113 protein-coding genes (2 of these 113 running past the window's edge) are annotated in these 112,267 nt (G+C 63.7%); 61 read left to right on the top strand and 52 right to left on the bottom strand.

The window, feature by feature from the left end; translation table 11 throughout:
- A protein-coding gene (locus tag CK228_RS04645) for an EAL domain-containing protein (protein ID WP_095787048.1) crosses the window boundary here: on the top strand, positions 1-1,018 show its end. The gene continues 1,481 nt to the left of window position 1, outside the view; 1,018 of the gene's 2,499 nt are visible here — the last part of the coding sequence; its start codon lies beyond the left edge, outside the window; it ends in the stop codon at positions 1,016-1,018.
- A 23-nt stretch (positions 1,019-1,041) separates the two neighbouring features.
- On the opposite strand, the gene CK228_RS04650 is transcribed toward CK228_RS04645, so the two are convergent.
- Together CK228_RS04650 and CK228_RS04655 are read right to left on the bottom strand one after the other, a co-directional pair.
- Positions 1,042-1,581, bottom strand: coding sequence for a GNAT family N-acetyltransferase (locus CK228_RS04650; RefSeq protein ID WP_095787049.1), 540 nt, complete (start codon positions 1,579-1,581; stop codon positions 1,042-1,044).
- Between the two features lie 104 nt (positions 1,582-1,685).
- Positions 1,686-1,916, bottom strand: coding sequence for a YdeI/OmpD-associated family protein (locus tag CK228_RS04655; protein ID WP_095787050.1), 231 nt, complete (start codon positions 1,914-1,916; stop codon positions 1,686-1,688).
- A 169-nt stretch (positions 1,917-2,085) separates the two neighbouring features.
- Here CK228_RS04655 and CK228_RS04660 point away from each other — a divergent pair, with 169 nt between their 5' ends.
- The 4 genes from CK228_RS04660 to CK228_RS04675 all read left to right on the top strand — a co-directional run bounded on the left by CK228_RS04660 (position 2,086) and on the right by CK228_RS04675 (position 5,859).
- Positions 2,086-2,544 (top strand): DUF2214 family protein, encoded by a 459-nt coding sequence (locus CK228_RS04660; protein ID WP_095787051.1) that lies wholly within the window; start codon positions 2,086-2,088, stop codon positions 2,542-2,544.
- Positions 2,545-2,797: 253 nt separating this feature from the next.
- Positions 2,798-3,775: a tripartite tricarboxylate transporter substrate-binding protein gene (locus CK228_RS04665; RefSeq protein WP_095772504.1), complete on the top strand. Its 978-nt coding sequence runs from the start codon at positions 2,798-2,800 to the stop codon at positions 3,773-3,775.
- Between the two features lie 92 nt (positions 3,776-3,867).
- Entirely contained in the window at positions 3,868-4,341 is a 474-nt protein-coding gene (locus tag CK228_RS04670; RefSeq protein WP_095787052.1) for a tripartite tricarboxylate transporter TctB family protein, read from the top strand.
- Positions 4,342-4,350: 9 nt separating this feature from the next.
- Positions 4,351-5,859, top strand: a complete 1,509-nt coding sequence (locus CK228_RS04675) for a tripartite tricarboxylate transporter permease (protein WP_095772502.1) — start codon at positions 4,351-4,353, stop codon at positions 5,857-5,859.
- Positions 5,860-5,866: 7 nt separating this feature from the next.
- Here the strand turns inward: CK228_RS04675 and nth are convergent, their stop codons facing one another.
- The gene (gene nth, locus CK228_RS04680) at positions 5,867-6,679 is read right to left on the bottom strand and encodes an endonuclease III (protein WP_095787053.1); all 813 of its coding nucleotides are present in this window, start codon (positions 6,677-6,679) and stop codon (positions 5,867-5,869) included.
- A gap of 22 nt (positions 6,680-6,701) precedes the next feature.
- Here nth and CK228_RS04685 point away from each other — a divergent pair, with 22 nt between their 5' ends.
- Positions 6,702-7,196, top strand: a complete 495-nt coding sequence (locus CK228_RS04685) for a DUF2244 domain-containing protein (protein ID WP_095787054.1) — start codon at positions 6,702-6,704, stop codon at positions 7,194-7,196.
- 62 nt (positions 7,197-7,258) lie between these two features.
- Here the strand turns inward: CK228_RS04685 and CK228_RS04690 are convergent, their stop codons facing one another.
- A complete protein-coding gene (locus tag CK228_RS04690) occupies positions 7,259-8,074 on the bottom strand; it encodes a class I SAM-dependent methyltransferase (RefSeq protein ID WP_095787055.1) in 816 nt (271 codons plus the stop codon).
- 115 nt (positions 8,075-8,189) lie between these two features.
- Between CK228_RS04690 and CK228_RS04695 the strand changes: the two genes are divergently transcribed.
- The 9 genes from CK228_RS04695 (at position 8,190) to CK228_RS04735 (ending at position 14,806) form a co-directional block, all read left to right on the top strand.
- Positions 8,190-9,068, top strand: a complete 879-nt coding sequence (locus CK228_RS04695) for a bifunctional helix-turn-helix domain-containing protein/methylated-DNA--[protein]-cysteine S-methyltransferase (protein WP_095787056.1) — start codon at positions 8,190-8,192, stop codon at positions 9,066-9,068.
- Positions 9,069-9,287: 219 nt separating this feature from the next.
- A complete protein-coding gene (locus tag CK228_RS04700; protein WP_095772497.1) occupies positions 9,288-9,758 on the top strand; it encodes a hypothetical protein in 471 nt (156 codons plus the stop codon).
- A 21-nt stretch (positions 9,759-9,779) separates the two neighbouring features.
- A complete protein-coding gene (locus CK228_RS04705; RefSeq protein WP_095787057.1) occupies positions 9,780-10,172 on the top strand; it encodes a hypothetical protein in 393 nt (130 codons plus the stop codon).
- Entirely contained in the window at positions 10,139-10,660 is a 522-nt protein-coding gene (locus tag CK228_RS04710) for a hypothetical protein (RefSeq protein WP_095772495.1), read from the top strand. Before CK228_RS04705 ends, CK228_RS04710 begins: the two co-directional genes overlap by 34 nt.
- Positions 10,635-11,117 (top strand): hypothetical protein, encoded by a 483-nt coding sequence (locus CK228_RS04715; protein ID WP_095787058.1) that lies wholly within the window; start codon positions 10,635-10,637, stop codon positions 11,115-11,117. The genes CK228_RS04710 and CK228_RS04715 overlap by 26 nt, the downstream gene beginning before the upstream one ends.
- 187 nt (positions 11,118-11,304) lie before the next feature.
- Entirely contained in the window at positions 11,305-12,210 is a 906-nt protein-coding gene (locus CK228_RS04720) for a ribokinase (RefSeq protein WP_095787143.1), read from the top strand.
- 2 nt (positions 12,211-12,212) lie between these two features.
- A complete protein-coding gene (locus CK228_RS04725; RefSeq protein WP_095787059.1) occupies positions 12,213-13,658 on the top strand; it encodes an amidase in 1,446 nt (481 codons plus the stop codon).
- A 105-nt stretch (positions 13,659-13,763) separates the two neighbouring features.
- On the top strand, positions 13,764-14,378 hold the full coding sequence (locus tag CK228_RS04730; protein ID WP_095787060.1) for a LysE family translocator: 615 nt from the start codon (positions 13,764-13,766) through the stop codon (positions 14,376-14,378).
- Positions 14,379-14,530: 152 nt separating this feature from the next.
- The gene (locus CK228_RS04735) at positions 14,531-14,806 is read left to right on the top strand and encodes a hypothetical protein (protein ID WP_245437970.1); all 276 of its coding nucleotides are present in this window, start codon (positions 14,531-14,533) and stop codon (positions 14,804-14,806) included.
- Positions 14,807-14,864: 58 nt separating this feature from the next.
- Here CK228_RS04735 and CK228_RS04740 read toward each other — a convergent pair whose 3' ends face one another.
- Entirely contained in the window at positions 14,865-15,806 is a 942-nt protein-coding gene (locus CK228_RS04740) for a nucleoside hydrolase (protein ID WP_095772490.1), read from the bottom strand.
- Between the two features lie 256 nt (positions 15,807-16,062).
- Here CK228_RS04740 and CK228_RS04745 point away from each other — a divergent pair, with 256 nt between their 5' ends.
- Positions 16,063-16,488 (top strand): Hsp20 family protein, encoded by a 426-nt coding sequence (locus CK228_RS04745; protein ID WP_013893014.1) that lies wholly within the window; start codon positions 16,063-16,065, stop codon positions 16,486-16,488.
- Between the two features lie 64 nt (positions 16,489-16,552).
- Complete coding sequence (locus CK228_RS04750; protein ID WP_032920755.1) at positions 16,553-16,810, top strand: DUF1150 family protein; 258 nt, start codon at positions 16,553-16,555, stop codon at positions 16,808-16,810.
- A 71-nt stretch (positions 16,811-16,881) separates the two neighbouring features.
- Here CK228_RS04750 and ptsN read toward each other — a convergent pair whose 3' ends face one another.
- The 6 genes from ptsN to lptC all read right to left on the bottom strand — a co-directional run bounded on the left by ptsN (position 16,882) and on the right by lptC (position 22,148).
- Positions 16,882-17,346, bottom strand: coding sequence for a PTS IIA-like nitrogen regulatory protein PtsN (ptsN, locus tag CK228_RS04755; RefSeq protein WP_019861194.1), 465 nt, complete (start codon positions 17,344-17,346; stop codon positions 16,882-16,884).
- A gap of 59 nt (positions 17,347-17,405) precedes the next feature.
- On the bottom strand, positions 17,406-17,984 hold the full coding sequence (gene raiA, locus CK228_RS04760; RefSeq protein WP_095772489.1) for a ribosome-associated translation inhibitor RaiA: 579 nt from the start codon (positions 17,982-17,984) through the stop codon (positions 17,406-17,408).
- A 266-nt stretch (positions 17,985-18,250) separates the two neighbouring features.
- A complete protein-coding gene (gene rpoN, locus CK228_RS04765) occupies positions 18,251-19,777 on the bottom strand; it encodes an RNA polymerase factor sigma-54 (RefSeq protein WP_095772488.1) in 1,527 nt (508 codons plus the stop codon).
- A gap of 253 nt (positions 19,778-20,030) precedes the next feature.
- On the bottom strand, positions 20,031-20,849 hold the full coding sequence (gene lptB / locus CK228_RS04770) for an LPS export ABC transporter ATP-binding protein (protein WP_010911489.1): 819 nt from the start codon (positions 20,847-20,849) through the stop codon (positions 20,031-20,033).
- Entirely contained in the window at positions 20,849-21,448 is a 600-nt protein-coding gene (locus CK228_RS04775) for an LptA/OstA family protein (RefSeq protein ID WP_095787062.1), read from the bottom strand. The genes lptB and CK228_RS04775 overlap by 1 nt, the downstream gene beginning before the upstream one ends.
- The gene (gene lptC / locus CK228_RS04780; protein WP_095772486.1) at positions 21,435-22,148 is read right to left on the bottom strand and encodes an LPS export ABC transporter periplasmic protein LptC; all 714 of its coding nucleotides are present in this window, start codon (positions 22,146-22,148) and stop codon (positions 21,435-21,437) included. The genes CK228_RS04775 and lptC overlap by 14 nt, the downstream gene beginning before the upstream one ends.
- A gap of 357 nt (positions 22,149-22,505) precedes the next feature.
- Here lptC and sppA point away from each other — a divergent pair, with 357 nt between their 5' ends.
- The 4 genes from sppA (at position 22,506) to CK228_RS04800 (ending at position 25,229) form a co-directional block, all read left to right on the top strand.
- Positions 22,506-23,462 (top strand): signal peptide peptidase SppA, encoded by a 957-nt coding sequence (gene sppA / locus CK228_RS04785; RefSeq protein ID WP_095787144.1) that lies wholly within the window; start codon positions 22,506-22,508, stop codon positions 23,460-23,462.
- A gap of 80 nt (positions 23,463-23,542) precedes the next feature.
- The gene (locus CK228_RS04790; protein WP_006200394.1) at positions 23,543-23,827 is read left to right on the top strand and encodes an integration host factor subunit beta; all 285 of its coding nucleotides are present in this window, start codon (positions 23,543-23,545) and stop codon (positions 23,825-23,827) included.
- Between the two features lie 30 nt (positions 23,828-23,857).
- Positions 23,858-24,226, top strand: coding sequence for a DUF1049 domain-containing protein (locus tag CK228_RS04795; RefSeq protein ID WP_095787063.1), 369 nt, complete (start codon positions 23,858-23,860; stop codon positions 24,224-24,226).
- A 37-nt stretch (positions 24,227-24,263) separates the two neighbouring features.
- A complete protein-coding gene (locus tag CK228_RS04800) occupies positions 24,264-25,229 on the top strand; it encodes an ornithine cyclodeaminase family protein (RefSeq protein ID WP_095787064.1) in 966 nt (321 codons plus the stop codon).
- Here the strand turns inward: CK228_RS04800 and CK228_RS04805 are convergent.
- The 3 genes from CK228_RS04805 to CK228_RS04815 all read right to left on the bottom strand — a co-directional run bounded on the left by CK228_RS04805 (position 25,219) and on the right by CK228_RS04815 (position 26,821).
- Positions 25,219-25,662: an EVE domain-containing protein gene (locus tag CK228_RS04805; RefSeq protein WP_095787065.1), complete on the bottom strand. Its 444-nt coding sequence runs from the start codon at positions 25,660-25,662 to the stop codon at positions 25,219-25,221. The two genes, CK228_RS04800 and CK228_RS04805, sit on opposite strands and share 11 nt — an antisense overlap.
- Positions 25,659-26,054, bottom strand: coding sequence for a VOC family protein (locus CK228_RS04810; RefSeq protein WP_095787066.1), 396 nt, complete (start codon positions 26,052-26,054; stop codon positions 25,659-25,661). The genes CK228_RS04805 and CK228_RS04810 overlap by 4 nt, the downstream gene beginning before the upstream one ends.
- 77 nt (positions 26,055-26,131) lie before the next feature.
- Positions 26,132-26,821: a YafY family protein gene (locus CK228_RS04815; protein WP_095787145.1), complete on the bottom strand. Its 690-nt coding sequence runs from the start codon at positions 26,819-26,821 to the stop codon at positions 26,132-26,134.
- A 101-nt stretch (positions 26,822-26,922) separates the two neighbouring features.
- Here CK228_RS04815 and CK228_RS04820 point away from each other — a divergent pair, with 101 nt between their 5' ends.
- The 7 genes from CK228_RS04820 (at position 26,923) to CK228_RS04850 (ending at position 34,606) form a co-directional block, all read left to right on the top strand.
- On the top strand, positions 26,923-27,408 hold the full coding sequence (locus CK228_RS04820) for a hypothetical protein (RefSeq protein WP_095787067.1): 486 nt from the start codon (positions 26,923-26,925) through the stop codon (positions 27,406-27,408).
- Positions 27,409-27,510: 102 nt separating this feature from the next.
- Entirely contained in the window at positions 27,511-28,596 is a 1,086-nt protein-coding gene (locus tag CK228_RS04825; RefSeq protein WP_095787068.1) for a class I SAM-dependent rRNA methyltransferase, read from the top strand.
- A complete protein-coding gene (locus CK228_RS04830) occupies positions 28,597-29,454 on the top strand; it encodes an RNA methyltransferase (protein ID WP_095772477.1) in 858 nt (285 codons plus the stop codon).
- Positions 29,455-29,467: 13 nt separating this feature from the next.
- Positions 29,468-29,965 carry a signal peptidase II gene (gene lspA, locus CK228_RS04835; protein ID WP_095787069.1) on the top strand — a complete coding sequence of 166 codons (498 nt, stop codon included), beginning with the start codon at positions 29,468-29,470 and terminating at the stop codon, positions 29,963-29,965.
- 57 nt (positions 29,966-30,022) lie between these two features.
- Positions 30,023-31,012, top strand: a complete 990-nt coding sequence (locus CK228_RS04840; RefSeq protein WP_095772475.1) for an MDR family oxidoreductase — start codon at positions 30,023-30,025, stop codon at positions 31,010-31,012.
- Between the two features lie 142 nt (positions 31,013-31,154).
- Entirely contained in the window at positions 31,155-33,443 is a 2,289-nt protein-coding gene (locus tag CK228_RS04845) for a PAS domain-containing hybrid sensor histidine kinase/response regulator (RefSeq protein WP_095787070.1), read from the top strand.
- A gap of 287 nt (positions 33,444-33,730) precedes the next feature.
- The gene (locus CK228_RS04850) at positions 33,731-34,606 is read left to right on the top strand and encodes a GNAT family N-acetyltransferase (RefSeq protein WP_245437975.1); all 876 of its coding nucleotides are present in this window, start codon (positions 33,731-33,733) and stop codon (positions 34,604-34,606) included.
- 71 nt (positions 34,607-34,677) lie between these two features.
- On the opposite strand, the gene CK228_RS04855 is transcribed toward CK228_RS04850, so the two are convergent.
- Both CK228_RS04855 and grpE read right to left on the bottom strand, forming a co-directional pair.
- Entirely contained in the window at positions 34,678-35,310 is a 633-nt protein-coding gene (locus tag CK228_RS04855; protein WP_095772472.1) for a trimeric intracellular cation channel family protein, read from the bottom strand.
- Between the two features lie 101 nt (positions 35,311-35,411).
- Entirely contained in the window at positions 35,412-36,044 is a 633-nt protein-coding gene (gene grpE, locus CK228_RS04860; protein WP_095772471.1) for a nucleotide exchange factor GrpE, read from the bottom strand.
- Between the two features lie 239 nt (positions 36,045-36,283).
- Between grpE and CK228_RS04865 the strand changes: the two genes are divergently transcribed.
- A complete protein-coding gene (locus CK228_RS04865) occupies positions 36,284-36,484 on the top strand; it encodes a hypothetical protein (RefSeq protein WP_095787072.1) in 201 nt (66 codons plus the stop codon).
- A gap of 80 nt (positions 36,485-36,564) precedes the next feature.
- Positions 36,565-37,587 (top strand): fatty acid desaturase, encoded by a 1,023-nt coding sequence (locus tag CK228_RS04870; RefSeq protein ID WP_095787073.1) that lies wholly within the window; start codon positions 36,565-36,567, stop codon positions 37,585-37,587.
- A gap of 47 nt (positions 37,588-37,634) precedes the next feature.
- Here the strand turns inward: CK228_RS04870 and CK228_RS04875 are convergent, their stop codons facing one another.
- The 7 genes from CK228_RS04875 to cysG all read right to left on the bottom strand — a co-directional run bounded on the left by CK228_RS04875 (position 37,635) and on the right by cysG (position 44,982).
- Positions 37,635-38,255 carry a DJ-1/PfpI family protein gene (locus CK228_RS04875; protein ID WP_095772468.1) on the bottom strand — a complete coding sequence of 207 codons (621 nt, stop codon included), beginning with the start codon at positions 38,253-38,255 and terminating at the stop codon, positions 37,635-37,637.
- 184 nt (positions 38,256-38,439) lie between these two features.
- Positions 38,440-40,047 (bottom strand): GMC family oxidoreductase N-terminal domain-containing protein, encoded by a 1,608-nt coding sequence (locus CK228_RS04880; RefSeq protein WP_095787074.1) that lies wholly within the window; start codon positions 40,045-40,047, stop codon positions 38,440-38,442.
- Between the two features lie 96 nt (positions 40,048-40,143).
- Positions 40,144-40,674, bottom strand: a complete 531-nt coding sequence (locus tag CK228_RS04885; RefSeq protein ID WP_095787075.1) for a DUF934 domain-containing protein — start codon at positions 40,672-40,674, stop codon at positions 40,144-40,146.
- Positions 40,675-40,783: 109 nt separating this feature from the next.
- On the bottom strand, positions 40,784-41,548 hold the full coding sequence (locus CK228_RS04890) for a phosphoadenylyl-sulfate reductase (protein WP_095787076.1): 765 nt from the start codon (positions 41,546-41,548) through the stop codon (positions 40,784-40,786).
- The gene (locus CK228_RS04895) at positions 41,523-43,193 is read right to left on the bottom strand and encodes a nitrite/sulfite reductase (protein ID WP_095787077.1); all 1,671 of its coding nucleotides are present in this window, start codon (positions 43,191-43,193) and stop codon (positions 41,523-41,525) included. Before CK228_RS04895 ends, CK228_RS04890 begins: the two co-directional genes overlap by 26 nt.
- A 44-nt stretch (positions 43,194-43,237) precedes the next feature.
- Entirely contained in the window at positions 43,238-43,531 is a 294-nt protein-coding gene (locus CK228_RS04900) for a DUF2849 domain-containing protein (RefSeq protein WP_095772463.1), read from the bottom strand.
- Positions 43,528-44,982, bottom strand: a complete 1,455-nt coding sequence (cysG, locus tag CK228_RS04905; protein ID WP_095787078.1) for a siroheme synthase CysG — start codon at positions 44,980-44,982, stop codon at positions 43,528-43,530. The genes CK228_RS04900 and cysG overlap by 4 nt, the downstream gene beginning before the upstream one ends.
- Positions 44,983-45,364: 382 nt before the next feature.
- On the opposite strand from cysG, the gene CK228_RS04910 reads away from it, so the two are divergent.
- Together CK228_RS04910 and CK228_RS04915 are read left to right on the top strand one after the other, a co-directional pair.
- Positions 45,365-45,814: a host attachment protein gene (locus CK228_RS04910; protein WP_095772461.1), complete on the top strand. Its 450-nt coding sequence runs from the start codon at positions 45,365-45,367 to the stop codon at positions 45,812-45,814.
- 212 nt (positions 45,815-46,026) lie between these two features.
- Positions 46,027-47,811 carry a cation:proton antiporter gene (locus CK228_RS04915; RefSeq protein ID WP_095787079.1) on the top strand — a complete coding sequence of 595 codons (1,785 nt, stop codon included), beginning with the start codon at positions 46,027-46,029 and terminating at the stop codon, positions 47,809-47,811.
- Here CK228_RS04915 and CK228_RS04920 read toward each other — a convergent pair whose 3' ends face one another.
- Positions 47,812-48,618, bottom strand: a complete 807-nt coding sequence (locus tag CK228_RS04920; RefSeq protein WP_095787146.1) for a helix-turn-helix transcriptional regulator — start codon at positions 48,616-48,618, stop codon at positions 47,812-47,814.
- 102 nt (positions 48,619-48,720) lie between these two features.
- Here CK228_RS04920 and CK228_RS04925 point away from each other — a divergent pair, with 102 nt between their 5' ends.
- Complete coding sequence (locus tag CK228_RS04925) at positions 48,721-49,641, top strand: zinc-binding dehydrogenase (protein ID WP_095787080.1); 921 nt, start codon at positions 48,721-48,723, stop codon at positions 49,639-49,641.
- A gap of 25 nt (positions 49,642-49,666) precedes the next feature.
- Here the strand turns inward: CK228_RS04925 and CK228_RS04930 are convergent, their stop codons facing one another.
- The 8 genes from CK228_RS04930 to CK228_RS04965 all read right to left on the bottom strand — a co-directional run bounded on the left by CK228_RS04930 (position 49,667) and on the right by CK228_RS04965 (position 57,000).
- Positions 49,667-50,419 carry an SDR family oxidoreductase gene (locus tag CK228_RS04930; RefSeq protein ID WP_019861229.1) on the bottom strand — a complete coding sequence of 251 codons (753 nt, stop codon included), beginning with the start codon at positions 50,417-50,419 and terminating at the stop codon, positions 49,667-49,669.
- A gap of 90 nt (positions 50,420-50,509) precedes the next feature.
- On the bottom strand, positions 50,510-52,780 hold the full coding sequence (locus CK228_RS04935) for a transglycosylase domain-containing protein (RefSeq protein ID WP_095787081.1): 2,271 nt from the start codon (positions 52,778-52,780) through the stop codon (positions 50,510-50,512).
- A gap of 354 nt (positions 52,781-53,134) precedes the next feature.
- Entirely contained in the window at positions 53,135-53,515 is a 381-nt protein-coding gene (locus CK228_RS04940; protein ID WP_095772457.1) for a hypothetical protein, read from the bottom strand.
- Positions 53,516-54,015: 500 nt separating this feature from the next.
- On the bottom strand, positions 54,016-54,162 hold the full coding sequence (locus CK228_RS04945; protein ID WP_019861232.1) for a hypothetical protein: 147 nt from the start codon (positions 54,160-54,162) through the stop codon (positions 54,016-54,018).
- 25 nt (positions 54,163-54,187) lie between these two features.
- On the bottom strand, positions 54,188-54,442 hold the full coding sequence (locus tag CK228_RS04950) for a GlsB/YeaQ/YmgE family stress response membrane protein (RefSeq protein ID WP_019861233.1): 255 nt from the start codon (positions 54,440-54,442) through the stop codon (positions 54,188-54,190).
- A 192-nt stretch (positions 54,443-54,634) separates the two neighbouring features.
- Positions 54,635-54,832 (bottom strand): hypothetical protein, encoded by a 198-nt coding sequence (locus CK228_RS04955; RefSeq protein WP_095772455.1) that lies wholly within the window; start codon positions 54,830-54,832, stop codon positions 54,635-54,637.
- An 84-nt stretch (positions 54,833-54,916) separates the two neighbouring features.
- Positions 54,917-55,537: a ribonuclease D gene (locus CK228_RS04960; RefSeq protein ID WP_095787082.1), complete on the bottom strand. Its 621-nt coding sequence runs from the start codon at positions 55,535-55,537 to the stop codon at positions 54,917-54,919.
- A gap of 77 nt (positions 55,538-55,614) precedes the next feature.
- Positions 55,615-57,000: a M20/M25/M40 family metallo-hydrolase gene (locus tag CK228_RS04965; protein ID WP_095787083.1), complete on the bottom strand. Its 1,386-nt coding sequence runs from the start codon at positions 56,998-57,000 to the stop codon at positions 55,615-55,617.
- A 421-nt stretch (positions 57,001-57,421) separates the two neighbouring features.
- Between CK228_RS04965 and polA the strand changes: the two genes are divergently transcribed.
- On the top strand, positions 57,422-60,385 hold the full coding sequence (gene polA, locus CK228_RS04970) for a DNA polymerase I (RefSeq protein ID WP_179295810.1): 2,964 nt from the start codon (positions 57,422-57,424) through the stop codon (positions 60,383-60,385).
- Positions 60,386-60,416: 31 nt separating this feature from the next.
- Here the strand turns inward: polA and CK228_RS04975 are convergent, their stop codons facing one another.
- On the bottom strand, positions 60,417-60,821 hold the full coding sequence (locus tag CK228_RS04975; RefSeq protein WP_032931728.1) for a Fur family transcriptional regulator: 405 nt from the start codon (positions 60,819-60,821) through the stop codon (positions 60,417-60,419).
- Positions 60,822-61,066: 245 nt separating this feature from the next.
- On the opposite strand from CK228_RS04975, the gene CK228_RS04980 reads away from it, so the two are divergent.
- The 5 genes from CK228_RS04980 (at position 61,067) to amrB (ending at position 69,189) form a co-directional block, all read left to right on the top strand.
- Positions 61,067-63,268 carry a caspase family protein gene (locus CK228_RS04980; protein ID WP_245437971.1) on the top strand — a complete coding sequence of 734 codons (2,202 nt, stop codon included), beginning with the start codon at positions 61,067-61,069 and terminating at the stop codon, positions 63,266-63,268.
- 119 nt (positions 63,269-63,387) lie between these two features.
- Positions 63,388-63,768 (top strand): hypothetical protein, encoded by a 381-nt coding sequence (locus CK228_RS04985; RefSeq protein ID WP_095787086.1) that lies wholly within the window; start codon positions 63,388-63,390, stop codon positions 63,766-63,768.
- A complete protein-coding gene (locus tag CK228_RS04990) occupies positions 63,765-64,472 on the top strand; it encodes a hypothetical protein (RefSeq protein WP_095787087.1) in 708 nt (235 codons plus the stop codon). Before CK228_RS04985 ends, CK228_RS04990 begins: the two co-directional genes overlap by 4 nt.
- A 56-nt stretch (positions 64,473-64,528) precedes the next feature.
- Positions 64,529-67,507: a caspase family protein gene (locus CK228_RS04995; RefSeq protein WP_245437972.1), complete on the top strand. Its 2,979-nt coding sequence runs from the start codon at positions 64,529-64,531 to the stop codon at positions 67,505-67,507.
- A complete protein-coding gene (gene amrB, locus CK228_RS05000) occupies positions 67,504-69,189 on the top strand; it encodes an AmmeMemoRadiSam system protein B (RefSeq protein ID WP_095787089.1) in 1,686 nt (561 codons plus the stop codon). The genes CK228_RS04995 and amrB overlap by 4 nt, the downstream gene beginning before the upstream one ends.
- Before the next feature lie 85 nt (positions 69,190-69,274).
- On the opposite strand, the gene CK228_RS05005 is transcribed toward amrB, so the two are convergent.
- Positions 69,275-70,987, bottom strand: coding sequence for a hypothetical protein (locus CK228_RS05005; protein ID WP_245437973.1), 1,713 nt, complete (start codon positions 70,985-70,987; stop codon positions 69,275-69,277).
- Between the two features lie 261 nt (positions 70,988-71,248).
- Positions 71,249-72,343 (bottom strand): serine protease, encoded by a 1,095-nt coding sequence (locus tag CK228_RS05010; RefSeq protein ID WP_095787090.1) that lies wholly within the window; start codon positions 72,341-72,343, stop codon positions 71,249-71,251.
- Positions 72,344-72,745: 402 nt separating this feature from the next.
- On the opposite strand from CK228_RS05010, the gene CK228_RS05015 reads away from it, so the two are divergent.
- On the top strand, positions 72,746-73,843 hold the full coding sequence (locus tag CK228_RS05015; RefSeq protein WP_095787091.1) for a trypsin-like serine protease: 1,098 nt from the start codon (positions 72,746-72,748) through the stop codon (positions 73,841-73,843).
- 108 nt (positions 73,844-73,951) lie between these two features.
- Here the strand turns inward: CK228_RS05015 and mgrA are convergent, their stop codons facing one another.
- The 7 genes from mgrA to CK228_RS05050 all read right to left on the bottom strand — a co-directional run bounded on the left by mgrA (position 73,952) and on the right by CK228_RS05050 (position 81,336).
- Positions 73,952-74,998: an L-glyceraldehyde 3-phosphate reductase gene (gene mgrA / locus CK228_RS05020; RefSeq protein ID WP_095787092.1), complete on the bottom strand. Its 1,047-nt coding sequence runs from the start codon at positions 74,996-74,998 to the stop codon at positions 73,952-73,954.
- 133 nt (positions 74,999-75,131) lie between these two features.
- Positions 75,132-76,271: a Gfo/Idh/MocA family oxidoreductase gene (locus CK228_RS05025; protein ID WP_095787093.1), complete on the bottom strand. Its 1,140-nt coding sequence runs from the start codon at positions 76,269-76,271 to the stop codon at positions 75,132-75,134.
- Positions 76,272-76,282: 11 nt separating this feature from the next.
- A complete protein-coding gene (locus tag CK228_RS05030; protein WP_095787094.1) occupies positions 76,283-77,029 on the bottom strand; it encodes a sugar phosphate isomerase/epimerase in 747 nt (248 codons plus the stop codon).
- Between the two features lie 54 nt (positions 77,030-77,083).
- The gene (ugpC, locus tag CK228_RS05035; RefSeq protein ID WP_095772717.1) at positions 77,084-78,187 is read right to left on the bottom strand and encodes a sn-glycerol-3-phosphate ABC transporter ATP-binding protein UgpC; all 1,104 of its coding nucleotides are present in this window, start codon (positions 78,185-78,187) and stop codon (positions 77,084-77,086) included.
- A gap of 2 nt (positions 78,188-78,189) precedes the next feature.
- Positions 78,190-79,125 carry a carbohydrate ABC transporter permease gene (locus CK228_RS05040; protein WP_095772441.1) on the bottom strand — a complete coding sequence of 312 codons (936 nt, stop codon included), beginning with the start codon at positions 79,123-79,125 and terminating at the stop codon, positions 78,190-78,192.
- Positions 79,118-80,011: a sugar ABC transporter permease gene (locus CK228_RS05045; protein WP_027047408.1), complete on the bottom strand. Its 894-nt coding sequence runs from the start codon at positions 80,009-80,011 to the stop codon at positions 79,118-79,120. Before CK228_RS05045 ends, CK228_RS05040 begins: the two co-directional genes overlap by 8 nt.
- An 86-nt stretch (positions 80,012-80,097) precedes the next feature.
- Complete coding sequence (locus CK228_RS05050; protein ID WP_095787095.1) at positions 80,098-81,336, bottom strand: ABC transporter substrate-binding protein; 1,239 nt, start codon at positions 81,334-81,336, stop codon at positions 80,098-80,100.
- Between the two features lie 407 nt (positions 81,337-81,743).
- On the opposite strand from CK228_RS05050, the gene CK228_RS05055 reads away from it, so the two are divergent.
- Positions 81,744-82,796 (top strand): LacI family DNA-binding transcriptional regulator, encoded by a 1,053-nt coding sequence (locus CK228_RS05055; protein WP_095787096.1) that lies wholly within the window; start codon positions 81,744-81,746, stop codon positions 82,794-82,796.
- Here CK228_RS05055 and gndA read toward each other — a convergent pair.
- The 6 genes from gndA to CK228_RS05085 all read right to left on the bottom strand — a co-directional run bounded on the left by gndA (position 82,793) and on the right by CK228_RS05085 (position 88,640).
- Positions 82,793-84,220: an NADP-dependent phosphogluconate dehydrogenase gene (gene gndA, locus CK228_RS05060; RefSeq protein ID WP_095787097.1), complete on the bottom strand. Its 1,428-nt coding sequence runs from the start codon at positions 84,218-84,220 to the stop codon at positions 82,793-82,795. The two genes, CK228_RS05055 and gndA, sit on opposite strands and share 4 nt — an antisense overlap.
- Before the next feature lie 165 nt (positions 84,221-84,385).
- A complete protein-coding gene (locus CK228_RS05065; protein WP_095787098.1) occupies positions 84,386-86,020 on the bottom strand; it encodes a copper resistance CopC/CopD family protein in 1,635 nt (544 codons plus the stop codon).
- Positions 86,021-86,075: 55 nt separating this feature from the next.
- On the bottom strand, positions 86,076-86,594 hold the full coding sequence (locus tag CK228_RS05070; protein ID WP_095787099.1) for a YcnI family protein: 519 nt from the start codon (positions 86,592-86,594) through the stop codon (positions 86,076-86,078).
- A 39-nt stretch (positions 86,595-86,633) separates the two neighbouring features.
- Entirely contained in the window at positions 86,634-87,173 is a 540-nt protein-coding gene (locus tag CK228_RS05075) for a copper chaperone PCu(A)C (RefSeq protein WP_095772435.1), read from the bottom strand.
- A gap of 97 nt (positions 87,174-87,270) precedes the next feature.
- Positions 87,271-87,627 (bottom strand): DUF2946 family protein, encoded by a 357-nt coding sequence (locus CK228_RS05080; RefSeq protein ID WP_095787100.1) that lies wholly within the window; start codon positions 87,625-87,627, stop codon positions 87,271-87,273.
- 122 nt (positions 87,628-87,749) lie between these two features.
- Entirely contained in the window at positions 87,750-88,640 is an 891-nt protein-coding gene (locus tag CK228_RS05085) for a GntR family transcriptional regulator (protein WP_095787101.1), read from the bottom strand.
- Between the two features lie 253 nt (positions 88,641-88,893).
- Here CK228_RS05085 and CK228_RS05090 point away from each other — a divergent pair, with 253 nt between their 5' ends.
- From CK228_RS05090 to CK228_RS05115, 6 genes are all read left to right on the top strand, one after another.
- Positions 88,894-90,399: an altronate dehydratase family protein gene (locus CK228_RS05090; RefSeq protein ID WP_095772432.1), complete on the top strand. Its 1,506-nt coding sequence runs from the start codon at positions 88,894-88,896 to the stop codon at positions 90,397-90,399.
- A gap of 62 nt (positions 90,400-90,461) precedes the next feature.
- Entirely contained in the window at positions 90,462-91,460 is a 999-nt protein-coding gene (locus CK228_RS05095) for an aldo/keto reductase (protein ID WP_095787102.1), read from the top strand.
- Positions 91,461-91,790: 330 nt separating this feature from the next.
- A complete protein-coding gene (locus CK228_RS05100; RefSeq protein WP_095199574.1) occupies positions 91,791-92,786 on the top strand; it encodes an ABC transporter substrate-binding protein in 996 nt (331 codons plus the stop codon).
- A 153-nt stretch (positions 92,787-92,939) separates the two neighbouring features.
- On the top strand, positions 92,940-94,493 hold the full coding sequence (locus CK228_RS05105; protein ID WP_095772429.1) for a sugar ABC transporter ATP-binding protein: 1,554 nt from the start codon (positions 92,940-92,942) through the stop codon (positions 94,491-94,493).
- The gene (locus tag CK228_RS05110) at positions 94,490-95,458 is read left to right on the top strand and encodes an ABC transporter permease (RefSeq protein WP_095772428.1); all 969 of its coding nucleotides are present in this window, start codon (positions 94,490-94,492) and stop codon (positions 95,456-95,458) included. The genes CK228_RS05105 and CK228_RS05110 overlap by 4 nt, the downstream gene beginning before the upstream one ends.
- A 64-nt stretch (positions 95,459-95,522) precedes the next feature.
- Positions 95,523-96,539, top strand: coding sequence for a zinc-binding alcohol dehydrogenase family protein (locus tag CK228_RS05115; protein WP_095787103.1), 1,017 nt, complete (start codon positions 95,523-95,525; stop codon positions 96,537-96,539).
- Positions 96,540-96,554: 15 nt separating this feature from the next.
- Here the strand turns inward: CK228_RS05115 and phnF are convergent, their stop codons facing one another.
- A complete protein-coding gene (gene phnF / locus CK228_RS05120) occupies positions 96,555-97,304 on the bottom strand; it encodes a phosphonate metabolism transcriptional regulator PhnF (protein WP_095772426.1) in 750 nt (249 codons plus the stop codon).
- A 120-nt stretch (positions 97,305-97,424) separates the two neighbouring features.
- Here phnF and phnG point away from each other — a divergent pair, with 120 nt between their 5' ends.
- The 13 genes from phnG (at position 97,425) to phnE (CK228_RS05185) (ending at position 108,219) form a co-directional block, all read left to right on the top strand.
- Positions 97,425-97,886 carry a phosphonate C-P lyase system protein PhnG gene (gene phnG, locus CK228_RS05125; protein WP_095772716.1) on the top strand — a complete coding sequence of 154 codons (462 nt, stop codon included), beginning with the start codon at positions 97,425-97,427 and terminating at the stop codon, positions 97,884-97,886.
- On the top strand, positions 97,886-98,497 hold the full coding sequence (gene phnH, locus CK228_RS05130) for a phosphonate C-P lyase system protein PhnH (protein WP_095787104.1): 612 nt from the start codon (positions 97,886-97,888) through the stop codon (positions 98,495-98,497). Before phnG ends, phnH begins: the two co-directional genes overlap by 1 nt.
- A gap of 2 nt (positions 98,498-98,499) precedes the next feature.
- On the top strand, positions 98,500-99,612 hold the full coding sequence (locus tag CK228_RS05135; protein ID WP_095787105.1) for a carbon-phosphorus lyase complex subunit PhnI: 1,113 nt from the start codon (positions 98,500-98,502) through the stop codon (positions 99,610-99,612).
- Complete coding sequence (locus tag CK228_RS05140) at positions 99,609-99,821, top strand: hypothetical protein (RefSeq protein ID WP_179295811.1); 213 nt, start codon at positions 99,609-99,611, stop codon at positions 99,819-99,821. Before CK228_RS05135 ends, CK228_RS05140 begins: the two co-directional genes overlap by 4 nt.
- 71 nt (positions 99,822-99,892) lie before the next feature.
- A complete protein-coding gene (locus tag CK228_RS05145) occupies positions 99,893-100,792 on the top strand; it encodes an alpha-D-ribose 1-methylphosphonate 5-phosphate C-P-lyase PhnJ (RefSeq protein WP_095787147.1) in 900 nt (299 codons plus the stop codon).
- The gene (gene phnK / locus CK228_RS05150; RefSeq protein WP_013892928.1) at positions 100,789-101,565 is read left to right on the top strand and encodes a phosphonate C-P lyase system protein PhnK; all 777 of its coding nucleotides are present in this window, start codon (positions 100,789-100,791) and stop codon (positions 101,563-101,565) included. Before CK228_RS05145 ends, phnK begins: the two co-directional genes overlap by 4 nt.
- Before the next feature lie 2 nt (positions 101,566-101,567).
- Positions 101,568-102,275, top strand: a complete 708-nt coding sequence (gene phnL, locus CK228_RS05155; RefSeq protein ID WP_095787106.1) for a phosphonate C-P lyase system protein PhnL — start codon at positions 101,568-101,570, stop codon at positions 102,273-102,275.
- On the top strand, positions 102,272-102,889 hold the full coding sequence (locus CK228_RS05160; protein WP_095787107.1) for a DapH/DapD/GlmU-related protein: 618 nt from the start codon (positions 102,272-102,274) through the stop codon (positions 102,887-102,889). The genes phnL and CK228_RS05160 overlap by 4 nt, the downstream gene beginning before the upstream one ends.
- 84 nt (positions 102,890-102,973) lie before the next feature.
- Positions 102,974-103,684, top strand: a complete 711-nt coding sequence (locus CK228_RS05165) for a DUF1868 domain-containing protein (RefSeq protein ID WP_095772418.1) — start codon at positions 102,974-102,976, stop codon at positions 103,682-103,684.
- Between the two features lie 224 nt (positions 103,685-103,908).
- Positions 103,909-104,766, top strand: coding sequence for a phosphonate ABC transporter ATP-binding protein (phnC, locus tag CK228_RS05170; RefSeq protein WP_095787108.1), 858 nt, complete (start codon positions 103,909-103,911; stop codon positions 104,764-104,766).
- 148 nt (positions 104,767-104,914) lie between these two features.
- Positions 104,915-105,823: a phosphonate ABC transporter substrate-binding protein gene (phnD, locus tag CK228_RS05175; protein ID WP_095787109.1), complete on the top strand. Its 909-nt coding sequence runs from the start codon at positions 104,915-104,917 to the stop codon at positions 105,821-105,823.
- 53 nt (positions 105,824-105,876) lie between these two features.
- Positions 105,877-106,848 (top strand): phosphonate ABC transporter, permease protein PhnE, encoded by a 972-nt coding sequence (phnE, locus tag CK228_RS05180; protein ID WP_095787110.1) that lies wholly within the window; start codon positions 105,877-105,879, stop codon positions 106,846-106,848.
- A gap of 3 nt (positions 106,849-106,851) precedes the next feature.
- Positions 106,852-108,219 (top strand): phosphonate ABC transporter, permease protein PhnE, encoded by a 1,368-nt coding sequence (phnE, locus tag CK228_RS05185; RefSeq protein ID WP_095787111.1) that lies wholly within the window; start codon positions 106,852-106,854, stop codon positions 108,217-108,219.
- 47 nt (positions 108,220-108,266) lie between these two features.
- Here the strand turns inward: phnE (CK228_RS05185) and CK228_RS05190 are convergent, their stop codons facing one another.
- The 3 genes from CK228_RS05190 to CK228_RS05200 are packed head-to-tail and all read right to left on the bottom strand — an operon-like array spanning position 108,267 to position 111,455.
- A complete protein-coding gene (locus tag CK228_RS05190) occupies positions 108,267-109,118 on the bottom strand; it encodes a sugar phosphate isomerase/epimerase (protein WP_095787112.1) in 852 nt (283 codons plus the stop codon).
- A 42-nt stretch (positions 109,119-109,160) separates the two neighbouring features.
- On the bottom strand, positions 109,161-110,348 hold the full coding sequence (locus CK228_RS05195; RefSeq protein ID WP_095772412.1) for a Gfo/Idh/MocA family oxidoreductase: 1,188 nt from the start codon (positions 110,346-110,348) through the stop codon (positions 109,161-109,163).
- Between the two features lie 51 nt (positions 110,349-110,399).
- Entirely contained in the window at positions 110,400-111,455 is a 1,056-nt protein-coding gene (locus tag CK228_RS05200; RefSeq protein ID WP_095787148.1) for a sugar phosphate isomerase/epimerase, read from the bottom strand.
- A 401-nt stretch (positions 111,456-111,856) separates the two neighbouring features.
- Between CK228_RS05200 and CK228_RS05205 the strand changes: the two genes are divergently transcribed.
- A protein-coding gene (locus CK228_RS05205; RefSeq protein WP_010911615.1) for a sugar phosphate isomerase/epimerase crosses the window boundary here: on the top strand, positions 111,857-112,267 show its 5' end (the start). It continues 477 nt past the right edge of the window; 411 of the gene's 888 nt are visible here — the first part of the coding sequence; its start codon is at positions 111,857-111,859; the stop codon falls past the right edge of the window.

Below are 112,267 nucleotides of genomic sequence, written 5' to 3' on the forward strand. Positions count from 1 at the left end.
GTTCAACACCAGCGTCAGTATCGGCATGGTGGAGATCGCCAATGCGCAGGTGACGATCGCGGAAACGCTGCGGGCCGCCGACGTCGCCTGCTACATGGCCAAGGACAAGGGCCGCAACCGCGTCCAGGTCCACAGCGAGGGCGACGTGGACTTGCGCGAGCGTTTCGGCGAGATGGCCTGGGTGCAGCGTCTGCACGCCGCGCTGGTGCAAGACCGTTTCCGGCTTCATGCGCAGGAAATCTGGCCGCTCAACGACGACATCGTCGAGGTGGGAGCGCATATAGAGATCCTGTTGCGGCTGACCGACGAAGACGGCAGCTTCGTCCACCCGCAGAGTTTCATTCCCGCGGCCGAGCGCTATGGCCTGATGCCGTCGATCGACCGCTGGGTGGTGCGCAACACCTTCCGCATCCTGGCCGCCCGGCAGGCCGATCCGCGCACGCCGCCCATCGCAACATGCGCCATCAATCTTTCCGGCGCGACGTTCGGCGACGAAAGCTTTCTCGGCTTCCTGGGCGAGCAATTCCTCATCCATGGCATTTCGCCTGCCATGATCTGCCTGGAGATCACCGAAACCAGCGCTATCGCCAATCTCACCAACGCCATGCGTTTCATTGCCGATCTGCGCGGCTTGGGCTGCCGCTTCGCGCTCGACGATTTCGGCTCCGGCATGTCGTCCTTCGCGTATCTGAAGCACCTGCCGGTCGACTACCTCAAGATCGACGGCAGCTTCGTCAAGGACATGCTGGACGACCGCATCGACCGCGCCATGGTCGAGATGATCCACCACATCGGCAAGGTCATGGGCAAACGTACCATCGCCGAGTTCGTCGAGAGCGACGGTATCGTCGCCGCGCTGAAGACCATCGGCGTCGACTATGCCCAGGGCTATGGGATCGCCAGACCGACGCCGTTCGATGCCTCGACGGTGCTGCTAGGCCGAGGCGTCACGCCGGCCGCCGAAAGCGTCGATCCATGGGCCGATCTGGCGCGGAAGCTGCGCCGCAAGGCGGGCTAGTCTACCTGATCTGCAATCCAGGTTCAGGACAGCCGCTCCAGCAGCACGGTCGGCGCGTCATGATAGGTGGTCCGCAACACCTCGCGATAGCCGACCTTATCAGCGACATTCAACGAGGCGGTATTCTCGGGATCGATGATGCAGACCGTTTTCACCCGTCCGAAGGTTTCTTCGCCCCAGGCCAGCACACGGCCGACGACCTCTGTGGCAAGGCCCGCCCCGTGCACTTCCGGTGCCAGCGCCCATCCGGCCTCTGGAATGCCTTCGATCGACGGTTCCATGTCGCGCTTCAGGTCGTGAAACCCGGCCTCGCCGACGAAGCGGCCCGTCGCCTTCTCCTCGATCGCCCAGAAGCCGTAGCCGAGCAGCGACCACAGGCCGGCATGACGCAGGAAGCGCATCCAGCTTTCCTCGCGCGTGCGCGGCTTGCCGCCGATGAAGCGGGTGACGGCGGGGTCGCCCCACATCGTTGCATAGGCGTCGAAATCCTCCAGCCGGTGTGCCCGCAGAATGGTTCGCTGCGTTTCGATGACGGGAGTGACGGTCACTTTGCGGTTGTTCATTGGATTTGCCTTGCTGATCTTGTCCGCGCTTAGCAAATTGCCCCTGCGGTGCAAGGGCCAGCGGAAGACGCGCCATCATCCAGAACAGCGGCCTAAGCAGATCTTCAGCCGCGCCAGGCCATGTTCATGTAGACACCGCCACGTTGCAATTCGTCCAGCATCTGGTCGAGCCGCTTCTGCCTGGTGTCCGGGCGCTTGGCGCGGGCAATCCAGCCGAGATAGTCGTTCTTCTGGTAGTCCGGCCGGGCCTCATAGGCAGTCATCAGCCCGCGTTCCGTCAAGACGGCGTGGATCAGGTCAGGCATCGGATTCAGGGGGCGTTTCAGTCCGGTCATGCCTGCGAACCTAACGTGCCTGGACCGAGCGTCAACGCCGCCTATGACCAGGGAGCAGCTTTCTATGGGAATTCTGCCCGACGGTGTTAATTTCCCGGCAGGCTGATTCAGCACATTTGCGGCGCGACCTTTTCAGACGCGGGGCTGGTGCTCAACCCAGGGAAGAAACATGGACACGACCGACCTTGTGCTTGCCATTATCCATCATCTGCTGGTGTTTTCCCTGGCAGGCATCATCGGCGCCGAATTCGTGCTGATCCGCGGCGACCTGCCCGCCGTAACCCTCAAGCGACTCGCCGGCATCGACCGCCACTATGGCATCATCGCCTCACTCATCATCATCGTCGGCATCGGCCGTGTCCTCTGGGGCCTCAAGGGATGGGAGTTCTACATCTACAACTGGATGTTCTGGGCCAAGATGGCGGCATTCGGCATTGTCGGCCTGCTTTCGATCATCCCGACCGTGCGCTTCATTTCCTGGAACCGGCAGGCCAGCGCCAATCCCTCCTTCGCCGTGCCGGCGGGCGAACTGGCCTCGGTAAAGACCTATATCCGCGCCGAGGCCTTCGTCTTCCTGCTGATCCCGGTGTTCGCGGCGGCGATGGCGCGCGGTTACGGCTACCAATAGATCTGGAATAGAACGAGAGCGGACAGAGGTCCGCAATCGGCATTTGCCGAAGCCGCTCGACGATCGACCGTTTCGGATCCAGCCTTCTGGCTCGAACATCTATCCGTTGCATGCCGGCTGCCGCGGATATCCCGGTTTGCCATTTGAATCCGATTGCAATCTATTGGCCTGCGCTGGTTGTTGTTTCATTCGCGGCCGGCATTGAGAGGAGTTCCGCGCAGCGGTTTATTCATATCCCGGGAGGAGAATTACGATGCGAAAATTTGTTGCCGCTCTGGCCGCCGCTGCGGCCCTCACGCTTTATTCGTTCACCGCCGACGCACAATCCTATCCCGAACGCACCATCACCGTTGTCGTGCCGTTCGCGGCCGGCGGTCCGACCGACACCGTCACCCGGCTCGTCGCGGAAGCCGTGTCGAAGGATCTCGGCCGGCAGGTCATCGTCGAGAATGTCGGCGGCGCCGGCGGTACGCTCGGCGCGGGCCGCGTCGCCAATGCCGATCCCGACGGCTACACGCTGCTCCTCCATCATATCGGCATGGCGACGAGTGCCACGCTCTACAGAAAACTCGCCTACGACACGCTGAACGCCTTTGAATATGTCGGCCTGGTGACCGAAGTGCCGATGACCATCGTCGGCCGCAAGGAACTCCCGCCGACCGATCTGAAAGGGCTTGTCGACTACGCCAAGGTCAACAAGGACAGCATCACCGTCGCCAATGCCGGCATCGGTGCGGCCTCGCATCTGTGCGGCATGCTGTTCATGAGCGCCATCGGCACGCCGCTGGTCACCGTGCCCTACAAGGGCACCGGCCCGGCCATGACCGATCTTCTCGGCGGCCAGGTCGACATCATGTGCGACCAGACGACCAACACCACCAAGCAGATCCAGGGCGGCACGATCAAGGCCTATGCCGTCACCTCGCCGGAGCGCCTCGACGTGCTGAAGGATGTGCCGACGACGATCGAAGCAGGCCTCCCCGCGGTGCAGGTCGGCATCTGGCACGGCCTCTATGCGCCGAAGGGCACGCCGGCCGAGATCACCGACCGCCTGTCGAAATCGCTCCAGGTCGCCTTGAAGGACCCGAACGTCATCGCCCGCTTCGCCGAACTCGGCACCAGGCCGTCATCGGAGGCCGACGCGACGCCGGCGGCGCTGAAGGCAAAGCTGGAAAGCGAGATCGCGCGCTGGAAGCCGATCATCGAAGCCGCCGGCCAGTACGCCGACTGATGGCTTGAACCGGGCGCCAGCGGCGCCCCGTTCGCTTCGATCCGTTTTCACCTGCAACGGCAGGCCCGCTCCAAGGGTCAGGAAGGACCGCCATGAAACCTTTCGCAATCGACAGGACCAACGGCCTGTGCGCCGCGCTGTTCATCTTCTTCGGCGCGTTTTTCGCGCTGCAGTCGCTCAGCCTCGAAATCGGTACCGCGCTGCGCATGGGACCGGGCTATTTCCCGCTGGTCCTGGCGATCGTGCTGATCCTGCTGGGCGCCATCATCCTGGTCCAGGCGATAAGCGTCGAGGGCGAGCCGATCGGCCCCATGGCGTGGCGCGGCATGTTGTTCATCCTGCCGGCGCCGATCTTCTTCGGCCTGACGGTGCGCGGCCTCGGCTTCGTGCCGTCGATCTTCCTGACGGCGCTGATCGCCGCTTTCGCCAGCTGCCGCATGAAGGCGCTCACCGCGCTCGTGCTGTCGGCTGGCCTGACGCTGTTCTCGATCCTCGTCTTCAGCTACGCGCTCGGCCTGCCCTTCCAGCGCTTCGGCCCCTGGCTGCCCTCATGGCTGGCATTGTGAGGCGCTGACATGGACTTGCTCAACAACCTCGCGCTCGGCTTTTCGACCGCCTCGACGCCGGCCAATCTCGGTTTCTGCCTGATCGGCGTCCTGCTCGGCACGCTGATCGGCGTCCTGCCCGGCATCGGCGCCACCGCAACCATCGCCATGCTGCTGCCGATCACCTTCCAGATCGGCGACCCGGTTTCTTCCCTCATCATGCTCGCCGGCATTTACTACGGCGCCCAGTATGGCGGCTCGACCACCGCCATTCTCATCAACATGCCCGGCGAATCCTCGTCGGCCGTCACCGCCATCGACGGCTATCAGATGGCCCGCCAGGGCCGCGCCGGGGCGGCATTGGCGATCGCCGCGATCGGCTCGTTCTTCGCCGGCACGGTGTCGACCTTCCTCGTCGCCGTCTTTGCCCCGCCGTTGACGGCGATAGCCCTGCGGTTCGGCGCGGCGGAGTATTTTTCGTTGATGATCGTCGGCCTTGTCTCCTCCATCGCGCTTGCTCACGGCTCGATCGTCAAGGCGCTGGCGATGGTCGTGCTCGGCCTGCTGCTCGGCATCGTCGGCACCGACATCTACACCGGCGCGCCGCGCTTCACGCTCGGCATCCGCGAATATGCCGACGGGCTGAATTTCGTCGCGGTGGCGGTCGGCGTCTTCGGCATCGCCGAGATCCTGCGCAATCTTGAAAACGAGCATGAGCGCTCGGTGCTGATCAGCAAGGTCTCCGGCCTTATGCCGACCCGCGACGACTTCAAGCGTATGGCAGCACCCATCGTGCGCGGAACCATCATCGGTTCGGCGCTCGGCATCCTGCCCGGCGGCGGCGCGGTGCTTGCGGCCTTTGCCTCCTACACGGTCGAGAAACGCGTGTCGAAAACCCCGCAGGAATTCGGCAAGGGCGCCATCGCGGGCGTCGCCGGACCGGAATCGGCCAACAATGCCGGCGCCCAGACCTCCTTCATCCCAATGCTGACGCTGGGCATTCCGGCCAATCCGGTGATGGCGCTGATGATCGGCGCCATGATCATCCAGGGCATCGTGCCCGGCCCCAATGTCGCCACCGAGCAGCCGGCGCTGTTCTGGGGCGTCATCGCCTCGATGTGGATCGGCAATCTGATGCTGATCATCCTCAACCTGCCGCTGATCGGCCTTTGGGTGAAGCTCCTGACGATCCCCTATTACGTGCTTTTCCCGATCATCATGGCGTTCTGCTCGATCGGCGTTTACAGCGTCAACACCAATGCTTTCGATCTCTATGCCGTCGCCTTCTTCGGCCTGCTCGGCTATGTCCTTACCAAGCTGCGCTGCGAACCGGCTCCCCTGCTGCTCGGCTTCGTGCTCGGCCCGCTGCTCGAGGAAAACCTGCGCCGCGCCATGATCCTGTCGCGCGGCGACCCCAGCACCTTCGTGACGCGGCCGATCAGCGCCGGCCTGCTACTGGTGGCGCTGGCCGTGCTCGTCATCGTCTTCCTGCCCTCGGTCAAGAAGAAGCGCGAAGAAGTGTTCGTGGAGGAGAGTTGAAGCCCGGTCAGCTTTGGGCCTGAACCGCGTCCAGTGGATCGAGCGGAGCGATCGGCACCAACGGCGCCGGAATGCTGGTCGTCTTCTCCTCAGCCTTGCAGATATCAGCGATGACGCAGGCCGGGCAGTCCGGCTTGCGCGCCTTGCAGACATAGCGGCCATGCAGGATCAGCCAGTGATGCGCATGGCGCATATATTCGTCCGGGATGATCTTCAGCAGCCCTTGCTCGACCTGTTCGGGTGTCTTGCCGGGCGCCAGGCCGAGCCGGTTGCCGATCCGGAAAATATGCGTGTCGACCGCCATCGTATGCTGGCCGAAGGCCATGTTGAGCACGACATTGGCGGTCTTGCGCCCGACGCCCGGCAGCTTCACCAGTTCGTCGCGGTCGTCGGGCACTTCCCCGCCATGGTCACGGATCAGCGCTTCCGACAGCGCGATGACGTTCTTGGCCTTGTTGCGCCACAGACCGATGGTCCTGATGTAATCGCCGACCTTGGCCTCGCCCAGTGCCAGCATCTTCCGCGGCGTATCGGCGGCTTTGAACAAGGCCCTTGTCGCCTTGTTGACGCCGGCGTCCGTCGCCTGCGCCGAGAGCACGACCGCCACCAGGAGCGTAAAGGCGTTGACATGTTCGAGCTCACCCTTCGGCTCCGGCCGCTGGACGGAAAAGCGGCGGAAGATCTCGTGCACTTCGGCCGGACTGTAGCGTGACGTCCGCCGCACCGGCCGCGGGCGCGGCTTGGCGTTCGAGCCGTCACGTCGTCCGGCTGGCAGGTCTTTTTCGCGCATGGAAGAATCTTTGGACTTGGGGCTCGCCATTTCCTTCCTATAATATCCTGTCATGAGCGACACAAACGCCTCGTTCCAGGCTGACGAGCCCTTCTTTCACGCATTGCTGACCCCGCACCGGTCGCTGGGCAGGACGGGCTTCCTGGTCCTGATGGGCGCTTTGTCGTTCGGCTGGCTGGCGACCGGCGCGTTCTTCCTGTCGCGCGGCGCATGGCCGGTATTTGGCTTCTTCGGTCTCGACGTGGTCGCCGTCTACATCGCCTTCCGTGTCAACTACCGCGCCGCCCGCGCCCGCGAGGAGGTATCGGTCTCGCGTACCACGCTCGACATCCGCAAGACGGCCCCTTCGGGAAAATCGGAAGCCCACCGCTTCAACCCGTTCTGGGCACGGTTTTCAGTCGCCCGCCACGCCGAGATCGGCATCACCAAAATGACGGTCGAAGGCCAAGGCCGCAACGTGCCGATCGGGGGCTTTCTCGATCCCGAGTCCCGCGAGAGCTTTGCCACCGCCTTTTCGCGCGCGCTGGCGACCGCCAAGGCGCGCTGAACGGCTCTTTGTTTTGACGCAATTCCGGACGGAAAACCGTTCACACTTTTCCTGGAATTGCTCTAGAACCGATAGCGCAGAAGCCTGCCGACCTTGCGCAGCGCCGGAATGTGTTTCCACAGGCGAACGAAGAGTTTGGCGGACCAGCCCATGCGGGCGGCGTGTTCGGGCATGTAGGCGGAAATATCCTCGACGAACCGCAGTTTCGGAACCGCCAATTCCAGCTCGTGCGGATCCTCGATCGCCCAGTGAACCTCTGCGCCAGTCGCCTTGATGGTGGGATTGAGACGAAGCAGCGTCAGACCGAAACGGCTGTAGGCGTCGAACATCAGCTCGCCGCCGGCAAGGTGCGAGACAAGCCGCGAAACCAGGCGCAGCCCTTCGTCTGCGGGAAGATAGGGCGTCAGCCCTTCCGCCACCACCATGGCCGGGCGGTTGCGGGGCACTTCGGCCAGCCAGCCGGGCTCGGTCACCGACGAAGCGATGAGATGATAACGGTCGCGGGACGGGTAAAGTTTTCGCCTGAGTTCGATGACCTGGGGATAGTCGACGTCGAACCAGTCCACGCCTGGCGGCGGATCGACACGGAAGATGCGCGTATCGAGCCCGCAGCCCAGATGCAGCACGATGGCGTCGGGATTCCTCGCCAGAAAATCCTCGACACGAACGTCCAGCGTCTTGGCCCGGATCGCCAGGCCGATGCCGAGATTCTCGTCGACCTTGAGCCTGGAGAAATCATAGTCGATCTTGTGCACCGCCTCGTCGGCGAAATGATCCCCAAGCAGTGAATGGGGCAGCCGGCTCTCCAGCGCCTTGCCGTACAGCGTCATCAGCAAGGTTTCCTTTGCCCCGGTCAGATGCACTTTCTCGCCAGCCATGAGCGACTCCTGGCATGAAACCCCGAGTCTATCTGGGTATGCGCGGCAAGAAGGCAAGTTTCGGGTGGCGATCGCCGCCCCGAGGGGCGATATTCCTGGCCAAGGAGACAGTTCGATGAGCACACAGACAGCCGTCCTCAAAAAGGACATCACGCCGCAAGGCAGCGACTACGAGATCGTGCGCCGCGCCATCGAGAAGATCAGCCTCGACTATCGCGACCAGCCTTCGCTCGAGGAGCTTGCCGAGGAAGTCGGCGAGACGCCAACCGGCCTGCAAAAACTCTTCACCCGCTGGGCCGGCCTGTCGCCCAAAGCCTTCCTGCAGGCGGTGACGCTCGACCACGCCCGCCGGCTGCTCGATTCCGGCATGCCGCTGCTCGAAACCTCGTTCGAACTGGGCATGTCCGGCCCTGGCCGGCTGCATGACCTGTTCGTCACCCATGAGGCAATGTCGCCGGGCGACTACAAGACACGCGGCGCCGGCCTCACGATGCGCTACGGCTACCATCCCTCGCCTTTCGGCACCGCCCTGATCATGGCCACTGACCGCGGGCTTGCCGGCCTCGCTTTCTGCGACCCCGGCGAGGAGCGCGCCGCCTTCGCCGACATGTCCAGCCGCTGGCCGAACGCCATCTATGTCGAGGACCTGGCCGCGACCGGTCCTTACGCCGCGCGCATCTTCGATCCGACGCTGTGGCGCCCCGACCAGCCGCTGCACGTCGTCATGATCGGCACCGACTTCCAGGTTCGCGTCTGGGAGGCGCTGCTGCAGATCCCGATGGGCAAGGCCCGCACCTATTCCTCGATCGCCGCCAGCATCGGCGCGCCAAGCGCCAGTCGCGCGGTCGGCGCCGCCAATGGCGCCAACCCGCTCTCCTTCGTGGTGCCTTGCCATCGCGCCATCGGCAAGTCCGGCGACCTCACCGGCTACCACTGGGGCCTGACCCGCAAGCGCGCCATCCTTGGCTGGGAGGCGGGCCAAGTGTCGTCGTAAATATCGTTTTTCCAGTTTCCGGCGAAGAAATTTACAGATCTTGGATAGCAGAAAGTATTAATTGGATTCTATCGGAAATTCACGTTACAACCGGTGACAACCTTCGGTTCTTTATAAGATGTTATTTCCGAGAATTATTTAAGTTTACACTAAATTAACCACGATAAAGCGATCATGACTCCTGTTAATTCGGGCGATCCGACTTAATAGGAGGTCTCGATGAAGTTGTTTCGCACCGCCTTCGGTGCAACCCTGCTGGTCGCGTGTCTGGGCCAGCCTGCATCGGCTGCGACGCAAAATGTCATTTTCAATGGCACGATCACCCCGACCTGCACGCTTGTCATTGCCACCAATGGCACGATGACGGTCAGTCCCGACCTCCAGACCCTCAGTTCCCACAACAGCGGCGGCTCTGCCGGAACCGTCACGCTGACGACGACAGGCGGCGTGTCGCTGAGCGTCGATCCGGTTACCGCCACGACAGTGCCGTCGGCCGACACGACGTCGACCACCTGGACGCCAACCTACTCTTCCGCCGGTGCGCACTCCATCGTCGAGACCGGTTCCGCTACCGCCATCAGCACACCCGGCGCCGACCTCGTTTCGGTCCATCTCGCCGGCACCAAGGGCGGCAGCAACCGCTTCGCCAACGGCAACTATCAGGCAACGGTAACGCTTCGCTGCGAGTAGCGCCCGGGGAAGGAGGCATCCTTGACACTTTTTCGAACCCTGGCGACGGCGCTGGCCGTCGGCCTGATCCCTGCTGCCGCGGCGGCGCAGTCGATGTCGCCGATGCGCGGCGAGGTCAACAGTTTCACCGACGTCTTCGCGGTCCGCGTCTTCCCGGCCAATCCATACGACCAGAAGATCAAGATCGAAATCCACGTCTACGATCAGGATTTTCAGCCGGTGGACGCCAGGATATCACCGGCTGCCTTCCAGCTCGGCGCCCAGGCCTCCCGTCCCGTCCTTGTGGTCGTGCCCTTCGGCGGCGCCGCCGAGCGTAAAGTGCGTATCTGTACGGAAAGCATCCCCTTCCCCAACCAGCAGACGCAGATAAGGGCGCAGATATGCGGAAAGTTCTTTGGGCACCGCAAGTCCTGACGCTGGCACTCGCGGTTGCTGTCACAAGCACCGTTCCAACTCAGGCCCAGGACCAGATCTACAATCTCAACCAGAACGAGAACGGCTTCAATTTGCCCGGTGTCACCTTGCCCCAGGGCCAGGACGAGGTCCATGCCGCGGACGGCACCACTTGCCGTTCCGCCGTTTCCGGTTCTGGTGCCTATGTCGATCTCGGCGTTATCAGAGGCAACAACCAGACGGACAATGGCGTCGCCACCTACGGCCGGGTGGTGATCCCGATCGGGCGTACGCCGAAACGCCTCGACTGCAGCCGGCTGTATGAACTGGAGGTCCAGCGCCTGCAGATGGAGCTGAAACTGCTCAAAATGGGCCTCGGCGGCGACGGCCCGACCGGAAGCGTGGCCACGAGCGCTCCCGCGACCGCGGCCGCATCACCTGGATGGGCCAACGAAGGCTGGACCATCAGGACCGGAAACAGCGATGGCAAGAAGAAGAAGAAAAAATAGCCCCGCGCTGCTTACGATAGCAGCCCTTGCCGGCTTCAGCCAGCCCGCACCGGCGGCGATCATCGGCACCTGCACCATCATGGTCGGTGCATCGGGGACGATGACCGCAAATCCTGCCATAAGCATACTGGGTTCCAAACAGGCAGGCGGATCGAGCGCCAGCGCCACCGTGGTGGCGAGCTCGCTTCTGTGCACCCTGCTCAACCTGCTGGACTGCTATTCGGTTTCGGCGCCGGCGCCTGCCGCATTCTCGTCCGCGCCGAGCGGCGGCGGCACCAACGTCACCTTCGCCTCGGTCTTCCGGCTCGATGGCACGGGGGTCGACATCAACGGAAGCGTGCCGCAAAGGGTCACCAACGGCACCCACGCCCTGCAGGTCGATCTCACCGCCACCAAGTCGAGCGGCGTCTTTCCCGCGGGCACCTATCAGGGCATCGTCACCGTGCGCTGCGAGTGAGGCGACAAATCGCCTTTTGATATCCACATGGTCTGGCAACTCATCGCATGAAGCGCTAGCTTCCCGCACAACCGGGGTGACGGCGCATCGATACGGATGCACCGGCGCAGCTCGCATCTTCGATCCACATCGTGCTTTCCGAAAGTCGATCCTGATTTCCGGCCAGCGCTGGCAGGGAGGCACTTTCTTGATAGTCGTCATCGGCTCGATCAATCTCGACCTTATCGCCAAAGTCGACCGCTTGCCGAGCCCCGGCGAAACGGTGAGCGGTTCCAGTTTCGCCACGGCGCCGGGCGGCAAGGGCGCCAACCAGGCGCTGGCTGCCGCGCGCGCCGGCGTCCAGGTGCGCATGGTCGGCGCCGTCGGCAAAGACAGTTTCGCCGGCGAGGCACTGGCGTTGCTGCGCGAGGCCAGGGTCGACCTGTCGGGCGTGGGCGAAACCTTTGCCTCGACCGGAACGGCGCTGATCATGGTCGGCGCCGATGGCGAGAACATCATCGCCGTGGTCCCCGGCGCCAATGCGTCCGTGGTGCCCGGCGACCTTTCCAAGGCCTTCCTCCAAAAGGGCGATGTCGTGCTGCTCCAGCACGAGATCCCGCTGGCGACCGTCGATACGGCACTCGACCAGGCACGGGCGGCCGGTGCCATCACCGTGCTCAACACCGCTCCTTTCCAGGGCGACGCGGCGGCTTTCCTCGGAAAGACCGATTATGCCGTCGCCAACGAGACCGAGTTCGACCTCTATGGCGAGGCGCTGGCGCTGAACGGCCGCGACCGCGCGGCACGCATGCGCGACTTCGCCGCGAAAACCGGCCGCACCATCGTCGTCACCCTCGGCGGCGACGGCGTCATGGCAGCGACACCGAGCGAGTTCCTCACCCTTGCGGCCATGAAGATCACGCCTGTCGACACGGTCGGCGCCGGCGACACCTTTTGCGGCTACTTCGCTGCCGGCCTGTCTGCCGGCCTAGCGCTCGACAAGGCACTGGCACGCGCCGCTGCGGCGGGCTCGCTCGCATGTCTCAAGCCCGGCGCCCAGCCGGCGATCCCGCTGGCCAAGGATGTCGATCAAGCCTTGCTGGAAACCCATTGAAAGTGATGCGCCCCGGGACGAAACATGCCGTGCCGCCGGCCGGTGATATCTGCCGCCTGTCCGCCATCGACCTTGCCGGCGCGATCCGCCGCAAGAAACTGTCCGTGCGCGAGGTGGTGACGGCCTTCCTCGACCGCATCGAAGCGGTCAACCCGCTGGTCAACGCCATCGTCTCGTTGCGCGACCGCGACGATATCCTGCGCGAGGCCGATGCAGCCGATGCCAGGCAAGCGAGCGAAACCGGGACTCTCTTCGGCCTGCCGATCGCCATCAAGGACCTCGCCTCGACGACCGGGCTCAGGACCTCCTTCGGCTCGCCTATCTTTGCCGATTTCGTGCCGCAGGAAGACGATTTCTTCGTCGAGCGCATCCGCAACGCCGGCGCCATCATCATCGGCAAGACCAATGTTCCCGAATTCGGGTTGGGATCCAACACCTACAACAACGTCTTCGGGCCGACGCTGAACGCTTTCGATCCGGCGCTCACCGCCGGCGGCTCGAGCGGCGGCGCGGCGGTGGCGCTGGCGCTCGACATGGTGCCCGTCGCCGATGGCAGCGACTTCGGCGGCTCGCTGCGCAATCCGGCAGGCTGGAACAATGTCTACGGCTTCCGGCCATCGCAAGGGCTTGTGCCCGCCGGACCCGATCTTGAGGTCTTCCATGCGCAGATGGGCGTCGAGGGCCCGATGGGCCGCAACGTCGCCGACATGGCGCTGCTGCTCGACGTGCAGGCGGGCTACCATCCGCAGGCGCCCCTGTCCTATGAGAAACCGGGTTCGTTCCTCGAAGGGCTTGCACCGCCATCGACTGGCGGCCGCGTCGCCTGGCTCGGCGACCTCGGCGGTCATCTGCCAGTCGAACCTGGCATCCTCGATCTGTGCGAGGCGGCTCTCGGCCGCTTCGCGGATGCATCCTTCCCGGCGGAACCCTTGCTCCCGGATTTCGACTTCGAAGCGCTGTGGCAGGCCTTCGTGACGCTGCGCCAGGCCAGCAGCGGCTGCGCCCTCAAGGTCCATTACGACGATCCTTCCAAGCGCGGTCTGCTGAAGCCGGAAGCCATATGGGAAATCGAGAACGCCATGCGGCTGACGGCGCCGCAGATCCGCGCGGCCTCGGTCGTGCGCACCTCCTGGCATCGGATACTGCTGTCGATCTTCGACCGCTTCGATCTCGTCGCCCTGCCCACCGCGCAGGTCTTCCCCTTCGAGGTCGGCATGCACTGGCCAAGCGAGGTCGCCGGACGGCCGATGGACAGCTATCACCGCTGGATGCAGGTTTCAGCCTTCGCCACGCTGGGCGGCTGCCCGGCGGTCAACGTGCCGGTCGGCTTCGACGACAAGGGCCGGCCAATGGGCATGCAGCTGATCGGCCGGCCGCGCGGCGACCTCGCCGTACTGAGGGCCGCCGCCGCCTATGAGGCGACGCTGCCCTGGCAGGCCGGCGCCTGACGCACGTGCAACGGCCCGGCGTTTCGCGTCAGGCTTGCGCGGAGGTTACCCGCATGCATTAATTGTCGCCTGCCACGCCGCATTGGCGGCATTTTGAGGAAGATCATGTCGCTGGAACTTTACGCCGCCTATGTTCTCGCCTGCATCGTTATCATCCTGGTGCCGGGACCGACGGTCACGCTGATCATCGCCAACAGCATCCGGCACGGAACCCGCGCCGGTCTGGCCAATGTCGCCGGCACGCAGGCCGGGCTTGCCATCATGATCGCCATTGTCGGCATCGGCCTCAACACGCTGATCGCGGGCATGGGCCACTGGTTCGAATGGGTCAGGCTGATCGGCGCCGCCTACCTGATCTGGATGGGCGTGCAGATGTTCCGCTCCAAGGGCACGCTGAATGCCGACGGAACCGCCAGAAAGCCGCGCGGAGGTTTCTTCCTGCAGGGCCTGCTGGTGGCGCTCAGCAATCCCAAGACGCTGGTGTTCTTCGGCGCCTTCTTCCCGCAGTTCATCGCGCCGGAAGGCAACTATTCGCTGCAGATCGTCGTCATGGGCCTCACCGCCATGATCTTCGCCGCCGTGTCGGATTCGACCTACGCACTCGCCGCCGGCCGCGCCGGGCGCCTGCTGTCGGCCCGCCGCATCAAGCTCATGTCCAGGATCAGCGGCAGCTTCCTGGTCGGCGGCGGCCTGTGGCTGGCGTTTTCGAGGTCGAAGTAACGGCGGCCGCGAGCCGGGCGACGCGAAGAGTTGCAGCGCCCTGGCATGGCGATCGATTGAAAGTCTGTTCTCCCACCACCACATGAATCTGTATTGAGGGATTCATGTCTGTCTTTTGGACTTGGGATGGTTTGAAAAGGAATGCGCCTGGCGTGATCCTCTTCATCGGTGCGTTTGCGATTATGCTCATGTTGGCGGCGAACAAATGGGCCAACGACGCAAGCCCGATCCGGTCTGTCGGCGCCATCGATGCAACGATCAAAGGTGCTCAGTGGAGAGACGGTAAGTACATCCTCTATGTGCTTGTTCTCAACGATGGCTCGTCTGTGCTCATCGACGACGACCGCCCGCATCTGATTGGGTCAGATGCGAGCATCGAACGCGTCACGCGCGACAATGGCGTCGTCTTCTACCGGTTTCCCGAGTGAGACATGCCCAGAAGCTCTATGCCTCTGGGCAAACCGTCTGCATCGATCGGCGGAAGTGTTACAGCCGGCCCAGCCGCTCCACCAGCAGCGCGAAGAAGCCGTCATGGTCGATGTCGCGCATCACCATGGCATTCTTTTCCCGCTTGGTGACGCCCCACCAGTCGATCACGGTCATGCCCATGGTCAGTTCCGAGGCGGTCTCCACGCTGACATTGCAGTTGCGGCCCTTGAACAGGTCCGGCTTCAACAGGTAGGCGATGACGCAAGGGTCGTGCAGCGGGCCGCCATCGGTGCCGTATTTGCCCTCGTCGTAACGCTCGAAGAATTCCAGCATCTCGGCGGTCGCGATGCCGACCTTGGTGCCGAGCGCGCGGAAAGCCTGCGTGCGCTTGGTGGTGGTCAGCGCCTTGTGGGTGACGTCGAGCGGCATCATCACGATCGGGATGCCGGCCTTGAACACCAGATCGGCGGCCTGCGGATCGACATAGATGTTGAATTCGGCCGCGGGCGTGACGTTGCCGCCCTCGAAGAAGCCGCCCCCCATCAGCACGATTTCCTTGATGCGCGGCGCGATCCGCGGTTCGCGGATCAGCGCCAGCGCGATGTTGGTCAACGGCCCGAGCGGGCAGAGCGTGATGGTGCCGCTCTCTTCCTTCATCAGCGTCTCGACGATGAAGTCGACGGCATACTGCTCCTGCAGCTTCATCGTCGGTTCGGGTAGCTGCGGCCCGTTGAGGCCGGTCTTGCCATGCACTTCCTCGGCGGTGACCAATGTGCGCGCCAGGGGACGGATAGCGCCGGCATAGACCTTGACCTCCGGGCGGCCGGCCAGTTCGCAAATCTTGCGGGCATTCTTCTCGGTAAGCTTCAGCGGCACGTTGCCGGCAACGGCGGTGATGCCGACGATCTCCAGTTCGCTGCTGCCGAGCGCCAAGAGAATGGCGACGGCATCATCCTGGCCGGGATCGGTGTCGATGATGATCTTGCGTGGTTGGGGCATTTCAATTCCTTGTTTGGGAGGCCGTGAGCTCACCGGATCGATCGCACGCCTGAAGAACGACCCCGGCGCTTCTCCTTGCATCCGCGCGTCGTTTCAAGCGCCATGTGGATTATTCCTGTGAGTCCAAGGCCTGGTCTTTTTGGGCGGGTCTTGTGGTGGCTTGAACTTGATCGCGGGGCCGACCATATCAAGGCCATCGGGAAAAATGCCATCCGGGTTTTTCCAGTTTATGTCGCTCTTGAGAGGACAGTGTAACATGAGCCGAATGACGCCTTTCTCCAGCCCGCTTCTCCTTGGTTTCGATGCCATGGAAAAGACCTTGGAGCGTCTGGCGAAGTCCGGTGACAGCTACCCTCCCTACAACATCGAGCGCCTCAGCGGTGCCGACGGCAAGGCCGAAAGGCTGCGCATCACACTCGCCGTCGCCGGTTTCGCCGAAAGCGATCTCGATGTGACAACGGAGGAAAACCAGCTGGTCGTGCGCGGCCGTCAGACCGACGACACCGAGCGCGAATTCCTTCATCGCGGCATCGCCGCGCGCCAATTCCAGCGCTGTTTCGTGCTGGCCGACGGCATGCGTGTGATCGCGGCGGAGCTGAAGAACGGCCTTTTGTCGATCGACCTCGATCGGCCGGAGTCCGAACGGCTGGTACGGAAAATAAATATATCGGTGAAAGACTGATCTTCACCGACGGCTCTCATGCGGGATGGCCTTGAGCGGCGTCCTCGCGCCAAGGAGGCTTGAAATGACCAGAACTGACGAGAATATCACCATGACGAGCGGTGAATTCGCCCATCTCGGCGAAGGCTCGGTCGCTTATCTGCGCAAGGTCTCGAGCGATGAGTTGCTCGGCCGCTTCCCCAACATCGGTGAAATCGCGCCCGGCCTGGAATTGTGGGCGCTGTTTGCCGCCAATGGCCAGCCGATCCTGCTTTCCGACGCGCGTGACCGCGCGCTGGCCGGCGCCATGGAAAACGACCTGACCACCGTCGCCATTCACTAAAAGCGACCGGTTGGCTGACACGAAGAGGGCCGCCCGCGGCGGCCCTTGGCAGTCTTTTTCAAAATCCGGCTTCAGGCGGCGTGCGAGGCCTGCGTGTCCGACAGCAGCGCGTGGATCGCCGCGGCATCGCGCGTCCCCCTGATCTTGGCCACCGTGTCGGCGTCGCGCAGCACGCGCGCGATGCGCGACAAGGCCTTCAGATGATCGGCGCCCGCCCCTTCCGGCGCCAACAGCAGAAACACCAGATCGACAGGCTGGTCGTCCAGCGACTCGAAATCGACCGGCGTTTCCAGCCGGGCGAAAACACCGGCGATGCGCTTCACGCCGGCGAGCTTGCCATGCGGAATGGCGATGCCATTGCCGACGCCCGTCGAGCCCAGCCGCTCACGCTGCAGGATGGTGTCGAACACTTCCCTCTCCGGAATGCCCGAAATCGCCGCCGCCCGTTCAGAAAGCAATTGCAGAAGCTGCTTCTTGGAGTTCGCCTTCAACGCCGGCAAGATCGCCGGAACGCTGATAAGATCGCTCAGATCCATGCTTGAAAATCCCTTGTTCGCCTGCCGTGGCCAGTCCCCACCCCTCGTGCGGCTGGCTTTTATCCCTGTGCGACCTTGGTCGTGGACGGGTCGATCCAGCCAATGTTTCCGTCGGGCCGGCGATAGACGATATTGAGATGATCGGTTCCGGCGTTGCGGAAAACGAACACCGGACTGTCCTTGGTATCGAGTTCGATTACCGCCGAGGCCACCGACATGGTCTTCAGCGTCATGGTCGATTCGGCGACGATGGCCGGCGCGAAATCCTCCGGCATCTCCTCGTCGTCATCGGCAAGCGGCGCCATCACCGTATAGGCGATGTCGGTCAAATCGCCATTGCCTGAATTGTGCGATTTGAGACGGCGCTTGTAGCGCCGAAGCCGGGTCTCCAGCCGATCGGCCGCGGCCTCGAAAGCCAGGGTCGGATCCTGGGCATCGCCGGTGGCCTGCAGCGAGGCGCCGGAATCCAGCCGGATCATGCAATCCGCCGAATAGCGCGAGCCCGATTTGATGACGGTGACGTGTCCCGCAAAGCCGCGATCGAAATATTTGCCGATCGCTTCGCCGACACGATCGTTGATGCGTGTGCGGAACGCATCGCCGATATCCATGTGTTTTCCCGATATGCGCAGATTCATCTGAAAACTGACCTTCCTTGCTCAGGCTTCAAACTGGCCCGAGTTTATACTCGTGATCCGTGCGCACAAGCTTTGCGGCGTCACTCGCGCCGATTTAAATCCGAACTTTCCGGTTGATCACAAGCCGCCTTTTTGACCATCCCGAGGCCATTGTCGTGACGGACCATCCGCTAGCGGGCATCGGGCCCGTCTCATGCGGGCGGGCTTCTAGCCACTTCCCCGAGGCTTGTCAATGAAGCTCGGCAGCTGTGGAAAATCGCAGGCGCCTAGCGCCCGGCGCTGGCGAGCGCCCGCTTCTCGCGCCGGCGCTGCACCGACGACGGAATATTCATGCCTTCCCGATACTTGGCGACCGTGCGCCGGGCGATATCGACGCCGCTCTCCTTGAGCATGTCGACGATCGCGTCATCCGAAAGTACATCGATAGGTTTTTCTTCGTCGATCAGCTGCTTGATGCGATCACGCACCGCTTCCGAGGAATGCGCGTCGCCGCCGCCCGACGCGGCGATCGAGGCGGTGAAGAAATAGCGCAGTTCGAACACGCCGCGCGGGGTCAGCATGTATTTGTTTGCGGTAACGCGGCTGACGGTCGATTCGTGCATGCCGATCGCGTCGGCCACCGTGCGCAAATTGAGCGGCTTCAGCTGGCGCACGCCGTGGACCAGGAATGCATCCTGCTGGCGCACGATTTCCGAGGCCACTTTGAGGATCGTCTTTGCCCGCTGGTCGAGGCTGCGCGTCAGCCAGTTGGCGTTCTGCAGGCATTCGGCCAGGAAATCCTTTTCCGCCTGGTTCTTCGCATGCGGCGACACCTGGGCGAAATAAATATGGTCGACCAGCACGCGCGGCAGCGTCTCGGCGTTGAGTTCGACGGTCCAGCTGCCGTCATTGGCCGCGCGCACCTCGACATCGGCGACGATGGCGTCGCTGGCGCCGCCCGAAAACGCCATGCCCGGGCGCGGATCGAGTGCCCGGATTTCGGCCAGCATGTCGAGCAGATCCTCCTCGTCGACGCCGCAAATCCGCTTCAGCGTCTGGAAATCACGCCGCGCCAAGAGCTCGAGATTGGCGACCAGGGCCTTCATCGCCGGGTCGAGACGGTCGCGCGCCGCAAGCTGCAGCGAAAGACATTCGGCAAGGTCGCGGGCGAACAGGCCGGTCGGCTCGAAGGTCTGGCACACCGCCAGCACCTTGGCCACGCTCGCTGCGTCGGTGCCCAGACGCGCGGCGATCTCCTCGATATCAGCCCTGACATAGCCGGTTTCGTCGAGGCCATCGGCGAGTTCGCCTGCGATCAGCCGCGCCGCGGGATCGACGAAGGCGAGGGCGATCTGCTCGCCGACATGGTCGCGCAAGGTGATGGCGCTCGCCGCCATGTCGCCGGCGTCGAGCCCCTCGGACGAGGAGCCGCCGCCATTGCCGGATGCCGATTTCCATTGCGCCGTCAGGTCGGGTCCGAGCCGCTCGCTGATGCCGGGATCGTCGGGAAACAGGTTCTCCAGCGACGTATCGAGTTTTTCCGATATCGCCTCGGCGCTCCACCCCGCCTCGTTCTCGAACCAGTCGCCCTCGGCGGCCGCTTGCGGCTCTGCCTCGATCTTCTGCACCTGGTCGCTCGCGGCGTCGTCCTGCGGCTCGGCGCGCTCCAGAAGCGGGTTGCGCTCGATCTCCTCGTCGATGAAGTGCTCAAGCTCGACATGGGTGAACTGCAGCAGCCGAATCGACTGCATCAGCTGCGGCGTCATCACCAGCGACTGGGACTGTCTGAGCTGTAATTTCGCCGCCAACGCCATGGTTCGGTTTCAAACGCCTCCTCTACGCGTCCGCGCCTCCCGAAACGAATTCGGCAGCCGGCCATAAAAACTGGCCCGGCTTTTGCTTGTCAAGGCAAAGCCTAGCAAAAGCCGCTTACCGGAGCGTTATCTCGGAGCAAAATCGCGAAAAATCAGCCCGCGACACGCAAAAAATCGTGCCAGGAAACAAATTTCACGCCTAAGGCAAATTTCCGGAAACGATCCTCCGGCCGGAATTGCATGAGAAAAAAGATCAGAGCGTAAAGCCCTCGCCGAGGTAAAGCCGCCGCACATCCGGGTTCGCCACCACCTCGTCGGCGCGGCCATGGGTCAGCACCTGGCCGGCATGGATGATGTAGGCACGGTCGATCAGCCCGAGCGTCTCGCGCACATTGTGGTCGGTGATGAGGACACCGATGCCGCGCGCCGTCAAATGGCGCACAAGCTGCTGGATATCGGCGACGGCGATCGGGTCGATGCCGGCAAAGGGCTCGTCGAGCAGCATGTAGGCCGGGCGCGTCGCCAGCGCGCGTGCGATTTCCAGGCGCCGCCGCTCGCCGCCGGAGAGCGACATGGATGGCGCCTTGCGCAGATGGCTGATGTGGAATTCCTCGAGCAGTTCGTCGAGATTGCGCTCGCGCACCTTGCGGTCCTTTTCGACCACTTCGAGCACGGCGCGGATATTCTGCTCGACATTGAGGCCTCGGAAGATCGACGCCTCCTGCGGCAGATAGCCGATACCGAGGCGGGCGCGACGATACATCGGCATCGAGGTGACGTCGAAACCGTCGATCTCGATCGTGCCTTCATCCACCGGCACAAGGCCGGTAACCATGTAGAAACAGGTGGTCTTGCCGGCGCCGTTTGGGCCGAGCAGCCCGACGGCCTCGCCGGCGCGCACGCCGAGCGTGACGCCGCTGACCACCTTGCGGCCCTTGTAGCTCTTGGTCAGGCCCTTGGCGATCAAGGTTCCCTTGAACTTCGTCTTGTCGACGGTGATCGTGGCCGGAGCCGAAACCTTGGCTGCGGCACGTCCCGGAAGACGCGCCGTCAGCGATGACAGGCTGGCCATCAGGGGTTCGTCGCTCCCGCCTTTGGCGCATCCGATTTCGGCGGGGTCATCGACATGATGACACGTCCCCCGCAACCATCGACATTGGCCAGGCCAGTCTTCATTTGCACGGTCAGCTTGCAGCCCTTGAGCACGTTGGGGCCCTGCGACAGCACCACTTCCTTGCCGGACAGGACTAGCACCTGCGTCTTCATGTCGAAGGTGCCATTGTCGCCGGTCGCAACCTGGTCATCCGACTTGATGTAGACCTTGCTGCTGACTTCGAGGTGATCGATGTTGGCGGAGCCGGTCATCGCGGCACCCGCCGCTTCGGTACCCTTGGCGGCCGCGTTGGGATCCTTGACGTAATACACCATCATCTTGCCGGCCTTGAGCAGGGTTGGCCCCTGGACGACGGTGACATTGCCGGTGAACACGGCGACGTTCTCGGCCTGCCGCACCTCCAGCTTGTCGCTTTCGATCTGGATTGGCTTGTCGCCGGACAATTTGAGCCCGGACACCTGGCTGCTGGCACCCGACTGCGCCAGCGACGGCACAAGGCCCAGCATGAGCAGCACCGAAGTTGCGGCCGCAAGCCGTGTCGAACTATTGTGCCACATTCGATTCTTCGCCCTTTGCCTCAGCCGCCTTCACGCTGGCGGGATCGATGTTGACGCGCACCCTCTTCTCGAACACCAGGATCTTGCCATTGTCCTGGACCGACAGGGAATCCGCTGTGATTTGCGACCCGCCACTGCTGACGTCGACGGGGTCGTCCGTCTTCATAGTGCCTTTGCCCATGTCGAGGAAGACCGATTTGAACTTGGCTTGCATGCCGTCGGTCGTGGTGATCATGACGTCGCTGGTCATTTTCATCGTATTGCCGTCGCGATCGTAGATACCGTGCGAGGCTTTGATGGCAGCGACATTGTCCGGCCCGACCGGCACCTTGGCGTCTATGCCTTCGAGCTCGATGATGCCTTGCGTGCTGACATCCTGGATCGCCCGCAGGGCTGTCATCGAATAGGGCTGCTTCTGCTTGGTGAAACCGTTGAGCTTGGGATTGGCCATCACCAGCTTGCCGTTGGAAAAGGCGGCGCCTTCCGACTGCACCGCGACCGAGACGGGGGCGGCCAGATAGGAATAGATCGGGAAGGCGACGGCGATCAGCGCCGCGGCCAGGGGCACGGCGAATTTGAGCACGCGCACGCGGCGCGAATGACGTTGGGCGCGGTCGAACGCATCGCCCCGCGTCCAGCCATCCGCCGGGGGAGCCAACGCCGTCTCAGGGCTGGTCGGTTCATTCGATCGCGCTAACATGACTGCTTTCTTCTAGACCCTGCCCGCCAAGGAACACCGCCTATAGGTGGGGGGCCGGCACTCTCAAGCAAGCACAAGCCCACGAAAACCGCAAAAATGTGACAACTGTGGTTGTACAAACGAAAACGAGGTCGGCACAACAGCCGGTACTTCATAGCAGAAATGGGCGCGCCTGCGCCTTTTTTTCATCACCGCTGTTCTTCCCCTTACCTCGCGTGCCTTGCACAGGCCAGTCACAAAAAGGAGTGTGTTTGGATCGCCGCGGGCGGATTGCCGCGCCACAGGCAAGCGGAACTGCTTTCCGATGAAGACATCATGGTCTAAAAGCGTCTCTTCCCGCCGACCGTGAGGCTGACCATGGCATTGAGAGCCGACGACCTGATCGACCGCCGCCGTTTGCGGCGCAAGCTGACATTCTGGCGTGTTGCGGCCATCGGCATCGTGGCCCTCGGAGTGATCGCGCTGTCGGCCTGGTTCTATCGCGACGATCTCGGCGGCTCGGCTGTCGACCATATCGCCAAGGTCAGGATCGAAGGCACGATCACCGAGGACGAGGACCTGATCAAGCGTCTGGAAGACATCCGCAAGTCGTCGAAGGTGAAGGGCGTGATCCTCGCGATCGATTCACCCGGCGGCACCACCGTCGGCGGTGAATCGATCTATGAGGAGGTGCGCAAGGTAGCCGCCGACAAGCCGGTTGTGGCCGAAGTCGGCACGCTCGCCGCATCGGCCGGCTATATGATCGCAAGTGCGGCCGACCACATCGTCGCCCGCAAGACCTCGATCGTCGGCTCGATCGGCGTGCTGATCCAGTATCCCGACGTCAGCGGCCTGATGGACAAGCTCGGCATCAAGCTGGAGGAGGTGAAATCCTCGCCGCTCAAGGCTTCGCCTTCTCCTTTCAAGCCGACCAATGACGACGAGCGCGCCATGGTCCGCAAGCTCATCCTCGACAGCTACGACTGGTTTGTCGGCATCGTCGCCGAACGCCGCAAGATGACCCACGAACAGGCGCTGGCGCTGGCCGACGGATCGATCTTTACTGGCCGCCAGGGTGTCGCCAACGGGCTGATCGACGCCGTCGGCGGCGAAACCGAGGCGATCAACTGGCTGGCGACCAAGGGTGTCGACGCCAAGCTCAAGGTGGTCGAATGGAAGGATACGGAGCGGCGCGGCAGCTTCCTGTGGTCAAAAGCCATGGTAAAAACGGTGGGCAGCGCGCTTGGCCTGCCGGACTACAGCAGTGATGTCATCCACGAACTTGGCGCCGACCGCTTGTTTCTTGACGGCCTCGTTTCTGTCTGGCACCCTTGAGCGCGGTTTGGGACAGCTGAAAAAGCCAATAAAATCATCCTCATAATTTCGACCGAACTGCTTTCACGGGGACCCGTCTGATGATCAAGTCCGAACTTGTGCAGATTATTGCCACGCGCAATCCGCATCTTTTCCTGCGCGACGTCGAAAACATCGTCGGCGCGATCTTCGACGAGATCACCGACGCACTCGCCGAAGGCAACCGGGTCGAGTTGCGCGGATTCGGTGCCTTTTCGGTGAAAAACCGTCCCGCCCGTACCGGCCGCAACCCGCGCACCGGCGAATCCGTCGAGGTCGAGGAGAAATGGGTGCCGTTCTTCAAGACCGGCAAGGAACTGCGCGAAAGGCTGAACGGCGGCAAGTAGGCGCAGCGCCAACTTCCGACGGAAAACATAATGCTCAATCGTTTCATGCTCATCGTGGTCTTCGTGCCCCTGGCGATCATCCTGATCGCGCTGGCCGTCGCCAACCGCGAACTCGTCGCCTTCACGCTGGATCCGTTCAATCCCGGCAATCCGAAGCTGACGCTCACCTTGCCGCTGTTCATTTTCCTGTTCCTGGCGCTTGCCGTCGGCATGATCGTCGGCAGCCTGGCGACCTGGGTCAAGCAGGGCCGCTACCGCAAACTGGCGCGCCAGCGCGGCGTCGAGGCGGAAAACCTGCGCCAGGCGGTCAGCCGCGCGCCATCAGCGCCGCAGGGATCAGCCCAAGGACAGGCCCAAGGGTCGGCCCAAGGGTCGGCATTGCCAAAGCCGACCAGTTGATGGGCCGGCCGGCGCCTTTCGTTCCGCGGAGCTGTTCATGCTGACCATTTCGGCCGCCGAGGTCGACCGTGCGCTGACCTTTCCCGGACTGGTCGAGACGTTGCGCGCGGCATTCCGCAAAGGTGCGGTGCAGCCGGTCAGGCATCATCACGCTGTCGAACGGCCCGATGGTGCCGCCTCGACCTTGCTGCTGATGCCGGCATGGACCGATTTCAACGCCGCCGGCACGTCTTCCGGCGGCCATATCGGCGTCAAGATCGTCACCGTCTCGCCCGACAACAACGCCATCGGCAAGCCCGCCGTGATGGGGCTCTATCTCCTGCTCGATGGCGCGACAGGCGAACCGGAAGCCCTGATCGACGGCCAGCGGCTGACGCAATGGCGCACCGCCTGCGCCTCGGCGCTGGCGGCTTCCTACCTTGCCCGCGACGACGCCTCGCGGCTGCTTGTGGTCGGCGCGGGCGCCCTGTCGCCGTTCCTCGCCAAGGCGCATTCGGCCGTGCGGCCGATCAAAACCATCCGCATTTGGAACCGCACCCCGGCAAACGCCGAGAAAGTCGCGGCCGATTTGCGCGCCGACGGCTTTGCGGCCAGCGCTGCGACCGACCTCGATACCGAGCTTGGTGAGGCCGATATCGTTTCCTCGGCAACGATCACCACCACGCCGCTGATCAAGGGCGCTCTGTTGCGGCCAGGCACCCATGTCGACCTGGTCGGCGGCTTCACCCCGACGATGCGTGAAAGTGATGACGACGCCATCGCCCGCGCCCGCGTCTATGTCGACACCCGCGCCGGCGCCACCAAGGAAGCCGGCGACATCGTCCAGCCGCTGGCCTCGGGCGTGCTGAAGACGGACGCCATCGTCGCCGACCTGCACGAACTGGCGCGCGGCCGGAAAAAGGGCCGAGAGAGCGCCGACGAGATCACGCTGTTCAAATCGGTCGGCGCGGCACTCGAGGACCTCGCCGCGGGCATTGCCGTCTACAAGGCTCTCAGGCCCTAGCTTCTGCAAGTTTCCTTGCAGCACCCATCGCCTCTGCGATCAGACGAAAATCGTGATCGGTGATTTCGAACAGGCCAAAGCGCAGCTGATATCCCCAGTTCGACTTGCCGGCGGTGAAGTCCAGCCGTTCGAGCAACGGCTTGATCGGCGCTTCTTCAGCCGCCATCCACTCGACATCGCGCCGGAACGGCGTGAAGCCGCCGCCCATGTCGCCCTGATAGGGTTCTCCTTCCCGCACCGTGCCGATTGCCGTGAACGCCTGCAGGCCGTCTTTTTCTCGCAAAACTGTGGTCGGCGAATAGTAGACGATGCCGTCGCCGGGCTTGACGCGACGCAACGGTGCCGCCTTGCCGTGATTGACCTGCATGAAACCGTCCTTTCGGCCGCGCCGGACATGTTCGGCCGACGCAACGGCGATCCAATACGCGCTCATTTCTGCTCTCCATCGGCCTGTTGCCCGTCGGACAGCCAGTAGACGCGCAGGCGGTGGTTGTCGGGATCGAGCGCAACGAAAGTGCGGCCGAAATCCATGTCGGTCGGCGTCTGCAGGATCTTCAAGCCACGTCCGGACCAGTCGGCGTGGGTTGCGTCGACCGCATCCGGCGTCTCCAGCGCGAACACGATCTCGGCGCCGCCACCGGCCGCGGCCGCCGCCGGCTCGACCGTATGGCGCGACCACAGGCCGAGCTTGAAGCCGTTGTCGAGTACGAACAGCACGAAGGTCGGCGCGCTTTCGAGCGGCTCGCGCCCCAGCAGCGCGCTGTAGAAGGCACCGCTCTTGAGCGGCTGGTCGACATAGAGAATGACGAAATTCGGGCTTACCATGACTGCTCTCCAAGCTGTTTCAACATTTCGACTTGGCTGATATAGGGCAAGCTACTGTCAGATTCTGGCAGTAGGCATCATGGCCCGCGCGGCTTGTCGAGCGTTGCCCGCCACTCCTTGAGCAGCGCCTGGCGGCGGCGCGGATAGCGCGCATCAACGGCGTCGAGGCCGGATATGCGATCGGCGCGAAAATGCCGGAAATCCTGTCGCATCTCGCACCACGCCACCACCACCCGCACCTTGTCGAAGAAGCCGAGCGCGAACGGCCAGACGATACGTTGCGAAGCAGCACCACCGGCATCGCGATAGAGAAAACCGAGTTTGCGTTCGTGGCGGATGGCCTGCCGCACGACGCCAAGATCTATGCCTTCAATGGCCGTCATCTGCGGCCCGACCAACAGGGTCGAGGCATCGAGATCCTCGCGCAGATCCTCCGGCAGCACGGCCGCGATCTTGGCCAGCGCATTGGCGGCAGCGGCCGAAAGACGCTGGTCCGGCTGCTTGGCAACCCAGCGCGAACCGAGCACGATGGCTTCGATCTCCTCGTCGCTGAACATCAGCGGCGGCAGCATGAAGCCGGGCTTGAGCACATAACCCAGCCCTGCCTCGCCCTCGATCGGCGCGCCCTGCCCCTGCAGCGTGGCGATATCGCGGTAGAGCGTGCGGATCGAAATCCCGAGCTCATCGGCCAGCGCCTGCCCGCTCACCGGCCGGCGGTGCCGGCGCAGCGACTGGATCAGGTCGAGCAGGCGTTCGGAGCGGGACATCAATGGCAATCCGTTGGCGACGAACGATAGGGCCGCCATGCTTGGCGCCGCAAGCGGCTTGATGGCTCGGAACTCCTCGGACGAGGGACCGTTGTTCCGGCATGCAGATATACGGTTTCCTGCTGTTCTGGTCTGTGCTGACTGCCATGGTCGCCGCACTCAGCCTCGGGCCGTCTTTCGCCCACGTCCTGGAATCGGCACCCCGGCTCACCCAGTGGTCGCCGGCCCTTTGGCGCGAGACCACCGTTTTCAACGGCCAGTTCCTGCTCTTCGCGGTGATTGGCGCGCCGCTGGATATCGCGGCAATCGTCTGCCCCGGACTGCTGGCCTGGCTGCTGCGCGAGGATCGCCCGGCGTTCTGGTTCGCGCTCGTAGCCGCCTTGCTCTACGCGCTGTCGCTCGTGTTGTGGTTCGTTCTCGTCAAACCAGCCAATGATGTCCTCGCCACCTGGGTGCCGGGCCCGATCCCGGATGGTTTCGAAGCCATCCGGCTGCGTTGGGAAACCGGCCACATGGCCGTCACGGCATTCAAAACCGCCGGCTTCATTTCGCTGGCTCTCGCCCTGCTTGCGATCAGGCGCGGCTGAACCGCCCGCCACCGCTCCGCCGTCGCAATGTCGCGCGGGTTTTGTTGCGCCGAAGGGCATAGCTGTGGCAGAAGCGGGCCGAACCGCCGGAGATGCTGCTTCTTGAAGTCTTTTCGCGACAAACGCCGCGACGGCCGCCCGCCCGCGAAAGACGGCGCGCAACAGGCGCGTGCGCACGACAATCGTGGTGCGGCAAGGTCGGAGGCAAGGCCACGGGAAAAGCAGGCCGGCAGCCCGGACAGCCAGCCCGCACCGAATTCCGCCCCGCGCATCCTTGCCCGCCGTGACGGCGCCCTGCCCGCCGAACAGCTTCCGCTGATTCTCGAAGTGGCGCCGAATGCCGATTATGCGCTGCTCGACAGCGGCGCCGGCCAGAAACTCGAACAATATGGCCCCTACCGCATCGTGCGGCCCGAGGGCCAGGCGATCTGGCAGAAGGCCTTGCCGGCGAGGGACTGGGAGCGTGCCGACGCCATCTTCACCGGCGACACCGACGAAGAGGGCATCGGCCGCTGGCGTTTCCCGAAGATGCCGCTCGGCGAGACCTGGCCGATGAAGCATGACGGCATCGATTATCTCGGCCGTTTCACCTCGTTTCGCCATGTCGGCGTCTTTCCCGAACAGGCCTCGCACTGGGACCACATGGCCGGGCTGATCGCGGCGGCCAGGCGGCCGGTCAAGGTGCTGAACCTGTTCGGCTATACCGGCCTCGCCTCATTGGTGGCGGCCCGCGCCGGCGCCGAGGTCACCCATGTCGATGCCTCGAAGAAGGCGATCGGCTGGGCGCGTGAAAACCAGGAGATGGCCGGGCTGGGCAGCAAGCCGATCCGCTGGATCGTCGACGACGCGGTGAAATTCGCCGAGCGCGAGGAGCGCCGCGGCAGCCGCTACGACATCATCCTGTTCGACCCGCCGGCCTATGGCCGTGGCCCCAAGGGCGAGGTCTGGCAATTGTTCGAGGATCTGCCTGCCCTGACCGATCTCTGTCGCGCGATCCTGACGCCGAAGCCGCTTGCCGTGGTGTTGACCGCCTATTCGATCCGCGCCTCCTTCTTCGCCATCCACGCTTTGATGCGCGACACGTTCGCCGGCATGGGCGGCAGGGTTGAATCGGGGGAGCTGATCATTCGCGAAAAGTCCGCTGGCAGGGCGCTTTCGACCTCATTGTTTTCGCGTTGGGTGGCCTGAATGAACGAACGGCATGTGGGCGCACCTGGCCAGGTGAAGGAAGTCACCAGCCTCGCCAATCCGCTGATCAAGGACATCAAGGCACTCGCCCTGAAGAAATTCCGCGACCAGCAGAACGCCTTCATGGCGGAGGGGCTGAAGCTGGTCATCGATGCGCTCGACCTCGGCTGGCAGATCAGGACGCTTGTGTTCGCCAAGGCCGGGCGCGGCAACCCGGCGGTGGAAAAGGTCGCCGCGCGCACGGTTGCCGCCGGCGGCACGGTGCTCGAAGTCTCGGAAAAAGTGCTTGTCGCCATCACCCGCCGCGACAATCCGCAAATGGTGGTCGGCGTCTTCTCGCAAAAATTCCTGGCGCTGAAGGACATCCGCGCCGACAATGGCGATGTCTGGGTGGCGCTCGACCGGGTGCGCGACCCCGGCAATCTGGGCACCGTCATCCGCACCGTCGATGCCGTCGGCGCCAAGGGTGTCATCCTGGTCGGCGACACCACGGACCCGTTTTCCGTGGAGACGGTGCGCGCCACCATGGGTTCGATCTTCGCCGTGCCGGTGGCGAAGGCAACGACCGAGGCCTTCCTTGCCTGGCGCGGCGGATTTTCTGGCCTTGTCGCCGGCACGCATCTGAAGGGTGCGGTCGACTACCGCTCGGTCGATTTTTCCCGTGGGCCTGTGCTGCTGATGATGGGCAATGAGCAACAGGGCCTGCCTGAAAGCCTGGCGGCGAGTTGCGACCGGCTGCTCAGGATCCCGCAAGCGGGCCGCGCCGATTCGCTCAATCTCGCCGTCGCCACCGGCATCATGCTGTTCGAGATCCGGCGCGGCGCGCTGAGGCTCGAACCAATCGCCGACCAGCAATGAAGGTTGCCCGCCCGTGAGATCATGGTCCCCCTACGCGCTGCTCGTCGTCGCGGCCATCGCGCTCGATCAGTGGATCAAGCATCTGGTCGAGGCCGGCCTGCCCTTCCAGGAAAAGCTCGATCTGGTGCCGTTCCTGGCGCTGTTTCGCACCTACAACACCGGTATCGCCTTCTCGATGTTCTCCTCCTTCGGCGATACCGGCCTGGTGGTCATCGCCGTTATGGTCGTGGCTTTCGTGCTCTACCTCGCCACCCGCACGCCAGCGGGCCATGTCATCGCCCGCAGCGGCTTTGCCCTGATCACCGGCGGCGCGCTGGGCAATCTGATCGACCGTGCCGTCTACGGCCACGTCATCGACTACATCTTGTTCCACACGCCGGTCTGGTCCTTTGCCATCTTCAACCTCGCCGACGCCTTCATTTCCGTGGGCGCGGCACTGGTCGTCTTCGACGAACTCATCGGCTGGCGTCGCGAGCCCAAAGCTTCGAACGCCAAATCTTCCAAAGATTGACCCCACGCGGCCATCGCCGCACAGTCAAGGACGCCAAGCAAGTTCGCGGAGAACAAGATGTCCGAAACCTTCAAAGCCATCCTCGTATCGCGCGACGCCGACAAGAAACAGTCGGTCGCCGTGACGGATCTCACCGAAGCCGACCTGATGGAGGGTGACGTCACCGTCGCGGTCGAGGCGACGACGGTGAACTACAAGGATGGGCTGGCCATTACGGGCAAGGCGCCGGTGGTCCGCCGCTGGCCGCTGGTGCCGGGCATCGACTTCGCCGGAACGGTCATCTCGTCCTCCAATCCCGACTGGCGCAAGGGAGACAAGGTCATCCTGAATGGCTGGGGTGTCGGCGAGACGCATTTCGGCGCCTATGCCGGGCGTGCCCGCGTCAAGGGCGACTGGCTGGTTCCACTGCCGGAAGGCATCAGCGCCCATGACGCGATGGCGGTCGGCACCGCCGGCTATACCGCCATGCTCTGCGTCATGGCGCTAGAGCGGCACGGCATCCTGCCTGATCGCGGCCCGGTGGTGGTGACGGGTGCAGCCGGCGGCGTCGGTTCGGTCGCGGTCTCCATCTTGTCCAGCCTCGGGTACCACGTCATTGCGTCGACCGGACGCAATGCCGAAAGCCCCTATCTGATAAATCTCGGCGCCGCCGAGGTGATCTCGCGTGACGAGCTCAGCCAGCCCGCCAAACCGCTGGCCAAGGAACGCTGGGCCGGCGGCATCGATTCGGTCGGCAGCCACACGCTGGCCAATGTGCTGTCGATGACCTCCTATGGCGGCGCGGTCGCGGCCTGCGGCCTGGCCGGCGGCATGGATCTGCCGTCGAGCGTCGCCCCCTTCATCCTGCGCGGCGTCTCGCTGCTCGGCATCGATTCGGTGATGGCGCCGAAGGCCGTGCGCCTCGAGGCCTGGCGGCGCATCGGCACCGATCTCGACCTGCAGAAGCTCGCCAGCCTGTCCACGACCATCGGCTTCGACAATATCATCGATGCCGCGCGCGACATCGTCGACGGCAAGATCCGCGGTCGCGTCGTCGTCGACATGTAAGCCCGCCTCGCGGGCTCCAGCCAGCGGATGGATCGCCTAATCCGGTGGCGAATCCGCCGCTGCCGGGACAAAAACGCCTATCCGCTAAAATTCGAACGATCCGCCGCAATTTTCCATAATCTCTGTCTGGCAAGGGTTTCGCATGATCGCGGAATCCGACAGCCGACAGGCAAACAAGGGCGACGATGTCGATGCGGTTGCGGCACCAGCGGCGGCGCGGCGGTTCATCGCCGCGCCGCCGCTGGTGCCCGAGCAACAATTGGTCAGGCGGGAAGGCCTGCCGCTGCTCACCTTCGTCGCCATCCTGGTCCTGGCGGGCCTCGCGCATCTGACCGGGGCGCCGATCTTCATCAGCCTCGCCTTGCTGGCAACCGGCCTCGCCGGCCTGGCCATGCATTTCCATGCCAGACGCAGCGCCCACCGCACCGTGGTAATGCTGGACGAGACCACCGCCCGAAGCCGCGCCGAAATCGAGACGCTGGCCGACCGCATGTGGGAAATGCAGGAAAGCGAGGAGCGCTTTCGCGGTCTCATCGATGCGCTGGGCGACCTCGTCATCCATCGCGATCGCGACGGCCACATCGTCTATGCCAACAAGGTGTTCGCCGATCTGGTCGAAGCCGATCAGCGCGATCTTGCCGGCAAGACCCTGGCCGAACTTGGCATCGAGGTCGGCATCGTCCCCGATGCCGCCTTTTCCGACCATGAGTGCCTCAGTTCCACCGATGTCGCCATCCGCACGCCAAGCGGCCCGCGCTGGTTCTCCTGGATCGAACTGTCGGTGCGCGACAAGGACAGCGGCACGGCATCGCATCGCGCCATCGCCCGCGACATCACTGCCCGCAAGCGCGCCGAATCCTCGCTCATCACCGCGCGCGAGCGCGCCGAATACGCAAGCCAGGCCAAATCGCGCTTCCTCGCCACGGTCAGCCATGAAATCCGCACGCCGATGAACGGCATCATGGGCATGGCCAGGCTGCTCGCCGATACCAGCCTGTCGCCGGAACAGCAGACCTATGTCGGCGCCATCTCGACCTCGGCCAGCGCCCTGCTCGCCCTGATCGAGGACCTGCTCGACTATTCCAAGATCGAGGCCGGTCGCTTCGATCCGGAACCGCAGCCCATGTCGGTGCGCGAGATCGCCGACAACATCATCGAATTGCTCGCCGCCCGCGCCTTCGCGAAGGGTATTGGCCTCGGCTGCCACGTCGAACCGGATGTACCGCAATTGATCACAGCCGATCCAGGCCGGGTCAGGCAGGTGCTGCTCAATCTGATCGGCAACGCCATCAAGTTCACCGACGGCGGCGGTGTGCTGGTCAGCATCGCGCGCGCCCGCACCGAGACCACCGACCGCATCTGCTTCACCATCACCGACACCGGTCCCGGGCTGCGCGAAGAGGACATGGAGCGTATCTTCGAGGAGTTCGAACAGGCCGACGGCACCTCGACGCGCGCACATGGCGGAGCGGGACTCGGACTTGCCATCTCCAAGCGACTGGTGGCTGCCATGGGTGGCACGATTTCGGTGTCCAGCCGGCTTGGCCAAGGGTCGGAATTCGTCTTCGAAATCCCGGCCACGGAGGCCACCGAGGCGCCTCAGGGCCGGCAGAACGTGCTTGCCGGCAGGCGCGCGGTGATCCTGTCCAGGAACGCCGTCGAGGCAGACGCCATCGCCCGCACCATCCGCGCCAATGGCGGCGCGGCCGCCATCGCCACCACGGTGGCACAGGCCGCCTCCTTCGCCGACGGCTGCGACGTGGTTCTGGTCGACGCGGCCATGGAGGAGAGCGATGGGAGAGTGCTCAAACGGTTGCGCCAAGTCGGCTTTTTGGATTGCGAAGCCGTTACGCTGATCGCACCGACCGACCGCGGCCTGCTTGGCGAATTCCGCGCCAGCGGCTACGCGACCTTCCTGGCCCGGCCGGTGCGCGGTGGAACACTTTTGCGTGTTCTTTTGACCAGCCATGCGCCGGCCCTTGCCCAGCCGCAGCCGGAAAAGCGCCGCACCCCTGCGCTGCGCGCTTCAAGCGACCGCCAGTTGGGCTTGTCCGTGCTGATCGCCGAGGACAACGACATCAATGCCATGCTGGCCCGCGCCACGCTGTTGAAGGCGGGGCACCGCGTCAAGGTAGTCGGCAATGGCAAGGCCGCCGTCGAGGCCGTCACCAGCGCCGGGCACAAGCACCGCTTCGACGTGGTGCTGATGGACCTGCATATGCCGGTCATGGACGGGCTGGATGCCATTGCCGCGATCCGCCGCCATGAGGAAGAGACATCGGCGCCGCCCGTGCCGATCATGGTGCTGTCGGCCGACAGCCAGGAAAAGACGCGCCATGCGGTGCTTGCCCATGGCGCCAGCGGCTTCGTCACCAAGCCCCTCGACCCGGATGCGCTCGTCAACGCCGTCGAGGGCCAGGTTGCGGCCTGATCCGCTTTTTTCCAGCTGGGCGGCTGATGCACGCCAACCCAAAGAGGCCCCGATTTATCGAGGGCGACCCCCATGAAAACAAGGGTTTGAAGCGCGGCGAGTTGATCCGTGCAAACGAAAGGCGCCTCGCTCCTCCTCACCTAACGTAGCCGGTTGACCGTTTTCGCCAGCCGACGAAGTATTGCCCGCGACGCCTTATCACGGTACTGTCACAATCCTGTTGCACCTACACCGTATCCCCGTGCCAAGAGGGATGGCTCGAAGGAGAATCACTCGTGCATACAGTTATGCCGGAATGTGACACTCGGCCGAACGCCAGCAGCGCCTTGCTCGGCGGGCGTAATGTCGATTCCGTCGTAAAGGGCGCAGCACTCGGCCGTATTGGCAATCTCGAAGTGCGGCTCGCCCGCAACGAGGCCGAGATCGCGGCCGCGCAGGAAGTGCGCTACCGCGTATTCTATGACGAGCTTGGCGCCCGCAAGGACCTGTTCCAGGCGCAGGACCGCCGCGACGCCGACCGATTTGATCCGCTTTGCGATCATCTGCTCGTCTTCGACAATTCGATTTCCGGCCCCGAACACCGCCGCATCGTCGGCACTTACCGGCTGCTGCGGCAAGAAATCGCTGCCGCCGCCGGGGGCTTCTATTCCGAAGGCGAATTCGAGCTGACCAAGCTCATCGCCCGCCATCCCGGCCAGCGTTTCCTCGAGCTCGGCCGATCCTGCGTTTTGCCGGAATACCGCTCGAAGCGCACCATCGAGGCGCTGTGGCAAGGCATCTGGGCCTACATCAATCACTACGAAATCGGCGTGATGACCGGCTGCGCTTCCTTCCACGGTACCGTGCCGGCGGCGCATGCCGAGGCGCTCACCTATCTCGCCCATCACTGCCGCACGAATTCGGCCTGGGACGTGCGCGCGGTGTCCGGGCGCTATTGTTCCATGGACCTGATGCCGATCGAGGCGGTCAACACCAAGGCGGCGATCGCGGCGATGCCGCCTCTGGTGAAGGGCTATCTGAGGGTCGGCGCCCGCATCGGCGACGGCTGCGTCATCGACCGCGAATTCTCGACCGTCGATGTCTTCGTGGTGATGCCGGTCAAGGAGATCGGCGCCCGCTACGTCAATTACTATGGCGGGGAAGCGCAGCGCTTTGCGGCGTAAGGGCAGTAGGCAAGACGCTACGATTCACGCTTCGCTGACTACGCACTACTGACTACTCCCTATTCCCTTCCTTACGGAATATCCTCCGGCCGCCGGCCTGGCCGGCTCCTGTATGACGGAAACGACCAGCCGAAACGCAGCGCGCCGCCGCGCACGGCGAGCGCCACGACGAAGCCGGCCAACCCCGAGACGATCTGGGGCAATCCGGCGACGTCGCCAAATGTGAAGATGGCGGCGCCCGCCAGAGCGGCCGTGACGTAGATCTCCGGCCTCAGCAGCACCGATGGTTCGCCGGCAAGCAGATCGCGCAATATGCCGCCGAAGGTCGCGGTCAGCATGCCGGTGATGATAGAAACCACCGGCGAACCGGTGATTGCCAGGCCCTTGGCCGCACCCATCACTGAAAAGGCGGCCAGCCCGATGGCGTCGAGCCACAACAGCAGCTTGTAGCGGGATTCGACGCGATGCGCGGTGAAGAAGACAAGGATCGCCACCACCGCGCAGATCAGCACATAGTCGCGGTTTCCGACCCAGAACACCGGCACGTTGAGGATGAGGTCGCGAAACGTGCCGCCGCCAATGCCGGTGACGCTAGCAAGGAACAGGAAACCGATAATGTCGAGTTGCTTTCGCGAAGCAGCCAACGCCCCGGTCGCCGCAAAAACAGCGACGCCGGCATAGTCGAGAAGGGCGATGGGATGCATGGCGGTAAGGGAGTAGGCTTAGGGATTAGGAATTGGGCGTATGCATAGCACGAAGCCGCACGATTGATACGACTGCCTATTCCCTACTGCCCTACCCCTAACTACGCATCCTTCTCCGCCTGCTCATTCACCGGCCCCGGCTCGACCGGCGCTTCGGCGGCAATCTTCGGGCCGCCCTTGGCGACGCCGACCATGGCCGGTCGCAGCACGCGCTCGCCGATCGAATAGCCCGGCTGCACGACCTGGACGACGGTGTTGGCCGGGACATCGGGATTGGGCACTTCGAACATGGCCTGGTGGAAATTGGGATCGAACTTCTCGCCTTCCGGCGCGAGCTTCTTGACCCCATGCCGTTCCAGCGCCGACAGCATCGCGCGCTCGGTCAGGTCGACGCCTTCGATCAGCGCCTTGAAGCCGGCGTCGCCCGAGGCCTTCGCCTCCGCCGGAATGGCGTCCAGCGCGCGGCGCAGATTGTCCGACACCGACAGCATGTCGCGGGCGAAATTCGCAACCGCATATGTGCGCGCGTCGTGTACGTCGCGCGCGGTGCGGCGGCGCAGGTTCTCCATCTCGGCCGCGACGCGCAGCGCGCGGTCCTTCAGCTCTTCATTTTCCTTCAGCAGTCGCACAAGCGCTTCATAGTCGCCATCGATGCTGCCTTCCGTCCGCTCGGCATTGGCCTCGGTCGCCTCGGCTTCACTGGGCGCGCGTTCGTCTTTTGCCTGGTCGCTCATCGCCGTTTCCCGTCATCTCGAATGGTATGGATTTTGTGCCCGATATCGAGGTTTGGCAGCCAAAAATCAAGGGGTAAGCGATCATTGATCGCCTTGGGCCGGACCTGGGTCGTGATCAATGGCGATGCTTAGATTTTAATTCAAAGTTTACCGTACTTGCCGGCTTAGCTTGCCACGGAAGCGTGATGCGGGAACCATTCCCCTACTGGAGGAGTTTCGGAGCCGACACAGGATTTGACATGATGACCCGCAACAAGGCTGAAAAGGCAGAAAGGCTCGCCGCAGAAGTCAGGCGCCAGTTCGGTGCCGAGGCGATGACGCGTTTTCTGCGTACCTTGCCGGCTTTCCGTATCGAAACCGATACTCACGAACGCTTCAGGCAATTGCTCGACCGCCTCGATCGGGTCGAGGATGGCGGTACCAGATTGCGGCGGCAGTAGCTCTTTACGCGACAATTACGCGCAGTAATTTTGCGTGATGGCTGCCTTGCGGTAGCCACATGCCGTGCCTATGCTTCCTGATGAACATGATTTCCCCCGATGCGGTCGCCAACAGCAAGCGTGCCTGGTTGAAGGTCCTGGCGCGCTACAAGAAGCCGGACCGGCGACGCAGCGCCGTCGAACTCGCCATCACCCTCATCCCGTTCGCCACGCTGTGGGCGCTCTCCTCGGCTGCCTATGCCTATGGCCATTGGTGGGGGCTAATCCTGATCCTTCCGGCAGCGGGGTTCCTGGTGCGCATCTTCATGATCCAGCATGATTGCGGCCATGGGTCCTTCTTCGCCAACCGCTATGCCGACGACTGGATCGGCCGCGCGCTCGGCGTCCTGACGCTGACGCCCTACGATTGCTGGCGGCGCGCCCACGCGACACATCATGCCAGCGCCGGCAATCTCGACGAGCGCGGCATGGGTGACATCACGACGCTGACCGTTGCCGAATACCGGCAATTGTCCTGGCGCGGGCGCCTCGCCTACCGCCTTTATCGCCATCCACTGGTGATGTTCGGGCTTGGACCCATCTGGCTGTTCATCTTCTCGCAAAGGCTGCCCATCGGCATGATGCGCGGCGGCCTGACGCCCTGGGTGTCGTCGATGACCACCAATCTCGCCATCGCGCTAGCGGCGGCCCTGCTTATCTGGACCGTCGGTCCCGGTGCGTTCCTGGTCGTCCATCTGCCGATCGTCATTCTCGCCGGCTCGGCAGGCATCTGGCTGTTCTACGTCCAGCACCAGTTCGAGGAGACGGAATGGGCAAAGGATGACGACTGGGAGTTCCAGCATGCCGCCTTGCATGGCTCGTCCTATTACGACCTGCCGCCGGTGCTGAACTGGTTCACCGGCAATATCGGCGTTCATCACGTCCACCACCTCTCCGCCAAGGTGCCTTGCTACCGGCTGCAGGAAGTGCTGCGCGACTATCCGGAACTGCGCGGCATCGGTCGCGTCACGCTGCTCGACAGCCTGCGCTGCGTCAAACTGGCATTGTGGGACGAGAATCGCCGGAAGCTGGTGTCGTTCCGCGAGGCACGGGCGACGATGTAGAACGACGACCGCCGCGCCGTGGCGCGGCGGCGGAAGCAAACCCCTGTTCAGGCGGCCTGGCGCTCTTCGCGCATCAGGATCTCGCCATGGCGGATTTCGGTGCCAAGCACCTTCAGGCACTCACGGATGAAGTTGGACAGGCCCGGCCAACCCTTGGCCGACACCAGATTGCCGTCGACATGGGCGCCGGTCGGCGCGACGTCGATGTAGATGCCGCCGGCGAGCGTCACTTCCGGCTCGCAATAGTGGAGCGCCGCCACTTCCCTGCCCCGCACCACACCGTCGACCGCGATCAGGATCTGCACGCCATGGCAGATGGTGAAGATCGGCTTGCCGGCCTCGTGGAAATGCCGCACCAGCGCCTGCACCCGCTTGTCGATGCGGATGTATTCGGGACCGCGCCCGCCCGCCGCGTAGACGGCGTCATACTTGGCCGGGTCCACCTCGGAGAACGTCTTGTTGAGGATGTAGTCGTGGCCGGGCTTTTCCGTGTAGGTCTGGTGGCCTTCAAAATCGTGCAGCGAAGTCTTGAGGATATCACCGGCCTTCTTGTCCGGGCAGACGACATGCACGATGTGGCCGACGGCATGCATGGCCTGTTCAAAGACGAAAATCTCATACTCCTCGCTGAACTCGCCAACGAGCATCAATATCTTCTTGCCAGCCATTCCCGGTTCCTCCCTTGTGGCCATATTTATTTCGGGTCGCGAAATAATGTTCTCTATCCTAAGGGCAGGAGGGTCGCAGGGAAAGCGCAAATCGCCAAATTGGTATGACCAGTTTTCGGCCTTCTCGTCCGAAGGCGCTTCTCGGCAGACGAAAATAGCTTCGCTGGTTCGACCAGAGCCGCGGTCAGGCGGCGGCCTTGATCATGTCCGCCGCCTTTTCGGCAATCATGATGGTCGGAGCGTTGGTGTTGCCGCCGATCAGCGTCGGCATCACCGAGGCGTCGACGACCCGCAAGGCTTCAAGCCCGTGGACCCGCAATTGCGGATCGACCACCGCCAGGTCGTCGACGCCCATCTTGCAGGTGCCGGCCGGGTGATAGATCGTGTCGGCGCGGGCACGGATGTGGGACATCAACTCCGCGTCGCTCGAAACACCGGCGGTGTAGATTTCCTTGTGGCGATATCTGGCCAGCGCCGGCGCCTCCAGGATACCGCGCATCATCCTGACACCCTTGAGCAAAAGCCCGGCGTCGCGTTCGTCCGAAAGAAAGCGCGGATCGATGCGCGGTGGTGCCATGGGATCATGAGTCGACAGCCCGACCTCGCCGCGCGAATGCGGCCGCAGCACGCAGACATGGCAGGAAAAGCCATATCCCATATGCAGCTTGCGGCCATGATCATCCACGATCGCGATGCAGAAATGCAATTGCAGGTCGGGCCGTTCCATCGCCGGATCGGATTTGAGGAAGGCACCGCCTTCGGCATAGGGCGTGGCGATCATACCGCCGCCATCTTTCCGCCAGCGCAGCATGTGCCGCAGCAGGCCAGGTAGGCCGCGCAGACCGATGCCCATCATGTCGGCATCCCTTGATGTCCAGCCCATGATGAAATCGAGGTGGTCTTGCAGGTTCTTGCCAACACCGGGCAGTTCATGAATGACCGGAATGCCATGCATGGCAAGCTCGGCGGCCGGGCCAATGCCCGACAGCAACAGGAGCTGAGGCGAACCGAAGGCGCCACCACAGACGATCACCTCGCGCCTGGCTTTCGCGACGGCTTCGCCCTTCCCCGCGCGATACCGCACGCCGGTGGCGCGCTTGCCATCGAGGATGACCGCCGTGGCATGCGCACCAGTGATGACGGTAAGGTTCGACCTGTTCATGGCCGGTCGCAGATAGGCAGCGGCCGCCGAGCAGCGCTCGCCATTACGACGTTCGCCCCAGAATTGCGTCACTTGGTAAAGTCCGGCACCTTCCTGTTCGGCGCCGTTGAAATCATCGTTGCGCCGGATCTGGTTTTCGCCGCAGGCCTCGACAAAGGCCCGGGAGAGCGGACGTGGCTCTTGCTGCTCGGCAACCCGCAGCGGCCCGTCACCGCCATGCAGGGCATCAGCGCCGCGTTGATTGCCTTCCGCCCGCCGGAAATACGGCAGCACCTCGTCCCATGACCAGCCGTCGCAGCCGAGTTCGGCCCATTCGTCGTAATCGCCGCGGTGCCCGCGCGTATAGAGCATGGCATTGATGGCGCTGGATCCGCCCAGCGCCTTGCCGCGCGGCTGGTAACCCTTGCGGCCGCCAAGGCCCTGCTGCGGCACCGTCTCGAACGCCCAGTTGTTGATCTTTGGCCGGCCCGGCAACAATGCAATGATGCCTGCCGGCGCGCGGATAAGCAGGTCGCTGCCCGCGCCGCCGGCTTCGATCAGGCAGACCGTTTTCGATGGATCTTCGGACAGCCGCGCGGCAAGCGTGCACCCGGCGGACCCGCCGCCGGCGATGACATAGTCGAAATCCATGACTTCCTCCCTCGCACCCGGCGGATGTTTCCGTCCAGATGACCAAGAGAAGGCTCGATTACGGCCTATGTAAAGATGGGTGGAATTACCCCAACGTCAGCTGCGAACGCGCCGCCAGGAATATTTCGGGCCCTTGGGCTCCGGCACGGCGGCTGGCTGGTAGTAAAGCCCCAAGCCGCCGGTGCGTTCCTCTTGCAGGCGCTTCAGCAGCACCGGGTTGGAAATCTCGAACTCGTCGAAGCCGAGACGCAGCATATGCGGCAACGGATCGACCAGCACTTGGCCGGTGGCGCGAACGGCACCCTCGAAGCGGTAGCGGCCGCGCAGCAGTTCGGCCTTGGAGAAGGAGCGCCCATCGCTGAAGGCCGGGAAGACCAGCGCCACCAGCGACAGCTGGTCAAGCAGGTCGGCTATCTTCTCGAGCTGATCGCCCGGCTGCAGCACCACGCCGAGCCGCTCCTTGGCGGACCGGCGCACCTCGTGATCAAGGTCGAGGAACGCCTGCAGCGGCAGGATGAAGCGGCCATTGCCGGAAAGCGCGTCGGCACTTTCGGCATGGGCCCACTCGTCCTCGCGAAAACCCTGCGGGGTCCAGAGCCGGGTCTCCGGTGTCGTCGTTTCGGTCATCAAAATTCCTAAAGTCCCAAGATCCACGTCCGCTGAGAGCCCCTCCCGCACAAAACCGGCGGCCTCCGGGGAGGTCGCCGTTCGCAGGCCGGCTGGATATCAGCATACCCTATAGTGATGCGTCGGTCAGCGACTTCTCCAGTCCCGACAGGTGAATGCCGCACTCGGTCTTGGCATGACCGGCCCAGCGGCCGCTGCGCGCATCCTCGCCCGGCTGCACCGGTTGCGTGCACGGAAAGCAGCCGATCGACAGATAGCCATAAGCGACCAGGGGATTCTCGCGCAGCGCATGCGCCCGCATGTAGTCGGCCTGGTCCGAGGTCGTCCAGTGCGCCAGCGGATTGATGCGGATGCGCGGGCCGACCGCCTCGAACACCGGCAGCGCTGCCCGCGTCGAGGCCTGAAAACGCTTGCGGCCGGTGAACCAGGCGCGGAAGGGTGCCACGCCACGCGCCAGCGGCTCGACCTTGCGCACGTCGCAGCAGGCATCGGTGTTGCTCTGGTGCAGATTGCCCGTCGGGTCGATCCGCGCGAGCGCCGCCTCCTCGGGCTTGATGACCTGGATGTTGGTCAGCCCGAAATCGGCGACGAGCGCGTCGCGGTAGCCGAGCGTCTCTTCGAAATGCTTGCCGGTGTCGAGGAAGATGACCGGCAGCGTGCGGTCGATCTCGGCGATCATGTGCAGCAGCACGGCCGAATCCGCCCCGAAGGACGACACGGCTGATATCTCGTCGTGAAACAGTTCGCGGGCCGAGCGCTCGATGATCTCGAGCGGCTTCAGATGGCCGTAGAGCGCGTCAAGTCCCGCCGCCTTGGCGGCGACGCCGTCATCGGCGTCGGCTATATGGTCAAGCGGCCTTGGTTTCGCCAGCATAGAGCGCCTCCTTGAACGGCGCGGGACCGACACGGCGGTAGGCGTCGATGAATTTTTCCTGAGGGTTGAGCCGAAGGCCGAGATAGGTCTCGACGATCTGCTCGATGGCGTCGGTGATCTCTTCCGACGAGAAGCCGCGGCCGATGATCTCGCCGACCGACGTGTTCTCGTCGGCCGACCCGCCCAGCGTCACCTGATAGAGCTCGGAGCCCTTCTTCTCGACGCCGAGGATGCCAATATGGCCGACATGGTGATGGCCGCAGGCATTGATGCAGCCGGAGATCTTCAGCTTCAGTTCGCCGATCTCGCGCTGCCGCTCCAGCGAGGCGAAACGTTGCGAGATTTCCTGCGCGATCGGGATCGAGCGTGCGGTGGCCAGCGCGCAATAGTCGAGGCCGGGGCACGAGATGATGTCCGATATCAAATTGGAGTTGGCCGTCGCCAGCCCGATATCGACCAGCGCGTCATAGACCGCCTTGAGGTCGGCGCGCGCCACATGCGGCAGGATCAGGTTCTGCTCATGGCTTACGCGCAGCTCGTCGAAGGCGTATTTTTCGGCGATGTCGGCGACCGCTTCCATCTGGCTGTCCGAAGCATCACCCGGCACCTCGCCGATGCCCTTGAGCGAGATCGTCACCGCTGCGTAGTCGGGATGGCGATGCGTCACCACATTCTGGTCGAGCCACTCCGAAAAGCCTTTGGAATCAAGACGCGCCAGCTTGACCGCCTGGTCGCCTTCCGGCCGATCGGTGAGCGCCGGCGGCGCGAAATAGGCTTGGATGGCGCGGATATCGGCATCCGGCAGCCTCAGCTCGGCGTCCTTCAACGCCTGCCACTCGGTCTCGACCTGGCGGGTGATTTCCTCGACGCCGGTCTCGTGCACCAGGATCTTGATGCGTGCCTTGTACTTGTTGTCGCGGCGGCCATAGAGGTTGTAAACGCGCAGGATCGCCGTGCAGTAGGACAGAAGATCGGCTTCCGGCAGGAAGTCGCGAATTTTCCTTGCCACCATCGGCGTGCGGCCCTGGCCGCCACCGACATAGACGGCGAAGCCAAGCTCGCCGGCGGCGTTCTTCTTCAGGTGCAGGCCGATATCATGCGTCTGGATGGCGGCTCGGTCGCGCTCTGCCCCGGTCACCGCGATCTTGAATTTCCTGGGCAGGAACGAGAATTCCGGATGCACCGAGGACCATTGCCGCAGGATCTCCGCATAGGGACGCGGATCGGCGACCTCGTCGGCGGCGGCGCCGGCGAAGTGGTCGGCGGTAACGTTGCGGATGCAGTTGCCGCTGGTCTGGATGGCGTGCATCTCGACGCTCGCCAGATCGGCCAGGATCTCCGGAATGTCCGACAGCGCCGGCCAGTTGAACTGGATGTTCTGGCGCGTGGTGAAATGGCCGTAGCCCTTGTCGTATTTGCGGGCGATGTGACCGAGCATGCGCAGCTGCTTGCCGTTCAGCGTGCCATAGGGCACCGCGATACGCAGCATATAGGCGTGCAGCTGCAGGTAGACGCCGTTCATCAGCCTTAGCGGCCGGAACTGGTCCTCTGATATCTCGCCGGACAGCCGGCGCTGGACCTGGTCGCTGAACTCGGCGACGCGGGCCTGGACAAAATCGTGGTCGAACTCATCGTAACGGTACATGCTTCGTCTTTCAGGGCGCGTCCGCCCGTTTCACTCAAACCTGGCTATGCCGCACGCTCGGCCTGCTTGCCGAGATCGCCGCGGATGGTCGGGCCGGCGGCGCGGATCTTTTCACGCAGCCGCACCGGCTCGACGACACCGTCGACGACTTCCGCGTCGATCAGATTGACGTCGACCACTTCATTGTCGGCATGAGCCTTGGCGCCGATCGCCTCGAGGCGATCCTCGGCCGCCTTGTCATGCGCAAGATCGGCCTGGCCCACCGTCTCGGCCCAGCCGCCATCGGCGTACCAGACGGCGATGCCATCCGTCAGGCGGTTGGCGGTCAGTATCTTCATGGCTGAACTCTCTCGCTGGTGGCTTTGGCCGCGCCTTCATTCCTGTGTGCTGCCGCAAGCGGTTCGGACCGTTCGAAGTTGGCGCCGGCGACCGCATCGCCAATGATGGTCATGACCGGCCCGGAAAGATCGCCACGCGCTTCCAGCGATGGCAGGTCGGCCAACGTGCCGTGGAAACGGCGCCGGTTAGCAAGGCTGGCATTCTCGACCACGGCCACCGCCGTGTCCGGCGACAGGCCGGCTTCGATAAGCCGGCCGGCAACCTCGGCAGCGACGGAGCGGCCCATATAGACGGCGACGGTGGCGCCGGAAATCGCGAGCTTGGCCCAGTCGGGCAACGAATTGCCCTTGAGGTCGTGGCCGGTGGTGAAGACCATGGACGAGGAGACGCCGCGCAAGGTCAGCGGCAGTTCGAAATCGGCGGCGGCGGCAAAGGCAGCGGTGACGCCTGGAACCACCTCATAGGCGATACCGCCATCGCGCAGTGCCGCCATTTCCTCACCGGCGCGGCCGAACACCAGCGGATCGCCCGACTTCAGCCGCACCACGCGCTTGCCCTGCCGGCCAAGCTCCACCAGCAGCGCGTTGATTTCGGCCTGGCTCTTGCTGTGGCAACCCTTGCGCTTGCCGACCGGCAGGCGCTCGGCATCGCGGCGGCCCATGGCGACGACCGCCTCCGGCACAAGCGCGTCATGGACGATGACATCGGCTTCCATCAGCAGACGATGGGCACGCAACGTCAGCAGATCCTCGGCGCCCGGACCAGCGCCAACCAGCGCGATGTGGCCCGAAGCGGGTGCGTTCGATAGCAGAAGATCCACCGCCGCGTCATGCGCCTGCGACAGCTGGCCGGCTTCCACGGCATGCGCAGGCACACCCTGGAAAAAACTGTTCCAGAAGCGCCGGCGGGCATTGCCTTTCGGCAGCAATTTCTCGGCTGCCCCACGCAGCGAAGCAGCGAGCGTCGCCAGCGAACCGAGCGATGGCGACAGCATCTGATCGATGCGGCTGCGCAGCATCTGGGCCAGCACCGGGCCGGCGCCTTCCGTTCCGATGGCGATGGCGACCGGCGCACGGTTGACCAGCGCCGGAGTGAAGAAGTCGCAGAGTTCCGGCCGGTCGACGGCATTGACCGGAATGCCCAGTTCGCGCGCATCGGCTGCGACACGGCGGTCGAGCGCCTCATCGCCGCTGGCGGCAAATACCATGACCGCGCCTTCCAGCTGCGAGGCGTCATAAGCTGCCGCGACATGGTTGGCGCCGGACTGGGCAACAAAGGCAAGCAGCTCCGGCTCGGCATTTTCGGCGATGATGCGAAGCACCGCGCTCGACTGTCCGATCAGCCGCGCTTTGGCGAGGGCTTCCTCGCCGGCGCCGACGATGGCCACGGCTTCGCCCTCGACCCGCACGAAGACGGGGAAGGCATTGAGCTTGGCATTGGCCTGCGGCATGGGAAAAGCAATCCAGGAACAGTGTCGCAGTTTTACGCCGGGGCGCGAAAAACCAGAAGCAAAGCACTCGCGCATCCTGTGATGGCAGGCAATCGCTTTTTCGCAACTGCGAAAGGCAGGAGAAAAATATTCCACATCCGCGGTGCGGGCGGATTCACGTCCCTGAAACGAGCCTTGATTTCAGGTCTTTTTAGCCACTTGCCCTCTATCTGGCAAAACAGTTTTTTCTAATTTCTACCAATTCAGTAGATTAAAGTCGCCCACTGATGGATCGCCTGTTCAACCGCTGGCGGCACGGCCGTCGCTTCGCCGTAGGGGGGTGGAACGTTGCCGGGTTGATACGCGTTCCGAAGGGTAGCCATTCATCAAAAGGAGCGCTTTCATGGACACGATCAAACTGAGGCACGGCATCTGGGTCCTGGTGGCCGACGGTGAAAAAGCGCTCCTGCTCAAGAATGCCGGCGACAACAAGTTTCCAAATCTCGAAGTCGTGCAGGTGATGGAACAGGACAACCCGCCCACCCGCGAACAGGGAAGCGACAGCCCCGGCCGGTACAATGACGGCCCGTCCGTACACCGCAGCGCCGTCGAGGATACCGACTGGCACCGTATCGGCAAGGAACGCTTCGCGGAAGAGATCGCGGCCCGGCTCTACAAGCTCGCCCATGGTGGTGAGTTCGACAGCATCGTGCTTGTCGCCCCGCCGGTGATGCTCGGCGCCATGCGCAAGAAGCTGCACAAAGCGGTCGGTGACAAGGTGACGGCTGAAATTCCAAAAACCATGACCAACCACGCCATCTCCGAGATCGAGGCCATGCTGCAAGCAGCCTGACCGCAGGCGATGGATCCCAAAGCCAACGCAACAGTGAGTGCAAAACGGACCGGCGGCCTCTCGGCCGCCGGTCGAGCATTTTGCCGCCGCACCGTCGATTTTCGCACCTGCGGGTTGCATCACCGTCACCCCTTCCACCATATTGCAAAACAGGCGGCGGCTTAGGGCGGCGCACATCCGACATCGCAAACTTGAAAGGCGCTCCATAGACAATGCCGCATGACACGCCCCTTATCGCCACCATCGTCGCCGGTCTGGGGCTGGCTTTCGTCTTCGGGGCTCTGGCCAACCGTTTCCGCATTCCGCCGCTGGTCGGCTATCTCGTAGCCGGCGTCCTGGTCGGGCCGAATACGCCTGGTTTCGTCGCCGATGCCGGCCTTGCCAACGAACTGGCCGAGATCGGCGTCATCCTCTTGATGTTCGGCGTCGGCCTGCATTTCTCGCTGAAGGATCTGTTGTCGGTCCGCGCCATCGCCGTGCCCGGCGCCATCGTCCAGATCGGCTTTGCCACGGCACTCGGCGCCGGACTGTCCTGGATGCTCGGCTGGTCGATGGGCGCGGGGCTGGTGTTCGGCCTGGCACTGTCGGTCGCCTCGACCGTGGTGCTGCTGCGCGCGCTTCAGGAACGCCGGCTGATCGAGACCGAACGCGGCCGCATCGCCGTCGGCTGGCTGATCGTCGAGGATTTGGCCATGGTGCTGGCCCTGGTGCTGCTGCCGGCCCTTGCCGGCGTGCTCGGTGGCCAGGAACAGGCCGATGTCCACTCGAGCGGCCTGCTGTCGCTGCCGGCCGGCTACGGCATCTGGGGCGTCGTCGGCATCACGCTCGCCAAGGTCGCCGCTTTCGTCGTCGTCATGCTGGTGGTCGGCCGCCGGGTGATCCCCTGGATTCTGCACTACGTCGCCCATACCGGGTCACGCGAATTGTTTCGTCTCTCGGTGCTCGCCATTGCGCTCGGCGTCGCCTTCGGCGCGGCGAAACTGTTCGGCGTCTCGCTGGCGCTCGGCGCCTTCTTCGCCGGCATGATCATGAGCGAATCCGAGCTTAGCCACCGCGCGGCCGAAGAATCGCTGCCGCTGCGCGACGCCTTCTCGGTGCTGTTCTTCGTCTCGGTCGGCATGCTGTTCGACCCGTTCAGCCTGCTCAGCAACGGCCTGCCGATCCTGGCGACACTGGCCATTATCGTCATCGGCAAGTCGCTGGCGGCGTTCGTCATCGTCGTCGTCTTCGGCTATCCCCTGGCGACAGCCCTCATGATTTCGGCCAGCCTTGCCCAGATCGGCGAATTCTCCTTCATCCTGGCCGAACTCGGCGTCGGGCTGAAACTCTTGCCCGAACAGGGCCGCGACCTGATCCTGGCCGGCGCCATCCTGTCGATCGTGCTCAACCCGCTGATGTTCCTGGTCATCGACTGGATGAAGCCGTCGCTGGAGGCCCGCGCCGCCAGGACGGCGCCGCCGGCGGACGCCAAGCCGGTCGGTCCGGCGACCGAACCGGGCCAGGTCGCCTCGGTCGTCGCAACAGCCCAACAGGAAGACGGCCCTCCGCCGAAGACGGCGCTTACCGGCCATGCCATCCTGATCGGTTATGGCCGTGTCGGCGGCCTTGTCGGCGCGGCGCTGAAAGAAGCAGAGCTGCCCTTCCTCGTCATCGAGGACGCCGACAAGACACTGGCCAAGCTGAAGGCCGATGGCGTCGAGAGCGTCGCCGGCAATGCCGCCAACGCCGAAGTGTTCGCCGCCGCCAATCCCGAAGGCGCCAGCCGGCTGATCCTCGCCATCCCCAATGCGTTCGAAGCCGGCCAGATCGTGCTCAGGGCGCGCGCCGCCAACCCCGGCGTCAACGTCGTCGCCCGGGCCCATTCCGATGCCGAGGTCGAGCATCTCAAGGGGCTCGGCGCCGACACGGTGATCATGGGCGAGCGCGAAATCGCGCGCGGCATCGTCGAAGAGGTGCTCGGTCACAAGCCATCTGCGACCGAACCGTCCGCCGCCTGATCACCGCACGAATGCTGACCCGCCATTGCGTGCGATGCTGCTGAGATACTGTGCGGGAGGCTTGCCGAGCGCCTTCCTGAACATGGTGATGAAGGCTGTGACGGACTCATAGCCGAGATCGCCCGAAACCCGCTGAACGCTGGCGCCCGAAGCCAGTTCCCTGATCGCAACGATCAGGTGCAATTGCTGGCGCCAGCGGCCAAAGCTCAAGCCTGTCTCCTTGACGACAAGACGAGCAAGACTGCTCTCGCTGAGCGCGACACGCTTGGCCCATTCGGCCAGCGTGCTGCGATCGGCAGGATCGTTCGCCAGTGCTTCCGCGATCCGCTTCAGGCGCGGTTCGGAGGATAGCGGCAGATGCAGTTGCTGGACAGGCATATCGGGCAATTCGGCCAGCAGGACGCTTCCCAGGAAAGCACAGCGCGCGTCATCAGGCGCGCAGTCCGACAGTTCGATGATCAGTTCGCGCAGCAGCGGCGAGATCGAAAGTGTGCAGCACCGATCCGGCAGCACAGCCGCGCCCGGCTCGATATAGACGAAGAAAATCCGCGCATTGGCCGTCGCGATGTTGCTGTGCTGCATGCGGCTTGGCACCCACACGCCGCAATGGGGCGGCACCATCCAGAGGCCACTGGGCACGCGGCAGGTGACGCCGCCGCCAAGCGCGAAGACGAGTTGCCCTTTGCGATGCCAATGATCCGACACCTCGGCCTTGGTCTCGGTGACGTCGACGCGCACGGCGATCGCCGGAGCAAGGACGTCATCGACGTCGAAATCGAGCCATGGGTAGCGAAGCGGCTGTCTCATCATTGACGGTTTTTAGCGATGAATTGCCCTTATATCCAGATTGTTCGTCAGCACAAATCGATAGGCTTGGGTCGTTCTCGCCAATCGGCAAAGGTGTACCCCATGCTCGCCCTCACCATCTCTTCCGACAATGCCGTCAGACTGAAACTCGCCGAGGTGGACGAGCCACAGCCTTGCGCGAACGAGGCTCTGGTCGCCGTCGGCGCAACCTCGTTGAACCGCGGCGAACTGCGCCTGCTCACCATACGCCCGGACGGCTGGATACCCGGCCAGGACATCGTCGGGGTCGTGGAGCGAGCGGCAGCCGATGGTTCCGGGCCGGCCGTGGGCACCCGCGTCGTGGCTTTGGTCGACGAGGCCGGCTGGGCCGAACGCGTCGCCGTTCCGACTGACCGTCTCGCCGTCCTGCCGGATGAGGTCAGCTACGTTTCCGCGGCCACGCTCCCCGTGGCGGGCACGACAGCGCTGAGGACCTTGCGCCATGGCGGTGATCTGGCCGGCCAACGGGTGCTGATCACCGGCGCGAGCGGTGCGGTCGGCCGTTTCCAGATCCAGATCGCCCGCGAACAAGGCGCCTCGGCGACGGCAATCGCCGCCGCCCGGCATGCCGGCGATCTCCGCGATCTCGGCGCCGAGCAGGTGGTCGAGGCGATCGAGCTGGCCGAGGGACCATTTTCGCTGATCACCGAGTCGGTCGGCGGCGAAAGCCTCGCCCGCGCGATCGAACGCGTCGCGCCCGGCGGGACCATCGTCATGTTCGGTTCAAGCAGTGGCGAGCTCACGCCCATCGGCTTCCGCCAGTTCGTTCCGGGCCATGAGGGGGCGCGGCTTCAGACCTTCGCCTACTACACGTCCGGCTCAGGCATTGGCGCCGATATCGCCGCGCTGCTCGCCCTGGCCGCGGCCGGCCGGCTGGAGACCCGCATCGCCTTGACCGTGCCGTGGACCGATATTGCCCAGGCCCTTGAAGCCCTGCGGCAGCGCAGCTTCAGCGGCAAAGCTGTTCTCACCATGGCCGGATGAGCAACCCCAGCCGAAGTCGGCTTGCTCACACGTGCTGGCCGCCATTGATGTGGATTTCCGAGCCCGTCACATAGGACGCCTGCTGCGAGCATAGGAAGAAGATGATGTCGGCGACCTCGGCCGTGGTGCCCAGCCTTCTCAGCGGGATCGTCTCGACGATCTTTTCCGTGCCCGGCGACAGAATCGCCGTGTCGATCTCGCCGGGTGCAATGGCGTTCACGCGGATGCCGTGCGGGCCAAAGTCATGCGCCATCTCGCGCGTCAGCGAGCCGAGAGCCGCCTTCGATGTCGCATAGGCGGTGCCGGCGAAGGGATGCACGCGGGTGCCGGCGATCGAGGTGACATTGACGATCGAGCCCTTGGCCGTCGCCAGCTCCTTGAACAGGCCGCGCGCCAGCATGATCGGCGCGAAGAAATTGACCTGGAACACGTCGCGCCAGACATGCATCGGCGTGTCGATCGAGTTCATGCGGCTGTTGCCGTCCTTCAGCTTGGGCGAAATGCCGGCATTGTTGACCAGAGCATTGAGCTGGCCGCCATGTGCTTCCAGCCGATGGCGGATTTCCGAGACGGCGATGCCGACATCTTCCTGATCGGCAAGGTCGACCTTGATGTGGTCCTCGGGACCTGCCGGCCACGGGCAATCCTCGGCGAAAGCCTGACGCGAACAGGTGATGACGCGCCAGCCCTCGCGCGAAAAGCGCTTGACCGTGGCATGGCCGATGCCACGGCTGGCGCCGGTCAGCACGATGGTTTTTCTGGTGTCGAGTTCGGCCATGTCACGGTCTCCGGCCGGAGGTGTAGCCGAACACCGTGGCGCTGGCGAGAGGCGGATTGACGCCGCTGCGAACCGCCGGGGCGATCGCCGTCAGCCGCCGCCCAGAATATCCAGGATCGAGGTCTGCTTCCTCTTCTTCAACGGACCGCCAACATTGCCCGGCGGCACCGGATGGCCGACCGAAGCAGTGGTGCCATCATCCGCTGGCATGTTGAAGCCATCCGCGTCGACGGTCTGGGCAGGCCGCGCCACCCGGGCCGGCGCCGGCGCCTGGGTTGCCTGTGCGGCTGGCGCCTGCTGGCCAACCGAGGCTGACGGAACCGGCGCTGGCTGGTTGTTGTCGGCCGACGGTATGTCGTCGGGCACTATCGTATCGGCCGGCGTCGACTTCCAGGTGCCGGGCAGCGGCCGCACCGGTACGCCTTCATGTGCGGCAACCATGAATTCGTGCCAGGCCTGCGCCGGCAGCGCGCCGCCGGTGACCTTCTTCATCGCCGTGCCATCATCATTGCCGAACCACACACCGGTGGTGAGATTGGCGGTATAGCCGACGAACCAGGCATCGCGCGAATTCTGGCTGGTGCCCGTCTTGCCGGCCGACGGCCAGGCGAAGGCCGCCTTCTTGGCCGTGCCGACCTCGACGGTGCCGGTCATCATCGAATTCATCATGCCGACGATCTCGGGTTTCACCACACGCGGCGCGCTGCCGCCGGCGCTGTCGTAGAGCACCTTGCCCTCGGCGGTCGTGATGCGGCGGATGAAGTGGATGTCGGGCTTGTAGCCGCCATTGGCGAACGGCACATAGGCCGACGTCAGCTCCAGCGGCGTCACTTCCGAGGTGCCGAGCGCGATCGAGGTGTTGGCCTGCAGTTCGGACTGGATGCCCATGCGGTGCGCCGCTTCCAGCACCGCGTTTGGCCCGACCTCCATGGTCAGCTGCGCGGCGACCGAGTTCAGCGACTTGGCCAGTGCCGTCGCCAGCGTGACCTTGCCAAAATACTTGCCGCCGTAATTGTCCGGCGTCCAGTTGCCGATCTTGATCGGCGCGTCGTTGCGGATGCTGTCGGGCGTGCGGCCGGCTTCCAGTGCCGCCATGTAGACGAACGGCTTGAACGCCGAGCCGGGCTGCCGCCGCGCCTCGGAGGCACGGTCGAACTGGCTGGTCGAATAGTCGTAGCCGCCGACCATGGCGCGCACCGCGCCGGAATCGTCGATCGACACCAGCGCGCCCTGGGTGACGTTGAGCTTCTTGCCGCTTTCGTCGATCAGCCGGCGGATCGACTGCTCGGCGAGTTTCTGCAGGTTCAGGTCGACGGTGGAGTCGATGACGATGTCGCCGCGCACGTCGCCGATCAGGTCGGGCAGTTCTTCCATGATGGTGTCGGCGACATAGTTTTCCGAGCCGGTCCAATAGGACGGCGCGCGCGTCGCCGGCGCGCTGAGCGCCGTCTTCAGCTCCTTGTCGCTGATCTTGCCCTCTTCACGCATGGCCGCGAGCACGAGCTGCGAACGCTCCTCCGCGGCCTTCGGATCGCGCGCCGGCGACAGCCGCGACGGCGCTTTCAGCAAGCCCGCAAGCAGCGCCGCTTCCGAGAGCGTGACGTCACGCGCGCTCTTGCCGAAATAACGCCGCGAAGCCGCCTCGACACCAAAGGCGCCGGAGCCGAAATAGACCCGGTTGAGGTACATTTCGAGGATCTGGTCCTTGGTGTGCTTGTGCTCCAGCCACAGCGCCAGCAGCACCTCCTGCACCTTGCGCTCCAGCGTGCGGTCGGGCTTCAGGAACAGATTCTTGGCCAATTGCTGCGTCAGCGTCGAACCGCCCTGCGAGAAATGCCCGCCCATGAGGTTGGTCACCATGGCGCGCGACAGGCCGATCGGATCGACGCCGAAATGCGAATAGAACCGGCGGTCCTCGATGGCGATGACGGCTTCGGGAATGTAAGGCGACATTTCGTGCAGGCCGACGGCTTCGCCGCCGCTCATGCCCCTGTTGGCGAGCAACTGGCCATCGGCCGAGACGATCTTGATGTTGGGGGCACGGTCGGGGATCGACCAGGTGGTGGCCGCCGGCATCTTGGCGCCGTAATAGACGACGACGCCCGCCACCGCGATGCCGCCCCAGATGGCAAGCACGAAGCACCAGTAGAACAGACGGCCGAGCACGCCGAACAGGCCGCGCCGGCTCCTGCCGCGCCCACCGCGCGACGATTTCGCCTTCGACGATTTGCGTTTTGCGGAGGCTTTGCGGTTGCTCGGCACGACGCGGTCCTCCTCGCTCACCGAAAGACCCGGCTGGGATCGCGCCTGCGGCGGTCCCTCGAAACTGGGCTCGATGCGGCTGTCTCTGCGGTTCGCCATGCGCTGCGCTTGCTGTCCCCGGTGCCAATGGCGCTCCGGTTGCAGAGTAGATGCGGCGATTTAAGGGCGGGTTAAGTCGGAAAAATTCGAGGCGATTGATAATCAAATGCCTTGGGCCTGCGGTCATCGCGTTGTTCGAGCCCCTGATTTTGGTGCTGGCAAACGATCGCGCCCGCCGCGATGGAACAATCCTCGCCGTGGCATTTTGTCCGGGCGCCAAGGCCCGAACCATTCTCAGCCGTGACCCAGGCGGTCGCGGACATGTTCCATGTTGGGGCGCGATCGCAAATGGTCGCGGCTACGCGTTCGACCGCACCCCAAATCACCCGTCACCAGGCAATCACCTGGTGGACATCAGCCGATCGCCGCACGAACCGAGAGCGCTGCCCTCGACGATTGCATAACCTCGCCGACATGGCAGTAGCAGACGATCTCGTGCAGTTGGTGGTCGGTCAGCTCGAAGAAGCGCTTGGCTTCGCCATAACTGTCGTCTTTCAGACCCTCGTCGTGCAATATGGGGTCAGTGAAGGCAACCGCTATCGGCGAGCTATCGGCTCGCATGACATCGCGTTCCGCCGGCGCGCGGTATTCGGTCCCGGCAAGCGCCATCAGGAGCCGGCTGGGCTCACGTTCAAGAAGCTCGGCCCAACGTATGAGACGTTGGGTTCGGCTCATTACCAGCTGTGTGTTGACCTCGGCCACTGCATGCAGTTGGTCTAGTGTTTGGTGTTTCATGGCAACCTCCTAGCAATAGGTTGGTTGATCCCAAACGCCCTGTATCCGCATTATAGCGCCAGAGCGCCGATCCGTCATTCTAATTCCATGCCGGGATAATGGCGCTTCCGGCACTACGCCGATGCAATGGCCCCGTCTTGCCGGCAGTTTTCAACTCCTCCGCGTATCGACGACAGCGCGAAAAGGGCCAGCGTCTGCTCCTCGCAGGTCATCGCCACGACGCTGTTCGACCGGTCGATATCAAGGCCTTTCGGGCCGCCTTCCTCGGGGCTGGCCTGCCGCGCAGGAAGGCGTCCTCGTCGAGCATGGTCACCTAGCGCGCCGGCGTGCGATGCCCGCTCCAGTCACCGTCGCCGTCATAGACATCCACCATCCGGCTGCCGGCGACGGCGATGTGCCGATCATGGCCTGTAAAGCGCACGCCATGCGGATAGCCGGCGTGCTGCGGGACGCCGGCGCGCCCGGTGTCGGGCCTGACGCCGCGCCCCGTCGACGGGAACTCAGTTCTGCTGGATCGAAATGCCCTTGTCGTCGATCTTGAGTTCGACGCCCTTCGGCTTGGTCTGCTCGCGGTAGACATAGACGCCGAGCGCGATGACCACGACGACGAGCGCGCCAATGATGAGATAGAGCGTATTCTGCTTCATGGCGCGCCCTTTGTCGTTTCGAGCCTCAGGCTCGTTTCAGGACCTTGACCAGCACCAGAAGGATAATGGCGCCGATCGTGGCGTGGATGATGGAAGCGATGATGCCGCCGCCGATGGAGAAGCCGATCCGCGGTAACAGCCAGCCGGCGATGAACGCGCCGACGATGCCGACGATGATGTTGCCAATGAGGCCGAAGCCGAAACCGGAAACGATGAGACCGGCAAGCCAGCCGGCGATGGCACCGATGATGATGAAGACGAGAAGGCTTTCTACGCCCATGGCGATTTCCTCCGAGCAAGGGGGCGAGCGCGGAGCGAAAGGCTCCGAATCGGCCCCGATATCAACGGCTTCAGGCTATTCGAAAGCAGCTGGCCCCGCCAGCGGCGCTCGCTGGAGCAATTCCAGGAAAAGGGTAAAGCGGTTTTTCCCGGGAAAAGCGCGCAGCGCTTTCCCTCGGGGATTGCGTCAAAGCTAATCGTCGTCGCTGGAAGCGGGCCGCCAGCTGGTCGGCTCGACCTTCTTTTGCGTGTGGCTGTCGGTGTAGACCCACCAGCCATCATCGCGATATTGCCCGATGGATTCGTTGATGACGCCGTCGCCGTCCTTCCAGGTGACTGTGACCTTGGAGCCATCGGTCGGCGCGGTTGCAATCGGCTTTCTGTCGGCCATGTCATCCCCTTTTCCAGCCCACAGAAACGCGACGGCTGGCATCTGGTTCCCAACCGGCCGTCGGGCGCGGATGTCGCGAAGGCGTCAGCTGTGCGCGAAGATATCCTCTTCGCCCCAACCCATCAGGTCAAGCTTGGCCCGCGTCGGCAGGAAGCGGAAGCAGGCATCGGCCTCCTTTGTCCGCCCCTCGCGCGCCAGCCGCCCGGCCAGCACATCCCGCAGCCGGTGCAGATAGAGCACGTCGGAGGCGGCATATTCGAGCTGCTCGGGCGACAGCGTTTCGGCCGCCCAGTCCGAAGATTGCTGCGCCTTGGACAGGCCGACGCCGAGAAGCTCGAAGCAGATGTCCTTCAGCCCGTGCCGGTCGGTATAGGTGCGGGTCAGCCGCGAGGCGATCTTGGTGCAGAACACCGGTTCGGGCATCACCCCGAAGGCATTGTAGAGCACGGCAAGATCGAAGCGTCCAAAATGGAACAGCTTCGTCACGCCGCGGTTCTTCAGCAGGCTGACGAGGTTCGGCGCCTTCTTCTGGCCGGGTGCGATCTGGATGACGTCGGCGCTGCCGTCGCCAGGCGATATCTGCACCACGCACAACCGGTCGCGATGCGGGTTCAGACCCAGCGTCTCGGTGTCGATGGCCACCGCCCCGACATTGTAATGCGAAAGGTCGGGCAAATCATGCTTGTGGAAACGGATGTCGGCCATGGTCTTCTCCGGTCGCAGCGTTCCCCGTCCTCGCCGCGATCCGGTGAAAAATCAACAGGAAAACGTCTTTTCGCCGCTCAGCGCGTCAGAGCATCGAGAATACGGGCCCAGGAGCGCTGGCCCTTGTGGAAGGATGAGAGCTCATATTTCTCGTTGGGCGAGTGGATGCGGTCATCGTCGAGGCCGAAGCCGACCAGCAACGATTCCATGCCGAGATAGGTCTGGAAGTCGCCCACCACGGGGATCGAGCCACCGCTGCCGGTCGTCACCGCGGGCTTGGGCCATTCGTCGGACAGCGCGGTCTTGGCCTTGGCCAGGAATGGCGAGTCGTAGGAAAGCTGGATCGCCGGCGAGCCGCCATGCGGATGGAATTCGACCGAGCAGTCGGCCGGAATGCGCTCCTTGACGAATTTCTGGAAGGCGGCGCGGATCTTGGCTGGATCCTGCTTGTGAACGAGGCGGAACGACACTTTTGCCGAAGCTTCCGCCGCGATCACCGTCTTGAAGCCCTTGCCGGTATAGCCGCCGATGATGCCGTTGAACTCGGCGGTCGGCCGCGCCCATGTCAATTCCAGCACCGAGCGGCCTTTTTCGCCCGACGGGATGGACAGGCCGACAGGCCCGAGGAAGGTCTCGGCCGTTTCGCCGAGCGTCTCCCAGGATTTCAGTACCTGCGTCGGCGTTTCCTCGACGCCGTCATAGAAGCCCGGAATGGTGATGTGGCCATCCTTGTCGTGGATATCGGCCAGCACCCTGGCCAGGATGCGGATCGGGTTGGCGGCGGCCCCGCCATAGAGGCCCGAATGCAGGTCGCGGTCGGCGGCCTTCACCGTGATCTCCTCGCCGACCAGCCCGCGCAATGCCACGCAGATCGACGGGGTTTCACGGTCCCACATGCCGGTATCGCAGACCAGCGCGAAATCGGCCTTGAGCTCCTCGGCATTGGCCTCGAGGAACGGTTTCAGCGACGGCGAGCCGGATTCCTCCTCGCCCTCGAACAGGATGGTGACGCGGCACGGCAGATTGCCATGCACCTGCTTCCAGGCGCGGCAAGCCTCGACGAAGGTCATCAGTTGGCCCTTGTCGTCGGCCGCGCCGCGCCCGGTGATCACCTTGTGGTCGGGTCCGACTTGCTTGATGGCCGGCGCGAACGGATCGCTTTCCCACAATTCGATCGGGTCGACCGGCTGCACGTCGTAATGGCCATAGAACAGCACACGCGGCGAACCGGCCGGCCCCTCGTGATGCGCAACCACCATCGGGTGTCCCGGTGTGTCGCGAACGCTGGCGTCGAAGCCGACCAGCTTGAGCTCCGCCACCAGCCATTCCGCCGCCTTGCGGCAGTCGGCGGCATAGGCCGGATCGGTGGAGATCGACTTGATCCTGAGCAGGCCGAACAGGCGTTCCAGGCTCTGGTCGAGATTCTGGTCGAGACGGTCGAGGACGGGGGAAACTGCGGACATGTGTGAAGCCTTTCGATTCAGTGCCGGAACCGTAAAGGCAGAGTGGGGAAACGAAAAGCCCGGGACGATTGGACCACGGCGCGAGTCGGCTGCCGCAGGCAAAAAAAAGACCGCCGTGGTGGAGGGGGAACCACGGCGGCCTCATACTCGAAACGATGCGGCAGCCCGGAGAGGGGGGATAGGCTGCCGCAGTTGTCCGGGATAGGCGGGGGACGGGCCTTGCTCCGGACTTCGGCGAAAACTGCCGATGAGGTCTATTTGGGTCTCTGAACGTGGCGATTCAAGGGCACCAACGTTACACTTTTGTAACGTGCCCGTGATCGGGCCTGCATCCCCCGGTCTGTCAGGGTGTTGACGGAACCGATACCTGGCAATGTGTTTGGCATGGACCAAGCCACCGCGCCGCGCTATCCCTGCCGGCATGAAAAAAGGCGATCATCTCTTCCTTATCGACGGCTCCGGCTACATCTTCCGGGCCTACCACGCACTGCCGCCGCTGACCCGCAAGTCCGACGGCCTGCCGGTCGGAGCCGTTTCCGGTTTCTGCAACATGCTGTGGAAGCTGATGCAGGATGCCCGCAACACCGATGTAGGCATCGTGCCGACGCATTTCGCGGTCATCTTCGACTATTCCTCGAAAACCTTCCGCAACGATCTCTATCCCGAATACAAGGCCAACCGTTCGGCGCCGCCTGAAGACCTGATCCCGCAATTCGGCCTGATCCGCCAGGCGACCAAGGCGTTCAACCTGCCTTGCATCGAGATGGAAGGCTTCGAGGCCGACGATCTCATCGCCACCTATTGCCGGCTGGCCTGCGAGGCCGGCGGCGACACCACCATCATCTCCTCCGACAAGGACCTGATGCAGCTGGTCGGCGATACGGTCGGCATGTACGACCCGATGAAGGACCGCCAGATCGGCATCCCTGAGGTCATCGAGAAGTGGGGCGTGCCGCCGGAGAAGATGGTCGATCTGCAGGCGCTGACCGGCGATTCCGTCGACAATGTGCCCGGCGTGCCCGGCATCGGCCCGAAAACCGCGGCGCAGCTGCTTGAGCAGTTCGGCGACCTCGACGCACTGCTCGCCCGCGCCGGCGAGATCAAGCAGGATAAGAGGCGCGAATCGATCATTGCCAACACCGAAAAGGCGCTGATCTCGCGCCAGCTGGTAACGCTGAAGAACGACGTGCCGGTGGCCGAGGGGTTGGACGACTTCATCCTGCACGCGCCGGATGGGCCAAAGCTGATCGGCTTCCTCAAGACCATGGAATTCACCTCGCTGACCCGCCGCGTGGCCGAAGCGACCGGCACCGAGGCCGGCGACGTCCAGGCCGTCGCGGTGACCGTCGAGCGCGCCGACAACGCCCACGGCCCCGATGTCGGCGCCGGAGCGCCGGCTGTGGCCCGCGGCAGTGCCGAGAGGGGCCAGGCCAACGGCGAGGCAACCGCCGCACCGACGGCGGACAAGGCCAAGCAAGGCGATACTCCTTCCCTGCTCTCAGCCTTGCGGCTGGAGCGCGCGGCAACCAGCAAGATCGACACGGCGGCCTATCCCTGCATTCGCGATATCGCGACCTTGAAAGCCTGGGTCGCCGAGGCGACCGAGGCCGGCATTGTCGCCTTTGACGTCAGGGCCACCTCGTCCGATCCGATGCAGGCCGAACTGATCGGCCTGGCTATGGCCACGGCGCCCGGCCGCGCCGCCTACATTCCCTTCGCCCACAAGAGCGGCAATGGTGACCTGCTCGGCGGCGGCGCGCTCGAAAACCAGATACCTCTCCGCGAGGCGCTGGCGGTGCTGAAACCGCTGCTCGAGGACAGGTCGGTCCTCAAGATCGCGCAGAACCTGAAATACGATCTCGTCATCATGAGCCGTTACGGCATCGATGTCGCCCCGTTCGACGACACCATGCTGATCTCCTACGTGCTCGATGCCGGTACCCCGCACGGTCATGGTATGGACCAGCTTGCCGGGAAATGGCTTGGCCACACCCCGCTCCGGCTCAAGGATGTGACCGGCTCCGGCAAGAGCTCGGTCGGTTTCGACCAGGTCGACATCGACAAAGCGACGGCGCACGCCGCAGAGGACGCCGATGTCACGCTCCGGCTCTGGCTGGTGTTGAAGCCCCGGCTTGCGGCCAAGGGCCTGGTGTCGGTCTATGAGCGGCTGGAACGGCCGCTGGTGCCGGTTCTGGCGCGCATGGAACAGCGCGGCATTTCGGTCGACCGGCAGATACTGTCCAGGCTGTCAGGCGAACTGGCGCAGGGTGCTACCCGGCTGGAAGAAGAAATCTACCAGCTCGTCGGCGAGCGCATCAACATCGGCTCGCCCAAGCAGCTCGGCGATATATTGTTCGGCCGCATGGGCCTGCCCGGCGGCTCCAAAACAAAGACCGGCCAATGGTCGACCTCGGCGCAGCTGCTCGAAGACCTTGCAGCCGAGGGCCACGAACTGCCGCGCAAGATCGTCGACTGGCGCCAGCTGACCAAACTGAAATCGACCTATACCGATGCGCTGCCCGGTTTCATCCATCCCGACACCAGGCGCGTCCACACCTCATATGCGCTGGCCGCGACGACGACAGGCCGGCTGTCGTCCTCCGATCCGAACCTGCAGAACATCCCGGTGCGCACCGCCGAAGGCCGCAAGATCAGGACCGCCTTCATCGCCGACAAGGGCAACCGGCTCGTCTCGGCCGACTACAGCCAGATCGAACTGCGCGTGCTCGCCCATGTCGCCGAAATCCCGCAATTGCGGCAGGCTTTCGCCGACGGCGCCGACATCCACGCCATCACCGCGTCGGAAATGTTCAACGTGCCCGTCGAGGGCATGCCTTCGGAAGTCCGCCGTCGCGCCAAGGCGATCAATTTCGGCATCATCTACGGCATCTCGGCCTTCGGCCTCGCCAACCAGCTGTCCATTCCGCGCGAGGAGGCCAGCAACTACATCAAGAAATATTTCGAGCGTTTCCCCGGCATCCGCGACTATATCGAAGAGACCAAGGCCTATGCCCGCGAGCACGGCTTTGTCGAAACCATCTTCGGCCGGCGCATCCATTATCCCGACATCAGGTCGTCCAACCCTTCGATCCGCGCGTTCAACGAACGCGCCTCGATCAACGCCCGCCTGCAAGGCACCGCCGCCGACATCATCCGCCGCGCCATGGTGCGCATGGAGGAAGCGCTGGACAAGGCCAAGCTGTCGGCCCGCATGCTCCTGCAGGTGCATGACGAACTGATCTTCGAGACGGTCGAGGCCGAAGTCGAGGCGACGATCCCGGTCGTGCGCCATGTCATGGAAAACGCGGCGATGCCGGCGGTGTCGATGTCGGTGCCACTGCATGTTGATGCGCGGGCGGCGAACAACTGGGACGAGGCGCACTAGCGCCACCGCTTCGTCCTACGAAGAGAAGACCTTAAGCCGCCTCGGCCCGGCACTTCGCGCACGTCCCGCGAAACTCGATCACCGCCTTCTTGGCGGCGAAGCCGGTCGAATGGACCCATTCGTTCAGCCGGTGGTCGACGTCGTGGTCCGACATCTCGGTCACTTGCCCGCACGTGTCGCAGATGGCGAAGGCGGTCATCGAATGGCTGTGATCATGCGGTTCGGCACAGGCGACGAAGGAATTGATGCTTTCCAGCCGGTGCACGAAGCCGGATTTCACCAGCGTGTCCAGCGCGCGATAGACCTGCAGCGGTGCGCGAAAACCGCGTTCGCGCAACTGGTCGAGCAAGGTGTAGGCGCTGAGCGGCCCGCTGGCGGTCTCGAGCTTCTCGAGCACGCACAACTGGTTCTTCGTCAGCACATCCCTTGCCGCCATGGTCCGGTTCCAACTTGTCCTGCGCCATCTCCAGGCTGCTTGCCCGCGCAAACCGCCTGATCCCATTCAGATAGCGACGAACCGTCGTCTTTGCTACTCTTCTGTTGTTGTCCCGGACCGATCGATAACGTGCCGGCGCATTGACGACGGCAGGCCTTGATGGCGCAGCGACATTCAAAATACTGACAAAATCCTCGGCGAGGATGGTTTCGCTTGGGAAATTCGATCGGGCTTGGGGAAGCAATATGATCAAATTGACACGCCGGACGCTGCTTGTCGGCACGTCCGCGCTGATGGCGGCCGGTACGCCCTCGTTTCGGGCGCTGGCGGCATCGCGCACCTATCACGCGCTGCTGGTCGCCTGCACCGAATATCCGGCCCTGCCACAAAGGAACTGGCTGATCGGGCCGAAGAACGATGCCGGCCTGGTGCACGAGTACCTGCTGAAGAACGTGCCCGACCCCGTGCGCTTCGCGCCCGAAAACGTCACGCTGCTTGCCAAGGACGTGCCCGGCGCCAAAGGCCTGCCGACCCACGCGGCAATCAAGGCGGCGCTCGCCGACCTGGCGGCCAGGGTTCAGCGCGACGATTTCGTCTATCTGCATCTGTCCGGCCACGGCGCCCAGCAGCCGGAAAGGGTCAAGGGCGACGAGACCGACGGGCTCGACGAGATCTTCCTGCCCGTCGACATCGAGAAATGGATCAATCGCGATGCCGGCGTGCCGAACGCGCTGGTCGACAATGAGATCGGCGATGCGCTCGACGCCATCCGCAACAAGGGCGCCTTTGTCTGGGCTGTCTTCGATTGCTGCCATTCCGGCACCGCGACACGCGCCGTCGAGGTCGATGACGAGTTGGAGCGCAAGGTCGAATTCGCCGACCTGGTCGGCGGCGACGAGGCCGCCAGGGCGGCCGCCGTCAAGGTCTATGAGGACACGGTCGCAAGCGCCTCGCGCGGCCTCGACGAGAATGGCGCGCGCAAGCCCGCCTTCAACCTGACGCCGACTGGCGGCGAAGCGATCACCAAGGGCAAGCTGGTTGCCTTCTATGCCGCGCAGACGGTGGAGACGACGCCGGAGATGCCGCTGCCCAAGGGAACGGCGGATGCGCCGCGCTTCGGCCTGTTCACCTTCACCATCCTGTCGAAGCTCGCTGAAAACCCCAACGTCACCTTTCGCCAGCTCGGCCAGGCCGTGCTGCAGCAATATTCGGCCGACAGCCGCACCCGGCCGACGCCGCTGTTCGAGGGCGAACTCGACGCGCGCGTCTTCGGCACCGACAAGACCGACGCCGTCATGCAGTGGCCCATCGTCGTCAAGGACGGTGAGGCGACGATCGGCGCCGGCCTGCTGCATCGCCTCACGCCTGGCAGCAAGCTTGCCATCCTGCCCTCGGCGCTGTCGTCGCTGTCCGATGCGGTCGGCTATCTCGAGGTGGAGTCGGCCAAGAACCTTGAAAGCCGCGTCAAGCCGGTCGAGTTCGAGAAGAAGCCGGCACTCAAACTGGCCGACATTCCTGCCAACGCCTATGCGCGGGTGGCGGAGATCGCCGTCGACTACAGGCTCACGGTCGCTCGGCCGGCCGCGACCAAGGGACTCGAAAAAGAAACCGAACTGGTCAATTCGGTTCTCGACGAGCTGGCCACGGCCAAGGAAACCGGCTTCAACATCGAACTGATCGACCCGGGCAAGAGCGCCGAGCTGCGCTTCGCGGTGATGCGTGAGAATGCCATTGCGGGCGCCGGCAAGGACGCCGGCGACAAGCCGGCCCTATGGTTCCTGCCGGCGTCGGGCGACGTGACGCTGAACGACGGCAGCAAGCCGGCGCTGATCATCATCCACCCGGACGACCGCCAGAAGCTGGCCGACGCCACGACCAGGAATTTGCGCACCATCTACCGCGCCACCGGGCTGTCGCGGCTGGCGGCTGCCTCCGACTACAAGCCCGAGGATGTCGACGTGCAGTTCCAGGTCAAGCGCCGTGACAAGGACGGGCTCGAACCCTTGCAGGCTTCCGCAGTGCCGCGCGTCTCGCCGGGCGACGAGGTGCATGTGCTGGCCAAGAACAGCTCGGACCAGCTGGTCGACATCAACGTGCTCTATGTCGGCAGCGACTATTCGATCACCCACATCGTCGCCGAACGCCTGGCCCCGCAGGCCACGCTGGAGGAAGGGCTGCTCGCCTTCACCGACACCAGCTTCGGCATGGAACGGATGATCGCGGTGCTGACCGAGGCGCCGCCGGAAAGCGAGAAGGAAGATCTGAGCTTCCTGGCGCAGGACGGCGTCGCGGCGATGACGCGCGGCCTCGGCCCCGCCAGCTTCTCCGACATGCTCGCCGATATCGGCATGGCGCCGCCGACCCGTTCGGTGATGCGGCTTGCGGACAAGAGCGGCCCGAAGGGGGCAGTGATGATCTTCCCGATGGAGACGGTGCCGCGCGCCTGAGCTTCGGCCCCAAGGCCTCACGGCCTGGTATATCAGGCTCTTGCGCGATCGGCGCGATATGAGAACATCCCCAGCCGCGGCCAAGGGCTCAGCGGCCGACGAAGCAGATAGGATCGATTGTGAAGAAGTCTTTTTTCTCCTGGCGCGAAACGCTTGCCGGACTTGTCGGCGGCCTGTTGCTGGTCGCCAATGCCTCGGCACAGGACAGCTGCGGCCTTTGCGCCAAACAGGTGGTCATTAATTCGGAACTGGCGACGTGCTTCCTCGATCAGTACGACCAGTTCGCCAAAACCAGCAGTGACGCGGTGGTGGTCGATCTCTCGAGCTGCGCCTCGCGCGGCGTGGTCGAAGCCTTGCCCTCGCCCAACAAGGCGCCGGCGGAGCCTGACATGCAGTTCATAGTTTCGCGTCCGCAGCTGGTATGCCTGAAAAAGCAGCTTGAAGCGCCGGGCATAGTGCTTGATCCCTCCGCCACCATCGAACTGGACAGCTGCAAATGAAGAAGCCGGGGGGCACGACAAAGCAGACACCGGTGGCCGCGCCCGCAAAGGCGCCGGCGGCGAAGGAGTCGCTGCCGGAAACCACCGAAGGTTTCCCCTGGCCGAGCAGCCATGAGATCAAGAAGGAGAGCAATCCCTTCACCGATCGCGACTGGCGCATGCTGGTCTATGCCTGGTCGGGCTTGCTGGTGCGTTTCGCCATCATCTTCACCCTGGCATTCTCGGTCTACCAGTTCCTGGCCAACCAGGAGCAGAAGCGCGTCGAGCAGACGATGTCGCTGGTCGAGCTCTGGGAAACCAAAGACTACCAGCAGGCACAACGGGCGTTGAAGGATCGTCTTGCCGCCCTCAACGCCAAATACGACAATCTGCTCAGCGCCAACCCTTCGCCGACCGAGGAGCAGGTGTTCCGCCAGCGCATCGGCATCGAGGCGATGAGCGCTTCAGGCGGCGACATGCCGCTCGCCGACTTCAGCGAGAATTTCGACCGCATCGTCTATTTCCTCAACCGGCTGTCCTTCTGCGTCGACGGCGACCTGTGCTCACGCAAGGTGACCGATGCCTATTTCCGCGACTACGCCGTCTCGTTCTGGAGTTATTTTGCCGGCTATGTCGACAAGCAGCGCAAGGCGGGTTCGCCGACTTTTGCCACGGCGATCGAGGCCTATGTTGGCAACGGGCAACCAGCGGCCGAAGCCAAATAGCGATGGGGAAACCCGGAACCACCTTGCGCCTCATGCGTGCCTGCCGGTGGCTGGCCATGGCTGGAGTTTTGGTCACGGCCTCGGCCGCCCGCGCCGAGGACGCCCCGGATTTCCACCTCGACATCGACACCGGCGGCCATACCGCCCGGATTGCCGATCTTGCCTTCACACCCGACGGCGAGGACGTTGTCTCCGCATCCGATGACAAGACCATCCGCATCTGGGGCTGGCAGAGCGGCGTGACGCTGCGCACCATTCGCGGCTATCTCGGCAATGGCAGCGACGGCAAGATTTTCGCCATCGCGGTCTCGCCGGATGGCAGGACGATCGCCGCAGGAGGTTATTTCGGCGCCGGTCTCGGCGACAAGCCGCCCTATGGCGACATCAGGCTGTTCGACTTCGCCACCGGCAAGATGAAGGCCGTGCTCAAGGCCGCCGACTACGCGACCTACGACCTCGCCTTCTCGCCGGATGGCAAGACACTGGCTGCCGGTGGTGGCGACGGCATGGTCTATCTCTGGCGGCTCGACGACAAATCAGCGACCGGCTGGACGCTGGACAAGAAGCTCGACGCCGATTCCTGGCACATCGACAAGCTGGCCTTCGCCGCCGCGGGAACCCGGCTGGCGGCGACTACAACCGACAATGGCATCCGGCTGTGGGATGTCGCCAAGGGCGACGAGATCGCCTTGCCGGCAGAGACCGAGCCTTTGCGGGACGTCAGCGTCCTGGCGCTGGCGACCTCGCAGGACGGCAGCCTGTTTGCCACCGGCAGCAAGGACGGCCAGGTCCAGCTCTGGCGCGCCGCCGACGGCACGCTGGCGCACGCCATGCCGAAGCAGGATTTTCTTATCGGCTCGCTGACCTTCGCCAAGGGATCACGGCTGGTCGCCTCCTGCGGCTATCGCTGCGCCGACAAGCACCGCTCCATCGTCTGGAACACCGACACCGGCGAGAAGCTGCTCGACTACAGCGGCCATGACGGCACGGTCTATGTCAGCGCCGCCAATGCCGACGGCTCGCTGGTGGCGACCGCCGGCGGCACCCGCAACGCCATCCAGGTCTGGGATCCGGCGACCGGCGAACGCAAGGCCCTGCTCCAAGGGGTGGGCGCACCGGTGACCGCGATCGGCATCGACGCGGCGAACGGCATCATCGCCTGGGGCAATGCGAACCCCTGCCCCGAGCGCGTGGCTTGCCCCGAACGGCTGGGCGCGCTGGACAAGAGGCTGGAACTGCCCACCGCCGAGCGGTTCTTCGACGACCCGCAGCCGCTGACCGAGCCCGGCTCGTTTGCCCGCGCCGCGCTGACCGATGGGAAGTGGTCGCTGCACGCCACAGTGGGCGGCAAGGACGCGCTGGAAAACGCGGTGCTGGAGATCGCCAATGGCGGCAAGGTGGTGCGCTCGATCGAGAACGATGCCACCAACGGCTTTGTCCATTCGGCTTTCACGCTGATCGACAATGGGCTTGGCCTGATCACCGGCGGCAGTGACGGCACGCTGCTGGAATACAAGGCCGCGACCGCCAGGGTCTCCGGCGAATTCACCGGCCACACCGGCGAAATCAACGCCATGGCCGCCTCGGAGAAAGCCGGCCTGCTTGTCACCGGCAGCGCCGACCAGACCGTGAGGCTGTGGAACCTGAAGACGCACGAGCTGATCGTGTCGATGTTCTTTGCCGGTTCGCAATGGATCGCCTGGATGCCGCAGGGCTACTATTATTCCTCCGATGAGGGCGACAAGCTGATCGGCTGGCACGTCAACCAGGGCCGTGACCATGAAGGCCGCTTCATCCGCGCCGGCCAGTTGAAGAAGTACCTCTGGAGCCCGGAAATGGTGCGCCGCGCCATCATCCTGCGCAGCGCCAAACAGGCAGTCCAGGAGATGCGGCCGGGCGTGGACAACGAGTTGCAGAAGCTCTTGCAGCGCAAGCCACCGGAATTCGGTATTCGCCTCGCCGACGACCAGAGCAAGGTCCGCGACGGTTATGTCGCCGTCGAGATCACGGGCGCCAAGGAAGCCGGCACCGATGTCGCCGGCTTCTCGATCCTGTCGAACAGCCGCAATGTCGGCGACATCGCCACGCGTTCGGTCGACGGCAACAAGACAACAGTCGAGGTACCGGTCGAGGATGGCCAGAACATCATCCGCATCACCGGCACCAACGAATTCGGCTATCTGACCGAGCGCAGCGTGACGGCGCTGGCGAGGAAGACCGAGAAGGCCGAGGCCAAGGGCAAGCTCTATGTCGCGGTGATCGGCGTCGACAAATATCCGTTCCTGACCGACGCCTGTTCCGGCCATCCCTGCGATTTGCGCTACCCCGTCGACGACGCCACCGAATTCCTCAAGGTGGTTGCACAGAAGTCGGCGCCCTTGTTCTCGTCGATGGAGACGCTGGTTCTGGTCAATCGCGAGGCGCTCGACGAGAGCCCCGACATGGCGCAACAGACCTACACCGTCGCCAGCGCCGACAACATCATGGAGCCGGACTCGCACACGATCGACGACCAGCTTGCCGATTTCCTCGACAGGCCTGGCGAGCACGACACCACCATCGTCTTTGTCGCCGGCCATGGCATCAACATCGACGAGGACTACTATTTCATCCCGACGGACGGCCGCAAACAGGATGCCGATCGCTGGAAGCGCTCTTCGCTCGTTGACTGGGGTGACATCCAGAAATCGGTCGAGCGGGCGAAGGGAATGCGCTTCATGCTGCTCGACACGTGCCACGCCGCCAACGCCTTCAATCCGCGCCTGGAAAAGGACGCGCAGGACGCGCGCATCGTCGTGTTTTCGGCGACCGCGCCCAACAACACCGCCGCCGAATTGCCGGAGCTCGGCCACGGCGTCTTCACCTATTCGGTCCTCGAAGGCCTGCGCGGCAAGGCGAAGACCTCGGATGGCGGCGTCACGCTGTTCGGGCTCGCCGATTTCATCTCGCACGAAGTGGTTCGGCTGACCGCGTCGAAGCAGAAACCGTTCTATTATGTCGGCGGCGTGGAGAACATCGTGTTGGCCGAGCCGTGATAGCCCGCCTGCTGACGGTCATCATATTCTCCCTGGTTCTCGGCGGCACGGCACAGGCCGCCCCGATCGTCTGCCCGCCCGGCACCGAAAACTTCCCGCCGTTTTACGACGACGCCACGCTGTTCAAGGACGCCATCGCCAGCGTCGCCACTGTCCAGCCCTCCAACCAGCGGCTGACCGGCATCACGGTGCCGCATCACCTGCTGGCCGCCGACCTCGTGGCACTCGGCTTCAGAGCAGCGTCGGGTTTCCGCTACAAGCGCATCGTCATCCTGTCTCCGGACCATTTCCACAAGACGAACAAGCTCTACGCCACCACGGCGCGCGGCTTCGACACCGTGCTTGGCCCGGTGGCGGCCGACAGCGATGCCGTGCGCCTTCTCGAAGCCCACGGCGACATGGTCGAGGAATCCTGCCTGTTCGACAAGGAACATGGCGTGCGCGCCATGCTGCCCTTCCTGCACCACTATTTCCCAGGGGCGAAGATCGTGCCGGTGGCGATGTCGGTGAAGGCGAAGCGCGGCGACTGGGACAGGCTGGCCGAGGCGCTGAAACCGATTGTCGACCATGACACGCTGATCGTCGAATCCTCCGACTTCTCGCACTATCTGCCGCAGCATGATTCCAGGCGCTTCGACCAGCAGACGCTGAATATGCTGGCCGCCGGCTCCCTCGACGGCATCGCAGCCCTTCGCCAGCCCGATCATGCCGATTCCGTCGGCGCGCTCTACATCCAGACCCGGCTGCAGCGCGAACTGTTCGGCGCCCAGCCGCTGGTGGTAGCCAACGAGAACTCGCAGGAACACACGTCCGACTATGTCGAGCGCACCACCAGCTATGTCGTGGCGCTGTTCGGCGCCTTCGGTCCCGGTTTCAACAACCCCGCGCGGCCAAAGGACCGGATCTACTATCTCGCCGGCGACGTGAATTTCGGTCGCGCCATGAAGAAGATCCTGGTCCGCGACGGCGTGGCCGACAAGATCGTCGACAGCATCGTTTCACTGACCGGAGCCCGGCCGCTGATCGTCAATCTCGAAGGCGTCATCCTGCCCAACGTACCGGAAGCGATCGACGGCATGACGCTGGCCATGCCGGAAGACCTCGCCGCCAGCATGCTGAAACGGCTGCACGTCGCCGGCGTCAGCCTCGCCAACAACCACGCTTCTGATCTCGGCTCGTCCGGCTATGCCGAGACGGTGCGCGCACTCGACGAAGCCGGCATCCCATATTTCGGCCAGGGCGAGACGCCGGCGCTTGCCGATCTCGACCTTGTCGGCCTGACCGACATCGACACCAACGGTTCGAAGAACACCGACCTGCTCACCCCCGCCTTGTTCGACCGGCTGCTGCACGAGAATGCGCAGCGGCCGGTGGTCGCCTTCCTCCATTGGGGCCGCGAGTACAAGACCGAACCGTCGGCGCGCGAAGAGATGCTTGCCGATGAGATACGATTGCGCGGCGTCTCGGCCATTGTCGGCGGCCATCCGCATGTGTCGAGCGAGGCGATCGTCCCGCTTGCCGGCGGCGATGTGGCGGAAGTCTACTCGCTCGGCAACTTCCTCTTCGACCAGAATGCGCAACGCTCCTCAGGTTCGATGCTGGAACTGCGTGTCTTTCCCCAGGGCACGATCTTCATCAGGCTCATCCCATTGCCCAACTATTTCGAGATGGGTCGAAAGTAGGCAACTGCCGTTTTTCGACGGGAAGGTGTGTTGAGATTCAGGTCAGGCCCAGTCGAAAACGGCCTCACCTGAATATTGACATGCCTTAGCCGCAGCCGATCATCTGGCGCGGCAGGTAGCACGCCGCCGGCTCGGTCCTGGTCTCGAACAGCGACTGCTTCGGCCGGAAATAGAAGAAGGTCACCGGCTTGCTCTCGCGCACGCTGCCGTCGGCAAAATGCGCGGCGATGCTGAAACTGTGGATCGACGACATCGCCGACCACATCTTCAGCCGCGCCGTATAGGCGCTGACATTCTTGTTGCCGCGCACCGGCATGGCGATCGAGTAGTCGTGCTTGCCGATCGGAAATTCTATGTTCTGGTAGCGCATCGCTTCCGGGCTGCCGCCACCGCCATCGCCGCATTCGGCCATCGATTCCGGAGTCTCGAAGACCGCCATGGTCATCTGGGCGCGGAACGGCTCGCTCTGCTGGTAGACATTGCCCTGATCGTCCACCCAGGAATAGTCCAACTTGCCGATCGCGTTCAGCGTCATCGCCTGGTTGAAATTGCCGAGATAGTCGCCGACCTCGCCGAACTTGATCTTGTTGGTGAACTGGCTGCGGCAGACATTGAGGCTGTCAACCGAGGGACAGGGGAAACGCCCGGTCTCAAGGCTCGCGGTATCGACGCCGGCCTCGTCCAGCACGCTCTTGATCGACACGTCGACGCCATCGCCGAAATCGCCGATGTCCGTGGTGAACATGCGGCTTGGTTGGCCGGTCGGATTGCCTTCCTCGTCCACCGTGGTGAACTGGATCGACATCTTCATGCCCTTGGCGTCGCCCCAGCCATTGTTGACGATCGAGAAATCGGGCCGAAAGCCGATGCAGCCGAAATGCTCCGAGATCGACAGCATCGGTTTGCGGTAGGCGTCGCTGGCGGCGACTTTCATTTCCAGCCTGTCGAGCTTGACCCTGGACTCGTCCGTCGTCTTCAGGTCGACCTCGGCAAAGGCCGGCGTGTCCTCCCAGTCCGCACCTTCATAGACATTTGTGGTGTTGACCGTGCCGGTGCCGTTCCAGGCGTCGTTGTAGAGGCTGTCTTCCGGATAGATCGCGATGTCCTCGTCGCGCACCAGGTGCTGGTATTTCATGTCGGCCTGCTGGGTCATGCGCTGGTCGACGATGACGCCGATCTCGACCTTGTCGGCATCGCCGCCGCCGGCCTGCGCCTTGAGCAGGCCTCCGACCCTGGCATCGGCCAGAACGTCGGGACGCGTGCCGCCGACCTCCTTGCCCATCACCCATTGCGATTCATAGACCGTGCCGCCGGCGAGCCGCGTGGTGCCCTTGCCATTCTTCAATCCGCCGACAAAAGAGCCGGCAAAGATCTCGCCTGCCTTCGACAGCAACCGGCCCTCGCCATTCGCAATACCGTCAACGAACTGCCCCTCATAGCGGTTGCCGTCGGCATCGATATGGATACCCTTGCCGTTGAGTTCTCCGCCAAGCCAATGCCCCTCGAAAACCTCGCCCGAGCGCAGTTCGAGCCTGCCTTGCCCGTCGGGCCGGCCGTTCCTGACATCGCCGAAATAGCTGGAGTAGACCGTCTTCGGATCATAGCTGGCGGAGCCGCGCACCCGCCACACCAGCCTGCCCTTGCCGTTGACGGTGCCGTCCTCGGCGATCGTCTTGTCGGGCGACTGGCCCACCGCCGGCTCCCAGACGAAGTCGAGGTTCTTCTCCGGATGGAAATCCCAGACACGCACGGCCCTGCGCAGCACCGAGCGTGTGTCGGCCTGATAGAGGATCTGCACGCGCTCCGCCCAGGCGCCGCCGACAGGGGGGGATCGGCAAAAGCCGGTGAAAGCATCATCGCGCCCAGCATCGCTGCGGCCGCGATCCTGAACACTGCCCTTGTCCGCCCCATCCCTTGAGCCCCCTGGACGCCTCGCCCCTGGCAAGCCAAGCGTAGTCGGGGCGCGAGCCTCGTGCAAGGGAAGCCCTGCGCAAGGAACGGCACGAAAAAGGCGGCAGGATTGACCCGCCGCCTTGTCTTCACTGCGAGCGCGCAGCGCCTATTTGTACAGGCTGTTGATCCACTGGACGTTGGCGGCGTTCAGGCGCACGGCGGTGTTCGCGTCGGGGCTTTCCGCCACGTTGACGCCGGTGATGATGCGCTGCTTGGACTCGGTGTCGTAGGCATAGACCGAGCTGCCGCTCGATCCCGGGAACGTATCGCAGTCATACTGGAAATATTCCGGAGCGATGTTCTCGGCATGCACTTCGCAGTTGGCCTTCCACATCGTGCCCATCGGCTTGTCGCCGGGATAGCCGACGAGGTTGGCGGTGAAGTCGCCGAGATCGTCATAATTGGCGTAACCCAGCCAGCCGAGGTTGGTGCCGACATCCTGCTTCAGCGTGATGATGCCGAGATCCCACGGGATCACCGAGCCGTAATAGCCCTGGTAGTTGTCGATGAAGCCCTGCAGCACATAGGCGCTTTCATAGGTGAAGGCGCCGAACGGTGCGTCGTCGGCAGTGCTGCCGTTGAGGCCTGGCACGAACAGATACTCGGAGAGCCAGTCCTTGTCCTCATGGCTGTAGAGGCAATGCGCCGCGGTGAGCACCGTGCGCGGGCCGATCAGCGTTGCAGAACAGCTGCCATAGCTGCCCGTCTTCGTCGATTTGGCTTCCAGATAGCCAATGGCCGAGAACGGGTAGGTCTTGGTGTTCTTGACCTGCTCGCGATCATCGGGGCCGAAAACCTGGCGCCCGGCCTCACCTTCGCCGAGCCCGGGGTCCTCGGTCTTGCGCTCAGCCCCGTCCGCGCCATTGGCCGGCGCGTTCAGTTCCTTGATGATGAGCTCGCGCAGCGCTTCGCTTGGTTCGATCTTGATCTCCTTGCCATCGGCGGAACGCCCGACGATGCCATAGGATTTGACAGCCGCCTTCTCGTCGGCGAGCGGCGCGGCGCGGCTGTCTTCATCAGTAAGCTGTGGTGTCGTGATCGGTTTTGCTCGGCCCGCCTTGAAGTCGCCCGAAGTAACGTCCCGCATGCTTTCGCCATTGCCGGCACTGGCGGACCCAGGGTCGGCGGCGAAAACCGGGACCGTCCACATTGCGGTGGAAAGCAAAGCGAACGCAAAGAGTGCGTTTGTCAGTTTTGTCATGGTGAGACTCTCCCAAAAGTCAGCAAGGACTGGATCAAAATACAGAAATATTGTCGAGATCGTGGTGACGCCGAAAAATGAGTCTACCCGCCGGCATTCCCCGCGAGCGTTGTTCTAGGCTGTCATTTTCAAGGCCCCCGCCAAAAAAACTCTGCAACGGTATACTGCCTAAAATAATCCAAGATTGGCAATGACAAATCGCTTCCACGTAGCCCGTGGGGGGCTATAGGATTTTGTGCGGGTTCTGCTCGCGGGCACGGTTAGCAAAAGTGGGATTCGGTTTCGTGACCGATCGCGCGCCATTTCGATACGGCACGCGTGCGGGTCGCTGAACCGGCAACACCTCCTTGCACAAATGCCCTGCGTCCGATCCGCGCGGGAGAACTGTCTGAGGAGGTTCAGGTGCACATCACAAATCGGTTCGGGCCAATCGTTGCCGCATCGCTGCTTGGCATTGCCGCTGCTTTCGTATCGATCAACCAAGGCCGGGCGGATGAAAGCACCGCGAGGCCCGAAGCGGCGGTCTCGCCGATGCAGCGGGTGACCGAGGCCAGGGCCAAGGCGGCCGCCGAGAATCCTGACGGCGCCGACCGGGTCTATGGCGGCAACCAGGCCGAAAAGGGCGCCTATCCGTTCCAGGTCGCGCTGCTCACCACCGCCAGGCTGGACGAGAACCCAGCGTCGCAGGCCAATGCGCAATTCTGCGGCGGCAGCCTGATCGCCCCGCAATGGGTGCTGACGGCGGCGCACTGCCTCAACGACAAGGGCCGGCCGATCTCACCGGATTCAGTGACCGTGCTGACCGGCGCCACCGACCTCAGCGAAGGCAAGCGCCATAAGGTGGTGGAGGTCATCGTCAACGAAGGCTACAGCGAGCAGACGCTCGACAACGACCTCGGCCTGCTCCGGCTTGCCGAGCCGGCCGATGCGCCGACCATCAAGCTTACCCGCGAGGCGACACCCGACACCGGCAAGACCACCGTCACCGGCTGGGGCAAGATGCAGGACGGAACGTTCCCGACAACGCTGATGGTCGCCGACCTCGATCTGCAGCCGAACAGCGCCTGCAACACCGGCATCAAGGCCATCTATGCGCATGATTTGAAGGCGGCACTAGGCGATCTGTCCCACCGCATGCGCTATTCGGAAAAGGGCATCGATGCGGCCGCCAATGCGATTGCCGCCGATATGACCGATCCCCTGACCAGCAACATGATCTGCGCCGGCACCACCAGCGGTGTGCGCGATGCCTGCAATGGCGACAGCGGCGGCCCGCTGTTCATGACCGGCGCCGACGACCCGGTTCAGGTCGGCGTCGTCAGCTGGGGCGAAGGTCCCGCCGACGGCAGTGCGGCCTGCGGCCACAAGGACGCCTATGGCATCTACACGCGGCTGGCCAACTACGGCGGCTGGATCGAGGCGAAGATGAAGACCCTTGCTCCCGCGCCGGAAAAGCCGAAAGCCGGGCTGGGCACCGCGCAGAAGCCGAAGACGCCCTGAAGGCCTGGCCATTTTGCCCGACATTTTGCTTGTCGTGAAAACGGCGGGAGAGATTCCCGCCGTTTTCATTTGCCGGGCCGTTTTCATTTGCCGGTTTGTCCGACAGCTCTATTTCCTCGGCGGGCCTTTGCGCTCGGCGGAGGCTGCCCACAGATTGATGTCGGATTCGCGCGCGTAGCTATCGATTTCGGCCAATTCGGCATCGCTGAAGTCGAGCACCTTCAGGGCGCCGACGCAGTCCTCGACCTGCTCCGGCCGGCTGGCGCCGATCAGCGCCGACGTCACCTTGCCCTTGCGCAGCACCCAGGCCAGCGCCATCTGCGCCAGCGTCTGGCCGCGCTTGCCGGCGATGGCGTTGAGCGCCTTGATGTTGGCGATGGTGCGGTCGTTGATGAAGGCCGACTTCAGCGACTTGCCCTGGGAGGCGCGGCTACCTTCAGGGATGCCGCCAAGATATTTGTCGGTGAGCATGCCCTGGGCCAGCGGCGAGAACACGATCGAGCCGACGCCGAGCCCCTCCAGCGTGTCGAGCAGGCCGTCTTCCTCGACCCAGCGGTTCAGCATCGAATAGCTCGGCTGGTGGATGATGCAGGGCGTGCCGAGCCGCTTGAGGATGTCGGCGGCTTCGCGGGTGCGCTGCGAGTTGTAGGACGAGATGCCGGCATAGAGTGCCTTGCCCGAGCGCACCGCATGGTCGAGCGCCCCCATGGTTTCCTCCAGCGGCGTGTCCGGATCGAAGCGGTGCGAGTAGAAGATGTCGACATAGTCGAGCCCCATCCGCTTCAGGCTCTGATCGAGGCTGGCCAGCATGTATTTGCGCCCGCCCCATTCACCGTAAGGGCCGGCCCACATTTCGTAGCCGGCCTTGGTCGAGATGATCAGCTCGTCGCGATAGGCGGAAAAATCGGAGCGCAGGATTTCGCCGAAAGCGGTTTCGGCCGAGCCGGGCGGCGGTCCGTAATTGTTGGCGAGGTCGAAATGGGTGATGCCGAGATCGAACGCCTTGCGCACGATCGCCTGCTTGGTCTTGTGCGGCGTGTCATTGCCGAAATTGTGCCACAGGCCGAGCGAGATCGCCGGCAGCTTGAGGCCGGAGCGCCCGCAGCGGTTGTAGATCATTTTTTCGTAGCGATTTTCGGCGGCGACATAGGGCATGGGAAAAGATCCTCGAAACTGAACAGACCGGGCAGCTTCATCGCAAAGGCGGTGAGACGGCCCGGCGCCCTTTTACCCTCTCCCGGGCCGAACGGGGAGAGGGACAACTCAAAATTATCGATAATCCTTGCGCCTACTTCTTCGCCAGCAGTTCCTTGGCCGCCTTGACGCCAAGTGCCGCCGGCCGCTCGCAAGTGGTCTGCATGGCCACGAACTTGCCGGTTTCGCCGGAACGCAGGATGCCGGTCATGACATCGACGGCATGCAGCGCCAGCTCCATCGAGCAACGATGCGGCCGGCCCTCGACTATTGCCAATGCCATGTCGGCGAGACCCGCCGTGCGGTAGTTGGCCATCATGCCCTGGCCGTGCATTTCGTTGGGCACGCCAAGCGGGTGCTTCCATTTCGGCAGCTTCTTGACCGGCTTGCCCTCTTCGGTGAAGCGCACGTCGCCACCGAAGAAATTCGGATCCGGCACGAACACCGTGCCGGCTTCGCCATAGAGTTCCATCGGCGCGTGGCCGTGAGCCCAGACGTCCCAGCTGGTGTTCAACGTCACCACGGCGCCATTCTCGAATTCCAGCAGGCCATGGATCGTCGTCGGCGTGTTGACCGGGATTTTTTCGCCCGCACGCGGTTTCGATGAAATCGTCCGCTCCTTGGCCGGGGTTGTCGCAAAGGCCGCCACCTGTTTTACCGGCCCGATCAGCTGGATCAGATTGGTGATGTAATACGGTCCGATATCGAGCACCGGTCCGGCGCCCGGCTGGAAGAAGAAATCCGGATTGGGGTGCCAATGCTCCATGCCGTGACCCATGACATGGCAGGTGCCGCTGGTGATCTTGCCGAGCTTGCCCTCATCGATCAGCTCACGCACCAGCTGGTGCGCGCCGCCGAGGAACGTGTCGGGCGCCGAGCCGATGCGCAGCCCCTTCTTTTCAGCCCGCGCCTTGAGGTCCTGGCCCTCTTCGAGCGAGAGCACGAACGGCTTTTCCGAATAGACGTGCTTGCCGGCATCGAGCACGCGTTTCGACACCTCGTAATGCACCGCCGGTATCGTCAGGTTGACGATGATGTCGATGTCCTCGGCCTTGAGCAGATCCTCGACGGCTTCGGCGCGCAGGTTGAACTCCTTCGCCCGCGCCCTGGCCGCGTCCATGTTGATGTCGGCGCAAGCGCGCATCTCGATGCCGCGAAACAGCGGCGCCAGCGAGAAATACGCCTTCGAGATGTTGCCGCAGCCGATGACGCCAATACCCAGTTTCTTTGCCATGATGATTGTTCCTAGTAAGCCTTGACGGATGCGATCGAGCGGCTGGCGAAGCGCTCGATGTCGTTGGGGTTGTCCTGCTCCATGACAAAGTATTTTGCAGCGCTCTTGGCCCGCAACACCTTGATCAGGTTGGCCCAGTCGATCGTGCCGTGGCCGACGTCCGACCAACCATCCTCGTCCAGCCCTTCGCCCGGCCTGGCGATATCCTTTACATGCACGGCGACGATGCGCTTGCCGTGCCTTTCGATCCAGGGCAGCGGATCGGCGCCGCCGCGCACCACCCAGGCAAGGTCCATCTCCCAGCCGATATCGGGAGCGGAAGACAGGATGTGATCCTGCGGCACCGAACCGTCGGCGAGGGCCTTGAACTCGAAATCATGGTTGTGCCAGGCAAAGCCGTAGCCGGCTTTCGAGGCGACCTCGCCGACCTTGGCCAGGCGCTCGCCAAAGCCGCGCCAGCCGGCGGCGTCGGACGGCCTGTCCTCGGCCATCAGATAGGGGCAGATCAGAAGCTTGATGCCCAGCGCTTCGGCCGTTTTGCGCACGCCGTCGAAATCCTTCTCCAGCGCATCGATGGAGAAATGCCCGGTCGGCATCGAAAGCCCGTTCTTGTCGAGTTCCGCGCGGAAGGCCTTGGGATTTTCATAGACGCCACCGAAGCCTTCGACTTGCGCGTAGCCGAGCTTGCCGAGCGTCGCGAGCACGCCCTCCCAGGGTTGAAAATTGCGGGCGCTGTAAAGTTGGAATGACCAGTTCATCGTCTCTGTCCGTTCTGCTGGTAGGGTGGGGTTCTTGGGAGGAGGGCTTGGGGGCTATAGGCGGTTGCCGGATGGGGTGTCGAACAGCGAGGCGCGGGCGGGGTCAAAGCCGATCCGGATTGGATCGCCGGTGCGCAGCGTCTTTTCCGCCTCGACGCGGAAGGAAAAATTGCGGCCGCCGAGCTTGGTCCACACCAGCGTGTCGGAGCCCATCGGCTCGACGATCTCGACGGATGACTCGGCGGTGAACGGCATGGCCTTGGCCGCATCTCCAAAGGCGACGTGCTCGGGCCTGATGCCGAACACACAGGGCTTGCCCGCGCTGCCGCGATCCTTGTCGAACTCATAGCGGTCGAGCGGTATCGAAACCCCGTCGGCGGTGAACGCCGCGGCATCGCCGGCTGCAAGTTGACCCTCGACGAAATTCATTGCCGGCGAACCGAGGAATCCGGCGACAAAGCGATTGACCGGACGGTTGTAGATCGTTTGCGGCGCGTCGAGCTGTTGGATGACCCCGCCCTTCATCACCGCGATCCGGTCGGCCAGCGTCATCGCCTCGATCTGGTCGTGGGTGACGTAGATCATGGTGTTCTGCAATCTGCGATGCAGCAGCTTGATTTCGACGCGCAATTCGGATCGCAGCTTGGCGTCAAGATTGGACAGCGGTTCGTCGAACAGGAACACATCGACATCGCGCACCAGCGCCCGCCCGATCGCCACGCGCTGCCGCTGGCCGCCGGACAGCGCGGAGGGCTTGCGTTGCAGCAGCGGTTCGATCTGCAAGATCTCCGCGGCGCGCGCGATGCGCTTGGCGATTTCGTCCTTGGGCAGGCCCGCGACGCGCAGGCCGAAGGACAGGTTCTTCTCCACCGTCATCTGCGGATAGAGCGCATAGGACTGGAATACCATGCCGATGCCGCGATCCTTGGGCTCTTCCCAGGTGACGTTCTTGCCCTTGATGAAGATGCGGCCCTTCGAAATGTCGAGCAGCCCGGCAATGCAGTTGAGCAAGGTCGACTTGCCACAGCCGGAGGGTCCCAGGAGCACGATGAACTCGCCCTCGGCGATATCGAGGTCGAGTGTCTGCAGGACCGACACCGCACCATAGTTCAGCGACAGGTTCTGGATCGATACGCTGGGGTTCGCGATTTCAGCCATCATCACCCTTTCACCGCGCCGGCAGCGATGCCACGCACGAAAAGCCTGCCGGAAATGAAATAGATAACGAGCGGCACCAGCCCGGTCAGGATGGTCGCCGCCATATTGACGTTGTATTCCTTCACGCCCTGCACGGAGTTGACGATGTTGTTGAGCTGAACCGTCATCGGATAGGTGTCGGGACGCGTGTAGACGACGCCGAACAGGAAGTCGTTCCAGATGCCTGTCACCTGCAGGATGACGGCGACGACGAAGATCGGCAGCGACATCGGCAGCATGATGCGCAGATAGATGCCCCAGAAACCGGCCCCGTCGACACGCGCTGCCCGGAACAATTCCTCCGGCATGGAGGTGAAATAGTTGCGGAACAGCAATGTCAGGATCGGCATGCCGAAAATGGAATGGACGATCACCAGGCCGCTCAGGCTGCCATAGAGGCCGATCTCGCGCAGGATGATGACGATCGGGTAGATCATCACCTGATAGGGGATGAAGGCACCGACGATCAGGATGATGAAGAACGTGTCGGCGCCCTTGAAGCGCCAGTTGGCCAGCGCATAGCCGTTTACCGAGGCGATCGCGATCGACAGGATCACCGAAGGTACGGTGATACGAACGGAGTTCCAGAAGCCGCGCGAAAGTCCGTCGCAGTTAAGGCCGGTGCAGGCCGTCGACCATGCCTTGACCCAGGGCTCGAAAGTGATCTCGAGCGGGGGCGAGAAGATGTTGCCGAGGCGGATTTCCGGCATGCCCTTGAGCGAGGTGACGATCATCACATAGAGCGGCAGGAGGTAGTAGAGCGCCGCCACGATGAGCGTGCCATAGAGGAAGATGTTGCGGCGCGAGAAGATGTGACGCGGCTTCGGTCCGCTCGGTCCCGAGGCATCGGCTTGGACGGCGCCGGACGGCGCGGACAGGGAAACGGCTTGGTCAGACACGCTTCCTGCCTCCGAATTCGAGATAGGCCCACGGCACGATGACGATCATCACCGAGAGCAGCATCATGGTCGAGGCCGCGAAACCCTGGCCGAGATTCTGGGCGAAAAACATGTAGTCGTAGACATACTTTGCCGGCACTTCGGAGGCGATGCCGGGTCCGCCGCTGGTCTGGGCGACGACAAGGTCGTAGACCTTGACGATGCCGGACGCGATGATGACGAGCGTGGTAATGAAGACCGGTCGCATCATCGGGATGATGATGAACAGATAGGTCTTCCACATCGGAATCCCGTCCACCCGCGCGGCCTTCCAGATATCCTCGTCTATGCCGCGCAGGCCGGCCAGCATCAGGCACATGATCAGGCCGGTGCCCTGCCAGAGCGCGGCGATCGATATGCCGTAGATGACGATGCTGGAATTGTAGAGCGGATCGAAAGCGAAGCTCGTCCAGCCGAGGTTTCGTATCACGCCCTGGATGCCGAAGTCAGGATTGAGCAGCCATTGCCAGACAAGGCCGGTGACGATGAAGGAAAGCGCGAAGGGATAGAGAAAGATGGTGCGGAACGTATCCTCGAAACGGATCTTCTGGTCGAGCAGGGCAGCGAGGATGAAACCGATCACCAGCGAGAAAACCAGCGAGATCACACCATAGATCAGCAGGTTCTCGATCGAGATCAGCCAGCGCGGGGTCGCCCACAACCGGTAATACTGGTCGAGGCCGACGAAATTCAGCCGCGGCAACAGCTTCGAATTGGTGAAGGAATAGAGCACCGTCCACGCCGTGCCGCCGACGAATACCACCAGCGCGGTGAGGATCATGGGGATCGACGCGACCTTCGCATTGAGATTGCGAAACAGTCGGCTCGGGCGTTCGCTCTTGCTCATCGGTGCAGCCATGGTGGATCGGGTAAGAGCCCGCCCTCCCGGCCCTGGAGTTCACCGGACCGGGAGGAAGGGAGTTGCCGGCGGTATCAGTCCGCCGTGGCGATGATGTCGGCGAAGCGCTTCTGCGCCTCTTCCACGGTCATCTCGGGCTTGGCGAAGAACTCGGAGAACAGGTCCTCCTTCTGCTTCTGGCTGTCTTGCGAAAGCAGCTGATCGGTCCATGGGATCACGGCACCCTTGGCCAGGATGGCGAGACCCTTCTTCATGCAGTCATTGGCAGCGTTAAGGTCGACGTCGCCACGCACCGGCAGCGAGCCCTTCTTGAGATTGAAGGCGACCTGGGTCTTGGGATCGAGCAAGGTTTCGGCCAGGACTTCCTGCGCCTTTGACTTGTCGGCATCCTTGAGCACCGGGAAATAGAAGGCATCACCACCCGTGGCGATGACCTCGTTCAGGCCAAGGCCGGGAAGACAGGTATAGTCCTTGCCGGCAGTCTTGCCGGCAACCTGGAACTCGCCCTGCGCCCAGTCACCCATGATCTGGCCGCCGGCCTTGCCGGTGATGACCATGTTGGTGGCCTGGTTCCAGTCCTGCACATTGGTGTTCTTGGCCATCTTGCGCGCATCGTCGGCCGCCTTGAACACCTTGGCGACTTCGGGGCCGGCTGCGAACTTGGCGTCCTTGTCCTTGTAGACCTTGAGGAAGGTGTCGGTGCCGCCGACCGCTGCAAGCAGCACGTCGAAGGCGCCGGACGACTGCCAGGCCTGCCCGCCCACCGCCAGCGGCACGATGCCTGCCTTCTCGAGCGCCGGGGCGGCGGCCACATACTCATTCCAGTCCTTTGGCACCGGCACGCCGGCCTTCTGGAAGGCCTCGTTCGAGAGCCACAGCCACTGCCAGGAGTGGATGTTGACGGGCACGCAATAAATCTTGCCGCCGATGGTGCAGCTGTCGAGCAGGCTCTTCGGTCGTACGACCTCTGTCCACTTGCCCTTGGTGGCGACATCGGTCAGGTCGCGCATCAGGCCGGCCTGCACCAGTTCTTCCGCTTGCCGGCCGTGATTGAACTGGGTGGCGCCCATCGGGTCGCCGCCGGTGATCCGGCTGATCATGATCGGCCGTGCCGTGCCGCCGGAGCCAGCAATGGCGCCGTCGACCCAGTGGTTGCCGGTGGCGTCGAATGCCTTGGCGAGTTCCGCAACCGCCGCCGCCTCGCCGCCGGAAGTCCACCAATGAGTGACTTCCAGATCCGTCGCGGCGGCCGGGCCGGCGAACTGCAGCGCTGCCGTGGCCGCCAGGGCAGCGGTCAAAAGTTTGTATCGCATTTCGGTTCCTCCCAGAATCTGAAACGTTACAGATTTTCGATACGGCAATTGCGTGGATGACGCAACCCCAGGCGTGGAGACCGTTCGATATTTTTTCGAGTCGCGAATAAAATCTGCCGAGCGAGCTTGTCGTTGTGCGCCGCAATATGAGCAATTGCAGTGCAAAATAAGAAAAGGTTCGTGAAAGCCGGCAAAGAGCGTCGCCAAGACGGCGTTTCGCTCTGGATTCTCAAGGGAATTCGCGACTGCATGTCGTCCTGCGAATTCGCCCGCCAGCGCGGTGCAATTGGCAATCTGTAACGTTTCAGTATATTGACGGATTGCCGGGCTTGAAATCATGCCACGCCGCCAATCACGGCGATTGCCGACCCGGCCTGCGGCTGCTATGCGCCTGATGGGCGGGACGAATGGACAGACGGAATACGGAAAAGAACGAGGAAGCGTCGGCGCAGGAGCGGCCAACGCTGAAGACGCTTGCCTTCATGACCGGGCTGGGCGTCACCACCGTGTCGCGCGCCTTGAAGGATGCCCCTGAGATCGGCGCCGAAACCAGGCGCCGCGTCCAGCTCGTCGCCAAGCAGATCGGCTACCGCCCGAACCGCGCCGGCGTCAGGCTCAGAACCGGCAAGACCAATGTCATCAGCCTCGTGCTCAACACCGAGCAGGAGATCATGAGTTTCGTCTCCGACATCATCTACGGCGTCTCGGAAGTCATTGCCGACACGCCCTACCATCTGATCGTCACGCCCTATTCGCGCTCGCAGGATCCGCTCGACCCGATACGCTACCTGGTCGAGACCGGCTCGGCCGACGGCGTCATCATTTCACGCACGCAGCCGAACGATCCCCGGGCCCGCTACATGCTGGAGCGCGGCATTCCGTTTGCCACGCATGGCCGCACCGAGATGGGGCTGGTCCACCCCTATCATGATTTCGACAATCACGCCTTCGCGGTCGAAGCCGTACGGCGCCTTGCGAGCATGGGACGCCGCAAGCTTGCTTTGCTGACGCCACCCGTCGGACTGACCTATTACGGCCATACGGTAAACGGCTTTGCCGATGCGCTGAGCGAGGTTGGCGCCAGCGAGATCCCGTTCAGCACCGTATCGATCGACCATTCGATCGAACAGATCAGGACGAGGACCGCGCAGTTGATGCGCCGCGACATCAGGCCGGACGGCTTTGTCAGCAGCGCCGCCGCCGCCACCCTTGCGCTCGTCGCCGGCATCGAGGATGCCGGCCTCAAGCTTGGCCGCGACGTCGACATCGTCTCCAAGCAGTCATCGGACCTTTTGCATCTGTTCCGGCCCGAACTGCTGATCGTCAACGAGAACTTCCGGCTGGCGGGCTCCGAACTCGCCCGCTCAGTGCTCGGCTGGATCGGCGGCGCGGCACCCGGCTCCCTGCAAAGTCTCAGCGTGCCGGGCGAGGTCCTGGCCTACAATCGCTCCCCGGACTAACCGGCAGCGCCACTGCCCCACGGACCGTGGAAGGCACCCTGCTCGCCGATGCGTTCGAAGCCATGCGCGCCGAAGAAGTCACGCTGCGCCTGGATCAGGTTCGAGGTGCCGCGGCCCTGGCGATAGCTGTCGAAATAGGCAAGTGCGGAAGACAGCGCCGGCACCGGCGCACCGGCCTCGGAAGCCCTCGCCACGATACGCCGCAGCGACGGGTGCGCTTCCTGCATCAAGCTGATGAAAGCGGGCGCCATCAAGAGATTGGTCGAAGCGCCGCCGCTGCTGAAGGCCTCGGCCATCGTATCCAGCATCTGCGAGCGGATGATGCAGCCGGCGCGCCAGATCCTGGCGATGGTTGGCATCGGCAGGTTCCAGTTGAACTCCTTCGAGGCGCCGCTCATCACCGCGAAACCCTGCGCATAAGCCGCGATCTTGCCGGCGAACAGCGCCAGTTCGAGATCTTTCAGCAGCGCATCCTTGTCGCCGGAAATCTTCGATACCCCGATGTTGCCATAGGCTTTCTCGGCCGCCAGCCGCTCGTCCTTGATCGACGACAGCACACGGGCCGCCACGGCCGCCTCGATCGCGGTCGCCGGAATGCCGAGTTGCTGCGCCTCGATGACCGACCATTTGCCGGTGCCCTTCTGGCCGGCGCGGTCGAGGATGACGTCGACCACCGGCTTGCCGGTCTTGGGATCGTCGGCGGCGAGCACCTTGGCGGTGATCTCGATCAGGTAGGAGTTCAGCCGGCCCTTGTTCCAGTTGGAGAACACCGCGCCGATATCCTTCGGGCCCATGCCCAGGCCATCGCGCAGAATGCCGTAGATTTCGGCGATCATCTGCATGTCGGCATATTCGATACCGTTGTGGATCGTCTTGACGAAGTGGCCGGCGCCATCGGTGCCGAGCCAGGCGGCACAGGGTTCGTCCTTGAACTTGGCGGAGATGGCGGTCAGCACTTTTTCGACCCGCTTCCACGAATCCTCCGTGCCGCCGACCATGATCGACGGGCCATGGCGCGCGCCCTCCTCGCCGCCGGACACGCCCATGCCGATGAAGGTCAGGCCCGAGCCGGACAGTTCGGAGAAGCGCCGCATCGTATCGCGGAAATTGGCGTTGCCGGCATCGATGACGATGTCATTGTTGGACAGCACGCCGCGCAAGGCTTCGATCTGTTCATCGACCGGCTTGCCGGCCAGCACCATGATGATGATCGGGCGCGGCGGCCGGATCGCGGCGGCAAGTTCTTCCAGGCTGTAGCAGGGCACAACCATGTTCTTCAGCGCGCCGGCATTCTCGACGAAGGCGTCGGTGCGTGCCCGGGTGCGGTTGAAGACGGCAATGCTGTGCCCGTGCTCGGCGATGTTCAGCGCCAGGTTGGAGCCCATCGTACCAAGGCCGATCAGGCCGATTTCGGCTTTTTCCATCGTTTCTTCCCTGCTTTCGGATCTTGTTGGTTGGAGCCCGCGATTTTGCCGGATGCCCGTTCTTCCCGGGATGATTGACGGGCCTTTCGGGCCGCGTCAACCGCCTCGCCGAATTGTGTTGCGGTTGCACAATGCAGGCCGTTCGACAACAATCACATCTGTCGGCTACGGCCGGACGTCCACAGGCGCTTCGATCTTCACCATCTTGAAATCCGAGACCAGGATGTCGATGCGCACAGTCCAGCGCCCGGGAACCGGAATGACGAGGTTGTCGACACGCCAGCTGCCGTCGCCGGGCTTCGTCGCCGCGCGCTTCAGCGGCTCGATGCCGGAATCGGGCTTCGACAGCACCAGCGTCACCTCCTTGGCGTCAAGCGGCCCGAAATCGCCGGTCATGATGATCATCGAGGCCGCGACAGGCCCGGCATGGCCTGGCGTGATACTGAGATCTGCCATCGCCTCCAGCGCGTGGATGTGGAGCGAGACCGGCTGCGCCGCCGCGATCGCCAGCGCCCGTGGGGGCGGCGTGAAGCGCCAGCCCGCGGCAACGCCGAAGATCGCCAGCACGATTAGCATTTCGACGCCGATCGAACGGGTGAGCCTGCGCTGCACCTCCGTAGCGCCCGCCTCGGCGGAAGCGGTGAGTTTCCAGCGATTGACCGCGGCCAGCGTGAACAGAAAGACCAGCAGCGCCAACTTGACCAGCAGCAGCCGGCCATAGGCGGTGCCGGCCAGCGCCGAGGGCGTCTGCACCTGAATGACGGCAAGCACGATGCCGGCCGCGGCAAGCACGGCGACCACAGGCAGGATCGCGCAGGAGAACCGGCGCAGGAACGCGACGGCGCCCGGCGTCTGGCGCTTCAGCGCGAGAGCGAGCGGCACCAGCGCGCCGCCCCAGAAGGCAATGCCGATACCGTGTACGAACACCATCGGCCGCGTCAGCCATTGCGGCTCGGCCGCGCTGGCGTGGCCGCTGGCGGCAAGCGCGACGCCGACGCCAAGGAGGCCGGCGAGCGCCAATGGCCTGGCGAGTACACGCGGTCCGGCCAACGAAAGCAAACCGAGCCCCAGCGCGGTCAGGGCGGCCAGCACCGTCCAGCCGAAGGAGGTGCCGAGCCCGGTCCGCCAGATCACCGGCTGCGCCAGATGGGAGAGCGGTGCTCCGAGTGCATCGAGCCCCTGAAAGCCGAGCGACAGGGGTGCCGCCATCAGGCCGCACAGGATCGCGGCCGCGACAAAACGCTGGCCGGCGCGTCCGTTGCCCGCCAGCCAGGCAAGGGCGAAGGCGCCGCCGACACCGAGGAAAAGACCGATGTAGAGAAAGATCTTGCCGATCCAGATCGCCGACCGCGACGGCCAGTCGACCGCTTCGGACACGGCGGGTGGTTCGCTTGGTGCGCCGATCGAAAACAGCAGCGAGCCGCCGACCGGATGGCCGTCGGCGGAAATGACGCGCCAGCTCAGCACATGCGTGCCGGATTTGAGCGCTTGCGGATTGTCGATCTCGAGCGTCTGGTCGGTGAGGCGGAAGGATGTCAGCCCAACCGGCGTGCCGTCGGGTTTCACCAATGTCAGCACTAAGGGCGAAACCGGTTCGCTGAAGGTCAGTGAGAACTGTGCCGGAGCCTGCGCCAGCACGGCGCCGTCGGCCGGGTCGGTCTTGATCAGCGCGGCATGGGCAAAGGCCTGGCTGGTCGAGGCTACGAAGATAACCGCCATGAGCAAGCCCAGCAGTCCGCCGGCAATCCGGCCGACGCGCTTGCTATTGGTATCGACCACCCGGGAAGATGTTGCGGTCATGCCAGGCCACGAGGCTGCGGCGCGCTCCGGCAAGCAGAGCGCGCCAGGGGACAAACTATTTCTTCGATGTGAGCTTGATGCCGGGCGCCGGGGTCTCCAGCGCGTCTTCATCCTGCCCTGCCGCCGGGATCTCGATCCAGCGGTCGACGGCATCGCCGCATTCCTGCACCACTGGGAAATAGAGCTTCTGGCCGACGGGCAGATCCGCCGTCAGCGTGGCGCGGAAGATGAACTCGTCATAGAATTCATCCGGCAAATTGCCGCCGCTCCAGTCGACTTCCTTGACGCCGTCGGTCACCGCTTGGCTATAGAGCTGATAGGACTTTTCATATTTGCCCTTCTTGGTCTGCAGCGTCCAGCCGGGTTTCGGCATCGGCTTCACCGCGATCACCCCTTCCGGGATCTGCACGCGCACGGCGGTCGTCGCCTTGCCGTCGCAACCATGCGGCACCCGCAGCGCCGCCTTGTAAGTCGAGCCGACCGCCGCTTCCTGGGTTTCGAGTGTGATATGCGCGGAGGCGGCATTTGTCCCCAAAGCCAGAATCGCCCCGGCCGCCAAAAGATACTTGTTCATGATGGTCCCTCTAGAATTCTGATCGGTACGACGGCCGGTTCAGTCGTTGTCTTCTTGGGGCGCCGCGCTGCCAATGGCCTGCACGGCGAATTTGATCGTCACCGTCCCGGCCTTTTCGAAGGTCAGCGTGGCGGCGAACATCTCGCCTTGCTTGGGTGGCTGCTTCAAATCCATGAACATCACATGATAGCTGCCGGGACCCAAAACGACCTTGCCGCCGGGTGGAATCTCCAGGCCGCCGACAACGGGCCGCATGGTCATGACGCCGTCCTTGACACCCATCTCATGCAGTTCGGCCTTGTCCGAGATGTCGGACGAAATCGACAGCAGCCGGTCCGGTGCGCTGCCGTTGTTTGTAATGGTGAAATAGCCGCCGGCCACCTTGGCGCCCATCGGCGTGGCGCGTGACCAGGGATGGCCGATCTCGATATCGCCGACCTTGAACTCATGCGCCAGGACGGATTGGGCGCCGGCGAGCATGATTGCCAAGGCCACCACGGCAGTGCCGAGACGCTCCTGGACGTGGGACAGAATGCGGCTGAACAGAGTGCCTGCCGCTATGGGGGAAGAATGGGACATGATTGCTCCATGAAGTGATTATCGCGCCGTTGCCGGTCGCGAGCCGTTTGATCTTTGGATGGGTGCGCCCGCGAAAGGTTCCGCCGGGCGAGCAAGCTCAGGCCACCAGTGGCGGCGCGCGCGGATTCGACGGCGAGCGTTCGCGCGCGAAGTCGAGGTGGATGCTCACCGGAAAAACGAAGGCGACCGCTTCGAATGCAAGGCTGGCCAGGGCCAGCCCGGCGTCGGGCGGCGGCGCAAAGGCGGATGAAAACATGCTGCAGCCAAGCGCGCAGCAGGCCGGCAGATGCGACGGGTGCTGGTCACCGCCGGGAAGCTGGGTGGCACCGTCGTGGGTACAGATGACATTGCCGAAGGCGTCGAGCTGCGCGGCATTCGGCCCGGTTACGAAGGCGAACGCGCCGAGCGCCGACTGAAGCAGCAGCAGGCAGGCCGCGACAAGCGCGGTCGGCATGCTCCAGCGTCTCCCCCGGCGGTTCAAGCCATCTGCCTCTTCAAGCAACTCCTGGAGGGATACCTATCATGGCAGCGGCAGGTCGAAAATCGCCAATTCGATGCTGCGGCAACGCGGCGCGATCAGGATTTCTGCAAGGGGATGGAGGTCAACAGCGTCTGGCGCGCCGACTTCAGGTGCTTGCGGCAGGCGGCGTCGACCTTGCCGAGGTCGCGCGATTTGAGCGCCTCGATATAGGCAAGGTGCTCGCCGACCGCGACTTCGTTACGCTCGCGCTCCTGCGCCTTGTTCCACTGGTAGTGGTAATGGAAGATCATGGCGATGACGTCGTAGAAATCGACGATGAAACGGTTGTGCGAGGCCCGGTGGATCAGCCGGTGGAAGCGCTCGTCCAGCTCGGAAAACGCGTTGAAGCGCGTGGCGATCTCTCGTGCCAGCAGACGATGTTCGTCCTCCAGGCGGTCGAGATCGGCCCAAACCGGGCTGTCCTGCGGCAGGGCGGCGAAGGCAGCCGCCGAGCGCAGTTCGAACATCTCGCGGATCTCGGTCAGTTCGAGCGCGAAAGCCCGCGTAAAGCCCTTCAGCACCCAATGGCTGTTGCGGCGCTTCTCGATCAGGCCGAAGCGCGAGAAGCGGATCAGGAACTCGCGCACGCTGGTGGTGCCGACGCCGATCTCGCGCGCCAGTTCAAGCTCGTTGATCTGCATGCCGGCCTCGGCGCCGCCGGCGAGCAGGCGCCGCATGAACGACCGCTCGATGATTTCGGCCAGTGTGTCTGTCTCTTCCTCGGGGAAAAAATCGTCGGGTCGCGGATCGCGCAGCACTGTCTTGGCACGCTTGTTCCAGGCGATCAGCCCGGTCTCCTCCATGCGCGCCAGGATGCTGCGCACGGTCGTGCGGCTGACGCCCAGCAGCGTGCCCAGTTCCGGTTCCGACGGCAGGCTGCGCGTTTCGTCGAGCAGCCTGAGGCACCTGTTATAGGCGTCCTTGTAGACGTTGTTGCTCTTGGACATCCCCTGACCCATTCATGCCGGCGCTTGCGGCGGCCGGCTTGAAGCGCAATATGACGTTCCCACGACCCTGAAAAGCAGGAATTGCTTTCGCCGGGGCACGGTCCATTGTTTGCAGCGCCGCCGCCAGCCAGAGGCGTGCGGAACGCCCGTGAAAAAACAATTGACGCAAAACTGTTTTTTCACGATAAAAGACATTAGCTCTTAACAAGCGCGTGTCAATCCGCGCATCCCAGGATCACCCAGGAAACCGCCCGTGAACGTCTCGAACACCATTCTTCTGTCCCCCGCCGACAATGTCGCCGTTGCCAATGGCCGCATCGAGATCGGCACGGCTCTGCCGGGCGGCGCGCTTGCCACCGCCGTCATCGAGCCCGGCCACAAGGTGGCGATCAAGCCGATTGCTGCCGGTGAAGCCGTGGTCAAATACGCCCAGGCGATCGGCCGCGCCACGCAGGACATCGCACCGGGCGAGCATGTCCATTCGCACAATCTGGTGTTCGAGGCCGGCCGCCTGCCGGTGGTGCCGCCGAGTGAGGCCGAGCATGCGACAGCGGCCGACCGCGCCCGCACCTTCATGGGGTATCGCCGCGCCGATGGCCGCGCCGGCACGCGCAACTTCATCGGCATCATCGCCAGCGTCAATTGCTCGGCCACGGTCTGCCATTCCATCGCCGACACCGCCAACCGGACCTTGCTGCCGAAATATCCCGGCATCGACGGTTTCGTGCCGATCGTCCACGGTCAGGGCTGCGGCATGAGCGGCACTGGCGACGGCATGATGGTGCTGCACCGCACGCTTGCCGGCTATGCCCGCCACCCGAATTTCGGCGGCGTGCTGATGGTCGGCCTGGGATGCGAGGTCAACCAGCTCACCCTCTATGGCCAGAAGGGTGTTGCCGCGGGAAAACGCCATTTCAACATCCAGGACGCCGGCGGGTCGCGCAAATCGGTGGAGAAGGCGATGGCCGTGCTGGCCGAGATCGCCGAGGAAGTCGGTCAGTTGAAGCGCGAGCCAATTCCGGTCAGCGAGATCGTCGTCGGTCTGCAATGCGGCGGCTCGGACGGCATGTCGGGCATCACCGCCAATCCGGCGCTGGGTGCCGCCGTCGATATCCTGGCCGGCGTCGGCGGCATCGGCATCCTCTCCGAGACCACGGAAATCTACGGCGCCGAGCATCTGCTCGCCTATCGCGCGGCAACGCCGGAGATCGCGCAGAAGCTCGACGGTTTCGTGAAGTGGTGGGAAGATCACGTCGCCAAGCATGGCGCCTCGATCGACAACAACCCCTCGCCCGGCAACAAGCGCGGCGGCCTCACCACCATCCTGGAAAAGTCGCTCGGCGCGGTCGCCAAGGGCGGCCAGACGCCGCTCAATGGCGTGTTCGGCTATGCCGAGAAAGTCACCGGCAGCGGACTGGTGTTCATGGACACGCCCGGCTACGACCCGGTCTCGGCCACCGGCCAGGTCGCCGGCGGCGCCAACGTCATTGTCTTCACCACCGGCCGAGGCTCCTGCTTCGGCTGCCGGCCGACACCGTCGATCAAGGTCGCCACCAACTCGACCATGTATCACCAGATGGAAGAGGACATGGACGTCAATTGCGGCGTCATCGCCTCGGGCGAAAAGACCATCGCCGGCATGGGCCGCGAGATCTTCGAACTCATCGTCGAGACGGCTTCCGGCCGCAAGACCAAGAGCGAGGATTTCGGCTATGGCGACAACGAGTTCGTGCCCTGGCATCTCGGCGCGACGCTCTGAATTCAACGCATATGTGGTAGAACTGCCGGGCGGGACAGCGGCCGGCAACGGGGAGGGTTTGCATGGAAAAACGCCGCATCGGCAGCACGGCGCTCGAAGTCACCGAAGTCAGCTTCGGCGGCGCCGCGATCGGCGGCCTTTACCGCGCCTGTTCACGCGAGGCGGCGATGGAGACGCTGCAAGGCGCCTGGGAGGCGGGCCTGCGCTATTTCGACACCGCGCCCTTCTATGGGTTCGGCCTGTCGGAACGCCGCTTCGGCGACTTCCTGCGCTACAAGCCGCGCGATTCCTACGTGCTGTCCACCAAGGTCGGCCGCCTGTTCCGGCCGGTGCCAGAAGACCAGGTGCCCGACCACTCCTATGTCGATCCGCTGCCCTTCGCGCTCGACTACGACTATTCCTATGACGGCATCATGCGGTCGGTCGACTTCAGCTATGCGCGGCTTGGGCTGAACAAAATCGATATCCTGTATGTGCACGACATCGGCGCCTACACGCATGGGGTCGAGAAGACCAAGCTGCACTTTCGCCAGCTCATGGATGGCGGGCTCAAGGCACTCGAGGAGTTGAAGCGGGCCGGCACGATTTCCGCCTATGGTCTCGGCGTCAACGAAGTCCAGATCTGCCTTGACGTGATGCGCCGGGCGCCGCTTGACTGCATCCTGCTCGCCAGCCGCTATTCCTTGCTCGACCGCAGCGCCGAAGCCGAACTGCTGCCGCTGTGCCGGGCGCAACAGACGTCGCTGGTGATCGGCGGCGTCTTCAACTCCGGCATATTGGCGACCGGGCCGGTGCAAGGCGCGCATTTCGACTACCAGCCCGCCAGCCGCGATATGCTCGATCGGGTCGACGCCATGGAGAAGATCGCCGGCGAAGGCGGTTACCCGCTGGCCGCCGCCGCCTTCCAGTTTCCCCTGCACGAGCCGGTGGTCGCCACCGTGCTGACCGGTACCGCCAAACTGGCAAACCTGACACGTAACCTCGAACTGCTCGACATCAACGTGGCGGAGACGGAATACGCCAAATATCGTCCCTACACGGTGGTGCAGGGCCTGGCGTGAAGCCGGCGTCCGCCAGCGTTGACAGGCGAGGCTCGGCTTCACAAATGCGCGACTCCGCGGAAAGAATGAATGTTCCATATTGACTAACAGATGGAATTAATATTCCATGTATTCACGAAACGGGAGCGTTCGGCTGCGTCCAGGGAGGAGGGGCGCGTGATTGTGTCCGTGCCTGACATGGGAATCAGGTGCGAAACACCGCTTGCATCGTCCAGATCGATGCACTATCAAAACAGCGTAAATGTTTTTTATTGATAAAGTTCTGTTTGGGCCACGCCTATCCGAACGGAGCTTCCGTAACGTTCACCGGGCGACTTAGGGAGGTATCCTATGAAATTCGTGACCAGCATTCTCAACCGCCGCGCCGTCATGGCCCTGGCAGCAGCGTCGATGCTCGCCGGCGTCATGCACTCGGCGCCAGTTTCGGCGGCGGATGTGACCATTCCAATCATCGTCAAGGACACCACGTCCTTCTACTGGCAGATCGTGCTCGCCGGCGCCCGCAAGGCCGGCAAGGATCTCGGCGTCAACGTGCCGGAACTCGGCGCCCAGGCTGAAACCGACGTCAACGGCCAGATCTCCATCCTCGAGAACGCCGTCGCCGGCAACCCGGCCGCCGTCGTCATCGCGCCGACCGAAGCCAAGGCGCTCGGCAAGCCGATCGACGAGGCAGCGGCCAAGGTCAAGGTCATCGGCATCGACTCCGGCGCCGACTCCAAGGCCTTCACCTCGTTCCTGACCACCGACAACGTCCAGGGCGGCCGCGTCGCCGCGGACGGTCTTGCGGCAGCTATCGGCGCGGCCAATGGCGGCAAGGTCGAAGGCAAGGTTGCCCTGATCACCGCACTGCCTGGCGCCGGCTCGCTCGAGCAGCGCGCCCAGGGCTTCAAGGAACAGCTCAAGGCCAAGTATCCCGGCCTCGAACTGATCGCCGACAAATATGCCGACGGCCAGGCCACCACCGGCCTCAACATCGCGACCGACCTGATCACCGCCAATCCGGACCTGAAGGGCATCTTCGCCTCCAACCTGATCATGGCGCAGGGCGTCGGCCAGGCGATCGCCGAGAACAAGCTTGCCGGCAAGGTCGGCCTGATCGGCTTCGACAGCGACGAGAAGCTGATCAAGTTCCTGAATGACGGCGTCATTTCCGGCCTCGTCGTCCAGGATCCCTACCGGATGGGCTATGACGGCATCAAGACCGCGCTCGCCGCTTCGAAGGGCGAGAAGGTCGAGGCCAATGTCGACACTGGCGCCAACCTTGTCACCAAGGCCAACATGAAGGATCCCAAGATCGACGCGCTGCTCAATCCGAAGCTCAACTAAGCCTCGGTTGAGACGCACTGTTTCCGGGGCCTCGTGCCCCGGAAACGACAGCGACGTCGTTTGGAAATAGGGCAACCTGGGCTAGGTTGCCCTGGCAGGCATTTCGAAGCCCGCCGCAGGCCCAGATCGTGAGGCCAATCAGGGAGGATTGTCATGACATCGACGGCTCAAGACCTGCACCCCGCCCCTGTGCTGGAGCCTGGCAGGACGATCCTCGAACTGCGCGGCCTCGAAAAGAAATATCCCGGCACCCATGCGCTGAAGCCGGTGACGCTGGCCTTCAAGTCGGGCGAAATCCACGCCATCGTCGGCGAGAACGGTGCCGGCAAATCCACTCTGATCAAGCTTCTCACCGGCGTCATGCCGCGCACCTCCGGCGAGGTCATCTGGGAGGGCAATCCGGCGGCGCTGGCGACCCCGCATGAGGCGATGGCGCTCGGCATCAACGCCGTGCACCAGGAAGTCGTGCTCTGCCGTCATTTGACGGTCGCCGCCAACATGTTCCTCGGCGAGGAGAATTCGCGCTTCGGCATCCTGCAGCAGCGCGTCATGGTCAAGGAAGCGCAGAAGATCATCGACGATCTCGGCTTCGACCTGCCGGCGCATGTCATGCTCGGCGACCTCACCATCGGCCAGCAGCAGCTGATCGCCGCCGCCCGCGCCACCGTGCGCGGCACCAAATTCCTGATCTTCGATGAGCCGACCGCCTACCTGACCCGCAAGGAGGCCGACCAGCTCTTCACGCTGATCCGTCGGCTGAAGTCCGAGGGCGTGACCATCATCTACATCAGCCACCGCATGGAGGAGGTCTTCGAGCTCGCCGATCGCGTCTCCGTGCTGCGTGACGGCACGCTGGTCGGCACCAGAAACATCGCCGAGACCAACGATGCCGAACTGGTCAAGCTGATGATCAACCGCTCGATCGAGCAGGTCTATCACAAGGAGCACTTCACGCCGGGTGCCGCGATCGTGGAGACCAGGAACCTGTCGGGCAAGGGCTTCGAAAATGTCTCGATGACCGTCCGCGCCGGCGAGATCGTCGGGCTCTACGGGCTGATCGGCGCCGGGCGCAGCGAATTCGTCACCACGCTCTACGGCCGCCATCGCAAATCGGCCGGCCAGATCCTGTGGGAAGGCAAGCCGGTTCAGGTCAATTCGGAGCACGATGCGATCAGGCTCGGCATGGCGCTGGCGCCGGAAAGCCGCCGCGACCAGGGCCTTTGCCTCAATTTGCCGGTTGGCCTCAATCTCAACCTGCCGATCTACAAGCGCATCTCCAAAAACCTGTTGATCTCCGGCGCGCAGGAGAAGGCCCAGGCCGACCGCCAGATCGCCGATCTCCGCATCAAGACGCCGACACGCCATGCGCTGGCCTCCAGCCTGTCGGGCGGCAACCAGCAGAAGATCGTCATCGGCAAATGGCTGGCGCATGGCGCCAAGCTGTTCATTTTCGACGAGCCGACAGTCGGCGTCGATGTCGGCACCAAGGCCGAAATCTACCGCCTGTTCGGCGCGCTCTTGTCGAAGGGCGCCGGCATCATCCTGATCTCGTCCTACCTGCCGGAAGTCTATGAGCTGGCCGACACGCTGCATGTGTTCCGCCGCGGCAAGCTGGTGGCGACACACGGATTCCGCACCGCCGATCACGAGGAAATTCTCACACAGGCGCTCGCCGAGAAACAAGAAAAGCTGGGAGGAAAGATATGAGCACCGAGGCGATCCCTGCCGAAAAATCCAAGCGCAATTACAACGCCCTGTTCGGGCTGACGCTGCTGGCGCTGCTGGTGCTGCTCTGGGTCATCCTGTCGCTGTCGACATCGAGCTTCGCCTCGGCCAACAACATCTCGAACCTTTTGCGTCAGGGTTCGATGATCGCCATCCTGGCGGTCGGCCAGACCTTCGTCATCATCACCGGCGGCATCGATCTGTCCGTCGGCGCTGTGGTCGGCTTTGCCACCGTCATTGCCGCGATGCTGATCAACGCCGGCATACCGGTCTTCCTCGCCATCGCGATCACGCTGCTGGTCGGCGTTGCCATCGGCCTGTTCCACGGCTTCGGCATCGTCAAGATGGGCCTGCCGCCCTTCATCATCACGCTGGCGACGCTGACCTCGCTGCGCGGCATCGGCCTTCTGATGACCAACGGCAACTCGATCTCCATCAACAATGACGCCTTCCAGGAATTCTCGCGCAACTCCTTCCTCGGCGTGCCCAATCTGTTCTGGATGGTTATCCTGGTCGGCATTCCGGCCTACATTTTCCTGCATCACAGCCGCTGGGGCCGCTACCTCTTCTCGGTCGGCTCGAATGCCGAGGCCTCGCGCCTCTCCGGCGTCAATGTCCAGCGCACCATCTACATGGCCTACACGCTGTCGGGCCTGTGCGCGGCTTTTGTCGGCGTGCTCCTGGCCTCGCGCATCGGCATCGGCAACCCGACCCAGGCCGAGGGCTGGGAACTGCAGGCGATCGCGTCCTCGGTCATCGGCGGCACCTCGCTGTTCGGTGCGGTCGGCTCGGTGCATGGCCCGCTGCTCGGCGCCTTCATTCTCGCCACCATCAACAACGGCGCCAACCTGCTCAACGTCAACGCCTTCTGGCAGCGCATCATCACTGGCGTGCTGATCATCGTCATCGTCTATTTCGACGGTCTGCGCCGCCGCGGCGGCAAGTGACCATTGCTGAAATCGATCTCCGGCCCGGCGTGAAGACAGGTCGGAAACCCAATCGGACTGAGACATGAAAGCCGTTATCTGCCGCTCGCCCGGGGAACTCATCCTGGAAGACCGCCCCGCGCCCGGCGCGCCCCCTGCCGGCTGGGCGCTGGTCGCGGTCAGCCATGTCGGCATCTGCGGCACCGACTACCACATTTTCGAGGGCAAGCACCCGTTCCTCGCCTACCCCCGCATCATGGGCCATGAAGTCTCCGGCACCGTCATCGGGACCGGCGAGGGCGTCGATCTTGCCGTCGGCGAACCGGTCGTCATCAACCCTTACCTCTCCTGCGGCAAGTGCATCGCCTGCCGGCACGGCAAACCGAATTGCTGCGTCAAGATCGAGGTCTTGGGCGTCCATCGCGACGGCGCCATGTGCGAACGCATTCTTGTCCCGGCGCGGAATCTCTATCCGGCCAATGGCCTGTCGCTGGCCGACGCAGCAGCCGTCGAATTCCTGGCCATCGGCGCGCACGCGGTACGTCGCGCCCGTGCCGATCCCGGCGCTCGCGCTCTGGTCATCGGCGCCGGCCCGATCGGGCTCGGCAACGCCATCTTCGCCCGCATTGCCGGGCTCGACGTGACGCTGCTCGACATGAGCAGTGAACGTCTCGTTTTCGCCGAAAACGAACTTGGCTTCAGGATCCTCGACGGCTCGCGCGGAGCGGTGCCGGATCTGGTCAAGGAAGCGACATCGGGCGAAGGCTTCGACCTGGTCTTCGACGCCACCGGCAACACCCGGTCGGTGCAGTCGGCTTTCGCCCACGTCGCGCATGGCGGCACACTGGTGCTGGTCAGCGTCGTCAAGGACGACATCGTCTTCTCCGACCCTGAATTCCACAAACGCGAAATGACGCTGGTCGGCAGCCGCAATGCACTGCGTGCCGATTTCGATCATGTCGCAGACTCGATCCGCAACGGCGCCGTGCCCCTGGCCAAGCTGGTCACCCACCGCACGACGCTGGCCGATACGCCGAGCGATCTCGCCCGCTGGGCGCATGAGAAATCCGGCCTGATCAAGGCCGTGATCGAGATCGGATAGTCGGCAGGATTCGGCTCACAGCGCCGACAGTTTGAGCTCGACCCGCTCCGCCGGAAAGCGCGACTCGGAGAACTGGATCGGCTGACCGTCCGGCGTGATGTTGACGGCCACCGTGACCAGCACGATGGCGCCTGGCTGCAGGTCGAGGTCGGCGAGATCGGCCGCATCGGCATGGCGTGCCGACAGCACGGTCGATTGCCTGAGATAATCGTCGATGCCGAAGCGGGCCAGCGACGCGGTGATCGAGCCAGTCTCAGCCATCGCCTTGTCGATGCCGGCAAAGCGCCTGGCATCGAACCAACCAGCAGCACGTGACACAGGCCGTCCATCGGCCTCACCGCGTGTCTCCAGCCGGATCACCTCGGCGCCCTTCGCAAGGCCAAGCCCTTCGGCGACACGCGGGCTGGCCGGCTCGACCGACGAGGCAAGCAGCACGATGTGCCGTTCCGAGGTTTGTCCCTGCAGGCCCGTTGAAAAGCGTGTGCGCGCCCCGATCGGATAGGACAGCCGCTTGCGAGACAATACGAAGGTGCCACGCCCCTGCTCGGCCCGCAGCACACCTTCCTGCACAAGCGCCGATATGGCGCTGCGCACCGTGTGGCGATTGACGCCATAGCGCTCGGCGAGCGCCACCTCCGGCGGCAGCGCGGCATTCTCGGCGAAATCGCCGGTGGCGATCGCCTGCAGGATCCTGTCGGCGATCTGCCGCCACAGCGAGACGCCGCTGCGCCGTTCAATACTGTCGGCTTCCTGTCGCCCGATCATAGTTGGCCCCTGCCTTCCGTCCCCTGTCATCCACTCGTCATGGACTCGCGCTAGGTAATATGTATAATTTGTATAGTTGTCTATATCAATAGACAAATTTAGCAAAGAGGAATGCTGCCGATGCGAGGACAGGAAGCCCGCGACCAGGCCGGACGCAAAGCCGCGATGGCGACCCTGGCGCAATCGAGCGGCGACGATATCGTCCGGCTCTGGAACGAAGCCGGCCTGCCTTCGCAGGCCGAACTGCTGCGCGGTCCCGAGACCGGGCTGGTGACGCTGCGCGGCCGCATCGGCGGCGGCGGCGCGCCGTTCAATGTCGGCGAGGCGACCGTCACCCGCGCCACTGTCCGGCTGCCGTCCGGACAGGTGGGCCATTGCTACGCGCTTGGCCGCGACAAGCAGAAGGCGAAGCTGGCGGCGATCGCCGACGCGCTCTGGCAGGACCCTGCCCGCCGCGCCGAGGTCGAGACCAGGCTGATCGCGCCTTTGAGGTCGGCGCTCGCCGCTGCCCAGGAAAAACGCCGCGCCGAGACAGCGGCAACGAAAGTGGATTTCTTCACCATGGTTCGCGGAGAAGACTGATGGATATCGCAGCACAATCGATCGAGGGCGGCTTTGCCGATCCGGTGTTCAACGCCCAGACGGTGTTTCGCGCGGTCATGGACGCGATGGCGCGGCCGGGCAGCGTGCAGCCTCTGTCGGCCCTGGCCCGCCCGCCGGCGCCGCTCTCGCCAACCGCTGGCGCCGTGGCACTGGCGCTGTGCGACAACGACACGCCGCTCTGGCTCGACCCGGCCCTGCACGCCTCCGCCGCGATCGGCTCCTGGCTTGGTTTCCACACCGGCGCGCCGCTGGCCAACACGCCTGCCGACGCGCATTTCGCCTTTGTCGCCACGCCGGCCGAGATGATGGCGCTCGACGGCTTTGCGCAGGGAACGCAGGATTATCCCGACAGGTCGACCACCCTGATCCTGCAGGTCAGCGACCTCGTTTCAGGCACTCCGTTGCTGCTGGAGGGTCCCGGCATCGAAATCAGCGCCACGATCGCGCCGGCGCAGATGCCGCGTCATTTCATCGAGCAGTGGAAGCAGAATATCCAGCGCTTTCCGCGCGGCGTCGACATCATCCTCGCCACATCAGAAGGCGTAGCCTGCCTGCCGCGCACGACGCGCATCAAGACGATGGAGGCTTGAAGATGTATGTCGCGGTAAAAGGCGGTGAAGCCGCAATCGCCAATGCCCACAGCCTGCTCGCCGATCGCCGGCGCGGCGACCGTTCGGTGCCGGCACTGCGCCTCGACCAGATTGTCGAACAGCTGGCGCTCGGCGTCGACCGGGTGATGAGCGAAGGCTCGCTCTACGACCGTGAACTCGCGGCACTCGCCATCGTCCAGGCGCGCGGCGACATGATCGAGGCGATCTTCCTGGTGCGCGCCTATCGCACCACGCTGCCGCGCTTCGGCTACACCAAGCCGATCGACACCGGCGCCATGCTGGTCGAACGGCGCGTCTCGGCGACCTACAAGGATCTGCCAGGCGGCCAGTTGCTCGGGCCGACCTTCGACTACACGCACCGGCTGCTCGACCCCGAACTTGCCGCCGGCGCCGGTGTCGCCGAACCCTTGCGGCGCGAGACGGAAGCGCAGGCCATGCCGCGCGTCTCGGCGATCCTCGCCCGCGAAGGCCTGATCGAACCGGATGGCCAGATGCCGCAGGACTATGTGCCCGGCGACATCACCCGCGAGCCGCTGGAATTCCCGATGGCGCGCGACATCCGCCTGCAGGCGCTGTCGCGTGGCGACGAGGGTTTTCTCCTGGCGCTCGGCTATTCCACCCAGCGCGGCTATGCCCGCAACCATCCCTTCGTCGGCGAAATCCGCATCGGCGAGGTCGAGCTGGAACTCGATGTCCCCGAACTGCCCTTCGCAGCACCGCTCGGCACGGTGCGGGTCACGGAGTGCCAGATGGTCAACCAGTTCAAGGGCTCGGCCAAGGCGCCGCCGCAGTTCACCCGGGGCTACGGCCTGGTCTTCGGCCAGAGCGAGCGCAAGGCGATGGCCATGGCGCTCTGCGACCGCGCCCTGCGCGCCTCCGAGCTCGGCGAGGACATCATCGCCGCCGCCCAGGACGAGGAGTTCGTCATCTCCCATTCCGACAACGTCCAGGCAACCGGCTTCGTCGAACACCTGAAGCTGCCGCACTATGTCGACTTCCAGGCCGAACTCGACCTCGTGCGCCGCATGCGCGCCGAATATGAGGCCCGCGAAAACCCCGCGAGGGTCGACGAGAAGCGGGAGGCCGCGGAATGACCCTAGCTGCCGCTATGCCCACCATCGGCGCCGCCACTATGACCAGCGCTGTAGTGGCCATTATGCGCCTCGTTGAACCCCTTGCTACCGGCAACAGTTTCGCCTTGCGCGCCTTCTTTCGGTGCGGGCAGAACCATGCGCCGAAGGACAAAGGCAACCGCGCCGACAAACACCAACAGGAGAATTCCGAGATGCACCCATCCGGTTGAGTTCATCTGAATTCGCCCCTGTTTCCGCGTCCTGGACGCCAATTCGATAGCACAAAGCGGATGTGATCGCCATGACCGACATCGCCACCTACAACTTCGCCTATCTCGACGAGCAGACCAAAAGGATGATCCGCCGGGCGATCCTCAAGGGCATCGCCATTCCCGGTTATCAGGTGCCGTTCGCCTCGCGCGAAATGCCGATGCCCTATGGCTGGGGCACCGGCGGCGTCCAGGTCACCGCCTCGATCATCGGCCCAAATGACGTGCTGAAGGTCATCGACCAGGGCGCCGACGACACCACCAATGCGGTGTCGATCCGCGCCTTCTTCAAGAAGGTCGCCAATGTCGCTGTCACCACCGATACCGCCAGCGCCACCATCATCCAGACCCGCCACCGCATCCCCGAACATCCGCTGACCGCGGGCCAGGTGCTGGTCTACCAGGTGCCGATCCCCGAGCCGCTGCGCTTCCTCGAACCGCGCGAGACGGAAACGCGCAAGATGCATGCGCTGGAGGAGTATGGCCTCATGCATGTGAAGCTCTACGAGGACATCGCCAAGCACGGCCGCATCGCCACCACCTATGCCTATCCGGTCAAGGTCGAGGGCCGCTATGTGATGGACCCCTCGCCGACGCCGAAATTCGACAATCCCAAGATGCACCGCTCGCCGGCCTTGCAGCTGTTCGGCGCCGGCCGCGAGAAGCGCATCTATGCGGTGCCGCCCTTCACCGATGTCGTCAGCCTCGACTTCGAGGACCATCCGTTCGAGGTGCAGACCTTCGACCAACCCTGCGCACTTTGCGCGGCCGAGAATGTCTATCTCGACGAGGTCATCCTCGACGACCATGGCGGCCACATGTTCGTCTGCTCCGACACCGACCATTGCGAGAAGCGGCGTGAAGAGGGCCATCGCGGCCATCTTGCTCCGGAAATCCATCTCGCTTCCGAAAAAATGGAGCCCGCACAATGACCGACGAACCGCTGCTGCGCGTCTCGGCGCTCTCCAAATTCTACGGTTCGCGCGTCGGCTGCGACAACGTCTCCTTCGACCTGTGGCCGGGCGAGGTCCTGGCGGTCGTCGGCGAATCCGGCTCCGGCAAGACGACGCTGCTCAATTGCCTGTCGACGCGGCTCTTACCGTCGTCGGGCACCGCCAGCTACCGCATGCGCGACGGCCAGTTCCGCGAGCTCTACCGCATGAGCGAGGCCGAGCGCCGCTTCCTGATGCGCACCGACTGGGGCTTTGTCCACCAGAACCCGGCCGACGGCCTGCGCATGACGGTGTCTGCCGGCGCCAATGTCGGCGAACGGCTGATGGCGGTCGGCGACCGCCATTATGGCAAGATCCGCGCCACGGCCGTCGACTGGCTGTCGCGCGTCGAGATCGAGCAAGACCGTATCGACGACGAGCCACGTGCCTTTTCCGGTGGCATGCGCCAGCGCCTGCAGATCGCCCGCAACCTCGTCACCGGCCCAAGGCTGGTGTTCATGGACGAGCCGACCGGCGGTCTCGACGTCTCGGTGCAGGCGCGCTTGCTTGATCTCTTGCGCGGGCTGGTCACCGATCTCGGCCTCGCGGCCATCGTCGTCACCCACGATCTCGCGGTGGCGCGCCTGCTGTCGCAGCGCATGATGGTGATGAAGGACGGCCGCGTCGTCGAAAGCGGCCTCACCGACCGCGTGCTGGACGATCCGCGCGCGCCCTACACGCAGCTTCTCGTTTCTTCCATTTTGCAGGTGTAACGATGCCAACCCCGCTCGTTGTTTCCGACGTCGCAAAAAGCTTCACCATGCATCTGCGCGACGGCATCAAACTGCCCGTTATCGCCGGTGTCTCGTTCTCGATCAAGGCAGGAGAATGCACCGTGCTCGGCGGCCCGTCCGGGGCCGGCAAGAGCTCGATCCTGAAAATGCTCTACGGCAACTATGCCGTCGACGAGGGGCAGATCATCGTCAGCCACGAGGGCGGACTGATCGATCTTGCCAACGCCAGCCCACGCACCGTGCTTGCCGTTCGCCGGCAAACGATCGGCTATGTCAGCCAGTTCCTGCGCACCGTGCCGCGCGTCTCGGCGCTCGATGTCGTCGCCGAGCCGCTGGTCGAGCGCGGCGAGGACCGCGAGGCCGCCAGAGGCAAGGCGCGCGCCCTGCTGTCGCAGCTTAACCTGCCGGAAAAACTCTGGGCGCTGCCGCCGGCGACCTTCTCCGGCGGCGAGCAGCAGCGCGTCAACATCGCGCGCGGCTTCATCACCGAGCATCCTATCCTGCTGCTCGACGAGCCGACCGCCTCGCTCGATGCCACCAACCGCGACGTGGTGATCGAACTCATCGCCGCCAAGAAGGCGGCGGGCGTCGCCCTGCTCGGTATCTTCCACGATCATGATGTGCGCGAGGCCGTTGCCGACCGCATCATCGACGTCACCGCTTTTGCTCCAGGAAAACTCGCCGCATGACCAGGAAATTGTCGGAGACGCCGCTGGTCCATCCGACGGCGGAGGTGCACAATTCGACGCTTGGCCGCTGGACCGAGATCGCCGACCGCAGCCGGGTTTCGGAAAGCGAACTCGGCGACTATTCCTACATGATGCAGGATTGCTCTGTCTGGTGCGCGACGATCGGCAAGTTCGCCAATATCGCGGCAAGCGTGCGCCTCAACGCCACCAACCACCCGACCTGGCGGCCGACGCTGCATCACTTCACCTACCGCGCCTCGGACTATTGGGACGACGCCGAGCATGAGAGCGAGTTCTTCGCCCAGCGCCGCGCCAAGCGCGTCACCGTTGGTCACGACACCTGGCTCGGTCATGGTTCGACCGTCCTGCCGGGCGTCACCGTCGGCGATGGCGCGGCGGTTGGCGCCGGGGCGGTTGTCTCGAAGGATGTCGCGCCCTACACCATCGTCGCCGGCGTGCCGGCCAAGCCGATCCGCGAGCGCTTCGACCGCCGCACCGCCGAACGCTACCAGGCGCTTGCCTGGTGGGACTGGGACCACGTGCGGCTGCGCGCTTCGCTCGATGATTTTCGCGAACTGTCGGCGGAGGCCTTCCTGGAGAAATACGAGGGATAGCTCCTCACATCATCGTCATTAAGGGGCTTGTTCATATCCCTGACACAGGACTCGGACAGGACGCCATCTCCCAAGGAGATTGCCATGCTCGACACCGTCAGACCCTCGCTCGCCGGATTCTTTGCCGGCTCCAACCCGACCCCGCCGGCGCATCTCGGCACGCGCTACGACACCTCGGGCAATTTCCTGACCGAGCCCGGCAACACCGTTGTCAGCCATCTCGTCAGCGGCTCGCCCTCCGAGGCCGTGGTGCTTGCGGTGCGCGAGAAGATGCTGGCGATGCCCGACGCCGACCGGCTCGCCTTCACGCCCATTTCCAGCCTGCATATGACGCTGTTCCAGGGCATCATCGAATATCGTCGCCGCTTGCCTTACTGGCCGCAGGACGTACCGCTCGACACCAGCATTGACGCCATGACCCGCCTCTATCTGGAGCGCCTTAAGGGCTTCGAGGGCTTCGGTCCTTTCAACATCAAGGTGATCGAAATCGTGCCCACCGGTCTCACCGTGGCCGGCGCGACCGACGAGGACGTGCGCATCATGCGTCAATGGCGCGATGCGTTGGCGGTGCCGTTCGGCTATCGGCACCCCGATCATGACGCCTACGTCTTCCACATCACCTTTGCCTATCAGATCCAGCGCCTCGCCTCCGATCGCGCCGCCGCGTGGCAGGCTCTGTTCGACGATTGCCTGGCGCTTTTCGCAAGGCAGGCTCCGACAATCGAGATCAAGGCGCCCGCCTTCTGCGCCTTCCGCGACATGAAGCACTTCGAGGAATTGCTGGTGCTCGGCTGATCGCCGACAAGGCGCCAATGCAGTCGCCCGAAAGTGGCCCCGGGAGAACGACATGCATAAAGCCAAATACCTGGAGCGCGTCGCATGAATTCGTTTCAGCGACGCGCTTCGGCCGTCGCGCCTGTGGAGCGTAACAAAACTGACATGCTGGCGACATGGCAGGTTCATGTGGCTGCGTTAGGCGAGTGCCTGACGATCAACAAGGTCGGGACTGGAACCTGCTCATGTCAGCAAGCTCTGCCACGCTCGAAATCCGCGGCGTCAGCCGACGATTTGGCAAGAACACAGCCGTCAGCGACGTCAATATCTCGATCCCGCAAGGTCAGATGGTTGGCGTCATCGGCCGTTCGGGCGCCGGCAAATCGACCCTTCTTCGCATGATCAACCGTCTTGTCGACCCCAGCCAGGGGTCGATTTTTTTTGACGGCGCCGAGGTCTCCCGGCTGCACGGCTCGCCGCTGCGGCGCTGGCAGCGCGATTGCGCCATGATCTTCCAGCAGTTCAACCTGGTGCCGCGCCTCGACGTGCTGACCAACGTCCTACTCGGCAAATTGAACCACCGTTCGACCCTGTCCAACCTTCTCGGCATGTTCTCGCGTGCCGAATGCGCCGAGGCGGTCGCCGCGCTCGAGCGGCTCGACATAGCCCGCACCGCGCTTCAGCCCGCCGGCACCTTGTCTGGCGGACAGCAGCAGCGTGTCGCCATCGCCCGCGCCATGATGCAGCAGCCCAAAGTGATCCTCGCCGACGAGCCGATCGCCTCGCTCGACCCGCTCAACGCCAAGGTGGTGATGGATTCGCTGCAGGACATCAATCTGCGCGAGGGCATCACCGTCGTCACCAACCTGCACACGCTCGACACCGCCCGCGCCTATTGCAACCGCGTTATCGGCATGGCCGCCGGCAAGGTCGTCTTCGACGGCCCGCCGGAAGAGCTCAACCGTGAGGCCGTGCGCCTCGTCTATGGCGCCGACAGCAATGGCGCAGAGATATCGGAGGCCATCACCTCCACCAGCGTTGCCTTCAAGCAGAAGATCGAAGGATCCGCCGGACCGCTCGAACCCGCATTCCCGGGTTACTGAGCCCATGATCCCGAAAAGTGGAATCCGGTTTTCGGGAAAGATCATGGGCCGAGAAAGGGCGGTTGGGATCGTCCGCCCGCGTCAAGGGCACTTGTCAAGACCAAGAACGCTGCCGGCGCGGGGCCGGAACTTACAGGAGAGACATCAAATGTTCAGGAAGATGGTTTTCAGCGCCGTTTCGGTGCTCGCCATGGCAACCAGCATGGCCCACGCCGCCGACATGAAGGAATTCCGCGTCGGCATTCTGGGCGGTGAAAACGAGACCGACCGGCTGCGCAACTACCAGTGCCTGGCCGATCATCTGAAGGCCGAATTCGGCTTCGAGAAGGTCTCGCTGTTTCCTGCCGCCGACTATGACGGCGTCATCCAGGGCCTGCTCGGCGGCACGCTCGACTTCGCCGAACTCGGCGCATCCGGCTACGCCAGCGTCTATCTCAAGGACCCGAAGGCGGTGACCCCGATCCTCACCACCAAGCAGACCGACGGTTCCACCGGCTATCATTCGATCGGCCTGGCTCTGAAGACCTCGGGCATCACCGACATCAAGTCGGCCAAGGGCAAGAAGCTCGGCTATGCCGATCCGGACTCCACCTCGGGCTACCTGATCCCGCTGACCCAGATTCCGAAGGAAACCGGCGCCTCGAACGAAACCTTCTTCGCTTCGACCCAGTTCAACGGCGGCCATGAGAACAACATCCTGGCCGTGCGCGACGGCAAGGTCGATGTCGCGGTCGATGATTCCTCCGGCATCGGCGACTTCAAGAACGGCTTCACCTCCGGCACCTTCCACAAGGTCGTCGCCAAGGGCGCCGTCGACCCGAACGACTTCGTCGAAGTCTGGCGCTCGGGCCTGATCCCGAACGGCCCGCTGGTCGTGCGCACCGCGCTCGGCGAGGAGATGACCGCCAAGCTCGCCGCCTTCTTCACCGAGCTGCCGAAGAAGGACAAGGCTTGCTTCGAGGGCGTCGAAGGTGGCGATTTCACCGGCTACGTTCCGGTCAAGCCGGACTTCTACAACGTCATCGTCGAAGCCCGTAAGGCAGCCATCGGCGGCTAACGGCGAAATCGAAAAGGGCGGTGTCAAACACCGCCCTTTTTGCATCTCCGATCATGACCCTTTCCGTGACAGCCCCTTCTTTGACAACCCCTTCTGCCGCGCCCCAGCAGATGGCCGATGCCTGGCGACGCCAGACGTCGCTGCGCCGGTTCTATACAGTGCTCGGCGTCGGCCTGCTGCTGGCCGCGATGTTCGCCAGCATGTGGTTCGCCGACGAAGCAAATGCCGGGCACTTCTTCGACAGGCTGCCGCATATTCTGGATTTCCTAAGCTGGCTGGTCCTCAAGGACTGGAACGACGTCTGGCGGGCACTGTTCGACATTGCCTCGCCGCATGACACCGGCACCCAGGAATACAATTTCCCGCTCGGACGGATCTTTGTCTGGGGCGGATTCTACATTCCCGAATATTTCGAGCTGATGCTGACCACGGTGAACGTGGCGCTGGTCTCGACCTTCATCGGCTTTGTCTTCGCGGTGCCGTTTTCCTTCATCGCGGCGCGCAATCTAACACCTCATCCGGCCCTGCGGCTGATCGTCAAGCGCTTCATGGAGCTGCTGCGCGCGTTCCCTGAGATCGTCATTGCCGGCCTGTTCGCGGCCATCGTCTCCATTGGCCCGATCGCCGCCATCATCGCCATCGGCCTGCATTCGATCGGCGCGCTCGGCAAGCTGTTCTATGAGATCAACGAAAACATCGACATGCGCGCCGAGGAGGGCCTGCGCGCGGTCGGCGCCAACTGGTTCGAGCGCGTGCGCTTCGCCGACCTGCCGCAGGTGCTGCCCAATTTCATGTCCTACACGCTGCTGCGCGTCGAGATCAATGTCCGCGCCTCGACCATCATTGGCGCCGTCGGCGGCGGCGGCATCGGCGAGGAATTGAAACTCTCCATCTCTCGCGGCTTCGGCGCCAAGACGCTGGCGCTGGTGCTGCTCTTGTTCACGACCATCTTCATCATCGACCAGTTCTCCGCCTGGCTACGCCGCAAGCTGGTCGGCGAACAGGCCTTTATGATGGGCGCATAAACCATGGCGACAATGACCGCCGAGGAGATATTGTCGATCGAGGAGCGATATCCGCAAGTGTTCCGGCGGCCGCTGTACAAACGCTTCGCTCCGCTGTTCCTGTTCATCGGCATCCTGACCTATCTCGTCTATGTCCTGTGGTTCTTCAGCCTGCCGCAAGTGCTGCGGGAATCGCACTGGGAACGTCTGCCGCTGTTCCTGACACAATGGATCAGCTACGACCTGCAACCGGAATTCCGCCTCGACCAGCCTGAGATCACGCCAAAATACCCGCGCTTTTCCGCGCTTGGCGAGAACCCCAACCCCGACTGGGTGATCAGGAATCGAGACGGCACCTTCACCGTGCTGATCGATGGTCCGGCGAAATCCGTCACCTTCGACAAGGCGCAGGCAACGATCGTGGCCAACGGCCAGACCGTGCCGGTTTCACTGACAAGCGGCAAGCCGGTGATATCAGGCCCGGTGCCGGACTGGATCACCGCGCACGACGACGAGGTGGTTGCCAAGATGGGCTTCGTCGGCGAGGTGCGCGTCACCGTCGACCGCGTCAAGGTGCGCAAGCGCTTCCTCGGCTGGGCGAATTTCGTCTTCGATACGCGCTCGCCCTTCTTCGGCAAATCAGCGGGAGAGGTGATCTCGCTGATCGTGTCCGGGCCCGAACTGAAGCCGGGCACGTCGAACCTGGCGCTGGCAGGCGACAACATCTGGAACAACGCCCAGTGGCAGCACGGCGACGTCTGGACGAAGCTGCTGCAGACCATCGTCATGGCGTTCCTGGGCACGCTGCTCGGCAGCATCGTCGCCTTCCCGCTCGCCTTCTTCGCCGCCCGCAACATCACGCCGAGCGGCGTGCTCAGCCAGGTCCTGAAACGCTTCTTCGACTTCATGCGCTCAGTCGACATGCTGATCTGGGCACTGTTCTTCACCCGTGCGTTCGGCCCCGGCCCGCTTGCGGGCAGTGCCGCGATCTTCTTCACCGAGATCGGCACGCTCGGCAAAACCTACTCCGAGGCGCTTGAGAACATCGACGACAAGCCGCGCGAAGGTGTGTTGTCGACCGGCGCCAACGGCCTTCTGGTGCAGCGCTACGGCGTGATGCCTGAAGTCATCCCGGTCTTCATCAGCCAGACGCTCTACCAGTGGGAGTCGAACACCCGCGGCGCCACCATCATTGGCGCTGTCGGCGCCGGCGGCATCGGCCTGAAATTGTGGGAAGCGATGCGCACCAACTCCAACTGGGCCAACGTCTTCTACATGGTGCTGCTGATCCTGCTGGTCGTCTTCATCTTCGACAACATCTCGAACTTCCTGCGCCGCCGGCTGAGCCGGACGATTCACGACTACAACAGACTTCAGGCCGAGCAGGGGTGATGCCCTCGGCTCCAGGATCGACAGCGGCTCAAAGCGCCTTCGTGGTTCTAAGCGGCTTTCCTCCACCCATTCCTGATATGCTTATAGCCCTCGCGATAAACTGCTTCCGGCGTTTCGGAAAAATCGCGCCACACCTTTGTCGCCGCCGCCAGATCCTTCAACGACCGCCCGAAGGCCTCGATCGTCAGCCAGTCGTCATAGCCGCTCTTGCGGATCGCCGCGAACGTCTCTTTCCACGGGATGTTACCGCGCCCCGGCACGCCGCGATCGTTCTCCGATATGTGGATGTGCACGACATTCCTGCGATGCTTCGTATAGGCGCCGATCGGGTCGGCCTCCTCGATATTGGCATGAAAGGTGTCGTACATCGCCTTGATATGCGGTCGGCCGACGGCATCGATGTGCTCCGACAGGTCCGCCATCGTGTTGAAAAGATAACATTCGAAGCGGTTCAGCGCCTCCAGCCCGATGGTCACGTTCCGCGTGCCGGCATAGTCGCCGATGGCGCGCTGCGAGGCGATGGAACGGTTCTTCTCGGCGGGTGTCGGCCCCCTGCCGGAAAAGGCGCCGAGCGTCGAGTGCAGCGGTCCGCTGAGCGTCCTGGCGCCGAGCGCGTCGGCGCAATCAACAGCCCATTTCATGTAAGCGATACCGGCCTTGCGCGTTGCCGCATCCGGCGAAATCAGGTTCATTGCCGGATCGCCCATCGCCGAGACCGCGGTGCGCTCCAGCCCGATGCGATCGAGCAGGTCGCCGAGCTTTTTGTAGTCGTCCGGCGTACCGGCGAAAATCGGTATCTCGACACCGTCGAAGCCTGTCGCCTTGATGTCGCGAAGCAGCGGCTCGTGTTTCTTCGAGACGCTGGTCGTCCACAAGAACATGCACATGCCGATTTTCATCGACAGCCCTCCCCCGTCCGATCCCCCCGGATCATTCTTGTTTTAGAGCTTCGTCCACGCCCCATTCTTCTTCGACGATTTCACGCAGGCCTCGATGAAGGCCATGCCTTCGACGCCATCCTGGATGGTCGGGAAGACGACGTCCTTGGCCGGCTTGCCACCCTTCTTGCGCGCCGCGCGGATGGCGCGTGCAGCCTCCTGATAGATATTGGCAAAGCCTTCGAGGTAGCCCTCGGGATGGCCTGACGGTACGCGGCTCACACGGCCCGCCACCGGCAGCGCGCCGGCGCCGTTGCGGGTGATCAACTGCTTGGGCTGGCCGAACGGCGTGTACCAGAGGTAGTTCGGATCGGCCTGCACCCATTCCAGCCCGCCCTTCGAGCCATAGATGCGCAGCTTCAGCCCGTTCTCGTGACCCGGCGCCACCTGGCTGGCCCAAATCATGCCCTTGGCCGGATGCGTCTTGCCGGTGGACTTGAAGCGCAGCATCACGTTGACATTGTCGTCGAGCAGCCGCCCCGGCACGAACGCATCGAGATCGGCCGACAGCGAATCCAGCTCCAGCCCGGAGACGAAGCGGGCGAGATTGTAGGCATGGGTGCCGATGTCGCCCAGCGCGCCGCCGGCGCCCGCCTGCTTGGGATCGCCGCGCCATGAGGCCTGCTTCTGGCCGGTGGCGGCGAGATCCTCGGTCAGCCAGTCCTGCGGATATTCCGACTGCACGATGCGGATGTCGCCAAGTATACCCTTGGCCACCATTTCGCGTGCCTGCCGCACCATCGGATAGGCGGTGTAGTTGTGGGTGAGCACGAACACCTTGCCGGTCTTCTCGACCACCGCGGCGAGCTTTTTCGCCTCGGCCAGTGTCGTCGCCAGCGGCTTGTCGCAGATCACGTGGATGCCGGCCTCGAGGAAGGCCTTGGCAGCCGGCACATGGACATTGTTGGGCGTGACGATGGCCACCGCCTCGATGCCGTCGGGGCGCTTGGCCTCGGCCTTGGCCATCTCGGCATAGGAAGCGTAGCTGCGGTCCGGATCGAGCCCGAGTTCGGCGGCCGAAGCCTTGGCGCGCTCGGGATTCGCCGACAGCGCACCAGCCACCAGCACGAACTCATTGTCCAGGCGCGCCGCGATGCGGTGCACCGCGCCGATGAAGGCGCCTTGCCCGCCGCCGATCATACCATAGCGGATCGGGCCGCCTCCCGTTTCCGATTTCGATGCGCCGACCATGTTTTCTCCCTCGTGTCTTGGATGCCCCCCTCGCGGGGGGAGCAAGTCGCTTCAAATTCCCATCATCGCGCGCAGCACTTTCTTGTCCGTCGCGCCACCGGCGAAGTCGTCGAATGCCTTCTCCGTCACGCGGATGATGTGGTGCTGGATGAAAGGCGCCCCTTCGGCCGCTCCGTCCTCGGGGTGCTTCAGGCAGCACTCCCATTCCAGCACCGCCCAAGAATCATAATTGTACTGCGTCAGCTTGGAGAAGATGCCGCCGAAATCCACCTGCCCGTCGCCGAGCGAGCGGAAGCGTCCTGCACGGTTGGTCCAGCTCTGATAGCCGGAATAGACGCCTTGCCGGCCGGTCGGGTTGAACTCGGCGTCCTTGACGTGGAAGGCCTTTATGCGCTCGTGGTAGATGTCGATGAATTCGAGATAGTCGAGCTGCTGCAGCAGGAAGTGCGACGGGTCGTAGTTGATGTTGCAGCGCTTGTGGCCACCGACAGCGTCGAGGAACATCTCGAAGGTGGCGCCATCGAACACATCCTCGCAGGGATGAATCTCGTAGCCGACATCGACGCCATTGTCCTCATAGACGTCAAGGATTGGTTTCCATCGCTTGCCGAGTTCGGAAAACGCTTCCTCGATCAGTCCGGCTGGCCGCTGCGGGAAGGGATAGAGGTAAGGGAAAGCCAGCGATCCGGAGAAGGTCACCGAGGCTTTGAGGCCAAGGTGCTTCGAGGCCTTGGCACCGAACTTCATCTGTTCGACCGCCCATTTCTGCCGCGCCTTCGGATTGTTGTGCACGGAAGGCGGCGCAAAGCCGTCCATCTGCGCGTCATAGGCTGGATGCACCGCCACCAACTGTCCCTGCAGATGTGTCGACAATTCGGTGATCTCCACGCCGGCATCGGCGCAAATACCCTTCACCTCGTCGCAATAGGCCTTGGAAGACGCCGCTTTCTCGAGGTCGAACAGGCGCGCGTCCCAGGTCGGGATCTGCACGCCCTTATAGCCGAGACCGGCGGCCCATTTGGTGATCGCGGCCAGCGAATTGAACGGCGCTGCGTCACCCGCGAACTGCGCCAGAAACAGTCCGGGGCCCTTCATTGTCGTCGGCATCGGCATCCTCCCTCATTGTGTCGTGACCAAGCATAGCGCCGATTGGAAGCAGGGCCAGCCATTTTGGTCTTTTTGCATCGGGCGCTTTGCAGGCACTGCCATTCTGGTATTACCAAATAGGGGAATTTGGTCAAGCCTGACAATGCATCGGCCGAGCCTACCGGATGACTGAAGCATTGGCATATATCACAATATAATCAATGTAATAATTCACGTGGCAAGTTGCGCCTCCGCGCTTCTTGCCGTTCCAGGCAATTTGCTGTAGACCTCGCTTAAGGCCCAATTGGTCGAACCAGTTTGCAGGAAAAGGCTGGGGATGCCTTGGGGAGGAACCCTTGCGCCGTCTTTCGGCGACGCATGCCGAAGGCAAACGATACGGACGAATTTGGGAAGGACAGACCATGCATCTTTCGACGCACAACTGGATGCGGGCGGAACCATTGGAGACGACGCTCAAGCGCATCAAGAAGTTCGGCTATGAGTCGATCGAGATTTCCGGCGAGCCCGAGCAGTACAAGACCAAGGAGACGCGGGCGCTGTTGAAGGAGCATGGCATTCGCTGCTGGGGCGCGGTGACCTTGATGCTGGGCGAACGCAACCTTGCCGCCAAGAACCAGGGCCAGCGCGAGCGCTCCGTGCAGTACGTCAAGGACGTGCTGACCATGGTCAGCGAGCTCGATGGCGAGATCATCACGCTCGTCCCCGCGACGGTCGGCAAGGTCGTGCCGGACGGCACCGAGGAAGAGGAATGGAAATGGGTGGTCGACGCGACCCGCGAATGCTTCACCCATGCCAAGAAGGTCGGCGTCAAG

Source organism: Mesorhizobium sp. WSM4312 (assembly GCF_002294875.1).
Taxonomy (GTDB): domain Bacteria; phylum Pseudomonadota; class Alphaproteobacteria; order Rhizobiales; family Rhizobiaceae; genus Mesorhizobium.

Excerpts from the sequence above, each read along its gene's own strand:
- CK228_RS04650 (WP_095787049.1), bottom strand. The coding sequence starts at position 1,581 with ATGAACAACCGCAAAGTGACCGTCACTCCCGTCATCGAAACGCAGCGA.
- CK228_RS04655 (WP_095787050.1), bottom strand. The coding sequence starts at position 1,916 with ATGACCGGACTGAAACGCCCCCTGAATCCGATGCCTGACCTGATCCAC.
- CK228_RS04660 (WP_095787051.1), top strand. The coding sequence starts at position 2,086 with ATGGACACGACCGACCTTGTGCTTGCCATTATCCATCATCTGCTGGTG.
- CK228_RS04665 (WP_095772504.1), top strand. The coding sequence starts at position 2,798 with ATGCGAAAATTTGTTGCCGCTCTGGCCGCCGCTGCGGCCCTCACGCTT.
- CK228_RS04670 (WP_095787052.1), top strand. The coding sequence starts at position 3,868 with ATGAAACCTTTCGCAATCGACAGGACCAACGGCCTGTGCGCCGCGCTG.
- CK228_RS04675 (WP_095772502.1), top strand. The coding sequence starts at position 4,351 with ATGGACTTGCTCAACAACCTCGCGCTCGGCTTTTCGACCGCCTCGACG.
- nth (WP_095787053.1), bottom strand. The coding sequence starts at position 6,679 with ATGGCGAGCCCCAAGTCCAAAGATTCTTCCATGCGCGAAAAAGACCTG.
- CK228_RS04685 (WP_095787054.1), top strand. The coding sequence starts at position 6,702 with ATGAGCGACACAAACGCCTCGTTCCAGGCTGACGAGCCCTTCTTTCAC.
- CK228_RS04690 (WP_095787055.1), bottom strand. The coding sequence starts at position 8,074 with ATGGCTGGCGAGAAAGTGCATCTGACCGGGGCAAAGGAAACCTTGCTG.
- CK228_RS04695 (WP_095787056.1), top strand. The coding sequence starts at position 8,190 with ATGAGCACACAGACAGCCGTCCTCAAAAAGGACATCACGCCGCAAGGC.
- CK228_RS04700 (WP_095772497.1), top strand. The coding sequence starts at position 9,288 with ATGAAGTTGTTTCGCACCGCCTTCGGTGCAACCCTGCTGGTCGCGTGT.
- CK228_RS04710 (WP_095772495.1), top strand. The coding sequence starts at position 10,139 with ATGCGGAAAGTTCTTTGGGCACCGCAAGTCCTGACGCTGGCACTCGCG.
- CK228_RS04715 (WP_095787058.1), top strand. The coding sequence starts at position 10,635 with ATGGCAAGAAGAAGAAGAAAAAATAGCCCCGCGCTGCTTACGATAGCA.
- CK228_RS04730 (WP_095787060.1), top strand. The coding sequence starts at position 13,764 with ATGTCGCTGGAACTTTACGCCGCCTATGTTCTCGCCTGCATCGTTATC.
- CK228_RS04740 (WP_095772490.1), bottom strand. The coding sequence starts at position 15,806 with ATGCCCCAACCACGCAAGATCATCATCGACACCGATCCCGGCCAGGAT.
- CK228_RS04745 (WP_013893014.1), top strand. The coding sequence starts at position 16,063 with ATGAGCCGAATGACGCCTTTCTCCAGCCCGCTTCTCCTTGGTTTCGAT.
- CK228_RS04750 (WP_032920755.1), top strand. The coding sequence starts at position 16,553 with ATGACCAGAACTGACGAGAATATCACCATGACGAGCGGTGAATTCGCC.
- ptsN (WP_019861194.1), bottom strand. The coding sequence starts at position 17,346 with ATGGATCTGAGCGATCTTATCAGCGTTCCGGCGATCTTGCCGGCGTTG.
- raiA (WP_095772489.1), bottom strand. The coding sequence starts at position 17,984 with ATGAATCTGCGCATATCGGGAAAACACATGGATATCGGCGATGCGTTC.
- rpoN (WP_095772488.1), bottom strand. The coding sequence starts at position 19,777 with ATGGCGTTGGCGGCGAAATTACAGCTCAGACAGTCCCAGTCGCTGGTG.
- lptB (WP_010911489.1), bottom strand. The coding sequence starts at position 20,849 with ATGGCCAGCCTGTCATCGCTGACGGCGCGTCTTCCGGGACGTGCCGCA.
- CK228_RS04775 (WP_095787062.1), bottom strand. The coding sequence starts at position 21,448 with ATGTGGCACAATAGTTCGACACGGCTTGCGGCCGCAACTTCGGTGCTG.
- lptC (WP_095772486.1), bottom strand. The coding sequence starts at position 22,148 with ATGTTAGCGCGATCGAATGAACCGACCAGCCCTGAGACGGCGTTGGCT.
- sppA (WP_095787144.1), top strand. The coding sequence starts at position 22,506 with ATGGCATTGAGAGCCGACGACCTGATCGACCGCCGCCGTTTGCGGCGC.
- CK228_RS04790 (WP_006200394.1), top strand. The coding sequence starts at position 23,543 with ATGATCAAGTCCGAACTTGTGCAGATTATTGCCACGCGCAATCCGCAT.
- CK228_RS04795 (WP_095787063.1), top strand. The coding sequence starts at position 23,858 with ATGCTCAATCGTTTCATGCTCATCGTGGTCTTCGTGCCCCTGGCGATC.
- CK228_RS04800 (WP_095787064.1), top strand. The coding sequence starts at position 24,264 with ATGCTGACCATTTCGGCCGCCGAGGTCGACCGTGCGCTGACCTTTCCC.
- CK228_RS04805 (WP_095787065.1), bottom strand. The coding sequence starts at position 25,662 with ATGAGCGCGTATTGGATCGCCGTTGCGTCGGCCGAACATGTCCGGCGC.
- CK228_RS04810 (WP_095787066.1), bottom strand. The coding sequence starts at position 26,054 with ATGGTAAGCCCGAATTTCGTCATTCTCTATGTCGACCAGCCGCTCAAG.
- CK228_RS04815 (WP_095787145.1), bottom strand. The coding sequence starts at position 26,821 with ATGTCCCGCTCCGAACGCCTGCTCGACCTGATCCAGTCGCTGCGCCGG.
- CK228_RS04820 (WP_095787067.1), top strand. The coding sequence starts at position 26,923 with ATGCAGATATACGGTTTCCTGCTGTTCTGGTCTGTGCTGACTGCCATG.
- CK228_RS04830 (WP_095772477.1), top strand. The coding sequence starts at position 28,597 with ATGAACGAACGGCATGTGGGCGCACCTGGCCAGGTGAAGGAAGTCACC.
- CK228_RS04840 (WP_095772475.1), top strand. The coding sequence starts at position 30,023 with ATGTCCGAAACCTTCAAAGCCATCCTCGTATCGCGCGACGCCGACAAG.
- CK228_RS04845 (WP_095787070.1), top strand. The coding sequence starts at position 31,155 with ATGATCGCGGAATCCGACAGCCGACAGGCAAACAAGGGCGACGATGTC.
- CK228_RS04850 (WP_245437975.1), top strand. The coding sequence starts at position 33,731 with ATGCCGGAATGTGACACTCGGCCGAACGCCAGCAGCGCCTTGCTCGGC.
- CK228_RS04855 (WP_095772472.1), bottom strand. The coding sequence starts at position 35,310 with ATGCATCCCATCGCCCTTCTCGACTATGCCGGCGTCGCTGTTTTTGCG.
- grpE (WP_095772471.1), bottom strand. The coding sequence starts at position 36,044 with ATGAGCGACCAGGCAAAAGACGAACGCGCGCCCAGTGAAGCCGAGGCG.
- CK228_RS04865 (WP_095787072.1), top strand. The coding sequence starts at position 36,284 with ATGATGACCCGCAACAAGGCTGAAAAGGCAGAAAGGCTCGCCGCAGAA.
- CK228_RS04870 (WP_095787073.1), top strand. The coding sequence starts at position 36,565 with ATGAACATGATTTCCCCCGATGCGGTCGCCAACAGCAAGCGTGCCTGG.
- CK228_RS04875 (WP_095772468.1), bottom strand. The coding sequence starts at position 38,255 with ATGGCTGGCAAGAAGATATTGATGCTCGTTGGCGAGTTCAGCGAGGAG.
- CK228_RS04880 (WP_095787074.1), bottom strand. The coding sequence starts at position 40,047 with ATGGATTTCGACTATGTCATCGCCGGCGGCGGGTCCGCCGGGTGCACG.
- CK228_RS04885 (WP_095787075.1), bottom strand. The coding sequence starts at position 40,674 with ATGACCGAAACGACGACACCGGAGACCCGGCTCTGGACCCCGCAGGGT.
- CK228_RS04890 (WP_095787076.1), bottom strand. The coding sequence starts at position 41,548 with ATGCTGGCGAAACCAAGGCCGCTTGACCATATAGCCGACGCCGATGAC.
- CK228_RS04895 (WP_095787077.1), bottom strand. The coding sequence starts at position 43,193 with ATGTACCGTTACGATGAGTTCGACCACGATTTTGTCCAGGCCCGCGTC.
- CK228_RS04900 (WP_095772463.1), bottom strand. The coding sequence starts at position 43,531 with ATGAAGATACTGACCGCCAACCGCCTGACGGATGGCATCGCCGTCTGG.
- cysG (WP_095787078.1), bottom strand. The coding sequence starts at position 44,982 with ATGCCGCAGGCCAATGCCAAGCTCAATGCCTTCCCCGTCTTCGTGCGG.
- CK228_RS04910 (WP_095772461.1), top strand. The coding sequence starts at position 45,365 with ATGGACACGATCAAACTGAGGCACGGCATCTGGGTCCTGGTGGCCGAC.
- CK228_RS04915 (WP_095787079.1), top strand. The coding sequence starts at position 46,027 with ATGCCGCATGACACGCCCCTTATCGCCACCATCGTCGCCGGTCTGGGG.
- CK228_RS04920 (WP_095787146.1), bottom strand. The coding sequence starts at position 48,618 with ATGAGACAGCCGCTTCGCTACCCATGGCTCGATTTCGACGTCGATGAC.
- CK228_RS04925 (WP_095787080.1), top strand. The coding sequence starts at position 48,721 with ATGCTCGCCCTCACCATCTCTTCCGACAATGCCGTCAGACTGAAACTC.
- CK228_RS04930 (WP_019861229.1), bottom strand. The coding sequence starts at position 50,419 with ATGGCCGAACTCGACACCAGAAAAACCATCGTGCTGACCGGCGCCAGC.
- CK228_RS04935 (WP_095787081.1), bottom strand. The coding sequence starts at position 52,780 with ATGGCGAACCGCAGAGACAGCCGCATCGAGCCCAGTTTCGAGGGACCG.
- CK228_RS04940 (WP_095772457.1), bottom strand. The coding sequence starts at position 53,515 with ATGAAACACCAAACACTAGACCAACTGCATGCAGTGGCCGAGGTCAAC.
- CK228_RS04945 (WP_019861232.1), bottom strand. The coding sequence starts at position 54,162 with ATGAAGCAGAATACGCTCTATCTCATCATTGGCGCGCTCGTCGTCGTG.
- CK228_RS04950 (WP_019861233.1), bottom strand. The coding sequence starts at position 54,442 with ATGGGCGTAGAAAGCCTTCTCGTCTTCATCATCATCGGTGCCATCGCC.
- CK228_RS04955 (WP_095772455.1), bottom strand. The coding sequence starts at position 54,832 with ATGGCCGACAGAAAGCCGATTGCAACCGCGCCGACCGATGGCTCCAAG.
- CK228_RS04960 (WP_095787082.1), bottom strand. The coding sequence starts at position 55,537 with ATGGCCGACATCCGTTTCCACAAGCATGATTTGCCCGACCTTTCGCAT.
- CK228_RS04965 (WP_095787083.1), bottom strand. The coding sequence starts at position 57,000 with ATGTCCGCAGTTTCCCCCGTCCTCGACCGTCTCGACCAGAATCTCGAC.
- polA (WP_179295810.1), top strand. The coding sequence starts at position 57,422 with ATGAAAAAAGGCGATCATCTCTTCCTTATCGACGGCTCCGGCTACATC.
- CK228_RS04975 (WP_032931728.1), bottom strand. The coding sequence starts at position 60,821 with ATGGCGGCAAGGGATGTGCTGACGAAGAACCAGTTGTGCGTGCTCGAG.
- CK228_RS04980 (WP_245437971.1), top strand. The coding sequence starts at position 61,067 with ATGATCAAATTGACACGCCGGACGCTGCTTGTCGGCACGTCCGCGCTG.
- CK228_RS04990 (WP_095787087.1), top strand. The coding sequence starts at position 63,765 with ATGAAGAAGCCGGGGGGCACGACAAAGCAGACACCGGTGGCCGCGCCC.
- CK228_RS04995 (WP_245437972.1), top strand. The coding sequence starts at position 64,529 with ATGGCTGGAGTTTTGGTCACGGCCTCGGCCGCCCGCGCCGAGGACGCC.
- CK228_RS05010 (WP_095787090.1), bottom strand. The coding sequence starts at position 72,343 with ATGACAAAACTGACAAACGCACTCTTTGCGTTCGCTTTGCTTTCCACC.
- mgrA (WP_095787092.1), bottom strand. The coding sequence starts at position 74,998 with ATGCCCTATGTCGCCGCCGAAAATCGCTACGAAAAAATGATCTACAAC.
- CK228_RS05025 (WP_095787093.1), bottom strand. The coding sequence starts at position 76,271 with ATGGCAAAGAAACTGGGTATTGGCGTCATCGGCTGCGGCAACATCTCG.
- CK228_RS05030 (WP_095787094.1), bottom strand. The coding sequence starts at position 77,029 with ATGAACTGGTCATTCCAACTTTACAGCGCCCGCAATTTTCAACCCTGG.
- ugpC (WP_095772717.1), bottom strand. The coding sequence starts at position 78,187 with ATGGCTGAAATCGCGAACCCCAGCGTATCGATCCAGAACCTGTCGCTG.
- CK228_RS05045 (WP_027047408.1), bottom strand. The coding sequence starts at position 80,011 with ATGAGCAAGAGCGAACGCCCGAGCCGACTGTTTCGCAATCTCAATGCG.
- CK228_RS05050 (WP_095787095.1), bottom strand. The coding sequence starts at position 81,336 with ATGCGATACAAACTTTTGACCGCTGCCCTGGCGGCCACGGCAGCGCTG.
- CK228_RS05055 (WP_095787096.1), top strand. The coding sequence starts at position 81,744 with ATGGACAGACGGAATACGGAAAAGAACGAGGAAGCGTCGGCGCAGGAG.
- gndA (WP_095787097.1), bottom strand. The coding sequence starts at position 84,220 with ATGGAAAAAGCCGAAATCGGCCTGATCGGCCTTGGTACGATGGGCTCC.
- CK228_RS05065 (WP_095787098.1), bottom strand. The coding sequence starts at position 86,020 with ATGACCGCAACATCTTCCCGGGTGGTCGATACCAATAGCAAGCGCGTC.
- CK228_RS05070 (WP_095787099.1), bottom strand. The coding sequence starts at position 86,594 with ATGAACAAGTATCTTTTGGCGGCCGGGGCGATTCTGGCTTTGGGGACA.
- CK228_RS05075 (WP_095772435.1), bottom strand. The coding sequence starts at position 87,173 with ATGTCCCATTCTTCCCCCATAGCGGCAGGCACTCTGTTCAGCCGCATT.
- CK228_RS05080 (WP_095787100.1), bottom strand. The coding sequence starts at position 87,627 with ATGCCGACCGCGCTTGTCGCGGCCTGCCTGCTGCTGCTTCAGTCGGCG.
- CK228_RS05085 (WP_095787101.1), bottom strand. The coding sequence starts at position 88,640 with ATGTCCAAGAGCAACAACGTCTACAAGGACGCCTATAACAGGTGCCTC.
- CK228_RS05095 (WP_095787102.1), top strand. The coding sequence starts at position 90,462 with ATGGAAAAACGCCGCATCGGCAGCACGGCGCTCGAAGTCACCGAAGTC.
- CK228_RS05100 (WP_095199574.1), top strand. The coding sequence starts at position 91,791 with ATGAAATTCGTGACCAGCATTCTCAACCGCCGCGCCGTCATGGCCCTG.
- CK228_RS05105 (WP_095772429.1), top strand. The coding sequence starts at position 92,940 with ATGACATCGACGGCTCAAGACCTGCACCCCGCCCCTGTGCTGGAGCCT.
- CK228_RS05110 (WP_095772428.1), top strand. The coding sequence starts at position 94,490 with ATGAGCACCGAGGCGATCCCTGCCGAAAAATCCAAGCGCAATTACAAC.
- CK228_RS05115 (WP_095787103.1), top strand. The coding sequence starts at position 95,523 with ATGAAAGCCGTTATCTGCCGCTCGCCCGGGGAACTCATCCTGGAAGAC.
- phnF (WP_095772426.1), bottom strand. The coding sequence starts at position 97,304 with ATGATCGGGCGACAGGAAGCCGACAGTATTGAACGGCGCAGCGGCGTC.
- phnG (WP_095772716.1), top strand. The coding sequence starts at position 97,425 with ATGCGAGGACAGGAAGCCCGCGACCAGGCCGGACGCAAAGCCGCGATG.
- phnH (WP_095787104.1), top strand. The coding sequence starts at position 97,886 with ATGGATATCGCAGCACAATCGATCGAGGGCGGCTTTGCCGATCCGGTG.
- CK228_RS05135 (WP_095787105.1), top strand. The coding sequence starts at position 98,500 with ATGTATGTCGCGGTAAAAGGCGGTGAAGCCGCAATCGCCAATGCCCAC.
- CK228_RS05140 (WP_179295811.1), top strand. The coding sequence starts at position 99,609 with ATGACCCTAGCTGCCGCTATGCCCACCATCGGCGCCGCCACTATGACC.
- CK228_RS05145 (WP_095787147.1), top strand. The coding sequence starts at position 99,893 with ATGACCGACATCGCCACCTACAACTTCGCCTATCTCGACGAGCAGACC.
- phnK (WP_013892928.1), top strand. The coding sequence starts at position 100,789 with ATGACCGACGAACCGCTGCTGCGCGTCTCGGCGCTCTCCAAATTCTAC.
- phnL (WP_095787106.1), top strand. The coding sequence starts at position 101,568 with ATGCCAACCCCGCTCGTTGTTTCCGACGTCGCAAAAAGCTTCACCATG.
- CK228_RS05160 (WP_095787107.1), top strand. The coding sequence starts at position 102,272 with ATGACCAGGAAATTGTCGGAGACGCCGCTGGTCCATCCGACGGCGGAG.
- CK228_RS05165 (WP_095772418.1), top strand. The coding sequence starts at position 102,974 with ATGCTCGACACCGTCAGACCCTCGCTCGCCGGATTCTTTGCCGGCTCC.
- phnC (WP_095787108.1), top strand. The coding sequence starts at position 103,909 with ATGTCAGCAAGCTCTGCCACGCTCGAAATCCGCGGCGTCAGCCGACGA.
- phnD (WP_095787109.1), top strand. The coding sequence starts at position 104,915 with ATGTTCAGGAAGATGGTTTTCAGCGCCGTTTCGGTGCTCGCCATGGCA.
- phnE (WP_095787110.1), top strand. The coding sequence starts at position 105,877 with ATGACCCTTTCCGTGACAGCCCCTTCTTTGACAACCCCTTCTGCCGCG.
- phnE (WP_095787111.1), top strand. The coding sequence starts at position 106,852 with ATGGCGACAATGACCGCCGAGGAGATATTGTCGATCGAGGAGCGATAT.
- CK228_RS05190 (WP_095787112.1), bottom strand. The coding sequence starts at position 109,118 with ATGAAAATCGGCATGTGCATGTTCTTGTGGACGACCAGCGTCTCGAAG.
- CK228_RS05195 (WP_095772412.1), bottom strand. The coding sequence starts at position 110,348 with ATGGTCGGCGCATCGAAATCGGAAACGGGAGGCGGCCCGATCCGCTAT.
- CK228_RS05200 (WP_095787148.1), bottom strand. The coding sequence starts at position 111,455 with ATGCCGACGACAATGAAGGGCCCCGGACTGTTTCTGGCGCAGTTCGCG.